Source organism: Polaromonas sp. P3_B4 (assembly GCF_056402835.1).
On sequence record NZ_JBFUGQ010000003.1, the window covers coordinates 225867 to 341209 of the forward strand.

General features: G+C 62.6%; 99 protein-coding genes and 2 riboswitches (1 of these 101 only partly in view). Of the genes, 50 read left to right on the forward strand and 49 right to left on the reverse strand.

Going from position 1 to position 115343, the window contains the following annotated elements; translation table 11 throughout:
* Positions 1 to 14 precede the first annotated feature (14 nt).
* Positions 15 to 623: a glutathione transferase GstA gene (gstA, locus tag AC1DVV_RS20710; RefSeq protein ID WP_457281861.1), complete on the forward strand. Its 609-nt coding sequence runs from the start codon at positions 15 to 17 to the stop codon at positions 621 to 623.
* A 454-nt stretch (positions 624 to 1077) separates the two neighbouring features.
* Positions 1078 to 2184 (forward strand): alkene reductase, encoded by a 1107-nt coding sequence (locus tag AC1DVV_RS20715; protein WP_477667024.1) that lies wholly within the window; start codon positions 1078 to 1080, stop codon positions 2182 to 2184.
* Positions 2185 to 2241: 57 nt separating this feature from the next.
* On the opposite strand, the gene thiE is transcribed toward AC1DVV_RS20715, so the two are convergent.
* From thiE to AC1DVV_RS20745, 6 genes are all read right to left on the reverse strand, one after another.
* Positions 2242 to 2886 (reverse strand): thiamine phosphate synthase, encoded by a 645-nt coding sequence (gene thiE, locus AC1DVV_RS20720; RefSeq protein ID WP_457281863.1) that lies wholly within the window; start codon positions 2884 to 2886, stop codon positions 2242 to 2244.
* An 11-nt stretch (positions 2887 to 2897) separates the two neighbouring features.
* On the reverse strand, positions 2898 to 3716 hold the full coding sequence (locus tag AC1DVV_RS20725; protein WP_457281864.1) for a thiazole synthase: 819 nt from the start codon (positions 3714 to 3716) through the stop codon (positions 2898 to 2900).
* A gap of 132 nt (positions 3717 to 3848) precedes the next feature.
* Complete coding sequence (gene thiS / locus AC1DVV_RS20730; RefSeq protein ID WP_457281865.1) at positions 3849 to 4064, reverse strand: sulfur carrier protein ThiS; 216 nt, start codon at positions 4062 to 4064, stop codon at positions 3849 to 3851.
* Position 4065: 1 nt separating this feature from the next.
* Entirely contained in the window at positions 4066 to 5127 is a 1062-nt protein-coding gene (gene thiO, locus AC1DVV_RS20735) for a glycine oxidase ThiO (protein ID WP_477689706.1), read from the reverse strand.
* A gap of 23 nt (positions 5128 to 5150) precedes the next feature.
* Entirely contained in the window at positions 5151 to 7070 is a 1920-nt protein-coding gene (gene thiC / locus AC1DVV_RS20740) for a phosphomethylpyrimidine synthase ThiC (RefSeq protein ID WP_477689707.1), read from the reverse strand.
* Positions 7071 to 7149: 79 nt separating this feature from the next.
* A riboswitch (TPP riboswitch) is annotated at positions 7150 to 7273 on the reverse strand.
* An 87-nt stretch (positions 7274 to 7360) separates the two neighbouring features.
* Positions 7361 to 8011: a hypothetical protein gene (locus tag AC1DVV_RS20745; protein WP_457306457.1), complete on the reverse strand. Its 651-nt coding sequence runs from the start codon at positions 8009 to 8011 to the stop codon at positions 7361 to 7363.
* A 268-nt stretch (positions 8012 to 8279) separates the two neighbouring features.
* Between AC1DVV_RS20745 and AC1DVV_RS20750 the strand changes: the two genes are divergently transcribed.
* A complete protein-coding gene (locus tag AC1DVV_RS20750) occupies positions 8280 to 8834 on the forward strand; it encodes a Spy/CpxP family protein refolding chaperone (protein WP_457281869.1) in 555 nt (184 codons plus the stop codon).
* Between the two features lie 252 nt (positions 8835 to 9086).
* Entirely contained in the window at positions 9087 to 10157 is a 1071-nt protein-coding gene (locus AC1DVV_RS20755; protein WP_477701564.1) for a flavodoxin family protein, read from the forward strand.
* Between the two features lie 96 nt (positions 10158 to 10253).
* Here the strand turns inward: AC1DVV_RS20755 and AC1DVV_RS20760 are convergent, their stop codons facing one another.
* Positions 10254 to 10721, reverse strand: a complete 468-nt coding sequence (locus AC1DVV_RS20760) for a hypothetical protein (RefSeq protein ID WP_477701565.1) — start codon at positions 10719 to 10721, stop codon at positions 10254 to 10256.
* Between the two features lie 85 nt (positions 10722 to 10806).
* Positions 10807 to 11109, reverse strand: coding sequence for a hypothetical protein (locus AC1DVV_RS20765; protein ID WP_457281872.1), 303 nt, complete (start codon positions 11107 to 11109; stop codon positions 10807 to 10809).
* A gap of 434 nt (positions 11110 to 11543) precedes the next feature.
* Here AC1DVV_RS20765 and AC1DVV_RS20770 point away from each other — a divergent pair, with 434 nt between their 5' ends.
* The 4 genes from AC1DVV_RS20770 (at position 11544) to AC1DVV_RS20785 (ending at position 15902) form a co-directional block, all read left to right on the forward strand.
* Positions 11544 to 12347, forward strand: a complete 804-nt coding sequence (locus tag AC1DVV_RS20770; protein WP_457282084.1) for an endonuclease/exonuclease/phosphatase family protein — start codon at positions 11544 to 11546, stop codon at positions 12345 to 12347.
* 2 nt (positions 12348 to 12349) lie between these two features.
* The gene (gene clsB, locus AC1DVV_RS20775; RefSeq protein ID WP_457281873.1) at positions 12350 to 13624 is read left to right on the forward strand and encodes a cardiolipin synthase ClsB; all 1275 of its coding nucleotides are present in this window, start codon (positions 12350 to 12352) and stop codon (positions 13622 to 13624) included.
* Between the two features lie 7 nt (positions 13625 to 13631).
* A complete protein-coding gene (locus AC1DVV_RS20780) occupies positions 13632 to 14657 on the forward strand; it encodes a lysylphosphatidylglycerol synthase domain-containing protein (RefSeq protein ID WP_477667027.1) in 1026 nt (341 codons plus the stop codon).
* A gap of 306 nt (positions 14658 to 14963) precedes the next feature.
* Complete coding sequence (locus tag AC1DVV_RS20785) at positions 14964 to 15902, forward strand: TIGR03915 family putative DNA repair protein (RefSeq protein WP_477667028.1); 939 nt, start codon at positions 14964 to 14966, stop codon at positions 15900 to 15902.
* A 103-nt stretch (positions 15903 to 16005) separates the two neighbouring features.
* Here AC1DVV_RS20785 and AC1DVV_RS20790 read toward each other — a convergent pair whose 3' ends face one another.
* From AC1DVV_RS20790 to AC1DVV_RS20800, 3 genes are all read right to left on the reverse strand, one after another.
* Complete coding sequence (locus AC1DVV_RS20790; protein ID WP_477701566.1) at positions 16006 to 16365, reverse strand: hypothetical protein; 360 nt, start codon at positions 16363 to 16365, stop codon at positions 16006 to 16008.
* Positions 16366 to 16508: 143 nt separating this feature from the next.
* Complete coding sequence (locus AC1DVV_RS20795) at positions 16509 to 16931, reverse strand: PPC domain-containing DNA-binding protein (RefSeq protein WP_477701577.1); 423 nt, start codon at positions 16929 to 16931, stop codon at positions 16509 to 16511.
* A gap of 659 nt (positions 16932 to 17590) precedes the next feature.
* Positions 17591 to 18751, reverse strand: a complete 1161-nt coding sequence (locus AC1DVV_RS20800) for a metallophosphoesterase (protein ID WP_477701567.1) — start codon at positions 18749 to 18751, stop codon at positions 17591 to 17593.
* Positions 18752 to 19024: 273 nt separating this feature from the next.
* On the opposite strand from AC1DVV_RS20800, the gene minC reads away from it, so the two are divergent.
* From minC to AC1DVV_RS20820, 4 genes are all read left to right on the forward strand, one after another.
* On the forward strand, positions 19025 to 19819 hold the full coding sequence (gene minC / locus AC1DVV_RS20805) for a septum site-determining protein MinC (protein ID WP_457281878.1): 795 nt from the start codon (positions 19025 to 19027) through the stop codon (positions 19817 to 19819).
* Positions 19820 to 19916: 97 nt separating this feature from the next.
* Positions 19917 to 20735: a septum site-determining protein MinD gene (gene minD, locus AC1DVV_RS20810; protein WP_348046637.1), complete on the forward strand. Its 819-nt coding sequence runs from the start codon at positions 19917 to 19919 to the stop codon at positions 20733 to 20735.
* Between the two features lie 4 nt (positions 20736 to 20739).
* Positions 20740 to 21036 carry a cell division topological specificity factor MinE gene (gene minE, locus AC1DVV_RS20815; protein ID WP_457281879.1) on the forward strand — a complete coding sequence of 99 codons (297 nt, stop codon included), beginning with the start codon at positions 20740 to 20742 and terminating at the stop codon, positions 21034 to 21036.
* A gap of 83 nt (positions 21037 to 21119) precedes the next feature.
* Positions 21120 to 22826, forward strand: coding sequence for an ABC1 kinase family protein (locus tag AC1DVV_RS20820; RefSeq protein WP_457281880.1), 1707 nt, complete (start codon positions 21120 to 21122; stop codon positions 22824 to 22826).
* A gap of 96 nt (positions 22827 to 22922) precedes the next feature.
* On the opposite strand, the gene AC1DVV_RS20825 is transcribed toward AC1DVV_RS20820, so the two are convergent.
* Positions 22923 to 23759 (reverse strand): inositol oxygenase family protein, encoded by an 837-nt coding sequence (locus tag AC1DVV_RS20825; protein ID WP_477701568.1) that lies wholly within the window; start codon positions 23757 to 23759, stop codon positions 22923 to 22925.
* Positions 23760 to 23880: 121 nt separating this feature from the next.
* Here AC1DVV_RS20825 and AC1DVV_RS20830 point away from each other — a divergent pair, with 121 nt between their 5' ends.
* Both AC1DVV_RS20830 and AC1DVV_RS20835 read left to right on the forward strand, forming a co-directional pair.
* Positions 23881 to 24705, forward strand: coding sequence for a DUF1749 domain-containing protein (locus tag AC1DVV_RS20830; RefSeq protein ID WP_477701569.1), 825 nt, complete (start codon positions 23881 to 23883; stop codon positions 24703 to 24705).
* Between the two features lie 128 nt (positions 24706 to 24833).
* On the forward strand, positions 24834 to 25691 hold the full coding sequence (locus tag AC1DVV_RS20835; protein ID WP_477701570.1) for an alpha/beta hydrolase: 858 nt from the start codon (positions 24834 to 24836) through the stop codon (positions 25689 to 25691).
* 25 nt (positions 25692 to 25716) lie between these two features.
* Here AC1DVV_RS20835 and AC1DVV_RS20840 read toward each other — a convergent pair whose 3' ends face one another.
* The 12 genes from AC1DVV_RS20840 to dnaA form a co-directional block, all read right to left on the reverse strand.
* Positions 25717 to 25932 carry a hypothetical protein gene (locus AC1DVV_RS20840; protein ID WP_477648569.1) on the reverse strand — a complete coding sequence of 72 codons (216 nt, stop codon included), beginning with the start codon at positions 25930 to 25932 and terminating at the stop codon, positions 25717 to 25719.
* A 243-nt stretch (positions 25933 to 26175) separates the two neighbouring features.
* On the reverse strand, positions 26176 to 26985 hold the full coding sequence (locus AC1DVV_RS20845) for an alpha/beta fold hydrolase (protein WP_477701571.1): 810 nt from the start codon (positions 26983 to 26985) through the stop codon (positions 26176 to 26178).
* A gap of 1 nt (position 26986) precedes the next feature.
* Positions 26987 to 27178, reverse strand: a complete 192-nt coding sequence (locus AC1DVV_RS20850) for a hypothetical protein (RefSeq protein WP_477701578.1) — start codon at positions 27176 to 27178, stop codon at positions 26987 to 26989.
* A 316-nt stretch (positions 27179 to 27494) separates the two neighbouring features.
* Complete coding sequence (locus AC1DVV_RS20855; RefSeq protein WP_477701572.1) at positions 27495 to 27908, reverse strand: VOC family protein; 414 nt, start codon at positions 27906 to 27908, stop codon at positions 27495 to 27497.
* 101 nt (positions 27909 to 28009) lie between these two features.
* Complete coding sequence (locus AC1DVV_RS20860; RefSeq protein ID WP_477701573.1) at positions 28010 to 28453, reverse strand: hypothetical protein; 444 nt, start codon at positions 28451 to 28453, stop codon at positions 28010 to 28012.
* Between the two features lie 53 nt (positions 28454 to 28506).
* Entirely contained in the window at positions 28507 to 30795 is a 2289-nt protein-coding gene (locus AC1DVV_RS20865; protein WP_477707245.1) for a DUF2357 domain-containing protein, read from the reverse strand.
* A gap of 9 nt (positions 30796 to 30804) precedes the next feature.
* Positions 30805 to 33555, reverse strand: a complete 2751-nt coding sequence (locus tag AC1DVV_RS20870) for an McrB family protein (RefSeq protein ID WP_477707246.1) — start codon at positions 33553 to 33555, stop codon at positions 30805 to 30807.
* An 87-nt stretch (positions 33556 to 33642) separates the two neighbouring features.
* Positions 33643 to 34257: a 3'-5' exonuclease gene (locus AC1DVV_RS20875; protein WP_477702304.1), complete on the reverse strand. Its 615-nt coding sequence runs from the start codon at positions 34255 to 34257 to the stop codon at positions 33643 to 33645.
* Positions 34258 to 34375: 118 nt separating this feature from the next.
* Positions 34376 to 34633, reverse strand: coding sequence for a DUF3297 family protein (locus AC1DVV_RS20880; RefSeq protein ID WP_477650020.1), 258 nt, complete (start codon positions 34631 to 34633; stop codon positions 34376 to 34378).
* A 27-nt stretch (positions 34634 to 34660) separates the two neighbouring features.
* Positions 34661 to 37285 (reverse strand): DNA topoisomerase (ATP-hydrolyzing) subunit B, encoded by a 2625-nt coding sequence (gene gyrB, locus AC1DVV_RS20885; RefSeq protein WP_477707247.1) that lies wholly within the window; start codon positions 37283 to 37285, stop codon positions 34661 to 34663.
* Positions 37286 to 37399: 114 nt separating this feature from the next.
* Positions 37400 to 38506: a DNA polymerase III subunit beta gene (dnaN, locus tag AC1DVV_RS20890; protein ID WP_457281892.1), complete on the reverse strand. Its 1107-nt coding sequence runs from the start codon at positions 38504 to 38506 to the stop codon at positions 37400 to 37402.
* Between the two features lie 318 nt (positions 38507 to 38824).
* Positions 38825 to 40219 (reverse strand): chromosomal replication initiator protein DnaA, encoded by a 1395-nt coding sequence (gene dnaA / locus AC1DVV_RS20895; RefSeq protein ID WP_477702302.1) that lies wholly within the window; start codon positions 40217 to 40219, stop codon positions 38825 to 38827.
* 424 nt (positions 40220 to 40643) lie between these two features.
* Between dnaA and rpmH the strand changes: the two genes are divergently transcribed.
* The 7 genes from rpmH (at position 40644) to AC1DVV_RS20930 (ending at position 46522) form a co-directional block, all read left to right on the forward strand.
* Positions 40644 to 40778: a 50S ribosomal protein L34 gene (gene rpmH / locus AC1DVV_RS20900; protein ID WP_007862708.1), complete on the forward strand. Its 135-nt coding sequence runs from the start codon at positions 40644 to 40646 to the stop codon at positions 40776 to 40778.
* A 51-nt stretch (positions 40779 to 40829) separates the two neighbouring features.
* Entirely contained in the window at positions 40830 to 41249 is a 420-nt protein-coding gene (locus tag AC1DVV_RS20905) for a ribonuclease P protein component (protein WP_477650022.1), read from the forward strand.
* Positions 41246 to 41563: a membrane protein insertion efficiency factor YidD gene (gene yidD / locus AC1DVV_RS20910; RefSeq protein ID WP_477702301.1), complete on the forward strand. Its 318-nt coding sequence runs from the start codon at positions 41246 to 41248 to the stop codon at positions 41561 to 41563. Before AC1DVV_RS20905 ends, yidD begins: the two co-directional genes overlap by 4 nt.
* Positions 41560 to 43287 (forward strand): membrane protein insertase YidC, encoded by a 1728-nt coding sequence (gene yidC, locus AC1DVV_RS20915; RefSeq protein ID WP_457281896.1) that lies wholly within the window; start codon positions 41560 to 41562, stop codon positions 43285 to 43287. Before yidD ends, yidC begins: the two co-directional genes overlap by 4 nt.
* 120 nt (positions 43288 to 43407) lie before the next feature.
* On the forward strand, positions 43408 to 44820 hold the full coding sequence (mnmE, locus tag AC1DVV_RS20920; RefSeq protein WP_457281897.1) for a tRNA uridine-5-carboxymethylaminomethyl(34) synthesis GTPase MnmE: 1413 nt from the start codon (positions 43408 to 43410) through the stop codon (positions 44818 to 44820).
* Positions 44821 to 45005: 185 nt separating this feature from the next.
* Positions 45006 to 45497, forward strand: coding sequence for a Crp/Fnr family transcriptional regulator (locus AC1DVV_RS20925; protein WP_122954706.1), 492 nt, complete (start codon positions 45006 to 45008; stop codon positions 45495 to 45497).
* A gap of 248 nt (positions 45498 to 45745) precedes the next feature.
* Entirely contained in the window at positions 45746 to 46522 is a 777-nt protein-coding gene (locus AC1DVV_RS20930; RefSeq protein WP_477702299.1) for a hypothetical protein, read from the forward strand.
* A 126-nt stretch (positions 46523 to 46648) separates the two neighbouring features.
* On the opposite strand, the gene AC1DVV_RS20935 is transcribed toward AC1DVV_RS20930, so the two are convergent.
* Positions 46649 to 47221 carry an adenine phosphoribosyltransferase gene (locus AC1DVV_RS20935; RefSeq protein ID WP_477702298.1) on the reverse strand — a complete coding sequence of 191 codons (573 nt, stop codon included), beginning with the start codon at positions 47219 to 47221 and terminating at the stop codon, positions 46649 to 46651.
* A gap of 128 nt (positions 47222 to 47349) precedes the next feature.
* The gene (locus AC1DVV_RS20940; protein WP_477702297.1) at positions 47350 to 49344 is read right to left on the reverse strand and encodes a monovalent cation:proton antiporter family protein; all 1995 of its coding nucleotides are present in this window, start codon (positions 49342 to 49344) and stop codon (positions 47350 to 47352) included.
* A 116-nt stretch (positions 49345 to 49460) separates the two neighbouring features.
* Between AC1DVV_RS20940 and AC1DVV_RS20945 the strand changes: the two genes are divergently transcribed.
* The 4 genes from AC1DVV_RS20945 (at position 49461) to AC1DVV_RS20960 (ending at position 52639) form a co-directional block, all read left to right on the forward strand.
* Positions 49461 to 50453 (forward strand): KpsF/GutQ family sugar-phosphate isomerase, encoded by a 993-nt coding sequence (locus AC1DVV_RS20945; RefSeq protein WP_457281901.1) that lies wholly within the window; start codon positions 49461 to 49463, stop codon positions 50451 to 50453.
* Between the two features lie 38 nt (positions 50454 to 50491).
* The gene (locus AC1DVV_RS20950; RefSeq protein ID WP_477667050.1) at positions 50492 to 51088 is read left to right on the forward strand and encodes a KdsC family phosphatase; all 597 of its coding nucleotides are present in this window, start codon (positions 50492 to 50494) and stop codon (positions 51086 to 51088) included.
* A 77-nt stretch (positions 51089 to 51165) separates the two neighbouring features.
* The gene (gene lptC / locus AC1DVV_RS20955; RefSeq protein WP_457282087.1) at positions 51166 to 51831 is read left to right on the forward strand and encodes an LPS export ABC transporter periplasmic protein LptC; all 666 of its coding nucleotides are present in this window, start codon (positions 51166 to 51168) and stop codon (positions 51829 to 51831) included.
* 31 nt (positions 51832 to 51862) lie between these two features.
* Positions 51863 to 52639: an SDR family oxidoreductase gene (locus tag AC1DVV_RS20960; RefSeq protein ID WP_457281903.1), complete on the forward strand. Its 777-nt coding sequence runs from the start codon at positions 51863 to 51865 to the stop codon at positions 52637 to 52639.
* Between the two features lie 151 nt (positions 52640 to 52790).
* On the opposite strand, the gene AC1DVV_RS20965 is transcribed toward AC1DVV_RS20960, so the two are convergent.
* From AC1DVV_RS20965 to AC1DVV_RS20975, 3 genes are all read right to left on the reverse strand, one after another.
* Positions 52791 to 53258: an RNA recognition motif domain-containing protein gene (locus AC1DVV_RS20965; RefSeq protein WP_457281904.1), complete on the reverse strand. Its 468-nt coding sequence runs from the start codon at positions 53256 to 53258 to the stop codon at positions 52791 to 52793.
* Positions 53259 to 53897: 639 nt separating this feature from the next.
* Positions 53898 to 54149, reverse strand: a complete 252-nt coding sequence (locus AC1DVV_RS20970; protein WP_457281905.1) for a zf-HC2 domain-containing protein — start codon at positions 54147 to 54149, stop codon at positions 53898 to 53900.
* Between the two features lie 17 nt (positions 54150 to 54166).
* On the reverse strand, positions 54167 to 54733 hold the full coding sequence (locus tag AC1DVV_RS20975; RefSeq protein WP_477667052.1) for a sigma-70 family RNA polymerase sigma factor: 567 nt from the start codon (positions 54731 to 54733) through the stop codon (positions 54167 to 54169).
* A gap of 51 nt (positions 54734 to 54784) precedes the next feature.
* On the opposite strand from AC1DVV_RS20975, the gene AC1DVV_RS20980 reads away from it, so the two are divergent.
* The 5 genes from AC1DVV_RS20980 to AC1DVV_RS21000 all read left to right on the forward strand — a co-directional run bounded on the left by AC1DVV_RS20980 (position 54785) and on the right by AC1DVV_RS21000 (position 58255).
* Complete coding sequence (locus tag AC1DVV_RS20980; RefSeq protein ID WP_477667053.1) at positions 54785 to 55441, forward strand: peroxiredoxin family protein; 657 nt, start codon at positions 54785 to 54787, stop codon at positions 55439 to 55441.
* A 171-nt stretch (positions 55442 to 55612) separates the two neighbouring features.
* Positions 55613 to 55894, forward strand: a complete 282-nt coding sequence (locus tag AC1DVV_RS20985; protein WP_457281908.1) for a BufA1 family periplasmic bufferin-type metallophore — start codon at positions 55613 to 55615, stop codon at positions 55892 to 55894.
* A gap of 91 nt (positions 55895 to 55985) precedes the next feature.
* Positions 55986 to 56870: an MNIO family bufferin maturase gene (gene bufB, locus AC1DVV_RS20990; RefSeq protein WP_457281909.1), complete on the forward strand. Its 885-nt coding sequence runs from the start codon at positions 55986 to 55988 to the stop codon at positions 56868 to 56870.
* Positions 56867 to 57724, forward strand: a complete 858-nt coding sequence (locus AC1DVV_RS20995; protein WP_477702296.1) for an HvfC/BufC family peptide modification chaperone — start codon at positions 56867 to 56869, stop codon at positions 57722 to 57724. Before bufB ends, AC1DVV_RS20995 begins: the two co-directional genes overlap by 4 nt.
* Before the next feature lie 42 nt (positions 57725 to 57766).
* Positions 57767 to 58255, forward strand: a complete 489-nt coding sequence (locus AC1DVV_RS21000; RefSeq protein ID WP_457281911.1) for a DoxX family protein — start codon at positions 57767 to 57769, stop codon at positions 58253 to 58255.
* A 45-nt stretch (positions 58256 to 58300) separates the two neighbouring features.
* Here AC1DVV_RS21000 and AC1DVV_RS21005 read toward each other — a convergent pair whose 3' ends face one another.
* Positions 58301 to 59503, reverse strand: coding sequence for an ammonium transporter (locus AC1DVV_RS21005; protein ID WP_457281912.1), 1203 nt, complete (start codon positions 59501 to 59503; stop codon positions 58301 to 58303).
* Between the two features lie 159 nt (positions 59504 to 59662).
* Positions 59663 to 59865, forward strand: a riboswitch (yybP-ykoY riboswitch).
* Here AC1DVV_RS21005 and AC1DVV_RS21010 point away from each other — a divergent pair.
* The 7 genes from AC1DVV_RS21010 (at position 59855) to otnI (ending at position 67470) form a co-directional block, all read left to right on the forward strand.
* On the forward strand, positions 59855 to 60412 hold the full coding sequence (locus AC1DVV_RS21010; protein WP_477702295.1) for a TMEM165/GDT1 family protein: 558 nt from the start codon (positions 59855 to 59857) through the stop codon (positions 60410 to 60412). It overlaps the preceding riboswitch by 11 nt.
* Before the next feature lie 135 nt (positions 60413 to 60547).
* On the forward strand, positions 60548 to 61711 hold the full coding sequence (gene metX, locus AC1DVV_RS21015; RefSeq protein ID WP_477689727.1) for a homoserine O-succinyltransferase MetX: 1164 nt from the start codon (positions 60548 to 60550) through the stop codon (positions 61709 to 61711).
* Positions 61708 to 62316, forward strand: coding sequence for a methionine biosynthesis protein MetW (gene metW, locus AC1DVV_RS21020; protein ID WP_477689728.1), 609 nt, complete (start codon positions 61708 to 61710; stop codon positions 62314 to 62316). The genes metX and metW overlap by 4 nt, the downstream gene beginning before the upstream one ends.
* Positions 62317 to 62432: 116 nt before the next feature.
* The gene (locus AC1DVV_RS21025) at positions 62433 to 63314 is read left to right on the forward strand and encodes a chromate resistance protein ChrB domain-containing protein (protein WP_477702294.1); all 882 of its coding nucleotides are present in this window, start codon (positions 62433 to 62435) and stop codon (positions 63312 to 63314) included.
* Entirely contained in the window at positions 63311 to 64702 is a 1392-nt protein-coding gene (chrA, locus tag AC1DVV_RS21030) for a chromate efflux transporter (protein ID WP_477702293.1), read from the forward strand. The genes AC1DVV_RS21025 and chrA overlap by 4 nt, the downstream gene beginning before the upstream one ends.
* Positions 64703 to 64753: 51 nt before the next feature.
* Positions 64754 to 66631: a SulP family inorganic anion transporter gene (locus AC1DVV_RS21035; protein WP_477702292.1), complete on the forward strand. Its 1878-nt coding sequence runs from the start codon at positions 64754 to 64756 to the stop codon at positions 66629 to 66631.
* 5 nt (positions 66632 to 66636) lie between these two features.
* The gene (gene otnI / locus AC1DVV_RS21040; protein WP_457281919.1) at positions 66637 to 67470 is read left to right on the forward strand and encodes a 2-oxo-tetronate isomerase; all 834 of its coding nucleotides are present in this window, start codon (positions 66637 to 66639) and stop codon (positions 67468 to 67470) included.
* Between the two features lie 15 nt (positions 67471 to 67485).
* Here the strand turns inward: otnI and alkB are convergent, their stop codons facing one another.
* From alkB to AC1DVV_RS21060, 4 genes are all read right to left on the reverse strand, one after another.
* Entirely contained in the window at positions 67486 to 68139 is a 654-nt protein-coding gene (gene alkB / locus AC1DVV_RS21045; protein WP_477702306.1) for a DNA oxidative demethylase AlkB, read from the reverse strand.
* A 10-nt stretch (positions 68140 to 68149) separates the two neighbouring features.
* Complete coding sequence (locus AC1DVV_RS21050; protein ID WP_477702291.1) at positions 68150 to 68893, reverse strand: 2OG-Fe(II) oxygenase; 744 nt, start codon at positions 68891 to 68893, stop codon at positions 68150 to 68152.
* Positions 68894 to 68993: 100 nt separating this feature from the next.
* Entirely contained in the window at positions 68994 to 69407 is a 414-nt protein-coding gene (gene cueR / locus AC1DVV_RS21055) for a Cu(I)-responsive transcriptional regulator (protein ID WP_457281922.1), read from the reverse strand.
* Positions 69400 to 71841 (reverse strand): heavy metal translocating P-type ATPase, encoded by a 2442-nt coding sequence (locus AC1DVV_RS21060; RefSeq protein ID WP_477667058.1) that lies wholly within the window; start codon positions 71839 to 71841, stop codon positions 69400 to 69402. Before AC1DVV_RS21060 ends, cueR begins: the two co-directional genes overlap by 8 nt.
* Before the next feature lie 167 nt (positions 71842 to 72008).
* On the opposite strand from AC1DVV_RS21060, the gene AC1DVV_RS21065 reads away from it, so the two are divergent.
* Both AC1DVV_RS21065 and asd read left to right on the forward strand, forming a co-directional pair.
* Positions 72009 to 72197 carry a heavy-metal-associated domain-containing protein gene (locus tag AC1DVV_RS21065; protein WP_457281924.1) on the forward strand — a complete coding sequence of 63 codons (189 nt, stop codon included), beginning with the start codon at positions 72009 to 72011 and terminating at the stop codon, positions 72195 to 72197.
* A 74-nt stretch (positions 72198 to 72271) separates the two neighbouring features.
* Positions 72272 to 73126, forward strand: a complete 855-nt coding sequence (gene asd / locus AC1DVV_RS21070) for an archaetidylserine decarboxylase (protein WP_477667059.1) — start codon at positions 72272 to 72274, stop codon at positions 73124 to 73126.
* Here the strand turns inward: asd and AC1DVV_RS21075 are convergent.
* Positions 73123 to 73989, reverse strand: coding sequence for a DUF72 domain-containing protein (locus tag AC1DVV_RS21075; protein ID WP_477667060.1), 867 nt, complete (start codon positions 73987 to 73989; stop codon positions 73123 to 73125). The two genes, asd and AC1DVV_RS21075, sit on opposite strands and share 4 nt — an antisense overlap.
* 211 nt (positions 73990 to 74200) lie before the next feature.
* Here AC1DVV_RS21075 and AC1DVV_RS21080 point away from each other — a divergent pair, with 211 nt between their 5' ends.
* Together AC1DVV_RS21080 and AC1DVV_RS21085 are read left to right on the forward strand one after the other, a co-directional pair.
* The gene (locus tag AC1DVV_RS21080; RefSeq protein ID WP_477667061.1) at positions 74201 to 75676 is read left to right on the forward strand and encodes a M20 family metallopeptidase; all 1476 of its coding nucleotides are present in this window, start codon (positions 74201 to 74203) and stop codon (positions 75674 to 75676) included.
* Between the two features lie 73 nt (positions 75677 to 75749).
* On the forward strand, positions 75750 to 76679 hold the full coding sequence (locus tag AC1DVV_RS21085) for a lysophospholipase (protein WP_477667062.1): 930 nt from the start codon (positions 75750 to 75752) through the stop codon (positions 76677 to 76679).
* 152 nt (positions 76680 to 76831) lie between these two features.
* On the opposite strand, the gene AC1DVV_RS21090 is transcribed toward AC1DVV_RS21085, so the two are convergent.
* From AC1DVV_RS21090 to AC1DVV_RS21100, 3 genes are all read right to left on the reverse strand, one after another.
* The gene (locus AC1DVV_RS21090) at positions 76832 to 78001 is read right to left on the reverse strand and encodes an MFS transporter (protein ID WP_457281929.1); all 1170 of its coding nucleotides are present in this window, start codon (positions 77999 to 78001) and stop codon (positions 76832 to 76834) included.
* Complete coding sequence (locus AC1DVV_RS21095) at positions 77998 to 78762, reverse strand: 16S rRNA (uracil(1498)-N(3))-methyltransferase (protein WP_457281930.1); 765 nt, start codon at positions 78760 to 78762, stop codon at positions 77998 to 78000. Before AC1DVV_RS21095 ends, AC1DVV_RS21090 begins: the two co-directional genes overlap by 4 nt.
* Positions 78763 to 78864: 102 nt before the next feature.
* Positions 78865 to 80037: an aminoglycoside phosphotransferase family protein gene (locus AC1DVV_RS21100; RefSeq protein WP_477689731.1), complete on the reverse strand. Its 1173-nt coding sequence runs from the start codon at positions 80035 to 80037 to the stop codon at positions 78865 to 78867.
* A 117-nt stretch (positions 80038 to 80154) separates the two neighbouring features.
* On the opposite strand from AC1DVV_RS21100, the gene AC1DVV_RS21105 reads away from it, so the two are divergent.
* The 4 genes from AC1DVV_RS21105 (at position 80155) to AC1DVV_RS21120 (ending at position 85649) form a co-directional block, all read left to right on the forward strand.
* Positions 80155 to 82611: an LPS-assembly protein LptD gene (locus tag AC1DVV_RS21105; protein ID WP_457281932.1), complete on the forward strand. Its 2457-nt coding sequence runs from the start codon at positions 80155 to 80157 to the stop codon at positions 82609 to 82611.
* A complete protein-coding gene (locus tag AC1DVV_RS21110; protein ID WP_457282088.1) occupies positions 82604 to 84022 on the forward strand; it encodes a peptidylprolyl isomerase in 1419 nt (472 codons plus the stop codon). Before AC1DVV_RS21105 ends, AC1DVV_RS21110 begins: the two co-directional genes overlap by 8 nt.
* Positions 84023 to 84149: 127 nt before the next feature.
* Positions 84150 to 84929, forward strand: coding sequence for a 16S rRNA (adenine(1518)-N(6)/adenine(1519)-N(6))-dimethyltransferase RsmA (gene rsmA / locus AC1DVV_RS21115; protein WP_477667064.1), 780 nt, complete (start codon positions 84150 to 84152; stop codon positions 84927 to 84929).
* Between the two features lie 18 nt (positions 84930 to 84947).
* On the forward strand, positions 84948 to 85649 hold the full coding sequence (locus AC1DVV_RS21120) for a glycosyltransferase family 25 protein (RefSeq protein ID WP_477689733.1): 702 nt from the start codon (positions 84948 to 84950) through the stop codon (positions 85647 to 85649).
* A gap of 270 nt (positions 85650 to 85919) precedes the next feature.
* Here the strand turns inward: AC1DVV_RS21120 and AC1DVV_RS21125 are convergent, their stop codons facing one another.
* From AC1DVV_RS21125 to AC1DVV_RS21175, 11 genes are all read right to left on the reverse strand, one after another.
* Positions 85920 to 86369 carry a barstar family protein gene (locus AC1DVV_RS21125; protein WP_348050784.1) on the reverse strand — a complete coding sequence of 150 codons (450 nt, stop codon included), beginning with the start codon at positions 86367 to 86369 and terminating at the stop codon, positions 85920 to 85922.
* Between the two features lie 54 nt (positions 86370 to 86423).
* On the reverse strand, positions 86424 to 86819 hold the full coding sequence (locus AC1DVV_RS21130; protein ID WP_457282089.1) for a guanyl-specific ribonuclease: 396 nt from the start codon (positions 86817 to 86819) through the stop codon (positions 86424 to 86426).
* Positions 86820 to 86997: 178 nt separating this feature from the next.
* Positions 86998 to 89328, reverse strand: coding sequence for an NADP-dependent malic enzyme (locus tag AC1DVV_RS21135; protein ID WP_457281935.1), 2331 nt, complete (start codon positions 89326 to 89328; stop codon positions 86998 to 87000).
* A 241-nt stretch (positions 89329 to 89569) separates the two neighbouring features.
* Complete coding sequence (locus AC1DVV_RS21140; RefSeq protein ID WP_457281936.1) at positions 89570 to 90286, reverse strand: ABC transporter ATP-binding protein; 717 nt, start codon at positions 90284 to 90286, stop codon at positions 89570 to 89572.
* Positions 90279 to 91058: an ABC transporter ATP-binding protein gene (locus tag AC1DVV_RS21145; protein ID WP_457281937.1), complete on the reverse strand. Its 780-nt coding sequence runs from the start codon at positions 91056 to 91058 to the stop codon at positions 90279 to 90281. Before AC1DVV_RS21145 ends, AC1DVV_RS21140 begins: the two co-directional genes overlap by 8 nt.
* Positions 91055 to 92023: a branched-chain amino acid ABC transporter permease gene (locus AC1DVV_RS21150; protein ID WP_477667067.1), complete on the reverse strand. Its 969-nt coding sequence runs from the start codon at positions 92021 to 92023 to the stop codon at positions 91055 to 91057. Before AC1DVV_RS21150 ends, AC1DVV_RS21145 begins: the two co-directional genes overlap by 4 nt.
* Entirely contained in the window at positions 92024 to 92896 is an 873-nt protein-coding gene (locus tag AC1DVV_RS21155; RefSeq protein ID WP_457281939.1) for a branched-chain amino acid ABC transporter permease, read from the reverse strand.
* A gap of 128 nt (positions 92897 to 93024) precedes the next feature.
* Positions 93025 to 94197 carry an ABC transporter substrate-binding protein gene (locus tag AC1DVV_RS21160; RefSeq protein ID WP_477667069.1) on the reverse strand — a complete coding sequence of 391 codons (1173 nt, stop codon included), beginning with the start codon at positions 94195 to 94197 and terminating at the stop codon, positions 93025 to 93027.
* Positions 94198 to 94453: 256 nt separating this feature from the next.
* Positions 94454 to 95440 carry a PDR/VanB family oxidoreductase gene (locus AC1DVV_RS21165; protein ID WP_477667070.1) on the reverse strand — a complete coding sequence of 329 codons (987 nt, stop codon included), beginning with the start codon at positions 95438 to 95440 and terminating at the stop codon, positions 94454 to 94456.
* Between the two features lie 109 nt (positions 95441 to 95549).
* Positions 95550 to 96254, reverse strand: coding sequence for a GntR family transcriptional regulator (locus AC1DVV_RS21170; RefSeq protein WP_457281942.1), 705 nt, complete (start codon positions 96252 to 96254; stop codon positions 95550 to 95552).
* A gap of 107 nt (positions 96255 to 96361) precedes the next feature.
* Positions 96362 to 97456: an aromatic ring-hydroxylating dioxygenase subunit alpha gene (locus AC1DVV_RS21175; RefSeq protein WP_477667072.1), complete on the reverse strand. Its 1095-nt coding sequence runs from the start codon at positions 97454 to 97456 to the stop codon at positions 96362 to 96364.
* 144 nt (positions 97457 to 97600) lie between these two features.
* Between AC1DVV_RS21175 and AC1DVV_RS21180 the strand changes: the two genes are divergently transcribed.
* The 5 genes from AC1DVV_RS21180 to AC1DVV_RS21200 all read left to right on the forward strand — a co-directional run.
* Positions 97601 to 98716, forward strand: coding sequence for a 5-methyltetrahydropteroyltriglutamate--homocysteine S-methyltransferase (locus tag AC1DVV_RS21180; RefSeq protein ID WP_457281944.1), 1116 nt, complete (start codon positions 97601 to 97603; stop codon positions 98714 to 98716).
* Positions 98717 to 99367: 651 nt separating this feature from the next.
* Complete coding sequence (locus tag AC1DVV_RS21185; protein ID WP_477702524.1) at positions 99368 to 101107, forward strand: ShlB/FhaC/HecB family hemolysin secretion/activation protein; 1740 nt, start codon at positions 99368 to 99370, stop codon at positions 101105 to 101107.
* Positions 101108 to 101139: 32 nt separating this feature from the next.
* The gene (locus AC1DVV_RS21190; protein WP_477702525.1) at positions 101140 to 113223 is read left to right on the forward strand and encodes a YDG domain-containing protein; all 12084 of its coding nucleotides are present in this window, start codon (positions 101140 to 101142) and stop codon (positions 113221 to 113223) included.
* Positions 113224 to 113287: 64 nt separating this feature from the next.
* Positions 113288 to 114325, forward strand: a complete 1038-nt coding sequence (locus AC1DVV_RS21195; protein WP_457281947.1) for an SPFH domain-containing protein — start codon at positions 113288 to 113290, stop codon at positions 114323 to 114325.
* A gap of 119 nt (positions 114326 to 114444) precedes the next feature.
* Positions 114445 to 115343: the 5' portion of a DUF4178 domain-containing protein gene (locus AC1DVV_RS21200; protein ID WP_477702526.1), read on the forward strand. 619 nt of this gene lie beyond the right edge of the window; only the first 899 of its 1518 coding nucleotides appear in the window; the start codon lies at positions 114445 to 114447; its stop codon lies off the right edge, out of view.

Genomic DNA, 115343 nt, shown 5'->3' on the forward strand with positions numbered 1-115343 from the left:
AAGGACAAGACACCATGAAACTTTACTACTCCCCCGGCGCCTGCTCCCTGTCACCCCACATCACGCTGCACGAGTCGGGCCTGAAGTTCGAGCATGTGCTGGCGCCCACCAAAACCCACCAGCTGGAAGACGGCACCGACTACTACACCATCAACCCGCTGGGTTATGTCCCGCTGCTGGAGCTGGACGACGGCACACGCATCGCCGAAGGCCCGGCCATCGTGCAGTACATCGCCGACCAGGTGCCGGAGAAGAAACTCGCACCCGCCAACGGCACGCTGGAGCGCTACAAGCTGCAGTCCTGGCTGACTTTTGTCGGCACCGAACTGCACAAGGGCTTCAGCCCGCTGTTCAATGCCGCCACACCGGCCGACTACAAGACCATCGTCATCGACAAGCTGCTGTCGCGCCTCAAGTGGGTGGACAGCCAGCTCGCCGGCAAGCAGTACCTGATGGGCGATGCCTTCAGCGTGGCCGACCCTTACCTCTTTACCGTGACCAACTGGGCGCCGCGGGTCGGGGTGGATATTTCGGGGTTTGCGAACATTGCTGCGTTTCGGGAGCGTGTTGCGGCTCGGCCAGCTGTGCAGGCGGCCATGAAGCACGAGGGTCTGCTTAAATAAGTTAAGTGGCATGCCGGACGCTGATGTTGATTTGCGGTCCGGGGCCGGGGGTTGCCCGGCGGCAACTCACTTTTCTTTTGCTTCGCCAAAAGCAAAGTAAGCAAAAGAAAAGGCGACCCTGCTGTCTGCGTCCCTGCGCTTCGCTACGGGCAACCTGCGGTGCTCGGTCCAGCCGGGGTCAAAAACAACTCGCCTGCGGCTCAAACAAGTTTTTGCCCTGATCCGTCTGGCCCTCCGCTCCTCGGCGCATACAGAAGGGGGTGGGGAAGGAATACCGAACAGCCAAGCAGCCGAAGACAAACTCGAATGCACAAAGACCAAGGACACGCCATGGCGTGTCCTTATGGGTCGGTCAATAGCATGAAACGAGCAACCCGTGTTGGGCGGGCCAATCCAAACAGGGCCAAACTGGCCCTGTTTTCATTTCCGCAGCTTTTGACCTTCAGGACCAACCATGCCCACCCTATTCGACTCCAACAAAGCCGGTGACCTGGCCCTTGCCAACCGCATCGTGATGGCGCCGCTCACGCGCAACCGCTCACCCAACGCCATCCCGACCGACATCGCGCAGATTTATTACGGCCAGCGTGCCAGCGCCGGGCTGCTGATCACCGAGGCCACCGCCGTCAGCCATCAGGGCCAGGGCTATGCCGACGTCCCAGGGTTGTACGGCAGCGAGCAGCTCGACGCCTGGAAGGAAGTGACCCGTGCTGTACATGCCAAGGGCGGCAAGATCGTCGTGCAACTCTGGCATGTCGGCCGGGTTTCACACACCAAACTCCAACCTGACGGTGGCAAGCCGGTCGCGCCTTCGGCCATCACCGCCAAGACCAAGACCGTGCTGATCGAGGACGGCGTGCCGACCTTTGTTGAAACCTCTGAACCGCGCGCGCTCACGGCAGCTGAAATCCCTGGCATCGTGCACACCTTTGCGGCAGCGGCGCGTAACGCCGTCGAGACGGCCGGTTTTGACGGCGTCGAAATCCACGGCGCCAACGGCTACCTGCTCGACCAGTTCCTCAAAGACGGCAGCAACAAGCGCACCGACGACTACGGCGGCAGCATCGAAAACCGCGCCCGCCTGCTGCTGGAAATCACCCGGGCCGTGACGGATGCCGTGGGCGGCGGCCGCACCGGCATTCGCCTGTCACCCGTCACGCCCGCCAACGATGTGCACGACACCGACCCACAGCCCTTGTTTGACTACGTGGTCAAGCAGCTTGCCACACTCAATCTCGCCTACATCCACATCATCGAAGGCGCCACCGGCGGCCCGCGCGAAATCGACGACCGTCCGTTCGACTACAAGGCACTCAAGGCCGCCTACCGTCAGGCCGGCGGCAAGGGCGCATGGATGGTCAACAACGGCTACGACCAGGTGCTGGCTGAAAAAGCGGTCGCCAACGGCGCCGACCTGGTCGCCTTCGGCAAGCCCTATATCGCCAACCCGGACCTGGTGGAGCGGCTGCGCGCTGGCGCGCCGCTCAACACGCCGGACAAGGCCACCTTCTACGGCGGCCGCGAAAAGGGCTACACAGACTACCCGACGCTATCAAATTAATAGCTGCTTGCGCCCGTTCAGATTGCCTGAGCGGGCCTTTTCATCCATGAACCCGATCTAGGCCCGGTTCGGTGCCGCCAGGCGCAGGCCGTGCAGCGCGGCTTCCTGCGGGTCGACTGCCAGCGTCACGGCGCTCACCACAGCCACGCCGCCCACGCCACACGCCATCACGCCGGCGATGCGGTCCAGCGAGATGCCGCCTATCGCCACCACCGGGTAGGGCGACGCCCGCAAGGCCCAGTCGCGCAGCTGCTCCAGCCCCACCGGCTCATAAGGCATGACCTTGAGCGTCGTCGGGTAAACAGGGCCAATGGCCAGGTAAGACGGCTGCACCGCATGCGCGCGCGCAAGTTCAGCCGGCGTGTGGGTGCTCAGGCCCAGCCGCACACCGCCCTTGCGCAGCGCATCCAGGTTGGCCGTGTCCAGGTCTTCCTGGCCCAGGTGCACCCCATACGCGCCGAAATCCAGCGCCAGCTTCCAGTGGTCGTTGATAAAAACCTGCGCGCCCTTGATGCCGCGCCCTGCTTCAATCGCCGCCTGTACTTCGGCGGAAATCTCCGCAGACGTGTGGTCCGCCGCCTTGATGCGCAGCTGGATCGTGCGCACGCCCCAGCCCAGCAGGCGTTTGACCCAGGCTGCGTCGGGCACCACGGGGTAAAAACCAATTGGGCCGGTCAATGGGGCAAAGGCGGGGGTTTTCATCGGAAGTCCAGTCAGGGTGCGTGCCAGAAGGGTACGCCAACGGTCGGCGTGGAAGCCTGCGCGGCAGCCCGCTCCGGCATGGGTGTCGACTCATAAGCGGCGCGGCCGGCGGCCACGCCGTCGGCAAAAGCGCGCGCCATGCGCACCGGGTCGCCGGCCTGCGCCACCGCGGTGTTCAGCAGCACCGCATCAAAGCCCAGCTCCATCACCGCCGCCGCATGCGAAGGCCGGCCGATGCCGGCATCAACCACCAGCACCGCATCGGGCAGGCGGCGGCGCATGGTTTCCAGCGCATAAGGGTTCAGCGGCCCGCGGCCCGTGCCAATGGGCGCTGCCCAGGGCATCACGGCCGCGCAGCCCGCATCACGCAGGCGCTGGGCTATCACCAGGTCATCCGTCGTGTAGGCAAACACGGCAAACCCGTCTTTGGCCAGCACCGTTGCGGCGTGCAGGGTGGCGTGTGTGTCGGGCTGCAAGGTGTAGTCGTCGCCGATCACCTCCAGCTTGATCCAGGTCGTGCCGAAAATCTCGCGCGCCATCTGCGCCAGCGTGATCGCCTCTTCCGCGCTGTGGCAGCCCGCCGTGTTGGGCAGGATGTGGCAGCCCAGCGCCTGGATACGTTGCCAGAAACTGTTGCCGCCGCCACTTTCCGGCTGCAGGCGGCGCAGGCCCACCGTCAGCACTTCGCACCCGCTGGCACGCACCGCATCGCTCATGACTTGCGGCGAGGGGTAATGCGAGGTGCCAAGGAAGAAGCGGCTGGACAAAGTCTTGCCACCGACCTTCAGGGGCTGGCCGTGGGCGATAGAAGGTAATGCAGGTGTTGTCATATCAAGCGTTCCGCAAAAGTATCGCGATGCCAGCAGACGCCGCGGAACTGGCTCCGCCAGGCCGCCAGCGTCGCCCCCTGCAAGGGGGGAAGGTGCTACACGCAGTGAGCATCCGACAGGGGTGTGTCATGTCTATCCCCCTGTAATCGGGGTCACCACATCGATGCGATCACCATCCTGTAGCGCGCGCTCCGGCCACTGCGGCCGCGGCACAAACCCATTGTTGATGGCGCAGGCAAAGGCGCTCTTGAAGTCGTAGCCCCGCGCCTGCAGCAATGCCTGCAGTGTCGGCGCATCGGTTTCCATGCGTTCACCGTTCAACGATATTTCCAATGTTGTCGTCGTCATGTCATTCATTCTCCGTACTCAGGAGTTTATGGACAAGCCCATCCACCAGCGCGGGCGCGCACAGATACCCATGACGGTACAGGCCATTGATGTGCCAGACACCGTTGCGCAGCGCAATCGCCGGCCGGTGGTCGTCCAGCGCAGGCCGCAGTGCAGCCGCCAGGCGCAGCACCCTGGCCTCGCCAAAAGCCGGGTGCAGGCTGTGCAGCGCGCTGGCGAGCTCGAGTGTGGAGCGCAAGGTCACCGGCCCGCTGTCTTCCGATTCCAGCTCGGTCGCGCCCACCACAAAACGGTGGCCGGGCCGCGGCGCCACATACAGCTGGTAGCGCGGATGCATCAGGCGCACCGGGCGCTGCAACGTCACGCCGGCGCATTCCACCGTCAGCACCTCGCCGCGCACGCCGCGCAGCTGCGGCCAGCCTTCCTTCGCACCCACACCGCGTGCGTCCACCGCAACATCCACGCCATGGGTTTGTCCGGCGCAGACAATGCGGCCCTCTTCCACAGCGTTGACTGCCTGGCCTTCGAGCCAGGTGCCGCCCAGCCTGTCGATCTCCACCGCCAGCGCGGCCATCCACTGGTCATTGGCCAGCTGGCCTTCGCCCTCCAGCAACAGGCCGCCGCCAAAGCGCCCGGCAAGCGCGGGCTCGGCCCGGCCCAGCGCAGCGGCATCAAGCGCCTGCACCTGCGCACGTGACGCATCAGGCAGCTTGTGCATCAGCAGGCGGGTGAAATGTTCCAGCGAACTCTGGTCGGGTGCATGGGCCACCACCAGCGTACCTTCGCGCCGGAAATACACCGGCAAGCCTGCAACCTCCAGCTCGGCAATCCATTGCGGCCATAGCTGCATCGAGCGCTGGCCCAGGGCAAACACGGCCTCGTCAGCCACCGCCAGCTCCGCCAGCGGCGAGAGCATCGCCGCCGCCGTCATCGAGGCCGTGGCCAGATCGTCACGCGCCCGCGCATCGAACAGGCTGACGCGGCAGCCGGCGCGCAGCAGGCGCCAGGCCAGCGTGCGTCCGGCCAGGCCTGCGCCCGCGATGCCGATGTGCAAAGTGCTCATGTCAGGGACGGCTCCGAAACAACTCAGGAATAAATCTCGCTCCCGCCTTCGCGGAACTCCTTGGCCTTTTCCTCAAAGCCGGTGGCGATCTGCTTGATGGGAATTGTCGTGGTGGCCGACGCCAGCGTGGTGGTGGCCGGGTTGAGCCGCGCAAACTCGCGCACCTCCTGCGAGATTTTCATCGAACAGAACTTCGGCCCGCACATCGAGCAGAAATGCGCCACCTTGGCGTTCTCTTTGGGCAGCGTTTCGTCGTGATACGCCATCGCCGTGTCAGGGTCGATCGCCAGGCGGAACTGGTCTTCCCAGCGGAACTCAAAGCGCGCTTTCGACACCGCGTTGTCCCACATCTGCGCGCCAGGGTAGCCCTTGGCCAGGTCGCCCGCATGCGCGGCGATCTTGTAGGCGATCAGGCCCTGCTTCACATCGTCGCGGTTGGGCAGGCCCAAATGCTCTTTCGGCGTCACGTAGCAGAGCATGGCCGTGCCGTACCAGCCGATGTTGGCCGCGCCCATGGCCGAAGAGATGTGGTCATAGCCCGGCGAAATGTCGGTGATCAGCGGGCCCAGCGTATAGAAAGGCGCTTCAAAGCAGGCTTCGAGCTGCTTGTCGACGTTTTCCTTCACCAGCTGCAGCGGCACGTGGCCGGGGCCTTCGATCATCACCTGCACGTCGTGCTTCCAGGCGATCTGTGTGAGCTCGCCCAGCGTGTGCAGCTCGGCAAACTGCGCTTCGTCGTTCGCATCGGCAATCGAGCCGGGGCGCAGGCCGTCGCCCAGCGAGAAGCACACGTCATACGCCTTCATGATCTCGCAGATCTCGTCAAAGCGTTCGTACAAGAAGCTTTCCTTGTGGTGCGACAGGCACCACTTGGCCATGATGGAGCCGCCGCGCGAGACGATGCCCGTCAGGCGATTCGCCGTGAGCGGCACATAGGCCAGGCGCACACCGGCGTGGATGGTGAAGTAGTCCACGCCCTGCTCGGCCTGCTCGATCAGCGTGTCGCGGAAGATTTCCCAGGTCAGGTCTTCGGCCTTGCCGTTGACTTTTTCCAGCGCCTGGTAAATCGGCACCGTGCCGATGGGTACCGGCGAGTTGCGCAAAATCCATTCGCGTGTTTCATGGATGTTCTCGCCCGTCGAGAGATCCATCACGGTGTCTGCGCCCCATCGGATCGACCAGACCAGCTTGTCGACTTCTTCTTCGATGCTCGAGGTGACCGCCGAGTTGCCGATGTTGGCATTCACCTTGATCAGGAAGTTGCGGCCGATGATCATCGGCTCGCTCTCAGGGTGGTTGACGTTGTTCGGAATGACGGCGCGGCCGCGCGCCACTTCGTCGCGCACAAACTCGGCCGTGATCTGCTCCGGAATCGCGGCGTTGAAGGAGTGCCCTTTTTTCGGCATGCGTTCAGTGGCCAGGCGCTCAGCCAGCTGCGCGCGCACCAGGTTTTCGCGCACCGCGATGTATTCCATCTCGGGGGTGATGATGCCTTTGCGCGCGTAATGCATCTGCGACACATTGGCGCCGGCCTTGGCGCGTCGCGGCACGGGCGCATGCGCCATGCGTAGCGCGGCCAGGGCCGGATCGTTCAGGCGCTCACGGCCGTAGGCGCTGCTGATGCCGGGCAGGGCTTCGGTGTCCTGGCGCTCGTTGATCCAGGCGCCGCGCAGCGGCGGCAGGCCGCGCGTAATGTCGATGGGCGAGGCCGGGTCGGTGTAGACACCCGAAGCGTCATACAAACGCAGCGGCGGGTTGGCCTCGCGGCGCGGCTCGCCGGCGCCTTCGTGCACCAGCGTGTCGGTCAGCGTGACTTCACGGAACGGAACGCGGATGTCGGGACGCGAGCCTTCAATGTAGATTTTTGCCGAGCCCGGAAAAGGCGCGCGCGTGATGCGACTGGTGAGGTCTTGGGTGTCAACGGTGAGTCGGGTTTTGGCCATGTGGTTCTCCAGAAGGTGGGGTGCCTGCTGGGGAGCCGGGGGTCCATCGGTGGCATGTGGGATGCCGCTGCGGAGTTCCGGAGCCAATTGCGTTGTTCCCTACGCGGGGATAATCCCGATCAGGTTCAGCGGGTCTCGCAAACTGCGATCTCAGCCTCGAAAGCCTCCTCACGGAAACATCCTTGGCACCCCGACAAGCTGAAGCCATTGTAGGCAGGCCGGCCGGTAATGGCAATTGACCGTGGTCAATAGCACCTTAACCGGCGAGGGAGACAAAAACCAGGGGCCAGTTACCCAAAGCGGCTCGCCTGCCCAACCAGTTTTTTGGCCAATTCGTCCATCAGGCCCGGCGTAACCTGTGCCGCGGGGTAGGTCGTGTTTTCCACACCAAAGCCGCCCACATTGCTGATCCGGAAGGCAATTTCGCCGCGGTCGTGGTCCGGCGTGACCGTGATAAAACCCCGTGTCTGCGTTTCATACTCGAACACATAGGCCAACAGTTTGTTGGTTTCCGGATGACGCTGCTCCTTGCGCTCATGCGGTACCTTGCCGACAGACAGGCGGCTCGTCACCCGTTCAAGATCCGGCGGGAAGTTCACTGTCACGCTATGGACGGCCACACTTCCCTTGGCCGGAAGCAGATCCCATCCCATCCCGATGTAGTCAATCGCTTCTGCGTTTCTCAGCATCTTGGTACGGGCGTCGCACCGAAGGTTTGCCAGCGCAAGCGGCGGGAACGGCTGTTTCCCATTCAGGCTGTAGTCGCCGGGCGCCGGCGGTCTGATCACATTGAGCTGCGCGCACAGTTCCTGCAGGTATTTGCGCGCCATCTTGCATGCGAATTCACAGTTTTGCGTGTTGGTGCTCAGGTCTTGCTGCACACCGAGTTGCCGGCTTTGCAGTTCCGTGGCGTGCTTCTTCAGTTCAGACAAAAAACTCATTTGGTCGGCGGACGGGTAAGACGTTGAGGCACACAGCATACCCGCAAGCCCCGGCCGTGAGGCACGGCCGTCCGCAAAACGGCCTCCGGCAATATTTACGTCCTTGCCCCGTGGCCACCACCAGGCTTTCACCAAACTTTACATACCGTCATCGCCCGGCAACGCCAGGGAAACAGACGGCCCGCACACTTGCTTTCAACCTGAAGCCAAAAGCCGTATGTCACGACTCAATGGAACTCAGGCATCTTCTCCTGAAAGGAAGTTCCCCATGAAATTCGCATTCAACCGCCCTGCTTCCCTCAACAGCCTCGTACTGGCCGGCCTGCTGGCAACCGTTGGCGCCGGTGCCATGGCACAAACGCCTCCTGCACCACCCGCCGGATCGCCGCCCGCCGCAGGCAAGCCTGCCGGCCCCCACGAAGGCCGCATGGGCCGCCACGACCCCGCCAAGATGCAGGCCATGATCGCCAAGCACCAGGCCGAACTGAAGGCCAAGCTCAAGCTCACGCCTGCCCAGGAAGGCGCATGGACCAGCTACACCGCCTCCATGCAGCCGCCCGCACACGGAGCACGTCCCACGCCGGAGCAACGCGCCGAGTTCGACAAGCTGACCACGCCCCAGCGCATCGACAAGATGAAGGAAATGCGCACCCAGCGCATGGCCGAAATGAACGCGGCGATGGACAAGCGCGGTGAAGCCACCAAGACCTTCTACGCGGGGCTCACACCCGAGCAGCAAAAAACCTTTGATGCCGAGCACAAAAAGCATGGCATGCGCCATGGCGGTCCTCGCGGCCACGGCCCGGCCCCACAAAAAGGTTGAGCCATAACTGCGACACGCTGAACTGAAGCGGTGTCAGGCCCGCACGGCAGCCCCAACGGCTGCGTGCGGGCTTTTTTGTGGCCAGTTCACATTTCTCATTAGCTATTATTTTGATAGCTGTCTGCGCTGCTTACATAAGGATTACAGGCCATTTTTACCAAAAACCGCAGCTCGCCAGACGGCGCCGAAAGTCCGCGTAGGACGGCATCGAAACCCCCGGTTCAAGCCCTGCAGGGTCACTAGACTCGGCAGATGACCACGGTACGCAAAGGCCAGGCACCGGCCGTCCTTTCACGCGACGCGTTCCACGAACGCTTCATGCAATCTTTTGTCGACCCGGCATTCCGGCAGGAAGACGAAGCCCTGGCCCGGCTTGAAAGCGTGGCCTGGGATGCCTACCAGGAGGGCCGCAAGGCGCCCCACACGCGCAAGGCCGGGGAAGAATTTTCCGACCCCGACTACGACCTGTCCGTCGAATGGCTGGAAACCCGCGAACGCCTGGCCAAAGCGCAGGCGGCCTGGAAAGACCCGGCCACGCCTTCCCGCGTGCTGCTGGTGTGCGGCTCCGCCCGCAACGACGGCACCTGCCCCGGCGAAATCTCCAAGACCTGGCGCCTGCTCAACAGCGCGAAGACCACCCTCCAAGAGGCAGGCATGAATCCCGATGTGCTGGACCTCAGCCTGCTCACCTCCAGCTACCGCCTCAACATTCACCCCTGCAAAGGCTGCGTGTCGACCGCCATGCCGCTGTGCCACTGGCCTTGCAGCTGCTACCCCAACCATGCATTGGGGCAAACCAGCGACTGGATGGCCGAGATCTACGAACGCTGGACGGCTGCGCATGCCGTCATCATCCTCACGCCCGTGTACTGGTACCAGTCACCCAGCCCGCTCAAGCTCATGATCGACCGCCTGGTGTGTGCCGACGGCGGCAACCCCGACCCCACCACCACCCACGGCAAAAAGCCGGAGGAAGCCAAGGCGCTGGAGATGAAAGGCTGGGACTATCCCAAGCACCTGGCCGGCCGCGCGTACGGTGTCGTGGTGCATGGCGACGTGGCCGGGATCGAGGGCGCGCGCCGAAGCCTGTGCGACTGGCTGGACTGGATGGGCCTGATCGACGCCGGCAGCCAGGCCCGGCTGGACCGGTACATCGGCTACTACGAACCCTATGCCACCAGCCACGACACGCTGGACGCAGACAAAGCCCTGATGGAAGAAGTCCGCAACGTGGCCAGGGCAGTTGCCACCGCTGTCACCGAACTCCGGGCCGGGAAGCTACCCCAGCCCGGCAAGGGCTTGCAGCAGCCCCGGCCCAAATAACGCAGGCGTGAAAAAAGCCGGGCAGGTAGAACCCCGTGCCCGGCTTTGTGGCGGTGCAACTACCTTGCGGCGATTACACCCGCACCTTGCCTGCCCTTACTTCGAAGTGCCGCCGACGGCCGCATCACCCTGAACACTGCCCTGGACACGGGCACTGCCCGCAGCGTTATCCAGCTTGTTGTAGGTGCGCTTGGCGCCGCTCTTCACGGCGTTGCCGGTGCGGGCTACAGCCCGTCCGGTGCTGCGGGCAGTGTTGTCCACCGCGGCCGCGGCCCTGCTGCCTGCGGAGGTGTCCCCCTGGGCTGAGCCGGAGACATTGGCGCCGGCACCGAGCCTGCCGCTGGAAGATCCCGAGGGTCCGCTGGAGTCCGAGGTAGCGCCTGCCGCGGCATTCGCGCGAACACCGGCGTCGATATTGGTGTTCTGGCCGGCCGAGACGCCGACCCCTACACCGGTGCCGACACCCACACCGAGGCCCTGTGCAAAGGCGCCGGCAGAGCCGAACAACGTGACTGCGGTCAACGCAGCGGCCGCAGGAATGGAACGCATAAAGTACTTGGACATATCAAACTCCTTCAAAAAGGGTGATGGCAACGCGTCAGCGCACCTTCAACCTGAAACTGTCATGGCGCCAAGGCAGCGCCTGGCCTTACTTGCTGGTACCGCCCGAATCCGTGGGGGCAGCGCCGGCAGTGGCGGCTTTGCTCTTGCGTGCAGCGCGTTTGGCGGCCTTGACCTGCTTCTTGTCGGATTTCGCTGCCTGTTTTTCGGACTTGGCGGCGTCACGCTGCTCAGGCGTCTTGGCGGTTGCACCGGTGGAGACCGAACCCGAGCTGTCGCCTGGTTTGCCCGCAGGATCGGTCTGCGCGTGTGCGGCTGCGCCAAACATCAGTGCGGCCGTCATGGCAGCTGCAAGGGAAAGGGTCTTCATGGAAGAGGGGGTTTTGAACATGGGAGTAGTTCCTTGGGTTGTGCTCGTAGGCTGGGTTGAAAAAACACGCCTGCCACTTCATCGGGGCTAACGTTGAATTCAATCTAGCGGGCCGGGCCCGCCTGCCTTATCGGAGAGGCCCCCCGCGCCATGTAGGACACTGCGCCCGCGGGCTGTGGCCAAAGGCACGTCCCAGGCGCTTGCGTACGCCGCGCCCTGCCGCAAATAAGTTACTGTCCTACAGTCACTCCCCGGGCGCAGAATAACAATGGGTGCCAAGGCCTGTCCTGCGCCCTTTCCGCCTGCCTGTCTGGGCCTACTCGCTTATCTTTCCTATGCCGACTTCCACACCCGAATCCCCTTCGCCATCGCCTTCTTCAGCTTCGCGCCGCGGGCCGGATGCCCTGTCTGTCGCCGTGCCCACCCGCTCTCCTGAAGCCGCCACGCTGATCGATATGGAGGCCGTCGAGGCCGACACGCAGACTGCACTTGCAGCGGTCAGCCCCGAATCTTCGTTCTCGTTCAAGGTACTCACGGTCAACATCCACAAGGGCTTTACCTTTTTCAACCGAAAATTCATCCTGCCCGAGCTGCGCGAAGCCGTTCGCGGCGTCGGGGCGGACGTGGTGTTTTTGCAGGAAGTAACGGGCAACCACGTCAAGCACCAGGACAAGTTCGACAACTACCCGGAAACGCCGCACTACGAATTCCTGGCCGACACCATCTGGCCGCAGTTCGCCTACGGCCGCAACGCGGTCTACACCAACGGGCACCACGGCAATGCCGTGTTGTCCAAGTTCCCCATCGTGCGTTTTGAAAACCTCGACGTGTCCATCAGCGGGCCCGAGCGCCGTGGGCTGCTGCATTGCGAACTGCAGATACCCGGCCGCAGCGTGAACGTGCACGCCGTCTGCGTGCACCTGGGCCTCATGGAAGCGCACCGCGAGCAGCAAATGGACATGCTGTGCGAACTGGTGCGCAACAACATTCCGCCGCACGCGCCCGTCGTGGTGGCCGGGGACTTCAACGACTGGCGGCACCGCGCCCATGCCCGGCTGGAAAAAGGCGCCGAGCTGCATGAGGTGTTTGTGCAGGCCAACGGCAAGGCGGCGCGCACCTTTCCCGCACGCCTGCCCCTGCTGCGGCTGGACCGCATCTATGTGCGCAACGCCATCGGCCACGCACCGGTGGTGCTGCCTCTGCGGCCCTGGTCACACCTGTCAGATCACGCGCCCCTTGCGGCAGAAATCGAGCTCTGAACATGAGTCGTTGGGTAAGCGGCAACCAGTTCCAGCTGCTTGAAAACGGCGAGGAGTTTTTCCCGCGCGTCTTTGAGTGCATTGCCGCGGCCAAACGCGAGGTGGTGGTGGAAACCTTCATCCTGTTTGAAGACAAGGTCGGTGAAGAGCTGCACGCGGCCCTGCACCAGGCGGCGCGGCGCGGCGTGCAGATCGACCTGACGATTGACGGCTACGGCTCTCCGGACCTGTCACCTGAATTCATTTCCACCCTGACGCGGGCCGGCGTGCGCGTGCATGTGTTTGACCCGGGGCCCAGGCTGTGGGGCTGGCGCACCAACCTGTTTCGCCGTATGCACCGCAAGATTGTGGTCGTCGATGGCGAACGTGCTTTCGTCGGCGGCATCAACTATTCGGCGGACCACCTGGCCGACTTCGGCCCGCAGGCCAAGCAGGACTATGCCGTCGAGATCGAAGGTCCCCTCGTGGCCGACATCCACAGCTTTGTGCGCAGGGCCCTGGCGGCGGGGCAGCGCAATGCCGGCGCCGAGCCGCCCACGGGCTTGCGTGAACGGTTTTCCGAACGCGCCCGTTCCGTGGCCGGCACATGGCGCAGGGACGACGTGCCCGCGCCGGCGGGCGACGCCGCGGCGCTTTTTGTCACGCGCGACAACCGCAAACACACCAACGACATCGAGCGCCACTACCGCGCCGCCATCCGCACGGCGCGCCAGCGTGTCGTGATCGCCAACGCGTATTTCTTTCCCGGTTACCGGCTGCTCAGGGAAATGCGCCACGCCGCGCGGCGCGGTGTGGACGTGCACCTCATCCTGCAGGGCGAGCCCGACATGGCGATCGTCAAGACCGCCGCCAGCATGCTCTACCACCACCTGCTGGACGCGGGTGTGCGCATTTACGAATACTGCGACCGCCCCTTGCACGGCAAGGTGGCCGTGATCGACGACGAATGGGCCACCGTGGGCTCCAGCAACCTGGACCCGCTGAGCCTGGCGCTCAACCTCGAGGCCAACGTCATGATCCGCGACCGCACCTTCAACAACGACCTGGGCACGCGGCTGGACCACCTGATGCAGCACAGCTGCAAAGAGATAGGCCGCCAGGACCTGGTGAAGCCCACGTGGTGGCGCACGCTGCGCAGCTACTTTGTCTTTCACCTGCTGCGCCGCTACCCCGCCTGGGCCGGCTGGCTGCCGGCGCACGCGCCACGCATCACGCCCGCCGAAGTGGCCACGCCCGATCAGCGCGAGCCCCAACAGCACCAGGCCAGACCCATTTGAGCGCGTGATGGCCGAAAGCCGCACCTTGCCCACGCCCCATCCTCCCCGCCCGCCCGGGCGGCACGGCAAGCCCCAGCCCGCCGTGCCGAAAAAAAAGGCCTGGTGGCCATGGCTCAGGCACGGCGCCACCGCCGCGTTCTTTCTGCTCATCGCCAGCCTGCTGTTCTCGCAGGCTCGCAAGATTGAATGGTCCCAGGTCCTCACCGCGCTGGAGGACTACCCCCTCACCGCCGCCTGGGGCGCCGTGCTTTTAGCCGTGGCCAGCTTCACGCTTTACAGCACCTTCGACCTGCTGGGCCGCCACTACACCCGCCACCCGTTGCGCGCCCCCACCGTGATGGCAGTGACCTTCGTCAGCTACGCCTTCAACCTCAACCTCGGCTCCCTCGTGGGCGGTGTGGCTTTTCGCTACCGCCTCTATTCACGCCTGGGCCTGGGCAACGGCGCCATCACCCGCATCATGTCGCTGAGCATGTTGACCAACTGGATGGGGTACCTGCTGCTCGCCGGCGCGGTGTTTGCCTTGCAGCCGCCCACCCTGCCCCTGGACTGGCCTGTCACCACCAACTCCCTGCGTCTGATCGGTGCGGTGCTGCTGGCGGTTGTTGCGGGTTATCTCGGCATTTGCGCGTTTTCCCGCCGGCGCATGCTGCGGCTGCGCGGCCATGAGGTGGTGTTGCCCTCCGTGCGGCTGGCCGGCCTGCAGCTGCTGATGGGCGCCGGCAACTGGCTCATCATGTCGGGCATTATTTTCATCCTGCTGCAGCACCGCATCGAGTTTTCCGCCGTCGTCAGCGTGCTGCTGCTGGCGGCCATTGCCGGCGTGATCACCCATGTGCCGGCCGGCCTCGGCGTGCTGGAGGCCGTGTTCGTCGCCCTGCTGTCGCACGAGATGCCGCAGTACGAACTGCTGGCCGCGCTGGTGGCTTACCGCGTGATCTATTACCTGGTGCCGCTGACCGCGGCCGTTGTGGCGTATCTCGCCATGGAAACCCACGCCAAAAAGCTGCGGCGGGCCCACAAAAAGCGCTGACGCCACCCCCGTCCAGGTCAAAAAGCGCACGCTGCAGCACGTTTGGCACCGTTGCCGCCAGCCAGACCCTTTTGGGCTGGGTTCAGGCTGATTTAGGCGACAAAGCCACAAAAGGCCCGGGATTTTTGCCTCACTTTCACACCTGAATCACCAAAACACTGTATATTAATACAGTGAATTCGGGCTTTCTGTCCTGGCAATGCGCCGCCCGCACCCAGGAAGACGGCTCTTTTGCCTACACCCGCCGCGGAACCCATCGCCGCAACATAGGGTCTGAACCGTGAAGAAAGAAGAAAGGATGTGTCCATGGGCGTGATGAATGACCTGCTGACGAACGACCTCTTTCCACAAGCCATGCTGCCTGTCACGCTGCAGGGGCAGACGGACCTCGAGGGCTTTCGCCGTGCCGCACGCGGCCTGCTGGCACAGAACATCCTGCCTGGGCAAGTCATCTGGCATTGCAGCACCACGCCCGCTGAAGGCGTGCCGCCCACCGGCACGGCGCAGAGCCCCGCACTCAGCGACGCACCCACCGTCACTGTCCCACCCGAATTTCTCACCCTGTGCCAGGCCGTCATCCTGCACAACAACCCGCAGCGCTTCAGCCTGCTCTACCGCCTGCTGTGGCGTCTGGTGCATGAGCCCGAACTGCGGCACAACCAGCTCGACACCGACATGGCGCAGGCCCGGCAAATGGCCGAAGAAGTGCGCCACGACATGCAGAAAATGAAGGCCCAGCTGCGCTTTCACTCGGTGCAGGACGACACCTTCAAAACCCGCCCGCAAGGCGGCCCGCTGCACGTGGCCTGGTTCGAGCCGGAACACCACATCGTTGAAGCCGTGGCGCCGCTGTTTGCCCGCCGCTTTGCCCACATGCGCTGGGCCATCCTCACGCCCCAATGCAGCGTCGAGTCCGACTACCTGGGCCCGCAGGCTTCCGGCCACGGCCGGCACGCTGCGCCGGTGCTGCCCCCGGAAGAAACACGACCAGGCCACAAGCCGGCCGACGCCCCGGCTTCACTGCGCTTCGGCCCCGCCGCCGACAGGCAGACCGCCCCCTCACCCGACGCCAGCGAACAGCGCTGGCTCACGCAGTACGAACAGGTCTTTCACCCCGCGCGCCTGCGCCGCCGGATGATGCAGAAAGATTCGCCGCAGCGTTACTACCGGAAGAACCGCAGCTCGGCCGGCGCCCGCAAGGCGCGCACACCGAAGGCTGCCGCCGGTCAGCCACTATCAATTTAATAGCTGCTTGCGCTTGTCCCTGTTGGGCCAGGGCGTCATTTGGCATTCATCCCTGATGCCACGCCATACCGCTCACGGGCTATAAACAGGCAGCAAATCCGCCTCAGGGCTTGGCAAGAGGCGGCCGCGTTGGCGCAGCACCAGGCGCAGGTGTCGCATTCGGCGAGGGCGATACCGCGTCACGGCCGTCGTTGCCGGGCGGCGTCACCGGACGGATGGTCGAGTCACGCGGATCCGGCGGCGGGGGCGGCGCTTCGGGTTCAGACGCCCGGCGCGCCGGGTTGCGGTTCATCGGATTCCTCAAGGGAGCCGTCGGCACTGCGGTATCGGGTGCCGCGGCCGGCTGTGTGGTTTGCGATGTCTGGGCTACCGCCTGTGGTCCGGTGAAAAGCGTCAGGGCCATTGCCAACACAACGCCCGGCAGGGCGACGGAAGCGACGGAAAAGGGTGGTTGTTTCAACATGAACATGCCTCCTTGATACTGGGTGCTGGTAGGTTGCGTGCGTGGTAATGCGCTAACACCACTCTACGCCTGTCCTCCACGCCCGCCATGGCCATGACGCCAGCACGGCTGTCAGGGCCGGCCTACAGACGCGGCCCCTGCTTTCAAGACCAGGGCGTTGCCGGCTTCGCCACCAGTTCCTTGAACCCGGTACGCGCGTCATGCTCACGCGCAAACACCCAACCCTGCAGCGACACCAGCACAATTTCAGCGGTCGTCCGCACCACACAACCCGGCATCACATGGCCGCCACACATCTCTCCCCGCGCATTGGCCACACTGGCATGCAGGTGCGCGCCGTCAGGGCTCAACGTGCCCGACAGCGTGATCAGTTCCAGCGGTTCCACCAGCACCGTCCCCTGCGGCTCGGCCGCATAGCGCAGCACGGCGCGAGACAGGCTCCCCACCGCAGAGATGACGCAAGCCGCGCGGGTGTTCTGCTCGGCCTGCAGCTGGGCGAATGCTGCATCCAGGGCTGTTCGCAGGTCGTCGCCTGGGTTCAGGCGGAGGGTTTGGGTTTGGGGCATGGGTGGAGGGTAGACGATGTTGCTGTTGTTGTTCAAGCTGTGTGCTCTTTGCTGAGGGCTGCTGGCCGGGGGTTGCCCGGCATGCAACTCACTTTCTTTTGCTTCGCCAAAAGAAAGTAAGCAAAGAAAAGGCGACCCTGGTTCCTGCGTCCCTGCGCTTCGCTACGGGCAACCTGCGGTGCTCGGTCCAGCCGGGGTCAAAAACAACTCGCCTTCGGCTCAAACAAGTTTTTGCCCTGATCCGTCTGGCCCTGTGCTCCTCGGCGCATCCACAAGGGGGTGGGAGAGGAATACCAAACACCAGAAGAAACAAGGACACGCCATGGCGTGTCCTTGTCGGTATTGGTATTGGAGTTGGTATTTGTCTTCAGTCCCCGCTCCCGATTAGCCCTTCTGTATGCGCCGAGGAGCACAGGTTCAGGCGGATCAGGGATCGCGATTGTCTGAGCGAAGTGCAACGTAGCGAGTTCGAGCGAGACCCCGCCTGAACCGAGCACCGCAGGTTGCCCCGGAGCGAAGCGCAGGGGTCGCAGACAGCAGGGTCGCCTTTTCTTTTGCTTACTTTTCTTTTGGCGAAGCAAAAGAAAAGTGAGTAGCCGCCGGGCTACCCCCGGCCAGCAACACTCTGCAAAGATCACGCCCTAAAAATCAACACAACCTCACCCCACCACCAACCTCAAAAAAGTAATCTCCGAAGGCGCCCCAAACCGTTTGGGCGGCCCCCAGTACCCCGTCCCGCGGCTCGTATAAACCCACAGGTTCTGCAGCTTGTGCAAGCCCGCGGTAAACGGCTGCTGAAACCGCACAAACAGATTCCACGGATAAAACTGCCCGCCATGCGTATGGCCCGACAGCTGCAGGTCAAAGCCGGCTTTGGCCGCCGCCGCCGCACTGCGCGGCTGGTGCGCCAGCAACACGCGCACGGCCTCCAGCGGCGCACCACGCAGGGCCGCCTCCGGGTCACTGCGATGGGTTGGGTCAAAATGCCCGCCGCTGTAGTCCGTCACACCCGCCAGCACCAGCGGCGTGGCGTCCTGGCCCACAGCAAGAAGTGGCGGTCGAATCACCACATGCTGGTTCAGCAACACCGTCAGGCCCAGCCGGCGCAGCTCGTCAATCCAGGCATGCGCGCCCGAGTAGTACTCATGGTTGCCCGTCACAAAATACGTGCCGTGGCGCGACTGCAGCTCCGCCAGCGGCGCCACGTGCGAGGCCAGCTCGCTCACCTTGCCGTCCACCAGGTCGCCGGTGATGGCCACCACATCGGCATCCAGCGCATTGACCTTGTCGACAATGCGGCGCAAATACGCCTGCTTGATGGTCGGCCCCACATGGATGTCGCTGATCTGCGCCACGGTAAACCCCTGCAGTGCGGCGGGCAGGCCCTTGATGGGCACATCCACCTTCACCACGGCGGCTGTGCGGCGCGCATTCAGAAAACCCAGCACGGTGATCAGCCCGCCCAGCAGCGGCACCGCCTCGGCCGACACCGTGCGCAGCCACGCCAGCGGCAGGTGGCCGGGCGCCACGGCATCGGCCAGCCACAGCACCAGCAGTGCCGCATCACGCGCCACCGTCAACACCAGCAGCGACGAAAACAGGCCCATGAAAAGCAGGCCCGCCCAGGTCAGCACATCGGCCAAAGGCTGTTTGGCTACACGGCCGGCCATCAGCCCCAGCGGCATGACAAAGGCCGACACCACAAGGACCGCGGCAAACAGCCATTGCCCCGCGGGATACGCCCCCAACCCGGGTAGAAGGCGTGCACCAATGTAAACATGGAGCAGCGCGGTTACAAGCGCCAGCGGCAGGAAGTTCATGAAATGTCCAGGGTAATGACGAGCTGATGACCCCTGCACATGGGTACGGGACGCGCGCATTCAATGCCGGCGCTGCTTTAAAGCGGGGCTGCCGCGCCACGCAAACACCACCACCAGCGTGCCACAAGTCACGGGCCAGCGTTTCATACGCTCACAAGTGCGACAAAGCGTGCGTGCGAATCCGCCCCTTCGCACGCTACCCTCGGCCATCTTTCTTCGCCCTCATTTTTCGCACCGGTCGCCCGTTGTCCTTCTGCCCATGACTTTCCACCCATGACTGTTGCCATACAGGCCACCACCCCCGCCACCTTCGAAATCAAAAGTGCCAACCTGCCCCTGGTGGCTTTGCTGCTCAAGTCCACCGACCTTGTCGCGCTCGCGCAAGAGTTGCAGGCCCGCTTTGGCGACATTCCCGACTTTTTCGACCAGGACGCGCTGATGATCGACCTCTCGCCCCTGCAGTCCGCCGCCGCGCGCAGCGGACGGGCGGTGGGCGACATCGACTTCCCCGCCCTCATCACCCTGCTGGGCAGCTACCAGCTGGTGCCGCTTTCCGTGAAGGGCGGCAACCCCGCGCAAATGGCGGCAGCGCTGCAGGCCGGGCTGCTGCCCGTGCCCGACGCCCACCTGCTGCCTGACCGCCCCGCTACGGCAGCCCCGGCGCAACAGCCAGCACCGCCCGTGGTGGTGGCCGCGCCCGCCGCCGCCCCGCTGGGTGCCCTGGTGGTCGACAAACCTCTGCGCTCGGGCCAGCAGGTGTATGCACGCGGCCGCGACCTGGTGGTGCTGGCCATGGTCAACGCCGGCGCTGAAGTCATTGCCGACGGCCACATCCATGTGTATGCGCCGCTGCGCGGCAAGGCCATGGCCGGCGCGCGCGGCAACACCGAGGCACGCATTTTTTCGCTGGCGCTGGAAGCCGAGCTGATTTCGATTGCCGGTGTGTACCGCACCGCCGAACACCCGCTGCCCGAAGGCCTGGCAGGCCAGCCCACGCAAGTGCGGCTGGTGCCTGCCGAAGAAGGCCAGGAAGGCGACCGGCTCGTCATGAATGTGCTGGCTGCTTGAGCACGCAGCCTTCAACCCACGTATGTTCCTGCGCCTTCATGCCGCCCATGTGTAAACCCGGCATACCCGTTCCCGTTTTCAAAAGGACTTTTATCTGATGGCAAAAATCATTGTGGTCACCTCCGGCAAGGGCGGCGTGGGCAAAACCACCACCAGTGCCAGCTTTGCAACCGGCCTCGCCTTGCGCGGGCATAAAACCGCGGTCATCGACTTCGACGTGGGCCTCCGCAACCTCGACCTCATCATGGGCTGCGAACGCCGCGTGGTGTACGACCTCATCAACGTCATACAGGGTGAAGCCACGCTCAACCAGGCGCTCATCAAAGACAAGCAGTGCCACAACCTCTTTGTGCTGGCCGCCTCGCAAACCCGCGACAAGGACGCACTGACAAAAGCCGGCGTGGAGAAAGTGCTCAAAGACCTGGGCGAGATGGACTTCGAGTACATCGTCTGCGACTCCCCCGCCGGCATTGAAACCGGCGCGCTCATGGCCATGCACTTTGCCGATGAAGCCCTCATCGTCACCAACCCCGAGGTCTCCTCGGTGCGCGACTCCGACCGCATCCTCGGCATGCTTTCAAGCAAGACCAAACGCGCCATCGACGGCGGTGACGCCATCAAGGAGCATTTGCTCATCACGCGCTACAACCCGGGCCGCGTTGACCAGGGGCAGATGCTCTCGCTGGAAGACATCCAGGACATCCTGCGCATCAAGCTCATCGGCGTCATCCCCGAATCCGAATCCGTGCTGCAAGCCTCCAACCAGGGCGTGCCGGCCGTGCACATGAACGGCAGCGATGTGTCCGAAGCCTACAAGGACGTGGTCGACCGTTTCCTCGGCGACAAGGACAAGCCCATGCGTTTCATCGACGCGCAAAAACCCGGCCTCTTCAAGCGCTGGTTCGGGGGGAAGTAAAACGATGGCGTCCTTCCTGTCCTTTTTTCTCGGCGAAAAGAAAAAAACTGCCAACGTCGCCAAGGAGCGGCTGCAGATCATCCTGGCGCACGAGCGCACAGGGCGCGGCCATGAGCCCGACTACCTGCCCGCGCTGCAGCGCGACCTCATCGCCGTGATCGCCAAGTACATCCGCATCGACCCACACGACATCAAGCTGCACCTGGAGCGGCAGGACAACCTGGATGTGCTGGAAGTGAAGATCGAGCTGCCCGACAAGAAGGAAAAAACCGGCGCTTCCGCCGCAGCAGCCCGCAAATAGCACCCGCCAGAAAACCCGCCGCACTTGCCCCGCAATTGACAAAAGGCAAGCCCGGCAACACAACTCAGGGCTATCATCATTCGATGTTGATCGAGACCTTCGGTGCCGCGCGCGACATGGCACGCCTGGCGGAAATCGCCGGTGTGCTGATTCGCCACGGCTTTGGCGACAGCGTGCGGCGGCTCGGCCTGGCCGACAAGCTCGAGCGTGCCGGCCATGCGCTGCACTGGGGCCACGTGGCCGACCTTGCCCGCATCAGCCCGCCCGAGCAGGTGCGCCTGGCGCTTGAAGAGCTGGGCCCCACCTTCGTCAAGCTTGGGCAGGTGCTTGCCGGCCGCGCCGACCTGTTCGGCCCCGAATGGATCACCGAGTTCGAAAAACTCCACAGCCATGTTCCGCCCGTGCCGCTGGCGCTGTTGCTGCCGCAGCTGCGCGAAGACCTGGGTGGCGAGCCCGAGGCCGTCTTTGCCCGCTTTGACACCACGCCGCTGGCCGCCGCCTCGATTGCGCAGGTGCACCGTGCGCAGCTGCATGACGGCACTGAAGTCATCGTCAAGATCCGCCGCCCCGGCATCACTGAAGTCATCGACGCCGACCTGCGCCTGATGGACCGGCTGGCCTCGCTGGCCGAAGCCGAGCTGTCCGCGCTCAAGCCCTACCACCCGCGGCAGCTGGTGCGCGAGCTCGCCAAGTCGCTGCGCCGCGAGCTCGATTTAGCCGCCGAATGCCGCCATGCCGAGCGCATCGCCCTCAACATGGCGTCGCTGCCCTACATCGTGATCCCGCGCGTGCACTGGGCCCACACTGGCCTGCGCATCAACGTGCAGGACCTGGTCGACGGCGTGCCCGGCAGTGCGCTGGACCAGCTCACGCCCGAAGCCGGCTTTGACCGCAGCGAACTTGCCCGCCGCGGCGCCCACGCCGTGCTGAAAATGATTGTGGAAGACGGCCTTTTCCACGCAGACCCGCACCCCGGCAACGTGTTTTACCTGCCCGGCAACGGCATCGCCTTTATCGACTTCGGCATGATCGGCCACCTGACCGAGCGGCGGCGCGAAGAGCTGCTGCAACTGCTGCTGGGCCTGGTCGAACGCCAGCCGCAGGCCGTGGCCGACGTGCTGCTCGACTGGACGAGTGACGAGCATGGCACCAACCTCTCCCAGCTGGAGGGCGAGATTGAAGCCTTTGTCGACCAGTACCACAGCACCCCGCTGGCCCAGCTCAGCCTGGGGCAAATGCTGTCCGACGTCACCGCCATCCTGCGCGACCACCACCTGGGCCTGCCGCCCGACCTGGCGCTGCTGATCAAGGCCTTTATCTCGCTCGAAGGCATGGGCCGCGGCCTGGACCCGGGCTTTCACATGGCCACCGAAGCCACCCCGCTGCTGCAGCAAATGGTGCGCGCGCGTTACGAACCCGCGGCACTTGCCAGCCGCGGCTGGCAAACACTGAGCCGCGCGATGGCGCTGGCCGGCCAGCTGCCGCACGACTTGACGCGCCTGCTGCGCAACGCGCGCCGCGGCCGCGTGCAGGTAGGCATCGAGCTGGCCCACCTCAAACGCGTGGGCGACCAGCTCGACCGCGCCGCCAACCGGCTGGCCATGGCCCTGGTGATTTCGGCGCTCATCATCGGCTCGTCCATCGTCATGACCGTCAAGGGCGGCCCCACGCTGTTTGGTTTGCCGGCGTTCGGGTTTGTCGGTTTTATGGGCGCCATGGCCGGCGGCCTGTGGCTGGTGCGGGCCATCTGGCGCAGCAGCCGCGGCCGCAACAGCGACGACGAGAACTGAGCAGCGCTATCTTTTCAGGAGCTGCTTGCGCACATTCCTAAAGGCTTACAGGCCTTTTTTCCTTGAGAAAAAGCGGTTTTACCGCCTTCGGAACGGCTACAGCTTGAGCTGCGCCGGCAGGTACTTCGCCATCAAATCGTCGTAATACGGTTTGAGCTCGGCCAGCACCGGCGGCCTGTCGTTCTTGGAATAGAGGTCGTAGGGGTTGAACTTCTGCACCCATTCCAGGTGCGCCGCATCCTGCGCGTCCGTCAGGTGGCCGTACTGACCCTCGCGGTGCCAGGCGTAGAACGAGTGGTAGCGAATCATGTACAGCGCCGGCAGCGGCAGGTGCGTTTTCAGCAGCTGGTACAGGTATTCGTCGTGGCCCCAAGACATGTGCACCGCGTCCAGCCCGCAGCCGGGGGCGTACACACCGTACTCGCTGTTGTAGCGCGCGTCCGTACTGTCGGGGTTCAGGTCAAAGTATTCGGGGTAGACGATGCGGTCTGAAAACCTGCAGCCCACGGGGAAGGTGTCGCCCACCACGGCCCACTGCGGCTCGCCGAACAGGCACAGCACCTTGCCCAGGTCGTGAATGAAACCGGTCAGCACAAACCAGTCGGGGTGGCCGTCGGCGCGAATCGCCTCGGCAGTTTGCAGCAGGTGGCTGATTTGCGGCAGCTCGATGTCCGGGTCCGATTCGTCCACCAGCGTGTTGAGGAATTCCAGCGCGGCCCACGGCGTCATCTCGCGCTGCGAAAACGCCAGCCACTCGGCTTTTTTGCGCTGCACAAAATCGTAGGTCTGGTTCTGGTGGTTGTTGCGGTAGAACGTGCGTACACGGTCCAGGCCGGGCTGCGCGTAGTCGCGGTAAGCCGCGCGGTCAGGTTCACTGGCCAGCAAGGGCGTTGCCGGGGCGTTGGGGGTGGTTTGCGGCATGACGGCGTTCATCGTGCCATTGTAGGAAGCCCCGCCCCTGCGTGCAAACCCGGCTGTCGCGGCGGTTTGCCGGGGTTATATTGGGCCCGACCTCGATCCAACCCGCCCCACCAGCCACCGCCCGAAAGGCTTTATGCGCCGCAGACATTTCCAGCACCTTGTGGCCACTGGCCTTCTTTTTGCGTCAGCCCTGCTGGCCGGCGCCGTCCACGCACAAGACGGCAACCCCAAAATCGGCGTGCTGATGCTGCACGGCAAAAACCCCGGCAGCAACAACGACCCCAACATGAGCCGCATCAAGCCGGTGCTGGAAGGCGCAGGCATGGTGGTGCTTTTCCCCGACATGCCCTGGTCGCGCACCCGCTACCTGGACGGCAACTGGGACAAGGCCATGGCCGAAATGGCCACGCATGTCAAAGCCCTGCGCAGCCAGGGCGCCACGAAGATCGTGATCGCCGGCCACAGCATAGGCGTGCCCGCCGCCATGGGCTTTGCCGCGCGCGGCGGCGACGTGCAGGCGCTGGTGCTGCTGGCGCCCGGCCATGTGCCGGCGCGCTACTACGTCTTCACGCAAAACACCGCAGTGCGCGAAAGCGTGGACGAAGCCCGCAAGCTGGTCACCGCCGGCAAGGGCGATTCGCGTGAACGCTTTTCCGACATCAACCAGGGCAAGCAGCTGAGCGTGGTGGCTACCGCCAAAGACTACCTCAGCTATTTCGACCCCGAGTCCGACGCCGACATGGGCGTCAGCGCCCCGCGCATCCCTGCGGCCACGCCGGTGCTCACGGTCGTCGGGGACATGGACGGGCTGCAGCCCATCGTCCGCAGCTATTTCGTCAACAAGCTGCCCGCCAACCCCAAAAGCCAGTACCTCGAAGTCAAGGCCAACCACCTCACCACGCCGGTCGTGGCCAGCGAAGCCGTGGTGCAGTGGATCAAAACCGCGACGACACCATGAAGCGCCGGCACGCCAGCAGCGCTCACCATTCATGCTATGGATTTGATAGCTGCTTGCGCCCGTCCTGATTGGGTTTCCCCCCTATTTTTTTTCAATAAATCCCGGAACGCCCTCACAAAAACCCAACCATGACACCGTATTCATCCGCACGGTACCTGTGGCTGCGCCAGGCACTGCCCGCTCTCCTGCTGGTGTGCATGGCCGTGGCCGGGAACGCACAGGCGCAAAGCACACCCCGCGTGGTCGACATTCCCACCCGCCCCGGCGTCACCCAGCGCATTGTTTACATCGCGCCGGCCGCATCCCCCAGCCCGACCAACCCGAACAGCACGCCCAAGGCCTCCGTCATCCTGTTCGCCGGCGGCCATGGCGGTTTGCAAATCAATGACAACGGTGGTTTCACTCGGGGCGGCAACTTCCTTGTGCGCACGCGCCAGCAGTTTGCAGACGCCGGTTTTGCGGTCGCGGTGATTGACGCGCCGTCAGACAAACAGTCGCCGCCGTTTCTGTCGGGCAACCGGCAAACGCCCGAACACACGGCCGACGTGCTGGCCGTCATCGCCTGGCTCAAGCAGCAGGCGCCCGTGCCTGTGTGGCTGGTGGGCACCAGCCGCGGCACCCAGTCAGCCGCCTACATCGCCACCGAGGCCACGCCGGCGCAGGGCGGCCCCGACGGCATCGTGCTCACGTCCACCATGCTGACCGACAACAGCGGCCGCGCCGTGCCCAAAATGCCGGTGGAGAAACTGACGATTCCCGTGCTGGTGGTTCACCACGAACAAGACGGCTGCAAACTTTGCGCCTTCAGTGACATGCCCCAGTTGATGAACAAGCTCGCCAAAACACCCAAGGCCGAGCTGCTGACCTTCACCGGCGGCCAAAGCCGGGGCGACCCCTGTGAGGCCATGGCGTACCACGGCTATAACGGGATTGAGGCCGAGGTGGTCGGCAAGATCGGCCGCTGGATGGCCGCGGCCAAGCCCTAACGCGCTACGACCGCCTGGGCTGCGCTCAAGCCTGTTCGGGCTTGTCCAGCAGCTTGTCGTTCGGGCTGTTGCCCGCGGCCGTGTGGTTGAGCGACAAGCTCACCCCCGCCCGCTTCTGCACCGTGTCTACCGCATCCGGGTCAGGCGCCACGCTCCAGGCCATGGCGGTGGTCAGCACCACTAGCGAAGGGATGGCCCGCAAATAGCGCGGGTGAAACAGGAAGTCGGCGATCTTTTTCATGGCGGCCTTTCTTGGCGATGTCTGCAGGTGGTTGCCCCGCAGAAAAAAACAAGCGTTCATCGTGCGCCGCCAAACTTAGGGCCATGCGTCTGCCACGTTGCGGTTTGTAAGGAAATGCCTCAACGGCAGGTAAAGACACGCACGGCGCCAGCGCCGGGAGCGCCATGCGCTATGGTATTGATAGCTGCTCGCGCACGTTCTGCCTGGGCTGCAGCCACTTTCTGCTATGAAATGGCCGTTGTTTCATTCCAGAAACCGGTTCACGCACGCCATCACCCCTTCGGCCTGGTCCTTATGCGCCTCATGCCCCGCAAACGGAATGTTCAGCAGCTTCGCGCCGGGCACCTGCTCCGCCAGCTCAAACACACTGGCGCGTGACACCAGGTGGTCTTCATCGCCGCGAATCGCCAGCAAGGGGCAACGGATCTGCCTGACGCACTCGCCCGGGTAGCCACTGGGGCCGTCGTCCAGCCACATCGGCACCACGGCATCAATCAGCGCCGCAAAGTCGGGCTGCGGGTTGACCGCGTTGTACAGCGCCACCGACTCGGGGAATTTTTTCGTCCAGCTTTGCGCCGTAACGCCGCCCAGCAGCTTGCGCACCGGGTCGTCGGCCTTGAGCATTTTGTCGGTGCCAATGGCAACCAGCTTGTCGATCAGTGGTCCAGTCTGCGCGGCCATGCGCAACGCCGTGATGCCGCCGTCGCTGAAACCCACCACGCTGCAACGCTCAACGCCCAGGTGCTGCAACACAGCGGCAGCGTCAAGCGCCAGCCGCTGGTAAGTCACGCCCGCCGTGCCCAGGGTTGACTTGCCGTGGCCCCGGCTGTCGATGCCGATCACCCGGAAGCGCTTCTGCAGCAGCGGCAGGGCGCTGTTGAAGTCCTTCATCGTGCCCAGCCCGCCGTGCAGAAACAGCAGCGGCGGGTCGGCGCCATCACCGTGAACTTCAAAGTAAATCTTCGCGCTGTCCAGCGTCAGGTGGTCGCCGCTGTGGTGATCAAACTGCCCGGCCTTCACCCCCGCCGCGCGGCTGAACGTGTCCGCAGCCATGTCAGCGCCCCGTCGTGCCGCGGCGCGACTGCAGCTGGTTGCTGCCGCCCACATGCGACTCCCGGTCGCTGCGGCTGTTGGCCGTGCGCTGGCCTTCGTTCTTCTGCGTGGGTTTTTGCTCACCCATCTGGTTGAAGTCGTTTTCAACCTTGCCGCCGTGACCGGATGCCTTGGGGGTGTTGTCTTGCTCCATCGCGCCGCCGGCCTGGTCGCGCGCGTCCTCGGGTGCGAGTTGTTTGCTCTGCTTGTTTTTTGCGTCCTGTTTGTTCGGCATGGTCTGTCTCCAGATAAAGGGGTTGAACAAGGGCCAGCGTGCAAACAAAGAAGGCAACACCAACCCGCGTAACGACCATTCTGAAAACTCCCAACACCCGCCCATGTCAGACAGCGCCCCGTACCCAAGCGCGACAAGGCGAAGAGAAAGCAAACCGGCTTGCTATGAATTAAATAGCTGTTCGCGCACGTTGTGCTTGGCCCAACGGCCCATTTGGCTTAAGACCAGCGTTACATCAACCTGCAGATGTATCCGAAAACTGCGCCTCAATCTTGTGCCCATCCAGGTCCCGCACAAAGCAGCCGTAATACTGCGGCCCATACAAAGGCCGCGGGCCCGGCGCACCATCGCCAGTACCGCCCAGCTCCAGCGCCTTGGCATAAAACGCATCCACCTGCGCCTTCGACACAGCCAGAAAACCAAAGTGCGAGCCATTGCCCACATGCGCCTTGCCGCCGTCATGCGGCACGCCTACCCAAAACTCTGGATAAGCCCGCCCAAACGCCGCAGCACCGGGATGCTCCATCACCTTGCGAATCCCCAGCGTACCCAGCACCGCCTCATAAAACGCCTTGGCCCGTACGAAGTCGTTGGTGCCTATGGAGACGTGGGAGATGATGCTTTCGGGGAGGTAGGGGGTGTTTGGCATGGGCTTTGTCCTTGTTGGTTGAAAAGGAAAAGCTTAGCTTTGGTGATCTGACTTGGCAATGAATTGGCCCGCAACTTTGCGGGCATGACAGCCCATCACCCTCAACGCGAGCGGTTCGGAAAAACCCGTCGCACTTTGCTGGAGTTGACATTAAGTTGACTCACCTCGTGTCGCAACTTCGCTAACTGCAACTGAGAAATTTCATCCAACATCGGTTGGATTTCTCTGTGCCACTTCGTAAATCCCACCACCATGCCCAGCGTTCCGATCGCTCCAATAGCAGCACAAGCCCATTTATAGAAGTCCCTATCCAGCTTCGCGACTTCTATTTGACGCACCAGAATTTCTCGTCTGACGACATCTCGATTCGTAGGCGCGGCCATCACCTTTAGCGCCTCTAGCTCAACGAATGCAGATGACATGAACTCGTTTGTCGTCCGCGTGTTGTAGAGACTACTAGCAAAAGAAAAGATGAAGAGCACCAATCCAAAAAGTGCGTAGAACTTAAAAATGTTGTCTGTTGGCAGTGGCACTCGGTTTTCCATACATAACCCTTAGATAAATAACGGCAAGAACTTCTTTCTACGGAAGTTTCGACCTAGGACGCCGTCGCTATAGCACACAGCTCACCCCAAGAAACGGCGACGGGCTCACCAACCATGGCGCCAAGCCCTTTGACAAGTTGAGAAGTTTGCCAGGAAGAAAGTTCTCGCAATGAGGCGGGCATGTTCAACCAGCTCAGTTGAACGCAAAAATAATCTCCCCTTGGCGTAGGGTAGCCACTAGCTTTCATGCCATCTTCAGATAACCGTTCAGCACTTCCGACCAGTCTTGCAAGTTCAATCTGCTCGGTGGTCGGACAATAGAGCAATAAAAGCGGACATTGAAGAAGCACCCCATCCTGTCTCACCCCGCCAGCCCGCCCTTCCGCTCTGACGTTATAACTTTTACGCCGCTTTATCCAAGACCAGTGGTCGGCGCCTTTCACAAACCCCAATAAAACAGTGGTCTCTAAGAGTGGGTCAACTGTAGGCCCCCGAGCTGCAGCAGGAGAACGCACGCCATGCACCTCTTCAAGCCAGTACCTCCCACGCTCATGATTAGTAAGCCGGGTTGCGACATGCACAAAAACATCGTCAACAAATTTTTGGAGGGCGGCAACGCCGCTTGCCGAGCCAAACTCGGATGGGCGGAGAACAAACGCGCCCAAGCCAGGCAACAGCTCGTGATATTGCTGAAAGGGTTCTTTATTAACTTCCGCATCACCCCCAGGATAGAGTACGTAGGCACCCGCTGTTCTGCGAATAGCATCTCGGTACGCGTGCATTTTTAGAAGGTCATCACGCAAGGCGCCACCCCTCCGAGCGACGCTCATTGCGCCATTCTCAGCATCATCTGATTCGTTCGAAGTAAGCTCGACATCAAAAAGCTCCCGGAGAAACTCAACCCGGTACTTCGCGTCAAAATGCACGACCACTGGCTCAAACCCATCGGAATCCAAGTCGACCGAGGAGACCAACAAAGAAAAATCTGGTCGCATCTGGCGAGTCCAAGATCCAACACTTGATCCATCAACGGTATACGTGCGGTTAAAGCAAAGTTCAACTTTTAAACGGCGCCCGAACCTCAGAAGCTCTCCCGAGAGCACGGTCTCGACTCCTTCTTTAAGCGCAACATTTAGCCCTCCAGTCCGCACCTGGATAAGAGGGCTGATGTCGAATGACTCACCCACCAGCTTTGCAACAACTTCCGCTAATTGAATGAATGCCCAATATTCGTACAACGTCGCTACGTCTTGGAGTCCTGCGCCATATGACTCAGTGGACGGCAGCCAGGAAAGCCGAGCAGCAAACTCAAACTCTATATAGGCTTTGAAAACATCTCGATAACCGGCTCTTTTTTGAAGCGCTTGATCACTGGCGGGGAAGTGGCGGAGGTTCTTTAAGCCGGAAAACAACTCGTGATGCTTAAGTTCGTCCAATTTACCCATGAGCACCGCCACTTCACGGCGGCCACGCAATGTCAGGGGCGACGGCGGGACTGCCGCCAGATGTCGATCAATGTCCCCAATTATTTGGCTCCAGTGCTCAAGCGCAAACTTGACAAATCGATTTGGGGTCGTATCGTGAGTTGCTTCTGTGCGTTGACGCTCTAACTTGACTGGAATAGACGGCATTAGACCGCCCTCCCAACTAGCTCGTCGGCCCGCCCGGGTGAGTTGTCGAACTAAGTTTGAGTCCGCATGCATTCCCACGCCTGAGTGAACCCACTCTCTGCTGGTTTCCCATGAAGTGTGAGGGCGTCGAAAAATTTCACGCATCGCGCCTTGAAAAACCTCTCCGTCTATCAATGCACGAAGAAACGTAAACCGCTGATAAAGCGTAACCGCATCACGCGTCTCATCTTGCTCAAATCGGCCTTCGCTAGCGGAAAAGCGATTCATCACCAGTTCCGTCGCTCGACTTGCGATGTCCCGCAGCATCCATTGGTACTCTGAGCGGTAGGCCAACTTGCGAGACCGAACCTCGAGCTCAAGGCCTCCAACCAGCCGTTCACCATCGTGGAGTGTGACTTGTACTATGCCCGTTGCTAGTTTTGGCCGTAGCCGCCCAGTCAACCCGTCCGCTGTGTCGGGCTGAAAAATCTCCTCCGGACCAGTCAGGAGATTTAAATATTTATGGCCTAGTTCCAGCCACTCATATCGATACTCGTGACCTTCCAGGATCTCCACGCTATAGGCCGGTCGTTCAGCGGCCGATTGAATCCCCTCTTCAACTAGCCAAAGGGACTGAGCCGGACGATGTTTTCCAGGAAGAACGGTTACCCGCAACTGACCGCATGAGATCCCATCGGGACCACGTAAAACAACCGCAGCCTCGGTGACCATGCCGTGAGCCTATTCCGTGAAGCTAGCGAACTGATTGGCTCTAAGGCTACGCAGCATACGTACAAGCTTTGCATGTGACGTGGGAAGTTTGACTTCTGCCTTGACTGCTTTATCTGGGGCAAGTGCGAACAGCTTCTCATCAAGCTCGATCTCTAGAGGCAACTCCTTACAGAACTGCGCCAATGCCAAAAGTGGCAACTCCAGCCGACGACGAGAGCCATGAAGCCTTGGCAAGATCTTCTGCAGCACTATTCGATCCAATACCGCATCGAGGCCCGATAAGCCGCATTCCTCTGCCATCGATGCAAAACGAGTCGCCTCATAAAACACCCGATGCCCAAACTCTAGGCCATAGCGACTCAAAAGCTGATGAAGTTGTTTCAAATGAGTTATCAGGTCTGCATGAAACGTCGCTTGTTGCGTAATTTGTCTTTCATCGTCTTTAGCGATCTTTAGAAGCCCTCGAACGAGCTCACTACTTCCTGGGGCACAGGGTTGGGGCTTACTCGCAGCATCGAACAAGTCCGCCGTCTCAACCCTAAATTCAAAGGTATTCGCACGGTCTAAAACTTTCGGGGAAAACATATACGTGGTTTCATCCACGTTAACTGTTCCCACAATCCAAACATTTCGAGGAAACGGGATTAACTCCGGCAGACCTTCACGCAACTGCCAAGCATCCTGATTCTTCACAAGGTTTGGCAAACAGGGCGCGCCCGACTCCATTCCGGAAAGCACGTCGGCAAAATACCGCTCGACGTGAGCTAGGTTCATCTCGTCCAATACCAGCAAATACGGGTGTTGCGAGTCGCTAGCGGCCCGTAGGATAAACGCTAAGGGCGCAGGAACGGCCCAAACCGGCTGGCCGTTAGTCGCTTGCTTCAATCCGTTCTCATAACCAAATAGTGCCTCTGCACCGGTCCAGTCTGGTCGTACTGCCGCAGTGTGCATACGATTGGATCCCAGCCATCGTCCAAACTGAATTGCGATCTGAGTCTTTCCTGAGCCAGATAGGCCTGTCAAAATGACGAACGGCTTCGTAGCAAAGCTAGAGATGAATGCCGCAACTAACGATTCATGAGCGGCGCCAAAATACACACCCGAGCTTCGTAATGCGGCCGAAAACTCTTTGGTCGTTGCCAGCAAATCCTCCCGAAAAGGCAAGACAGTTTCAGCATCGCGCATTTCGTCAGCAGAAAATTCAGGTGTGCCTTTACCAGCGACCAGGAGCTGCTTGTAGATGGCAATCATTTCTTCTACCTCTCGGCGAATTTGTTCGGAGGGGAGTTCGTTTCGAACATCGTACGAAGCGCGAACAATCGAAGAGCCGTACCTCTCTGGCTTGCGATCGTATTTCTGCTTAAACCACTCAAATACCGTTAGTTGCTCTTTAAGCAGTCCCCAAGAGCCTGTTGCAGCATTCTCTTCACTGATGCCGTAGCAAAGCAGTAATTGCCTTTGCTCCTTGAAGAAGAGCAATACGGGGTATATGCCATTGGAAACTGACTGTCCAGCACCCAGAAATGCCATCCAAGGAATTCGCGCGAAGTTTCCCTTACCAAAGCTCACGCTTAAATCCAGGTCTTCGTAACGTCCTCGATAGTCACGAGCGCTCAGATTCTCAGTAGCATCAGCTTGCGCAATAAACTGCAGAAGGAGAGCATCAAGCTTCTCTTTATCAATTGCGAACTCGTCTTTAATGGATATAGAAAAACCCAGTCGACGCAAAAGACTGAAGCCATGCGAGTCTTCCCCGCCTTTAAAAGAAGCCCTCTCTAAGGATTCCCCCGTAGCGTATTTAACTGCGAACGATAGAACTAATTTAGGCGGGTAGTGCTTACCTTCATGAATCAAGTCGTAGCCCGTCGACTTTGCTCCTTCTGGCACACCCGCTCTATCGATCTCCTCCAGCGCCTGAAGAACATGCTCGCCCTTCACCCCTTCCGTCGCACCCGCATACAACTTCGCACCCCACTCGCCCTTCAGTGGCGCAACGTAATAGTCGAGGTCTGACGTTTGGTGTTCTGTTTCTAGGCGAGTTCGGATCGCGCGCAGTTCTAAATCGAGTTTTACCGGATCCAGTGAATTAACTTCCCTGCGTTCTTTTCCTCCGTAGAAACTAACAATAGTTTTACGATCGTTCTGCCCAAAAATACGTTCGAACTCGTCCGGAAAAAGAAGGAACAGAACCATATGCCGAAACTGTCGCGCATCCCAATCTGGAATGTTCTTTAACCACTCGTCAAAGGCCCATCCGTCCGCCAGCAATCTCTGCTTATGCTCCTCGTCCAAATCAAGAAAAGAGCGAGAAAGATTGATCAGAAAAACTAACTCTCGCCACTGATTCTGATTAAATCCCGGTCCTGCACTGCCAATCCCTGACAGTATTTTTTCTGATAACCAAGGTGACCCAACAGGCAACGACTCGCCTGACCACCTCCACATGGTTTCAACCGTTTGCCTCTTATGAAATGGAGTGAGACGACTGGGACAGAGATACAGCAGCCACATCATTTCTGCCGCTAGCTGCTTCGCAGCAGAGGAGCAAGGCTTTAACTGCTCTTCTAATTTCTTAAAGAAAGTCGCGTCCCCAGTGTCGGGCCTCTGAACAAAATTTTTGTCCAGCTCCTCAAGTGCTTCTTTACTCCAGAGGGTACGGTCTGTGAAAACGGATCCCTGATGCAACAACGCTGTGTCGCGCCAGTAAACCGCTGCATCCAAGATTGGACCCGAATCAACTTCCCCGCAGTAGCGACTCATTGCTTAACTCCCTAAGTTAGTACGAGCATACCCCCCTCGCTACCGAGAGCTACAACGTATATGCCCTAAGCACCTGCCCTTTTCTCGTCAGCGGAAATCGGCGTATTTAGACATCAGCGCTGGTACCGCCGGCTTGGCGCAACGCTGCAGCGCCAACAGCAAGGCATGGTCAGGCCGCGTCACACGGTGACGACTGCGAAGGTCATCCTGGATCTGGCCCAACAGAGCGGCCGCCATCTCCGCATCAGCCATAGCCCTGTGAGCACGGCCGGCTTTGGGCAGCCGGTGGTAGTCGATCAACACGCCCAGCTTGTGGCTGGGTGCCTGGGGATACAGTCTTCTGGCGACCAGCATGGTGCAGGCAAAGGGCTGGGTAGCAGCCTCCCCTGCGCGGCTTAGTTCAGCCTCCCAGAACCTGCGGTCAAAAGAAGCGTTGTGGGCCACCATGGGTGCGTTACCGACAAAGCGACTTGCTTCGGCCATGACTTTCTCCGCCGCGGGTGCTGCGGCGATCATGGCGTTGCTGATGCCAGTCAGGCTTTCGATGAAGGACGGGATATAGCGCCCCGCGTTCATGAGGCTTTGGAATCTGTCGACCACCTGGCCGTGCTCGACCAACACGATGGCCACTTCCGTCGCGCGGTCGCCCATCGCGGGCGACAGGCCTGTGGTTTCAAAGTCGATAACGGCGATGCGGCTCATGAACTCTGTTGTGTGATCACCAAAATAAAAACACCATGAAATCGACCTGCAGAGGTTCAAACTTCATGGTGTTAGTCAATGTCCGGTTAGTCAATGCGTCGACCCGGAACACGGCAGCTTACTTGTAGAACGACTCTACCTTGCCCTTCAACTTGATCATCAGCGGGTTGCCCTTGCGGTCTACCTTGTTGCCCACGGGCACCTTGATCCAGCCTTCGCTGATGCAGTACTCGGCAACGTCGTTGCGCTCTTTGTCGTTGAAGCGGATGCCAATGTCGTGCTCAAAAATCGCTCTGACGAAGTGCGGGCTGCGCTCGTCGGTAGAGAGGTGATCGGGCAGCGCTGGGCGCTCTGCTGTTTTGGTTTCTTCGGTCATGGTGTCAAGTAAGAGCTGAGTGGTCGCTTAGACGTCGATGTTGGCGGCGCGCAGGGCGTTCTGTTCAATGAACTCGCGGCGTGGCTCCACTTCGTCGCCCATCAGCATGGTGAAGACGTGATCGGCTTCGATAGCATCGTCGATCTGTACGCGCAGCAGGCGGCGCACGGTCGGGTCCATGGTGGTTTCCCACAGCTGGGCGGGGTTCATCTCGCCCAGGCCTTTGTAGCGTTGGCGTGCGGTGGCGTTTTCAGCCTGGCCAATCAACCAGGCCATGGCCTGGCGGAAGTCGCCAATCTTTTCTTCCTTCTGGCGCTCGCCTTCGCCGCGCATGACTTTCGCGCCTTCGCTGATCAAACCGCGGAAGGTGGCGGCTGCATCGGCCAGGGTGGAATAGTCGGCGCCGTGCACAAAGTCTTGTGTCAGCACGCTGCTCTTGACGTTGCCGTGGTGGCGGCGGCTGATGCGCAAAATGGGTTTGTCGGTGCGGGTGTCAAACTCGCCGGCCACTTCGGCGGGGGCGCCGGTGGTGTTGAGCTCGCGCAGCTTGGCCTGCAGCGTCACGGCCGACACTTCAGCGTCGGCCACGGTGTCGAGGTTCAGGCTCACGCCGTCAGCGATGGCGCGCAGGGCTTCTGCGTCCATGAAACCGCGCAGGCGGGCAATCACGGATTCAGCCAGCTGGTGCTTGCGGGCCAGTTCGGCCAACGTCTCACCCGTGAGTACCGTGCTGCCTTCAGCGCCGGTTTGCACAGATGCGTCTTTCAGCGCAATGCGCAGCAGGAAGCCGTCTAGCGCTGCGGTGTCTTTGAGGTACTGCTCTTCCTTGCCGGCCTTAACCTTGTACAGCGGTGGCTGTGCAATGTAGATGTGGCCGCGCTCAACAAGCTCAGGCATCTGGCGGTAGAAGAAGGTCAGCAGCAGCGTACGGATGTGGGCACCGTCAACGTCGGCGTCGGTCATGATGATGATGCGGTGGTAGCGCAGCTTGGCGACGTTGAAGTCGTCAGTGCCTGGCGTGCCGCCAATGCCGCCGGCCTTGCCGATGCCAGTGCCCAGCGCGGTGATCAGCGTCAAGATTTCGTTGCTGGTCAAGAGCTTTTCGTAGCGGGCTTTTTCGACGTTCAGGATCTTGCCGCGCAGGGGCAGGATGGCCTGAAATTTACGGTCGCGGCCTTGCTTGGCAGAGCCGCCGGCGGAGTCACCCTCGACCAGGTAGATCTCGCACATGGCGGGGTCTTTTTCCTGGCAGTCGGCCAACTTGCCGGGCAGACCCATGCCGTCGAGCACGCCTTTGCGGCGCGTCATGTCGCGTGCCTTGCGCGCGGCTTCACGGGCGCGGGCGGCTTCGATGATCTTGCCGACGATGATCTTTGCGTCGTTGGGGCGCTCTTGCAGGTAGTCGTGCAGCAGGCGGCTCACAATGTCTTCGACCGGGCCGCGCACTTCGCTGGAAACCAGCTTGTCTTTGGTCTGGCTGGAGAATTTTGGCTCAGGCACCTTCACGCTCAGCACGCAGCACAAGCCTTCGCGCATGTCGTCGCCGGTGACTTCAACCTTGGCTTTCTTGGCCAGTTCGCTGTCGTCGATGTATTTGTTGATGACGCGGGTCATGGCGGCGCGCAGGCCCGTCAGGTGGGTACCGCCGTCACGCTGGGGAATGTTGTTGGTGAAGCAGAGGACTTGCTCGCTGTAGCCGCTGTTCCACTGCATGGCGACTTCAACACCAATGTTGGTGCCCTGGTCGCTCTGGCGGTCGCCCATGGCGTTAAACACGTTGGGGTGCAGAACCGTCTTGCCTTTGTTGATGAACTCAACAAAACCTTTCACACCGCCAGCGCCGGCAAAGTCGTCTTCCTTGCCGCTGCGCTCGTCTTTGAGGCGAATGCGCACGCCGTTGTTCAAAAAGCTCAACTCGCGCAGGCGTTTGCTCAAGATTTCGTAGTGGAAATCGTTGTTCTCTTTGAAGATGTCGGTGTCGGGCAAGAAGTGGACTTCAGTACCGCGCTTGTCGGTGTCGTCCATGACTTTCATCGGCGACACATCAACACCGTTGACCTGTTCGATGATGCGGTTTTGCACAAATCCGCGCGAGAACTCCATGACGTGCACTTTGCCGTCACGGCGAATCGTCAGGCGCAGCATCTTGCTGAGTGCATTCACGCAGCTCACGCCCACACCGTGCAGGCCGCCTGACACCTTGTAGCTGTTCTGGTTGAACTTGCCGCCGGCGTGCAGCTCGGTCAGGGCGATTTCAGCGGCCGAGCGCTTGGGCTCGTGCTTGTCGTCCATCTTGATGCCGGTCGGGATACCGCGGCCGTTGTCGGTGACGCTGACAGAGTTGTCGGTGTGGATGGTGACAACGATGTCGTCGCAATGGCCGGCCAGTGCTTCGTCGATCGAGTTGTCGACCACCTCAAACACCAGGTGGTGCAGGCCGGTGCCGTCGGACGTGTCGCCGATGTACATGCCGGGGCGCTTGCGCACGGCCTCCAGGCCTTCCAGGATCTGGATGGAGCCTTCGCCATAGGCTTCGGACGCGCCGGCCTGGTTGGTGTCGATCTTGGGCTGGAAATTGGAGCTTCCCTCGCCTGCGGCGCCGTCGTTGACGTTTACCTGATCGGCTTCGTTCGGTTTGTTTTCTTCAGTCATAGCCAGCTTTATTTCCGATCTTTTCTCGAATTGCTTCGATTTCTTCAATCTCTTGAATGACCAAACCCGCGGAGAGTCGCGGGTCTGGTTGTTGGTTAGCGTGTGGTCAGCGCGTTAAATGCGCATCGGCATCACCACGTATTTAAAGGCTGCGTCGTCGGGGATGGTCAGCAGCGCGGAGCTGTTGGAATCAGCCAGTTCGATCTTCACCATGTCCTGGTCCATATTGGCCAGCGCGTCGATCAGGTAGGTGACGTTAAAGCCGATTTCGATGGCGTCGCCGCCGTAGTCGATGTCGAGCTCGTCGACAGCTTCTTCCTGCTCGGCATTGTTGGAAGCCACGCGCAGGGTGCCGGGTTCGATGTTCAGGCGCACGCCCTTGAACTTCTCGCTGGTCAAAATTGCGGTGCGTTGCAGGCTGGCCAGCAGGGGCACGCGGCCCAGGGTGATGATGTTTTTGTGGTTCTTGGGAATCACGCGGTTGTAGTCGGGGAACTTGCCTTCAACCAGCTTGGTGACAAATTCCATGCCTTCAAAGCTGAACTTGGCCTGGTTGCCGGCAAATTGCATTTCGATGGCGCCTTCTTTGTCGCTGAGCAGGCGCTGCATTTCCAGAACCGTCTTGCGCGGCAGGATCACTTCCTGCTTGGGCACTTCGACGTCGAGCGTGGCGGATGAGAAGGCCAGGCGGTGGCCGTCGGTGGCGACCAGGCTCAGCTGCTTGCCTTCGGCGACGAAGAGGATGCCGTTGAGGTAGTAGCGGATGTCATGCACCGCCATGGCAAACGAGACCTGGTTGAGCAGCTCTTTCAAAACCTTTTGCGGCACCGAGAAGCTCGGGCCGAAATTGGCGGCTTCCTGCACCAGCGGGAAGTCTTCAGCGGGCAGGGTTTGCAGGGTGAAGCGGCTTTTGCCGCCCTTGAGGATCAGCTTGTTCTGCGACGACTCGAGCGAGACGGTCTGGTCGCTGGGCATGGAACGCAGGATGTCGATGAGCTTGCGGGCACCCACGGTGGTGGTGAAGTTGCCGGCATCGCCGTCGAGCTCGGCAGTGGTGCGGATCTGGATTTCAAGATCGCTCGTGGTGAGCTGCAGCTGGGCGCCAGTTTTGCGGATCAGCACGTTGGCAAGGATGGGCAAGGTGTGCCTGCGCTCAACGATGCCGGCCACCGACTGCAGTACCGACAAAACTTTATCCTGGGTTGCTTTCAGAACGATCATGACTTCCTCTGTATATATCTTTAATTCTTTAATTCAAATTAGTAGTAGTAGATAAGGGTGGCGCCCATCTGTGGATAGTGCCATTTTCCCCTTTTTGATCAACCACTTGGCGTTTGTTTAACCATGTGTTCAGACGCCCCTGAACTGCACTGCTGAATATGAACAACTTTCGATTGTCATCTGCTTCTGTGGATAAGCCATGGGTTGTTCAAAAGTTGTCCCCAAAGTTATTGTGAGGGTGGCTGGGCTCTGTAAAACACCGTGAAAACCGGGCGCTAGAGGGTTCGTGGGGTTCATGGGACGCATGGAGGCTGTTCCTCAGCCTTTCAGGGTCTGTTCAAGCACATGCAGCTGCTGGTTGAGCTCTGTCATTTGCTGGCGCTCGGCAGACATCTTGCGCACGGCGTGCAGCACGGTGGTGTGGTCACGCCCGCCAAAGAGTTCACCGATCTCAGGGAGGCTCTTTTGCGTGAGTTCCTTGGCCAGGTACATGGCAATCTGCCGCGGCCGCGCAATGCTGGCGGGCCGCTTCTTGGAATACATGTCGGCCACTTTGATCTTGTAATAGTCGGCGACGGTCTTCTGGATGTTCTCGACGCTGATCTGCCGGTTCTGGATGGAAAGCAGGTCACGCAGGGCCTCGCGGGCCAGCTGGATGGAGATTTCCTTGAGATTGAAGCGTGAGTACGCCAGGATCTTGCGCAGGGCGCCTTCGAGCTCACGCACGTTGGAGCGGACGTTCTTGGCGACGAAGAAGGCGACCTCTTCGGGCATGGAGGCGCCTTCGGCTTCGGCCTTGCGGATCAGGATGGCGACGCGCATTTCGAGCTCGGGCGGCTCGATGGCGACGGTGAGGCCGGAATCAAAGCGCGACACCAGGCGTTCGTGGATATCCGTCAAACCCTTGGGATAAGTGTCGCTGGTCATCACGATGTGCGACTTTTTGGTCAGCAAGGCCTCGAAAGCGTTGAAAAACTCTTCCTGGGTGCGGTCCTTGTTGGCAAAGAACTGGACGTCGTCAATCAGCAGCAAATCCAGGGAGTGATAACGCTCCTTGAATTCATCAAAAGTCTTGCGCTGGTAAGCTTTAACCACATCTGAAACAAATTGTTCAGCGTGGATGTAGAGAACTTTGGCGGCGGGGTTGTCCGACAGCAATTTATTGCCGATGGCGTGCATCAAATGGGTCTTGCCCAAACCGACGCCGCCGTAGATAAAAAGCGGGTTGTAAAGCTGGCCCAGGCTGCTGGAAACATGCAGCGCCGCGGCCCGGCCCATGCGGTTGGCCGTGCCTTCAATCAGGGTGTCGAAGGTCAGCGCGCTGTTGAGCCGATTCTTGAACGGCGCGCCGGCGGCTTCTTCGGGAACGCCCAGGCCGACGGGTTCAGGAACGCCGGAGCCTTCAAAGCTGCGAACCAGAGATGAAGATTTGGCGGGCGCTTCGCGCGGAGCAAGTGCTAACTCAAGGGGGATGCTTTGCCCGGAAATTTTCTCAAGCAGGGCCGAAATACGGCCGGCATATTGGGTGCGAACCCAGTCCAGTTTGAACCGGTTGCCTACTAAAACGGTGACTTTGGTGAGGTCGGGAGCGACCTCGACAAGCAGGGGTCGGATCCAGGTATTGAACTGTTGTTCAGGTAATTCCTGGGCCAGGTGGTCGACGCAGCTCTGCCACAAGTCCTGGTTCAGATTTTGGACGGATGCCTCACTCATGGCTGGTTTTGGCTGGGTTGCTGGCCTGGCAAGAGGCGCCCGGCAGCGGTGAGCTGCTTGTGGATATTGTTAATTTTGAGCACCGGCAATTGTAGTCCGGACGGGGAGTTATCCACAAAATAATTGATCCGGGTTTCAACCTATTTTCGGCACTGGTTTGGGGTATCTGGTGGCCCGGTCGGCTGCATCTCAGCCTTTACCCCAAATGGGCAGGCTAACTTGTTGCCAGCGTTAGGAAATCTGCGATAATCATGGGTTTCCCTGATTCGCGGCGGGTTTTGCCTGCCTTGAAGACTTGCAGAGATGGTTGTGTTGTACGGCCACCAAGATCATTCGAATCGCCCAAAGCAGTGTGTCTTATAACTAAGGCACGGTAACGGCAAAGGGGAAAGCTTTGTAGCTGACCGGCTAGTAGGACTCAATCATGAAACGCACATACCAACCATCCAAAGTCAAACGCGCTCGTACGCACGGCTTCCTGACCCGCATGAAAACGCGTGGCGGCCGCGCAGTGATTGCTGCACGCCGCGCCAAAGGCCGCAAGCGCCTGGCCGTATAAGCCTGTTTTCTGCTGGCCATTCGCAGTTTTTTAAACTGACGCCTGGCGCTCGTGCAACGGCTTCAAACCCGACCCCAGTTCCAGGCAGTTCTTGCCGGCGCCATTGTTGCAAAGACAACGCACTTCGCATTGCACCGCAATGCGCTGGACGCAAAGCCCGTGCAAGCTGAGCCAGGCAAGCTGGCTGATGTGATCGCGGCAAAGCCGCTGTTTCCCGTACAGGATGTCTGGCTTGGGGCCATGGTTCCCAAACGCTGGGCCAAACGCGCCGTCACACGTAACGCCATCAAACGACAGATCTACACCGTGAGCGCTGATTTTTCGCATCAGTATCCTCAGGCTGCTTTTGTGGTCCGCTTGCGGCGTGATTTTTCGCGCAAGGAATTCATCAGCGCGACGTCCGAGCAGCTCAAGCTGGCGGTACGCACCGAAGTGCTGGCGCTGATGCAGGCAGGAGCCAAGGCGCCATGAGCCCTGTTTTTGCCGCGCTGGCACCTCTTTTCCGTTTGCCGCAAACCCTGCTGATCGGCCTGGTCAAAGGCTACCGCTTGTTGCTCAGCCCGTGGCTGGGCTCAGCCTGCCGGTTTGAGCCGACGTGTTCCGCCTATTCACTGCAGGCCCTGCAGCAGCACGGCGCAACAGTCGGCAGCTACCTCACTTTGCGCCGGCTGGTACGCTGCCATCCCTGGTGCGATGGCGGGTACGACCCGGTGCCGCCTGTTCCCCTCTTTTCCCGCCTGGCCACCCCCGTGGCCTCCACCCCTTCTAAAAAGACGCCGTCATGAACGACATCCGCCGCACCATTCTGTGGGTGATTTTTGGTTTTTCCATGGTCCTTTTGTGGGACCAATGGCAGGTTTATAACGGCCACAAGGCGACCTTTTTCCCGTCAGCCACGCAAAGCGCCAAGGCGCCGGCCGCTGGGTCTGCCGCTTCTGCACCCGCTACCGGCGCAGCAGCTTCTTCGGTACCGGCGCCTCAGGCCGTCGGTGCAACAGCCACCCCAGGCGCCGTGCCTGGCGGCGCACCATCCACCGCAACTTCGGCGACCAAAGAGCGCGTGCTGGTGAACACCGACGTGCTCGCGCTGACCTTTGACAGCGAAGGCGGCACCCTGGTGCATTCGGCCTTCAGTAAGCTCAAGGACATGGCGAACAAGGAAGAGGGCTTTGTACTCCTGGATGAAAGCGCCAAACGTGTTTACGTCGCGCAAACCGGCCTTATCGCCGGCGCCACGGGCGGCAGCAGCTTCCCGACCCACAAGACCCCGATGAAGGCAGTTCCTGGTGAGCGTTCGCTCAAGGAAGGCGTGAACGAGTTGGAAGTGAAGTTCGAATCGGCCGACGTCGGCGGCGTCAAGCTGGTCAAGACCTACACGCTCAAGCGCGGCGTCTACGACATTGCCGTGCGCCACGAGATCGTCAATACCGGCACAGCAGCGGTCGCTCCGCAGCTTTACCTGCAGCTCGTGCGTGATGGCAACCCACCACCCGGCGAGTCGTCGTTCTACTCGACCTTCACCGGCCCGGCTGTCTACACCGAAGCACAGAAATTTCAGAAGGTCGAATTCAAGGACATCGAAAAAGGCAAGGTTGATGTTGAAAAACAGGCGACCAACGGTTTTGTGGCCATGGTGCAGCACTATTTCGCCACAGCCTGGATTCTGGGTGACGGTATCAAGCGCGACCTGTTCTTCCGCAAGGTGGACACCAATCTGTATGCCGTGGGCATGATTACGCCACTGGATAGCATTGCCCCTGGCGCAACCAAGACGGTTGACTCGATCTTTTTTATCGGTCCGCAGGAAGAAAAGTCGCTGGAAGCCTTGGCGCCCGGGCTGGAGCTGGTCAAGGACTATGGCTACTTGAAGATCCTGGCCAAGCCCTTGTATTGGCTACTCGACAAGTTGCACGGTTTTATCCAGAACTGGGGCTGGTCCATCGTGGCGCTCGTGCTGCTGCTCAAGATTGCGTTCTACTGGCTCAACGCCAAGGCGTATGCCAGCATGGCCAAGATGAAGGCGATCAATCCCAAGATCATGGAAATGCGTGAACGCCTGAAAGACAAGCCGCAGGAAATGCAGCAGGCGATGATGAAAATCTACCGTGAGGAAAAAGTCAACCCAATGGGTGGCTGCTTCCCCATCATGATCCAGATCCCAGTGTTCATCGCGCTGTACTGGGTGCTGCTGTCCAGCGTTGAAATGCGCGGTGCGCCCTGGATTTTGTGGATTCATGATCTCTCGGCGCCGGATCCGTTCTTCATCCTGCCGGTGGTGATGACCCTGACCACCATGCTGCAAACGGCGCTCAATCCCGCCCCGCCGGATCCGATGCAAGCCAAGCTGATGTGGTTCATGCCGCTGATCTTCAGCGTGATGTTCTTCTTCTTCCCGGCTGGCCTGGTGCTGTACTGGATTACCAACAATATCCTGTCCATCGCGCAGCAGTGGGTGATCAACACGCGCATGGGCGTGCCGCCGCAGTTCAACCTGCCGAAATTCAAATAAGGCGGACACGGAATAAAAAATTGGGCCGCTTCGCGGCCCTTTTTCTTGGGAAACCGACTTTCGCGGCTGCGCTCCTTACCCAGGCGCCAAGATCTGGTTTGCCCCTTAACATCTACCACCATGCTGGCCCGACACCACGACCCCATCGTTGCAATCGCCACTGCGCCCGGGCGCGGTGCGGTGGGCATTGTGCGGGTGTCCGGCAAGCACATCGCGCCCGTCGTGGAAGCGATTTGCGGCCGCCAGCTTCAACCGCGCCAGGCGACCTACCTTCCCTTCAGCGATGCGCATGGCGTAGCCATCGACCAAGGGCTCGCCCTGCATTTCCCGGCGCCTCATTCCTATACCGGCGAAGACGTGCTGGAGCTGCAAGCGCACGGCGGCCCTGTTGTGCTGCAGCTGTTGCTGGCGCGATGCCTCGAGGCCGGTGCGGCGCCAGACCCGGTGACCGGCCAAGCGGCCGTGCCGGGGCTGCGCGTGGCGCAACCGGGCGAGTTCACCGAACGTGCCTTCCTCAACGACAAGATCGACCTGGCGCAGGCCGAGGCGATTGCCGACCTGATCGACGCGAGCACTGAAACCGCGGCACGATCAGCCGCGCGTTCAATGTCGGGTGAATTCTCTCTGGCGGTCAACACGCTGCTGGAGCAGCTGATCCATCTGCGCATGCTGGTCGAAGCCACGCTGGACTTCCCGGAGGAAGATATCGACTTCCTGCAGAAGGCAGACGCACAGGGCCAGCTTGAGCGCTTGCAGGTGACGCTGGCCGGCGTGATGCAGCGCGCGGTGCAGGGCGCCTTGCTGCGCGAAGGCATCAAGGTGGTGATCGCTGGCCAGCCGAACGCCGGCAAAAGTTCGCTGCTCAATGCGCTGGCCGGCGCCGAACTCGCCATCGTCACGCCGATTGCCGGCACCACACGCGACAAGGTTTCGCAGCTGATCCAGATTGAAGGCGTGCCGCTGCACGTGGTGGACACAGCCGGCCTGCGGGACGCGCTCGACGAAGTGGAAAAAATCGGCGTTGAACGCGCGTGGGCTGAAATCGCCAGCGCCGACGCGGTGCTCTTCCTGCATGACCTGACCCGGCGTGCCGCCGATTACCTGGCCGCTGACGCACACATCGCAGAAGTACTGAGCCGCGAGCTGCCACGCAACACGCCCATCATCGATGTCTGGAACAAGTCGGACGCGGCTGACGCGGATGTGCTGGGCACAATCAGCGGCGGTGTTCTGATCTCCGCCAAAACCGGCGACGGCCTGCAGGCGCTGCGCAAGCAACTGCTGCACGTCGTGGGCTGGCAGGCCGCCCCTGAAGGTGTGTTCATGGCCCGCGAACGCCACGTGCATGCCCTGCAGCAGGTCGCCGAACAACTCGGGCGTGCCCATGCGCAGATTCGCGCGGGGCACCCTGCCCTGGACCTGCTTGCCGAGGATTTGCGCCAGGCGCAACTGCACCTCGGCGAGATCACCGGTGCGTTCACACCGGATGACTTGTTGGGCGAAATTTTTTCCAGATTCTGTATTGGAAAGTAGTAAACCGGCGACAGGCGGGCCTTGTCTGGGGACAAGCGGTTCCATGCCGCGAAAAATGCCCCAAAACAGTCAAAAATGGGGCTCTGTCGAGGGGAAATTACAACTCCGGATTTCCTGTATCAGGTGTAAGGGGCCGTTAACGTCTCTTGCGGGCTATGTAGTGCGAAGGTATCTTCCGTCCCACTATGAACGCTCCACTACCTGCCGCCATCCGTTTTGACATTCAGGGCCTTGCCCAGGCCATTCTTCACTGCCACGCCAGTGACGCATTGCGTTGTCAATTCAACCAGCCGCATTGGGACATCCTGGCCAGCTACATGCAGCCTTTCGCGCTCAACAGTGGTCAGGTGCTGATGGAACAGGGCGCGCTGGACCGCACGCTGTACTTTGTGGAAAGCGGCACGCTCAGCGTTCATTACGAAGATGAAAAGGCCCGCGTGCGAATGGCACTGGTGGGTGCGGGTACCGTGCTTGGTGAAGGCGCATTTTTCTCGCACATGCCGCGCAGTGCCACGGTCCATGCGTCGACGCCCTGCAAGCTTTGGTGCCTCACCCCGATGCGGTTCCTCGAACTGGCAAACCGCCACAGCCCCATTGCATTGGAGCTGACCATGGCAATGGGGTCGGTCATGGCCAAGCGACTCTATAACCGTCCCAAGCGCGTCGCCGTGACCTGAGCGTCGCCCCTCTCTCGGGTGTACTGGCATCATCAGACAACTGACTCCTTGCCGTAATACTTTTGGGCGTCACAGGCGTTCTCAAAAACGTGACGGGCGTGATTTTTTACCAGACAGTTGCATGGGTGATTCGATAAAGTCGGCAACAGGATTTGCTGCTAAACAACAGCTGAACCGTTTGCGATATTGCTTACAGATTCACTCCGTGCATTGACGGAAAATCAACATTCATCACGAGAACATTGCCCATGTCTTTCTTAAACTGGTTTTCCGACAAACCGCAGCAAGCCAGCGCGGCTGCGAATGACGAACAAAAACGCGCGTCCGTCGGACGCGACAAATTTGCTACGTCCGTACCCCAGCGACTCTCCCCCGAACACCCTGCTCCCGCGGATTCCGGCAAGCTCAAGCGTCACGCCCGCCGCGAGCAGCTGTACGTAGCAATTCGTGAGGCCATGACCCGCTCCGGCGTGCTTTCGGCCAGCTACAAATTCAAAGTTCTTTCGCTCGACCAGAGCGGCAATGAATTCCTGGTCATGATGGACCTGGCAAAAGCATTTGGCGGCACGTCCGAGCAATTGAGTGGAATTGAGGCATCGATCACACAGCACGCCAAAGCGCGCTTTGAGATCACGGTACCCGCTGTGTACTGGCGTCTGGAGGAAATGGCGGTCGTTGTCAAACAGGCCCCGACGCCACCGCAGGCCGTGCAAGCACCCGTTGTACATGCACCCGTAGTAGCGCACGCTGAAGCCAATGTAGAAACCCGCGCGCCCGCGCCCGTCAAACCCGTAACACCACGGTATGAGCCTATCCAGGCCGACGAGGTTGCCGCCTTCAAACAAGCTTTGGTTGCTGCGTCTGCACAAGGCCCCGCAGTCGCGCCGGAAAAAGGGGTCAAAGTGCAAAGCGGCCCGCGCTCACGTTCATACACGCTGCTGACGGGCTTTGAAGACACCGAAATGCCGCCGGAATTCAGCACGTCACCAGCGCTGAGCAGCACGCAGTATGGCGATTTGAATTAGGCCGAGCCGGCTTTAAATTTAAGACAAATAGGCTTCAAACCCAATAGGGGCGGGCGCAAGCAGCTATAAAAGTTATAGCTGAACCCGTTCTCTCTCCGGGCAGTTTCCAGAACTGCATCCCGCGGCTCAATGCCCCGAAAAGTCGATCAAGGTGAACAGCGGCAGCTCTGCTGCCCGCAGTTTTTCCGAACCACCGAGTTCCGGCAGGTCAACAATCGCCGCTCCTTCGGTGACAGTGGCGCCCAACTTCTCCAGCAGTTTCTTGCCGGCCATCATGGTGCCGCCCGTGGCGATCAGGTCGTCGATCAGCAGCACCCGGTCGCCGGGCTTGACCGCATCGGTATGCAGCTCGACAGTGGCGCTTCCATATTCGAGCTCATAGGTTTCCTGCACGGTCGTGAAGGGCAGTTTGCCTTTTTTGCGTATCGGCACAAAGCCAACATTCAACTCATAGGCGATGACGGCGCCAAGGATGAACCCGCGCGCATCCAGCCCTGCCACGATGTCGGGGCGGAGCTTGCCGTCCATGTAGCGGTGCACAAAAGCGTCGATCAGCACGCGAAAGACCTTGGGGTTCTGCAGCAGCGGTGTGATGTCGCGAAACTGCACGCCGGGGGCCGGCCAGTCGGGCACGGTGCGGATATGGTTCTTCAGGTATTGGCCGACGGTCTGGTGAGTGAGGCTGTGCAGATCAGGCATGGCGTGTCCAAGGTGGGTGGCGCCCATATTGTGCCGTCAGTGCCAACGAACAACGACCTGCTGCAGGCGCGAACAAAGCGGTGAGATGTTTCCCCGGAAGCCCCTCTTTGCGACGGGCGGCCCGCTGCTCAGTTGATACGGCCGCGCAGGAGCTTCTCTTCGGCCACGGCCAATGCCTCGGGCTTGCCTGACAGCACCAGCGTGTCCCCGCCCTCCAGCAATGTTTCGTCATGCGCGGCCACTGCCTTGCCATTGCTGCGGCGCAGGCTGACCACACGCACGCCGCCGGCGCCCAGTGCCACCGCACCCAAAGGTTTTCCGGCAGACCTGGTGCCCAGCGGCAATGTGACGTTTGACAGGCGCTCCTGCTCGAGCTCGTTGACGGTGTCGTCGTCGGCACCGCGAAAGTAACCTCGCAGCAGGTTGTACCGGGCGTCACGTTGATCCTGCACGACGCGGATCACACGGCGCATGGGCACCCCTACCAGCGCCAACGCATGGCTGGCCAGCATCAGGCTGCCTTCGATGGCCTCTGGCACGACCTCTGTAGCGCCGGCTGCCTGGAGTTTTTCCAGGTCGTGGTCGTCTACCGTCCGCACAATCACCGGCACGGTCGGCGCGTGGGCGCGCGTGTTGGCCAGCACCTTGAGGGCGCTGGCTGTGTCGAGATAAGTTACCACCACGGCGCTGGCCCGGGCCAGCCCGGCTGCCATCAGGGCCTGGAGCCGCACCGCATCACCGAACACCACCGAATCGCCTGCGGCTGCGGCCTGCCGTACCCGGTCAGGGTCGAGGTCAAGCGCCATGTACTGGATGCCTTCGCGCTCCAGCATGTGACCCAGGTTCTGGCCGCAGCGGCCATAGCCGCAAATGATCACGTGTTTGTTGGCGTTGATGGACTTGCGTGCAATGGTGGTCATTTGCAGCGATTGCTGCAGCCACTCGCTGGAAACGAGCTTCATCACAATGCGGTTGCTGTACATGATGATGAAGGGCGTCGCCAGCATGGACAGCACCATGCTGGCCAAAATGGGATTTAACAGTGCGGGTGGCACCAGCTTGCTTTGCTGGGCCAGCGTCAGCAGCACAAAGCCGAATTCGCCCGCCTGGGCAAGATACAGGCCGGTGCGCAGCGATACGCCGGCTGTTGCACCCAGCGAACGCGCCAGCGCGGTAACCAGCACCAGCTTGAAGAGAACAGGCAACGTCGTCAGCAACAGCACCAGCGGCCATCGTTCCAGCACCAGCCGCCAGTCCAGCAGCATGCCGATGCTGATGAAGAAAAGACCCAGCAAAACATCGTGGAAGGGCCGTATGTCGGTTTCGACCTGGTGTTTGTATTCCGTCTCGGAGATCAGCATGCCGGCAATAAAGGCGCCCAGCGCCAGGCTCAGCCCGGCGCGCTCGGTCAGCCAGGCCAGCGCCAGCGTGACCAGCAGCAGGTTGAGCACGAACAGTTCTTCGCTTTTGCGCCGTGCCACGATGGTGAGCCACCAGCGCATGATGCGTTGCCCGCCGGTGAGCAGCAGCCCCACCAGCACGGCCGCCTTCAGCCCCGCGATCGCCAGCGCCATCAGGAGCGCATCGGCGGGCGCGCCCAGTGCCGGAATCAGCACGAGCAACGGCACAACGGCCAAGTCCTGGAACAACAGCACGCCCATGACACGCTTGCCGTGTTCGGATTCGAGTTCAAGTCGCTCCGACAGCAGTTTGACCACAATAGCGGTGCTGCTCATGGCGATGGCACCGGACAGCGCCAGCGCGGTCTGCCAGCCCATCTTCCAGAGACCGGGGGCCATGCTGGCAAGGAACAGCGAGCCCACCGTGGCCAGCACGATGGTCAGCGTGACTTGCAGCAGGCCCAGGCCAAAGACGTGACGCCGCATGGAGCGCAGCTTGGGCAGGTTGAACTCAAGCCCGATCACGAACATCAGAAACACCACGCCGAACTCGCCCAAATGCCTGACGCCGTCGGAATTTTGCGCCAGCGCCAGTGCGTTGGGCCCGATGACCACGCCGACCGCCAGGTAACCCAGCATGGGCGGCAGCTTGAGCGAACGGCATGCCACCACACCCAGCACAGCAGCCAGCAGGTACAGCAGGGTCAGTTCAAGCGCGCTCATGCGTTGATGGTAGCCGAGGATATTGCGTGGCCTTGACGATTTGCAGGCGGCAAAGGCCCATTCACGCGGCGGCAGGCCGGCAGGATGGGGCCTGCCCGCCTCTATAGAATGCAGCCATGAGCCTTGACGCCGTGAATTTTGATGCCGAACAGGTGCTGAGCCTAGCCAGGAAGACTTTTGAAATAGAAGCCGCCGCTGTGCTGGGCCTGGTGGGACGGCTGGGCGATGAGTTTGCCCAGGCCGTGGAGTTGATGCTGCAGTGCCGCGGCCGAGTGGTTGTCATGGGCATGGGAAAAAGCGGCCATATAGGCCGCAAGATTGCCGCCACACTCGCCTCCACCGGAACACCTGCCATGTTTGTGCATCCGGCTGAAGCCAGCCACGGCGACCTGGGCATGATCAAGGCCATCGACGTAGTACTCGCAATTTCCAACAGCGGCGAGAGTGCCGAGTTGACGATGATCCTGCCGGTGTTAAGCCGTCAGGGCGTACCGATGGTGGCAATTACCGGGGGCGCACAGTCCACGCTTGCCCGGCATGCACGGGTGACGCTCGACAGCAGCGTGGCGCAGGAAGCCTGTCCGCTCAACCTGGCGCCGACGGCCAGCACGACCGCGCAGCTCGCCCTGGGTGACGCGCTGGCCGTCGCCTTGCTGGATGCGCGCGGTTTCAAGGAAGAAGACTTTGCCCGCTCCCACCCGGGCGGTGCGCTCGGCCGCAAGCTGCTCACGCATGTCAGTGACGTGATGCGCAGCGGCGATGCGGTGCCGCAAGTGCTGGCTGATACCAGCTTCACCGATCTCATGCGTGAAATGAGCGCCAAGGGACTTGGGGCTTCTGCGGTGGTGGACGGCAGCCGGCGGGTGCTCGGTATATTTACCGACGGCGATTTACGCCGGCTGGTCGAAAAAGGCGTGGACCTGCGCAGCAGCAAGGCGGGCGATGTGATGCGCGCCAATCCGCGCACGATACAGCCGGATTCGCTGGCTGTCGAGGCTGTGGCATTGATGGAGCAGCACCGCATCACCAGCGTGCTGGTTGTGGACGACGCAGGGGTGTTATGCGGGGCGCTGAATACCAACGACCTGATGCGCGCAAAAGTGATATGACACTTGCACCCGTTATTTGGCTTGCGGTGAAACGATAGATGCTTACTCCAACACTGAGCTTTCCGCCTGAACTGCTGCTGCGCGCGCAAGGCATCAAGGTGGCATTTTTTGACGTTGACGGCGTACTCACGGACGGTGGCCTGTATTTTTCCGAATACCCCGACGGCCATGAACTGGCTGTGGCGTCAGGTGGTTATCGCGCTTCGGGTGAGATCGTCAAACGGTTCAACACGCTGGACGGCCATGGCCTCAAGTTGCTCCAGAGGGCCGGCATTACTCCCGCCGTCATCACCGGGCGCGATAGCCACGTGCTGCGCGCACGTTTGCAGGCACTCGGCATCACCCATGCCCATTTCGGTACGGAGGACAAACGCCCGGCCGCCGAGCTCACGCTGCAGGCCCTGGGGCTGGACTGGAGCGCTGCCGCAGCCATGGGTGACGACTGGCCCGACCTGCCTGTTCTGTCCCGTGTGGCATTGAGCTGCGCGCCGATCAATGCGCACGCGGAGGTTCGTGCGATGGCCCATCATGTGACACAAGCACCTGGTGGCCATGGCGCCGCACGCGAGTTCTGTGATGTGCTGCTGGTTGCCAGCGGACGCTATGCCGGGCTCCTTCAGGAGTACAGCCAGTGAGCACCGCGGCGAAGAACCGCGGCGCCCTGCTGCACCTGAAAAATGTGTGGCGACGCTTTCTGCGCGTCTGGGACAGCATGGCCATTTACATGCCGCTGGTGATGATGGGGGTGCTGGCGCTGGGTACCTACTGGCTTGTGCGCAACACCCCGATCTTCAGCACGCCGGAAGTGGCCAGGGAGGCGAGCCACGATGTGGACTATTTCATGCGCAAGTTCACCGTCAAGACGTTTGACGACGGGGGCCAGCTCAAGAGCGAAATTTATGGGACAGAGGCCCGGCATTTCGCCGACACCGACATCCTGGAAATTGACCAGGTGCGCATCCGCAGCATTAATGTGGAAAAGCGCATCACGACGGCTACGGCCAACCGGGCCTACACCAACGGTGATGGATCGGAAGTGCAGTTGACGGGCAATGCGGTAGTGGTCAGGGAGGCGAGCCAAGATGCGAACGGGAAGGAAACGCCGCGCATGGAATTTCGCGGTGAGTTTCTTCATGCCTTCCTGAATGACGAGCGCGTGAAGTCGCACAAACCGGTGCTGCTGATTCGCGGCACCGACCAGTTCACCGGTGACACTTTTGCCTACGACAACCTGGACCAGGTGGCCGATCTCAAGGGACGTGTCCGCGGCATTCTCGTCCCGCGTTCCGCGGCCAGCGCTGCAGGTGCTGGTACCTTGCCCACTCTCACGCCTGCACCACCCGTCAATCCGGCAAGCAACGCACCAGCGACCCGCTAACGCGACACTCTCTAATCAACGACTGCCCACCATGTCCAGACTCGTATTTATCACCGGCGCTTCCAGCGGTATCGGTCAGGCATTGGCACTGCGTTTTTATTCTGCAGGCTATCGGCTGGCGCTGGCTGCTCGCAGAACCGCCGAGGTCCAGGCCTGGGCCGAGACCCATGCCATCAGTGCGAGCCGCTACCAGGTCTACGGCGCAGACGTATCCGACATCGACAGCATTGTGTCCGCCGGCGAGGCTTGCATCGCCGCGCAGGGCGTGCCCGATGTGGTGATTGCCAATGCCGGTATCAGCATCGGCATGGACTCCGCGGTGCGTGCTGACCTTGAGGTCATGGCCCGGACTTTTGCGACCAACAATATCGGTGTCGCAGCCACCTTTCACCCGTTCATCGCCGGCATGGTTTCGCGAGGCACAGGAACACTGGTTGGTATTGGCAGCGTGGCCGGCATACGGGGCCTTCCCGGCCATGGCGCCTATTGCGCGAGCAAGGCTGCAGTCATCGCCTATTGCGAAAGCCTGCGCGGGGAACTGCGCCCCAGTGGCGTGAAGGTGGTGACGATTTGCCCAGGTTACATCGACACGCCGCTGACCCGCGAAAACCGCTATGCCATGCCGTTTCTGATGAAGGCCGAGGTATTTGCCGAAAAAGCGTTTGCCACCATCCAGGCGGGGTGCAGCTACCGGGTGATCCCCTGGCAAATGGGTGTGGTGGCCAAGCTGTTGCGTCTGCTGCCCAATGCGGTGTTCGACAAGGCTTTGTCTGGCCGCGCACGCAAGCATCGCCAGGGCGAGAGCTGAGAGCCGGGCGCTTTTGCGCGCTGCGCTATCAAAACAGGAGCTGCTCGCGCCCATTTATTGGGCACTACAAAGCAAAAAGGCTTCAAAACCGAAGTCTTGAAGCCTTTTAAGCGCTCTTCAACCAGAGGCTGAAGAGGGGGTTCTGCAGGGCTTAGTAGCCGCCGCGTCCACCACCGCCGCCACCACCGGAACGGCCACCGCCGCTACCGCCGCCGCCGTAGGGGCTGCGGAAACCGCCGTCGCCACCGCCGCCGCCGGAGCGACCACCGCCGCCACCGCCGTAGCCACCACCGCCGGAACGGTCGCCGCCACCACCACCGTAGCCGCCACCACCGCCGCCGCCGAAGCCGCCGCTACGTGGAGGACGTGCCTCCATGGGACGTGCTTCGTTCACGACAACGCTACGGCCGCCCAGAGGCTGGCCGTTCATGCCGTTGATAGCTGCCTGGGCTTCTGCATCGCTGCCCATTTCGACAAAGCCAAAGCCTTTGGAGCGACCGGTGTCGCGTTCCATCATGACTTTAGCGCTGGTGACAGCGCCAAATTGGCCAAAAGATTGTTGCAGGTCTTCGTCGCGGACCGAGTACGGCAGGTTGCCGACGTAAAGTTTGTTGCCCATGAAGGGACTCCTCTAAAACACAAAAACAAAAGCGATGGGGTCCCGAAAGCACAACAAATCTTGATACGTACCGCTGTAGCGCGCGAAACTGACCGATCACCTAACGTGTGCGAATAGTGACACTCGCACCGGCATATTATGCGTCAGTTATCAAAAAGACAACCAGCTGGCGTTACTGCCTGGGCCTCGCAAGCCCGCATAAACAGGGGCTTCCCGGGTTTGTTTACGATTTTTGTATCGACCTGCCCGCTGACTTGAAGGCCGCGGAGGGTAACCCAAAGCACTTCTATTGAAGATGGCACAACAAAAAGCCCGGGATGAGGTTTTCGCACCAGCTACGCGGGTGTTTAACAATAAAGCGCTATTAGTGGCCCGAATTTACGGCCCTGCTTAATAAGTTAGCGCCTACTGTTTATGGATTTACCAATGAATAGAGGCTACCGGCGCGAAGAAATCAGAGTCGTAAGTTCTCTCCGGACAGCCCTGATGCTGGAAGCGAGGATGTGTCCGTTAAAAGCCATAAGCAGGACAGTTGACGCGCGCGCGGAAGGAAAATAGTTACAAAAAATTGCAATGATTCATTCCGAATCCATATTTATTCGATGAGATGGCGAGCGCCTTCGCCCGTTCGGCGGCGCGTTATTTGGGACGAATATCGGGCGGCAATTCGGTGGAGCCAGCCTCGGCAAGATCCGAATAGTTGCGCCACTGCGTCATCGCGGCGCGCATGGTCAGAATCTGGTTCTCAAACTTCGGGCAGGCATCGCAGGCCAGAAGATGCAGCTTGAGCGCAATGTGGTCGGGCAAACGGAGTGCGCGGTCTTCCCGCGCGATCAGCAATGCCGCAGCCTCGCGGCAGGTGCGTCTTAACAGGGTAATGTTGGGTTTCACGTTAAGGGCCGGCCGTATCAGGTGCTGAGTTTGCCAAACCAGTGGATATTCAGGCACTCCTGCAGGCGCAGGCGGGCTCGATGCAACTGGACATACAGGTTGGTCGGTGTCAGTGAGAGTTCCTTACAGACTTCCTGCGAGGAAAGCTCCAGCCACTCACGCATCAGGAACAGCCGCCCCAATGCCGGTGGCAGGCGTTCCATGCATGCGTCCAGTACCTGAAAGAACTGAACCTGCTGCAGGGTCTGGTCCGGATTGCCCCAGTCATTGGGCGGTTCTGTGAAATGCCCGTCGGCCCGGAAAGAGAGCCGGTCGAGCTCGTCACCCTCTTCGTCGCCGTGGGCGTCCGGCACCGCCACCATGCGCGCATTGCTGCGGATCAGGTCAATGACCTTGTGCTTGAGAATGCCGACAAGCCACGTCTTGAGCTGGGAGCGGTTGCCGAAAGACTGCGGCTTGGATAAAGCCGCCAGCAACGTTTCCGACACGGCGTCCTCGGCCCATTCATCGTTGCGCAGCTGCAGGCGCGCAAAACGAAGGAGATAGACGCGGTGTTCAACCAGCTGCTCTTCAAAAGTAGGCATGGCCGGAAGTCTAGCCGCACGCGGCCGCCTTGCCAGAAAAAATCGGACGAAATGCGTAAGGACCGTGGCTGGGCTGCGACTACTACCCAATACACCACCGCCAAGGACATCGCCATGAGCCCGACCGAACACACGTTTTCCCAAACCGCCAGCCGCCAGCCCAACGGAATTTACGGGCGGGCCTTGCTCTTGTCTCTTGCGTCCCTGATGTCAATTGCATCAGCCATCGCCCAAGTCCCGGCAGCTGCCAGGGCCGCAAGCGCACCTGCCCCCGCGATGGTGCCCGCCGCCGTGCCGCAGATCGAGGGCAAGACGATTGAGGGCGCACCCTTCAGGCTGGCTTCGCTGAAGGGCAAGGTGGTGCTGGTGATGTTCTGGTCAACCGGCTGCGCTGTGTGCCGCGACAAGATGCCTGAGCTGCGAAACAACTACGAGGGTTGGGCAGGCAAACCTTTTGAACTTGTCGCCGTCAACACCGACTCGCGCATGCAGGATTTCCTCGATTACGAACGCATCATTTCCCGCACCATTCCCGTGAAGCAGCGGTTTGTGCAGCTGTGGACAGGTGACGGCGGCTACAAAGACAACATCGGCAAGCCCCTGCAGCTGCCGGCCGCATTTCTCGTCGACAAGACAGGTAATGTGGTCGAGCGCTATGTGGGCCGCATCCCTCCCGAAGCCTGGGATCGCATCGCCGATTTGCTGTAGCAAAAGCAGGCGTGGGCTAACGATCCGGTCCGGCGCAAAAAAATTTTTTGGCACGCGTAAGAAAACCGGAGCGGGTCAGACTAATTCGCAACCACACAGAAAAACAAAAAAATTCTGCCGTGGTTGTTTTATTCAACTTTCACACTTCACGAATTAACAGGAGCTTTCACCATGAACCAACGCGCCATGATTGCCGCCGCTGCAGCCTCCCTGCTGTCCACCATGTTCGTCGCAGCGCCCGCCGCCGCCCAGGAAAAAGAAAAGTGCTACGGCATCACTACCGCCGGGCAGAACGACTGCGCCAACCTGAGCGGCACGCACTCCTGCGCCGGCCAGTCCAAGGTCGGCGCCGATGCCAACGAATGGAAATATGTTGCCAAGGGCACTTGCGCCAGCATGAAGGGCATGACCGCAGAGCAGGCCAAGATGAAGGCCATGGAAAAGAAGAGCTGAGCACGCATCTTTGCCAAGGCAAAAAGTCGGGCATGCCGTGTAGCCGGCAGCCCCTCTAGATCCCTTCCGCCAGACCAGCACAGCATTCACCATGTCCCCCTCACATCACACGGGCACTGCCACCTGCGGGATCGGCTGGCGGCACCCCCATTACGGCGAGCTGCTGGAGTCCTTGCCTGATGTGGATTTCATCGAGGTCCATTCCGAGAATTTTTTTGCGGAAGGTGGTGCCGCGCTGGCCGTGCTGAGCCAGGCGCGTGAACACTATCCTGTCAGCCTGCACGGTGTCGGGCTGGCCCTGGGTTCGGTCTGCGGCATCGATGCCTGGCATCTCGATCAGCTGGCCCGCCTGGTGGCACGCATCGAGCCAATCCGCGTTTCCGACCATGCCTGTTTTGCGCGAGGCGCGTCGGCGGGCCGCGAGCTCCACGCCGCGGACCTGCTGCCCCTTGCCTTCAACAATGCGGCGCTGGACGTGATCTGCGCCAACGTGCAGCGCGTGCAGGACCGGCTGAAACGGCCGCTGCTGGTGGAAAACCTGTCGGCCTATCTGCACTTCAACAGTTCGGATCGCGAGGAGACCACATTTCTTCGTGAGCTGGTGGCGCGCACGGGTTGTGGCCTGCTGGTCGACGTGAACAATATCTATGTCAATGCGCTCAACGCTCGCCTTGCCGGCAACGAGGCCGACCCATTGGCCGCTTGCCTGAATTGGCTGGAGCAGATTCCGCCCGGCTGCGTGGGTGAACTTCACCTGGCCGGCCATCATGATGGCGGTGACATCGTGATCGACGATCACGGCAGCCGCGTGTGCGCCGACGTCTGGCAGATCTATCGTCGCGCCCGGCAGCGCTTTGGCAGCGTGCCGGCGCTGGTGGAATGGGACACCGACATTCCGCCGTTGCAGGTGCTGTTGGAGGAAGCCGTACACGCGCGAAGCATCACGGCAGGCGCTCCGCAGGCGGTGAGCGCATGAACGGAATCGACATGCTGGCCCGGCAACAGCAAGCATTGCTGCACGCCCTGCTGGGCGAGCGCGACGACAGCGGCCTCTGGTCTCACCTTCAGCCAGGAGGGGCTTATGCACCGCTGGCGCGCCGGGGTTTGCAGGCCTACCAGGCCAACGGGCTGGCGTTGGCGGAACGGGCGCTGGGCGCGGCCTATCCGGTGCTGGCGCAGCTGATCGGGGGCGAGAGTTTTGCGGCGCTGGCGCGGCATTTCTGGCTGCGCCATCCTCCCTGCCGGGGCGACATGGCTTGCTGGGGCGATGCGCTCGCGGCTTTCCTGGAGGCCGCCCCGCAACTGGCGGACGAACCCTACCTGGGCGACGTCGCCCGCGTTGAGTGGGCGCTGCACCAGGCAGCGACAGCCGCCGACGCCCGGCCCGATCCGCGTTCTTTTGCCCTGCTATCAGAGGCTGATCCTGCAGAGATCACGCTGACCTTGGGCGCCGGTGTTTTTCTGCTGGCCAGCGGTTATCCGGTGGCCAGCATTGTCAACGCCCACCTGCTGGGCGAGCCTGCGTTGGCTGAGGCGGCTGCGTTGCTGCGCGCCGGCGCGGCGGAGCACGCGCTGATCTGGCGGCAAGGCTTCAAGCCTCGTGCGTGCGCCGTCACTGCGGCTGAATATGCCTTGCTGGCGGCGCTTCAAGCCGGGCGCTCGCTGGAAGCTGTGCTGGGGAGTGCACTGGAATGTGCGCCGAGCGGCGCGATGGAATCCACAGCGGCGTTCAGCTTCGAAAACTGGCTGGGCCCGGCCGTGCAAGATGGCCTTGTCACGGGGGCGTACCGATTGACGCATCTGAATTCCCGGCTGGTTCGTGCCGCTTAGCGCAGTTCTTTTAATTTTCATAACAACCCAAGGGGAACATCCATGAACACCGTCAACACCGCCCATGCAAGTCGAGCAAGCGTTTTGCAGCGCGGCCTGGGCCTGTGGCGCCTGCTGACACGCTTGCTGGATTCGTTCCAGCCGCTTGCAGCCCTGCTGGCCCGGTTGTACATCGCGCAGGTCTTCTTTCTCTCGGGCCTGACCAAGCTGAGGGACTGGGAAATCACCGTAGCCCTCTTCACCGACGAGTACAAAGTCCCTTTGCTGCCGCCCGCTTTGGCCGCAGCCATGGGTACTGCAGGCGAGATCGCCTTGCCGGTTCTGCTCGTGCTGGGCCTGGGAGGGCGGTTTTCGCCCCTGGGGCTGTTCGTGGTGAATGCCGTGGCGGTGATCTCGCTCAGCGAGATTGCGCCGGCCGCCCTGCAGCAGCATGTGTTCTGGGGCTCGCTGCTGGCGGGGCTGGCCATTTACGGCCTGGGCCCATGGTCGCTGGACCGCTGGGTGGTACAACGCCTTCAACGCGGACATTAATAATGAAATAGGGCTCTCGCAGGGCTCTATCCCAGCTTCATCCTCTCACCAGTTGACTTCGCGATCCGGTGTGGCGCCAATGCGGTGGACGGACAAATCCGCACCTTCAAATTCTTCTTCCTGACTCAGCCTGAGGCCCATCGTGGACTTGAGGGCGCCATAGACAGTAAAGCCCGCCAGCAGCGCCCAGGCCACGCCCATGGCGCTGCCCAGCAGCTGGGCGCCAAAGCTCACACCGCCCAGCCCCCCCAGGGTCTGGTTGCCGAAGATGCCGGCCGCGATGCCACCCCACAGGCCGCACAAGCCATGCAGCGGCCAGACGCCCAGTACGTCGTCAATCTTCCATTTGTTCTGCGTCAGCGTGAACATCACGACGAACACGCCGCCGGCGACGCCGCCCGTCACCAGCGCGCCCAGCGGATGCATCAGGTCTGAGCCTGCGCATACCGCCACCAGACCGGCCAGCGGCCCGTTGTGCACAAACCCCGGGTCATTCTTGCCAAACACCAGGGCGGCGAGTGTGCCGCCGACCATGGCCATCAGGGAGTTGACGGCGACCAGGCCGGAGATTTTGTCGATGGTCTGTGCGCTCATCACGTTAAAGCCGAACCAGCCCACAGTGAGGATCCAGGCACCCAGGGCCAGAAAAGGAATGTTCGAAGGCGGATGGGCCGACACTGCGCCGTCCTTGCGGTAGCGGTTGCTGCGCGCGCCCAGCAAAATCACCGCCGGCAAGGCCAGCCAGCCGCCCACGGCGTGAACCACGATGGAGCCCGCGAAATCATGAAACTCCGCACCGGTCAGCGATTTGATCCAGGCCTGCACCCCGAAGTGCTGGTTCCAGACGATGCCTTCGAAGAAGGGGTAGACGAAACCGACGATGACGGCGGTCGCGATGAGCTGCGGATAAAAGCGCGCCCGCTCGGCGATGCCGCCCGAAATAATCGCTGGAATGGCTGCGGCAAAGGTCAGCAGGAAAAAGAACTTGACCAGCTCATAGCCGTTTTTGGCCGCCAATTGCTCTGCGCCAACGAAAAAATGGGTGCCGTAGGCTACGCCATAGCCCACCATGAAATACACCACGGTGGATACCGAGAAGTCCACCAGGATCTTGACCAGGGCATTGACCTGGTTCTTTTTGCGAACCGTACCCAGTTCCAGAAAGGCAAAACCGGCATGCATGGCGAGCACCATGATGCCGCCCAGCAGGATGAACAAGGCATCTGAGCCCTGTTTTAGTGCTTCCATAAGTCCCTCTTCAAATGAAATTGCTATTTATTGGTGCGATTTCAGGGAAATTCCCATAATCGCACCAAATACAAGCAAGAAATGCGCCTCAAGTGTGCGAGCGAACAACTCTGTGCACCATTTCAGCCTGAAAGCGCTTGGACGCCCGCCGATATAATGAAAGCTGTCATTGGGGAGTAGCCAGCCTTTCAATCCTGAAAGGGGCTTGCGTCAACAGACTTGTCCTTGGAACCTGTTCTTCTGGACATGGCGCAAGCGGTCTTCGGATCACGCGAGACCTTTGACTGCACAGCCTCCGCTTCAGGCCGGGGATGCCGTGCAGTCATGGGTTTTCGGCCGGAGTTTTTTTGAATGGAAGCTTTCCTCGTCTCCACGGGCATCGTCGCCCTCGCCGAAATGGGCGACAAGACGCAACTCCTCGCGCTTATCCTCGCTGCCCGCTTCAAGAAGCCCTGGCCCATCGTCTCCGGTATCTTTGTCGCGACCCTGGTCAACCACGCATTGGCCGGCGCCGCCGGCGCCTGGGTCACCACACTGATCGGCCCTCAAATGCTGCGCTGGATCCTGGGCGCCTCGTTTCTGGCAATGGCGGCGTGGATGCTGGTGCCCGACAAGCTGGACGCGGACGAGGAGAAAAAGCCGCCGCGCTACGGCGTGTTCTTCACCACCGTGCTGGTCTTCTTCCTGGCGGAAATGGGCGACAAGACACAGATCGCCACCGTGATGCTGGCCGCGCGCTACGACGCCATCGTCAGCGTGGTCGCGGGCACCACCCTGGGCATGATGCTGGCGAACGCGCCGGTGGTCTGGCTCGGTGAGCGCGTCACGCGCCTGGTGCCGCTGCGCGCTGTGCACATTGTGTCGGCGATCATCTTTGCGGGCCTGGGCCTGGCTGCGCTTTTGATGTGACCCCGGCTTGCTATACTGTCCACAGCGCCGATTTGCTCAGCTTGCGGGCGCTTAAAAAGTACAGCTAAAGACGACATCCAAAAACCCGGACTCGCTTTAGCGATGCCGGGTTTTTTGTTTTCAGCAGGTGATTTTTTGACACTTATTGCCACCCCGCTCAGCATGCATTTCGTTGAGGCGCTACCGCTGCAGAGCGGCGCGTCAATACGCGCCTACGACCTGAGCTATGAGACCTACGGCGAGCTCAACGCCGACAAATCCAACGCCGTGCTGATCTGCCACGCGCTCAATGCCTCGCACCATGTGGCGGGCGTGTACCTCGATGCGCAGGGCCAGCCGATAGCCAAATCCGAAGGCTGGTGGGACACCATGATCGGCCCCGGCAAGCCGGTCGACACTGACCGCTTCTTCGTCATTGGCGTCAACAATTTAGGCTCCTGCTTCGGCTCCACCGGGCCCATGCAGCCCAACCCCGACACGCAGGAGCTCTACGGCGCCGACTTCCCCGTCGTCACAGTGCAGGACTGGGTCAGCGCCCAGGCCCGCCTGCTGGACCGCCTGGGCATCCAGACCCTGGCCGCCGTGATGGGAGGCAGCCTGGGCGGCATGCAGGCACTGGCCTGGACGCTGCAATACCCCGACCGCGTGCGCCACGCCGTGGTGGTGGCCAGCGCGCCCAACCTCACCGCCGAGAACATCGCCTTCAACGAAGTCGCCCGCCGCGCCATCGTGACCGATCCCGATTTTCACGGCGGCCATTTCTACCGTCACGGCGTGCTGCCCAAACGCGGCTTGCGCATCGCCCGCATGATCGGCCACATCACTTACCTGAGCGACGACGTGATGAACGAGAAGTTCGGCCGTCAGTTACGGCAAGCGGTAGCCGAGACGGTGAATGCCGATGCCCCCTATAAATACACGACGCAAGACATCGAGTTCGAAATCGAAAGCTACCTGCGCTACCAGGGCGACAAATTCAGCGAGTACTTTGACGCCAACACCTATTTGCTGATTACCCGCGCGCTCGACTACTTCGACCCAGCCCGGGTGTATGGCGGCAACCTCACCCAGGCGCTGGCCCATGTGACGGCCAGGTTCCTGCTCGTGAGTTTCACCACCGACTGGCGCTTTTCCCCCGCGCGCAGCCGCGAAATCGTTAAGGCGCTGCTCGACAACCAGCGTGATGTGAGCTACGCCGAAATCGACGCACCGCACGGCCATGATGCTTTTTTGCTGGAGGATGATCGCTACCTGGGCGTGGTGCGCTCCTATTTTCAGAGCAAGGTGGCCGCTGTATGAACCTGCCTGTCGAACTCAATGTTCAGCCCTCGGCTGATTTGCTGTCCATCGCGCGGCTGGTGCCGCACGGCTCCCGTGTGCTTGACCTGGGCTGCGGCACCGGCGAGCTGCTGGACTACCTGATCCGTGAACGCGGCTGCTCGGGCTACGGCGTCGAGATCAACGACGCCAACGTCCAGGCCTGCGTGGCGCGCGGCGTCAACGTGATCCAGCTCAACCTGGAAGCGGGCCTGGCGCTGTTTGGCGACCGCTCGTTTGACGTGGTGCTGCAGATCGACACGCTGCAACACCTGCACAACGCCGAAACCATGCTGCGTGAAACCGCGCGTGTAGGCCGCGCCGGCATCGTCGTGTTTCCCAACTTCGGCCACTGGCCCAACCGCCTGGCTGTTGCGCGCGGCCGCATGCCGGTAACGAAGGTGTTGCCTTACCAGTGGTATGACACGCCCAACATCCGTGTCGGCACGCTGCAGGATTTTGAAGCGCTTGCGCTGCAAAACCAGTTGCAGATCCTGGATTCCTTCGGCTTGCAGGATGGCCGCGAAGTCCGCTTTTGGCCGAATGCCCGTGCCAGCCGGGCGGTTTTCAAGTTCCAGCGGAGTTAGGATTGGCGCAAGGACGCGCTCTGGTGTTAGTATTCGCGCATCGGGATTTCAGCCTCCCGAATCTTCACAGATAGACGGTGTCCCGTCCAAGCGCTGGCAACTCATTGGAGTACTCCGTGGACACCTCTACCCTTTCCGTTCCCTCCATTTCCCCCCAGGAACTCGCCGCCCGCATGGGCCGTGCCGATGCACCTTTGCTGCTCGATGTGAGGCGCAAAGGAAAATTCCTTGAAAGCCCCCGTCTAATTGCAGGTGCCCAGCGCTGCGCACCGGAAAATGTGGCGGCCTTTGCCGTGTCACAGCCACCGCGCGAAGTCGTTGTGTATTGCGTCTATGGACACAACGTCAGCGCGGATGCTGTCGCCGAGCTGCGCGCCGCGGGCTGGAATGCTTACGCGCTAGCCGGCGGTATCGAAGGTGGTGAAGACGGCGTTGATACGCCGCAAGACATCGCCCAATGGCGCGCGCAGCGCCCCGCCACCGTCTTCAAGCGGCCCGAATGGGGCGTCACCGGCGAGCAGCCCTCGCGCTGGATCACGCGTGAGCGGCCCAAAATCGACCGCATCGCCTGCCCTTGGCTGGTACGGCGCTTCATCGATGAGCGCGCGGAATTCTTCTACGTGCCGACTCTGCAGGTGCTGAGTGAAGCAAAACGGCTGGGTGCCGTGGCCTACGACATTCCTGGCGCGCCGGTCTCGCATGAAGGCGAGCTGTGCAGCTTTGACACTCTGATGCGGGCCTTTGGATTGACAGATCCCGCGCTGGCCACCCTGGCGCGCATCGTGCGTGGCGCCGATACAGACCGCCTCGAACTCGCGCCGCAATCGGCCGGCCTGCTGGCGTTCTCGTTGGGCCTGTCGCGCCTGCACGCGGACGACGACCACGCCATGCTGGAGGCTGCCATGCCGCTATACGACGCGCTCTACGCATGGTGCCGCAGTGCGCAAGGCGAGCCGCACAACTGGAAACCAGAAACCATGACCGGAGCCGCCAAGTGACCACCGCCTTGCCCTCTTCCCTCCCTTTGCCCCATGAACGGCCGTCGGCCGTGTCTTTTGTCGACGCGCTCAAGTTCTGGCTCAAGCTCGGCTTCATCAGCTTTGGCGGGCCCGCCGGGCAGATTGCCATCATGCATCGCGAACTGGTCGAGCAAAGACGCTGGATCAGCGAGCGGCGCTTTCTGCATGCGCTGAACTACTGCATGCTGCTGCCCGGCCCCGAGGCACAGCAGCTGGCCACCTACATCGGCTGGCTCATGCACCGCACTTGGGGCGGCATCGTGGCAGGCGCGCTGTTTGTGCTGCCTTCACTGTTTATCCTGATCGCGCTCAGCTGGGTTTATGTGGCCTTTGGTGATGTGCCGCTGGTCGCCGGCCTGTTTTACGGCATCAAGCCGGCGGTCGCCGCCATTGTGCTGCAGGCGGTGCATCGCATCGGCTCACGCTCATTAAGAAAACCGGCCCAGGCCCCCGTTCTATGGGCGATAGCAGCTATCAGTTTTATAGCAATCTATGCGTTGAACCTGCCGTTTCCGCTGATCGTACTTGGCGCGGCGGTGGTGGGGTGGCTGGGGGCCCGCTTCTCGCCGGCACAGTTTTCCGGTGGCGCGGGGCATGGCGAGGCCAGGCTTGGATATGGGCCGGCGCTGATCGACGACGACACGCCGACACCGGAGCACGCCCGCTTCAAGCCTTCGCGCCTGGCCGCCGTACTGGGCGTGGGCGCGGTGTTGTGGCTATTGCCCATAGGGGCATTGATGGCGACACGGGGCTGGGATGCCACGCTGACGCAGATGGGCTGGTTCTTCACCAAGGCTGCGCTGCTCACCTTCGGCGGCGCTTATGCGGTCCTGCCCTATGTCTACCAGGGAGCGGTGGAGCAGTTCCACTGGCTGACCGGCCCGCAGATGATCGACGGGCTTGCGCTGGGTGAAACCACGCCCGGCCCGCTGATCATGGTGGTGGCCTTCGTCGGCTTTATGGGCGGCTGGGCCAAGCAGGTGTTGGGCCCGGACATGCTGTTTCTGGGCGCGGCGCTGGCAGCCAGCGTGGTGACCTGGTTCACCTTCCTGCCCTCCTTTCTGTTCATTCTGGCAGGTGGGCCGCTGGTGGAGTCCACGCACGGCAAGCTGCATTTCACTGCGCCGCTCACGGCCATCACGGCCGCGGTGGTCGGCGTGATCGCCAGCCTGGCGCTGTTTTTCCTGGCGCACATTGCCCTGCGCGCGAACACCGGTGGCCCCTGGCTGGCCCGGGTGGACTTTTATGCGCTGGCCATTACTTTGGGTGCCGCCGTGGCGCTGCTGCGCTACAAGCGCGGCGTGATTCAGGTGATTGCGGCGTCGGCGCTCGCCGGCCTGCTGCTGCGCTTGTCCGGCCTGGCCTGATCGCGGCGCTGGATGACCGGGGGCTGGGCGCGGTATGCTCAGGCCCTCGTGATGGAACCCTCAGCCCCCAGCGCATCCCGGCCGTCGATCCCGCTCCTGGAACGCCTTTTTGGCGACTGGGTGCGCGAGGTGTCGCCTGCTACTGTGCGGGCCGATGCGATGGCGGGTCTCTTGGGCGCAGTGCTGGTGCTGCCGCAAGGCATTGCCTTCGCAACGCTGGCCGGCCTGCCGCCGGCCTACGGCCTTTACACCGCTGTGATTCCCTGCATCATCGCCGCGCTTTTCGGTTCCAGCCGGCATGTCATGTCGGGGCCCACCAACGCCAACTCGCTGGCGCTGTTCGCCATGCTCTCGCCGCTGGCCATGGCCTTTAGCCCGCTCTACATTCAGCTGGCGCTGGCCGTCACCGTGATGGTGGGCGTCATGCAGTGGCTGATTGGCGCGTTGCGCCTGGGTGTGCTGGCCAACTTCATTTCACCGGCGGTGCTGTTTGGTTTTACTTCGGGCGCGGCGCTGCTGATCGCCGTGCATGCGTTGCCCGACCTGCTGGGCTTGCCGGCCGCACCTGAGCACAGCGCGGCCGCGGTTCTTGGACATGTTCTCACGCAGATCACTTCCGCCCAGCCCATGGCGCTGGGTGTTGCGGCCATCACCCTGGGCGTCGCGCTGCTGCTGCGCCACCTGCGCCGCAACTGGCCGTACATGTTGATCGGATTGGCGGTGGCCACTGCGCTGGCCTGGGTGTGGAGCGGCCTTCTTCATCCCGGTGCCGCACCCTCCGCCTCGTTGCGTACTGTGGGCCAGATCCCCATACCCTGGCCGAGGTTCGAAGTGCCGCGCATCAGCTGGGCGCAGGCCGCCGACCTTATCGGCCTGGCGTTTGCGCTAACCATCGTCGCGCTGGGCCAGGCGATCTCGATCGCCAAGACGGTGGCGCTGCGCTCGGGCCAACGCATAGACGCCAACCGCGAGTTCCGCGGCCAGGGCCTGTCCAACATCGTTGGCGGGTTTTTCTCGAGCTACGTTTCCTGCGGCTCGATGAACCGCTCCATGCCCAACCTGGAGGCCGGTGCGCGCACGCCGCTGGCCTCGGTGTTTTCGGCATTGTTGCTGCTGGCGCTGGTGGCGGTGAGCGCGCCGCTACTCGCGCAAATCCCCATGGCCGCGCTGGCGGCGCTGCTGGTGCTGGTGGCGTTCGCGCTGCTGGACTTCGCGCGCTGGCGCCAGCTGTTCACTTTGAGCCGCAGCGACTTCGGTGTGGCGATGGCCACCATGGTGGCGACCGTCACCATACGGCTGGAGATCGCGATCTTGCTGGGCATGATTTTGTCGCTGATGTCCTTCCTCTACCGCACGTCAAAGCCTGCGATGCGCACCATGGGCTTTGACAGCCGTGGCTTGGACCGGCAGTTTGTCGTGGTTGACAACAGCGTTGATGCGGGGGTTGATGTCGTTTCTCCACAGAAGGCAGACGCGTCAATGGAAGCAACGCCCCAGACCTTGCCGGAATGTCCACAACTTAAGCTGTTGCGCATGGAGGGCGAGGTCTACTTTGGCGCGACACAGCACGTCGCCGACATCCTGCACGCGCTGCGCACCCAGCCTCAGCCGCAAAAACACCTGCTTGTCATGGGCAAGAGCATGAACTTCATTGACCTGGCTGGGGCCGAGCTCTGGGAGGCTGAACTCGCCGCACGCCGCGCCATGGGCGGCGATCTGTACTTTCACCGGCCGCGGCCCGAGGTGATCCGCATGTGGCGCAAGACCGGCTTTACCAGCGTGCTCGGGCCAGAGCACCAGTTCCCCGACAAGTTCACCGCCATCGCCACCATCTTCAACAAGCTGGATCCGGAGATTTGCCGCCACTGCACCGCGCGGATATTCTGGGAATGCCAGTCCGCGCCTGGCCCCGACACACCTAGCCCCTGAAACCCATGCCCCAATTTGCCGCCAACCTCAGCTGGATGTACACCGAGCTACCCATGGCCGAACGCTTTGCCGCCGCTGCGCGTGACGGCTTCACGGCTGTGGAGATCCTCTCGCCGTATGCATGGGAACCAGCGGCGCTCAAAGCCATCCTGCAGCAGCACGGCCAGCAGCTGGTGCTGTTCAACGCTCCGCCCGGCGGCGTGGATGTGGCCAGTATTGAAAAGGCCTGGGCCTCCTCGCAAAAAGGCACGGCCTGCCTGCCGGGCCATGAGACCGAGTTCCGCGCCGGCATCGCCATTGCGCTCGACTATGCGCAAGCGCTGGGCTGCCCGCGCATCCACGTGATGGCGGGTGTGTTGCCGGAGGGGATGGAGCGGGAAGCAGTGCAGCCCACCTATGTGAACAACCTGCGTGAGGCCGCCACGCTGGCGGCCAAGGTGAGTGTGGATCTTCTGATCGAACCCATCAACACGCGTGACATTCCGCGTTTCTTTCTGAACCGGCAAGACCACGCGCATGAAATCATCCGTGAAGTGGGCGCGCTCAACGTCAAGGTGCAGATGGACCTCTACCACTGCCAGGTTGTTGAAGGCGACCTGGCCATGAAGCTGCGCAAATACTTGCCCACGGGCCATGTGGGCCATCTGCAGATCGCCGGTGCGCCTGGCCGCAATGAGCCGGATGTTGGCGAGATCAACTATCCCTATCTGTTTGCGTTGCTGGATGAGCTGGGCTACAGCGGCTGGGTGGGGTGCGAGTACAAACCGCTGCGCGGCGCAGAAGCCGGTGCTACGCCGGCCGGTCTGGGTTGGTTGAAAAAATTTCGCGAACGCGCCTGAGCGCGTTCGGCCTGTTCAGCGCGCGCAGCGAAACGTCAGATTGATGCGCTGCCGGCCCAGGCGCGCATGCTCACCCTCGGCCAGCGGCGCCACGCCGTGATAGGCCAGCCGCGATGGGCCGCCCCACACCGCGACGTCGCCATGCACCAGGCGGTATCGCGCGGGGCGACCGCTGCGGTTCAAGCCGCCGAACAGGAACACGGCAGGCAGGCCCAGCGACACCGACACAATCGGTGCGTCCATGTTGCCTTCGTCTTTGTCCTGGTGCAGCGACAGCCGCGCGCCGGGTTCATAGCGATTGATCAGGCAGGCGTCCGGGCGGAAGTGGTCAAAGCCCGCTTCCGCTGCGGCGCGCAGAGCGAGTTCGGAGAAGCTGCCTGGCATCGTCGGCCAGGGCTTGCCAGAGAGCGGGTCTTTGGTGTCGTAGCGGTAACCGCTGCGGTCGGACACCCAACCCAGCGCGCCGCAGTTGCTCATCGCGACCGACATGGTGTAGCCGCCCGGTGTGACCAGATGGCGCAGTGGCGCGGCCGCGACCACGTCTTCCACGGCTTGTAGCAAGGCTTCATCCACCTCGAGGGCAAAGCCGCGCAGCAGCATGGCGCCCGGTGCAATCACCTCGGGCGTGGTGTATGGCGCCGGCACCTCATCAAAAAGCCCCAAGGTCAAGCCATCTCCTTCATTGAGCGTCATGAAAAATAATGCCCAGCGTGTGCCGGTGCCCACTGCGCACCGTGCTGACGCCGTGCCGAATGTTGACCCGGTAAAACCCCCGGCTGCCTTGTACCGGGCGATGGTGCACGGCAAACACCACGGCATCGCCTTGCCGCAGCGGCACCACCTCGGGCCGCGACTGCATGCGCGGGCGTTGCTCGGTCAGCACAAATTCGCCGCCCGTGAAATCTTCGCCCGGGCGCGACAGCAGCACCGCGACCTGGATCGGGAACACATGCTCGCCATACAGGTCCTGGTGCAGGCAGTTGTAGTCGCCGGGGCCATATTGCAAGAGCAGCGGCGTAGGCCGCTCCTGGCCGGCTTTGTGGCAGCGCGCGAGGAAGTCAGCATGGGCAACCGGGTAACGTACATCGACTCCCATGGCCTGGTTCCAGGCGTTGGCTACGCCGACCAGCTGCGGGTAAAGCATGGTGCGCAGCCGCGCCACGATGTCCGGCAGCGGGTAATTGAAGTACTGATATTCGCCCTGGCCAAAGCCGTGGCGCTGCATCACCACGCGACTGCGGAAATGGCATGCACCGGCATACAGCCCGGCCACGGTTTCGCATTCCTGCGCGCTCAGCAGCTGTGGCAGCACAGCGCTGCCGTGGCGGTTCAGTGTGGCTGTGATGTGCGCCCAGTCATCCGGGCCAGCGCCGGCTTCAGTTGGGTCGGGCAACAGGATAGGTGCTTCAGAAACAAGTGGCATGCTGCAATTCGTCAGGGCGATGGAGCGTCCATCAACAGCTCAGGATAAATCCGACGGCTCGCTGACGCTCGCCAGAACCGGACATTTCATTCAGCCGCGATCAAGCCGCCAACTCGGTCAGGATAGGGCAGTCGGGCCGGCTGTTGCCTTGGCAACAATGCGCCAGGTGCCCCAGGGTCTGCTTCATCGCCTCCATCTCCGCGATGCGGCGCTCCAGATCGGCCACATGGGCCAGTGCGATGCGTTTGACGTCCGCGCTGGCGCGGCGCTTGTTCTGCCACAGCTTTAGCAGTTCGGTGATCTCGGCCATGCTGAAACCCAAGGTGCGGGCGCGGCGTATGAAGCGCAGCGTATGCACTTCTTTTTCGCCGTATTGGCGGTAGCCCGCGTCGGTGCGGTGCACCGTGGGCAGCAGGCCCAGCGACTCGTAGTGGCGAATCATCTTGGCCGACACGCCCGAGTGCGCAGCGGCCTGGCCGATGTTGAGCGGGCCTGTATCAATGGTGTCAGTCATGGGTGCTTCCTTTCCAGCGGCGCAACAGCAAGGCGTTCATCACCACGCTGGCGCTGCTCAGCGCCATGGCGGCGCCGGCGATGACGGGGCTGAGCAGCCCCAGTGCAGCCAGCGGGATGCCGACCACGTTGTAGATAAAGGCCCAGAACAGGTTCTGGCGGATCTTGGCGTAGGTGCGGCGCGAAATATCGATGGCGTCCGCCACCAGAGCCGGGTTGCCGCGCATCAGCGTAATGCCGGCTGCGTGCATGGCCACGTCGGTACCAGTGGACATCGCGATGCCCACATCGGCCGCGGCGAGGGCCGGCGCATCGTTGATGCCGTCGCCCACCATGGCCACACGCCCGCCTTGCGCTTGCACGCCAGCCTTGAGCTGGCCGATGATGGCGGCTTTGTCTTGCGGCAACACCTGGCTATGTACAAGGTCTATTCCGAGTTGCTGCGCCGCGGCTTCGGCGCTGCCGGGGTTGTCGCCGGTCACCAAAGCAGTTTGAATGCCCAATGCGTGGAGGCGGGCAATCGCCGGCGCCGCGCTGCTTTTGAGCGTGTCGCCAAACGCCATCAGCCCGAGAAGCCGCGGTGTTCCGGTGACTTCGGCCAGCCATGACACCGTGCGGCCTTCGGCTTCGAGTTCTTTTGCGCGAGCGTTCAGTGCGGCGAGGTTGTTCAAGTCCAGACCCAGCTCCTGCATGAAGCGCGGGCTTCCGAGTCGCAGTTCGCGGCCTGCCACCACGGCGGCCATGCCGCGGCCGGCGACGGCGCGCAACTCTGTCGCCGCGGGAATCTCAAGCTGCTGCTCCGCCGCGCGCCGTGTGACCGCGCGGGCGAGCGGGTGTTCGCTGCCCGACTGGATGGCGGCCGACCAGGCCAGCAGCTCATCGGCAGCGATGGCGCTGGGCTCCAGCGCCACCAGTTCGGGCTTACCCTCGGTCAGCGTGCCGGTTTTGTCAAAAGCCACTACCTTGACGCTGTGCGCCACTTCCAGCGCCTCCGCGTCCTTGATCAGGATGCCCTGGCGTGCGGCGGCGCCGGTGCCCACCATGATGGCGGTAGGCGTTGCCAGCCCCAGTGCGCAGGGGCAGGCGATCACCAGCACAGCGACCGCATTGAGGATGGCCGCCTCCCAGTCCTGCGTGGCCAGGCCCCAGCCCAGCAACGTCACCAGGGCAATGGTGATCACCACTGGCACAAACACCGCGCTGACCTGATCCACCAGCCGCTGTATCGGTGCTTTTTTGGCTTGGGCCGATTCGACCATGCGCACGATGCGGGCCAGCGTGGACTCCGCGCCTATGGCCGTGGTGCGCACCACGATCAGGCCTTCGGCATTGACCGCGCCGCCAGTCACGTGGTCGCCCGCATGCTTGGCAACAGGCAGGCTTTCGCCGGTGATCAGCGATTCGTCCACCTGCGTGGAGCCCTCGACGATCTCGCCGTCGACCGCGATGCGTTCGCCAGGGCGCACCACCACCAGGTCGCCGAGCTGTATGTCTTGCAAGGCTACGTCTTCGTCCCTTCCATCGCGCCGACGGCGCGCGGTGTCGGGGCGCAGCGCCTGCAACGCGCGGATGGCGGCGGTCGTTTGGTGTTTGGCGCGCGCTTCCATCCATTTGCCCAACAACACCAGTGTGATGACGACTGCCGAGGCTTCAAAATACAGGTGAGCCATGCCATGGCCGCCATGCCGCAGCAATTGATAGATGCTCAGGCCGTAGGCGGCTGAGGTGCCCAACGCGACCAGCAAATCCATGTTGCCGGTGCGGGCGCGCAAGGCGCTCCTGCCGGCGCGGTAAAAGCGTGCGCCCAGCCAGAACTGCACCGGCGTGGCCAGCAGCCATTGCCACCAGCCGCCCAGCATCCAGTCTTTGCCGAACAGCGTCCCGACCATGGGCAGCGCCAGCGGCGCAGACAGGACAGCCGCCAGCACGATGGGCCACCAGGCGGCGGCGGGTTTGTCCACGGGAGTGCCGGAAGCGGGGATTTCACACGCGTGGTAGCCGGCTTTGGCCACTGCCGCCATCAGCGCAGGCAATAAGGCGCCGTCGCCGGCCACGCTGACTTCCGCGGTTTCAGTGGCCAGGTTGACACTGGCCGACAGCACCCCGGGTACCTGCTTGAGCGCCTTCTCGACGCGCGACACGCAGGAGGCGCAGGTCATGCCGTCTATTTTGAGCCGCAAGGATTGTTCGGCCACGCTATAGCCGGCTTTGGCGACGGCGGTCCTCAGGGCGTGCATGCCGACACCGGCGCGCACCTTGACGCTGGCCTGTTCGGTCGCGAAATTGACGCTCACGTCCTCAACGCCCGGGACGTTGGCCAGCGAACGTTCCACACGCGCCACGCAGGACGCGCAGCTCATGCCCTGGACGGGAAACTGCCACTCGGTCAGCGCCGGCATGACGGGAGATGTTTTTAACGTGGATGGGGTGTTCATGCCTGTAGTCTCAACCTTACCACCATGGGAGGGTCAAGCGCCTTGGTGTAATAGCCCTGAATCGAGGCAGGACTTGCCGGGCTACGCTTGACCCTGCCCCCATGGGAAGGTTCAGACTTCTGGGTAATCCCTGTACCAATCTCTCAGACAGCTTCCAAGGAGTCTTTATGGAATTTAATATCCCCGCTATGAGCTGCGGCCACTGCGTTGGCGCCGTCACCCAGGCCATCAAATCGCTGGATGCAGCGGCGCAGGTCAGTGTGGACTTGCCCGGCAAAAAGGTTGTGGTGCAATCTTCGCAAGGCCGGCAAGCCGTGGCGGCTGCGCTGGCCGAGGCGGGTTATCCCGCACAGTAGCACGCCGATATCCGGCGGAAAAGACGTTTCGGCGTCGATAGAATGGCCCTTCCTCCCTCCATTCAAGCCGCCTAGTGTCCGACCGATTCGCCGTCCTCCCCCAATACCTGTTTCCCAAGCAGGCGCTGACCAACTTTGCCGGTTTTGTAGCTTCGCGCGAGCGTGGCTGGGTCACCACCGAAATCATCCGCCGCTTTGTCGCCAAGTACCAGGTCAACATGGACGAGGCGCTCAACTCCGACATTGCGAGCTATCTCACCTTCAACGACTTCTTCACGCGTGCGCTCAAGCCCGGCGCGCGGCCGCTGGCCAATGCCGAGCTGATTTCGCCGGTGGACGGTGCGATCAGCCAGTTCGGTGCGATCGAGAAGGACCAGATCTTTCAGGCCAAGGGTCACAGTTATTCGACCACTGCGTTGGTGGGCGGGGATGCGGCGCTGGCGGCGCATTACCAGGACGGCCATTTCGCTACGCTCTATCTGAGCCCCCGGGACTACCACCGCATCCACATGCCTGCAGGCGGTCGGCTGACGCGCATGATTTATGTGCCGGGCGACCTGTTTTCCGTCAATCCCGTTACCGCACGCGGCGTGCCGGGGCTGTTCGCGCGCAATGAGCGCGTGGTCTGCGTTTTCGAATCGGCGCGCGGGCCCTTTGTGCTGGTGCTGGTCGGCGCGACCATCGTTGGCAGCATGGCCACGGTGTGGCACGGCGTGGTGAACCCGCCGCGCGGCAAGGTGGTGCGGCAATGGGATTACCCCGACGAGCCAGCCTCCGCCATTCGCCTCAAGCAGGGCGAGGAAATGGGCCGCTTCCTGCTGGGCTCCACAGTCGTCATGCTGTTTCCCAAAGGGCCGCTGCAGTTCAATGCCGAGTGGGCGCCCGGCCGCGAAATACGGCTCGGCGAAGCCATGGCGGTCTATGGTTAGGCAGAAGGCGTGAAGCCCAGGCGATTTAAAAGTGCCATGGCCGCCGCCGGCGCCCTTTCCTTGGCACCGTTGATGAAATACACAAATACGTCGCGCGCCTTGCCCTGTGCCGGGGCTTCTTCCAGCGTCGGCAGGTCGGCCGGCGCGGAGCCGTCAGCCCATTGCCGCGCGCGCTCAACCCACGCGTTCAGCGCACTTTCCTCGTAGCCGGTCTCCAGCCCTGCTTCGCTCATCATGAGGCGGGCATAGGCGAAGTCACCCGTGAGGTCGGCGAAAGACGGAAATTTGTCAGAGTCGGTAAATACAGTGGCGACCTTGTAACGGCGCGCCAAGGCCAGGTAATCGGGCGACATAAAGCTCTCGTGGCGAACGTCGACGACATGGCGCAGCGCCCGGCCGTCCACCTGTTTGGGCAGCAGCGACAGAAACGCCTCGAAATCCCCTGCTTCAAACACCTTGCCGGGCATGAATTGCCAGACGACGGGGCCCAGCTTGTCGCCCAGCTCGCTGATGCCGCTTTCAGTGAAGCGCTGGATGGACTCGCCCGCCTCGGCCAGCACCCGGCGGTTGGTCGCGTAGCGCGAGGCCTTGAGGGAAAACATGAAGTTGTCCGGCGTCTCGTCGTGCCATTTCCTGAAGCTGGCCGGCTTGAGTGTGCCGTAGTAGGTGCCGTTGACCTCGATGGCGCTCAGCCGGCGGCTTGCGTATTCGAGTTCGCGGCTGTGCGCCAGGCCGGCTGGGAAAAAGTTGTCGCGCCAGGGCTCAAAGGTCCAGCCGCCCACGCCAGCGCGGATGCGGGAATCGGCTGCCGTGGAAGGCGTGGCGGCGGAAGATGGCGCGTGTGCGCGGCTTGCTGGTGTCATGGCGGCTCCGTGGCGTACTTGTCTGCTTTCTCGTCCAATTAGAGGAGTTATCTTTGCCCACGCCGCCTGCGAGGCGCTGTAGGTTGAGTTCTCCAATTGCGGGTCTTCCCTTGGCCGGTGGCACGGTCTGTGTCGGAAGCGTACAGTAGCAGGTGCGGCAGCAAAACGCTGTCCTAAAAAAGCCGATATTCCTGTTCCCGGAGCCTTTCCAATGAACGCCCCACTGCACTGCGAAATTCCCGCCAGCATCCTCAACGCCGCCCAGGCCCTGTCTCAGGTCACGGCCCAATGGGACGGCGACATCGTCAAACAGATCACCGACTACATCTCCATCCCAGCCAAGTCCCCCACGTTCGACAGCGACTGGGCGCAGCACGGCTTTATCGACACCGTCATGCGCAATGCGGCGGCCTGGGTCGAGGCGCAGAAGGTCGAAGGCCTCAAGCTGGAGATCGTGCGACTCGAAGGCCGCACCCCGGTGCTGTTCTTTGAGATCCCGGCCACGCGCGCCGATTCGACGCAAACCGTGTTGATGTACGGCCACCTCGACAAGCAGCCCGAGTTCACCGGTTGGCGCAATGATTTGAGCCCCTGGATGGCCAAGTACGAAGATGGAAAGCTTTATGGCCGTGGCGCCGCCGACGATGGGTATGCGGTCTACGCCAGCATTGCCGCGGTGCAGGCGCTCAAAGCGCAGAACGTGCCGCACCCGCGCATCGTTGGCCTGATCGAAACCTGCGAGGAAAGCGGCTCCTATGATTTGCTACCTTACGTCAATGCGCTGCGTGAGCGCCTGGGCGACGTCGCGCTGGTGGTGTGCCTGGATTCCGGCGCGGGCAACTACGACCAGCTGTGGCTGACCACCAGCCTGCGCGGCAACGCGGCGGGCGTGCTCAAGGTGGAAATCCTCACCGAAGGCGTGCACTCCGGCGACGCCAGCGGCTTGGTGCCGTCGAGCTTTCGCATCATGCGCCAGGTGCTGGACCGCCTGGAAGACAGCAAGACCGGTCGTCTGCTGCCGCAGAGCTTTCACTGTGAGGTTCCGGCCGACCGGCTGGTGCAGGCGCAGGCCACCGCCAAAATCCTCGGCGAAGAAATCTACAAGCGCTTTCCCTGGGCGCACTACGACTGTGAAGGCTCCAGCGCATTTGCCTTGCCCACCACGACCGACCCGGTGGAAGCCCTGCTCAACCGCACCTGGCGGCCGACGCTGAGCGTGACGGGTGCCGAAGGCTTTCCGGCCCTCAAGGATGCAGGCAATGTGCTGCGCCCCTACACCGCTTTCAAGCTCTCGCTGCGTTTTCCGCCGCTGATCGACGCCGGCGCCGCGGTGCAGGAACTCAAGACACTGCTGGAAGACAATGCGCCTTACCAGGCCAAAGTCACGTTTGAAAGCAACGGCGGCGCCACCGGCTGGAATGCGCCCAGCACCGTACCCTGGTTTGAGAACGCGCTCAACGATGCGTCGCAAAGCTTCTTCGGCGCGCCCTGCGGCACCATAGGCCAGGGCGGAACCATTCCGCTGATGAACATGCTGAGCAAGGGCTTCCCCAAGGCGCAGATGATGGTTTGCGGTGTGCTCGGCCCCAAGAGCAATGCGCACGGCCCTAACGAGTTCCTGAACGTGCCCTATGCGAAGAAGCTGACCGCCGCGGTCGCGCATGTGATGGCCCGTGTTCCCGGTTGATGCGGGTGAGCTACCCTTCTTTGCGCCGCGGTTTGCCGGCAGCGCTTGTTTCAAGCCAGGCTTTTGCTGCCGCATGCATTCCACCGTCCTAGCGCCTTTCACCGCCCGCGACGGCGAGAACCTGGCTCTCTATGAGTGGCCACTGGATGCTTTGGCCATCGAAGGGGGTCAACATGCGTTGCCGCCGCGCGCCATGGTGCTGCTGGTCCATGGCTTGGGCGAGCACGCCAGCCGCTACGACCATGTCGCCAGCCAATTGCTCGACTGGGGTTTTGCCGTGCGTGCCTACGACCAGCGCGGCCATGGCGAATCGGGCGGGGTCCGTGGTGTGCTGCCCAATGAGACTGCACTGCTGGACGACCTGGCCGAAATAGTCGACGACACGCGCCTGCGTTGCGTGCGCCTTCTGGAGGAGGTCAACGCGGACGGACGAAGCCCGCAGCCGCCTGCGCATCTTCCCCTGGTTCTGCTTGGCCACAGCATGGGCGGTCTGGTGGTGAGCCGGTTTGTCGCACTGGACATTCGCCCCGTGGATGGCCTCGTGATGTCTTCTCCCGCGCTGGAGCCGGGGCTCAACGTCTTGCAAAAGCTGCTGCTGGCCTTTATGCCGAGGCTGGCACCCGACCTGTGTGTGGGCAACGGCCTGGACGCGCGCTACATCTCGCACGATGAAGAGGTGGTCAAAAAATACTTCACCGACCGGCTGGTGCACGACAGAATCTCGCCACGCCTGGGCAAATTCATCGCAACAGCGGGTCCCGCGACGGTGGCGGCCGCCGCCCAATGGCGCACGCCTACGCTGCTGATGTATGCGGGTGCGGACCGGCTTGTCAATCCGGCCGGCAGCCGCGCTTTCTCGGAAAACGCGGCCCACTCACCGGCCGTGACCGCCGGTACGGTGACGTCGCGGTGCTTTGAGGGCCTCTATCACGAGATATTCAATGAAGTCGAGTCGGAGCCGGTGTTTGACACGCTCAAGGCCTGGCTGGACGCCCGCTTCTAGCGGTTAAGAAAATCTCAAGAGAAATTCGGCTTCGGCCCAATAAGAACGGGCGCAAACAGCTATAAAAACAATAGCAGTAACTGGCGACATCACCGGGTTCCATGCCCAGCCTGACCGCAATGTCGGACACGGTGCGAGGCGTAACCAGGTTCTCAGGCCTTCTGTCCCTTGCGTTGGCCGAGTGCAAGCCAGGCCAGCGCGGCGGCGGTGAGCCCCAGCGGCAGCAGTGACCCCAGGTTCAACAGCGCCCAGCCTTGGGTGGTCACCAGCACGCCGGAGGCCAGCGAGGAAACCGCCAGCACGGCAAAAATACAGAAATTGAGCGCGCCCTGCGCCTTGTCTTTTTCTTCCGGCCGATAGGTCTCAAGCGCCAGGGTGGTGCTGCCGGTGAAAAGAAAATTCCAGCCCAGACCCAGCAAAAAGAGCGCCGCCAGAAATTCCTTGAGCTCCACGCCCGAGAGCGCGATCAGCACGCACACCACGTTGAGCGCCAGACCCACCGCCATGATGGGCAAAGTGCCGAAGCGCCGGATCAGGTGACCGGTGAAAAAACCGGGTGCGAACATGCCGATCACGTGCCACTCCAGCACCAGCGCGACGCTGGAAAACGGCAGGCCGCAAACCTGCATGGCAATTGGCGTGGCCGCCATCAGCAGGTTCATCACGCCAAAGCCCAGGGCACCGGCTGCGGCGGCCACGATGAAGATCGGCTGCCGCATGATTTCGCGAAGTGGCCGGCCACCGCGGCTGGCATGCGCCTCGGGCGGCGGCGGAAACCGGATGAATGCCAGCAGCGCCATCGACAGCAGCGCCACGCCGGCCAGCGCCAGGTAGGCGCCTGCAAAGGGCACGTCGGTCAGCCCCCGCGTAGAGGCCGCCAGGTTGGGCCCGGCGACGGCGCCCAGCAGGCCGCCTGCCATGACCAGGGAAATGGCCTTCTCGCGAAAGGCCGGCAGGGCGAGCTCGGCCGCGGCAAAGCGGTAGAGCTGGGCATTGGCGCTGTAGTAGCCCGCCACCACTGTGGCGGCCACCAGAAGCCAGAAATTTTTGCTGTAAGCCGCATAGCAGCACAGCAGGGCCGAGGCGGCGGCCACCAGCAGGCCCAGCTGGAAGGAAATCTTGCGCCCGAAGCGCATTTGCGTGCGCGCCACCACGGACGTGGACAGCGCGCCACCCACCACATAGCCCATGACGGGCAGTGTCGCCATCCAGCCCAGCGGCGCCAGGTTCAGGCCGACCAGGCCGTTGATGGCGATGAAGGTGACGTTGTTGGTGAGAAAGAGGCCCTGGCAGACGGCCAGCAGCCAGAGATTGCGGTTCATGGCGTGCCGCTTGTCACTGCGAGAAACGACAGGCAGGCGAGCGGTGCGGTTTCGGCCCGAAGCACGCGCGGGCCGAGGGTGACGGCCGCAAAGCCGCAAGCCATGGCCGCAGCCTCTTCAGCCGCGCTGAGGCCGCCCTCGGGACCGCTCAGGAAGGTCAGTGCGCCGGCACCAGCTGCGGCCACCGCTTCGGCCAGCGGCCGGCTGCCGTCTTGTAATGAGAGTAGCAGCCGGGTGCCGCCAGCTGCGCCCTGCCCCGCGCCTTTGAGCCAGTCAGACAGGTTAGCGACGTCGTGAACGGGTGGTATGCGGCTGCGGCCGCATTGCTCGCAGGCCGCGACGGCGACGCCCCGCCAGTGCGCGATTTTTTTGTCGGCTCGCTCACCCTTGATGCGCAGCACGCTGCGCTCGCTCATCAAGGGCTGGATGCTGGCCACGCCCAATTCGGCGGCTTTTTCAATCAGCCAGTCCATGCGGTCATTGGCGGGCATGCCGACGGCCAGGTGAATGGAACGGCTGGCTTCGCGTGCCGTGGCGGTGTAGCCGCCGATAAGGACCTCCACATCGCTGCGGCCCATGCGCTCGACGGTGGCTGCAAATTCCCCTTCGCTGCCGGGCTGGCCGTTGCCTTGGCCGTTGAATATTGTCAGGGCGTCGCCGGGCTGCATCCGCAAGACCTGGACGTGGCGCGCAGTGGATGGCGGCAGGCTGACGATGCTGCCAGACGCCAGCGCGATGTCAGCGAAAAACCGGGCGGTCATGGTGCTGGTGCAGGAAGATGCATTGTTAGGTGCTTGCTGTGAATGCTATAAAAATAATAGCTGCTTGCGCAGAGCCAGTGGGCGCTATGGCCTGATTGTGCATCAGAAGGTGTAGCCCACACGGGTTTCATTGCCCTCAATCTCGTCGAGCAGCACCATCAGCGGCCCGAGCTGCCGGTAGCGCGCAGCGGTGTTGCGGGCGTATTTGATGAAGCGGGGTGTGTCGGCCAGGTATTTGGGCTTGCCGTCACGCAGCGTGAGGCGCGCAAAGATGCCCAGAATCTTGAGGTGGCGCTGCAGGCCCATCCATTCCACGGCCCGGTAAAACTCGCCAAAATCGTCACCGACCGGCAGGCCGGCCTTGCGGGCTTTTTGCCAATAGCGCACGGTGATGTCCAGTACGAAATCTTCTTCCCAGCTCAGGAAGGCGTCGCGCATCAGGCTGGCGATGTCGTAGGTGATGGGGCCGTAGACCGCGTCCTGAAAGTCCAGCACCCCAAGGCCTGTCGCGCCGCGCTCAGGGGCCGTGAAATTTTCCGACGGGCCGCCCCTAGGAAAATTAGCCCCTTGAGGGGGCAGCGTAGTACGCGAAGCGACAAGCGTGGGGGCTATCAGATTGCGGGGCATGAAGTCGCGGTGCACAAACACCCGTGCGCCATTGAGCGAATTCAGGTTGCTGGCCTTGATCTGTTCGAAGATGACGTTCAGCTTGTCCTGAAGGCCGGTGTCCAGCGCCAGCCCGCGATGTCTGGCGACATACCAGTCCGGAAAGAGCGACAGCTCGCGCGACAGGAGTGCATCGTCGTAGGGCGGAAGCACGCCGGGCGTGGAGGCGAGTTGCCAGCGCACCAAGGCCTCCACCGCATCTACATACAGGTCGTAGTGCGCCGGAGTGGGGCTGGCGATAGCATCAACCTCGGCGGGCGGTCTAATCGCTTCCATCATGGTCTGCGCACCCAGGTCGCTTAGCAGCATGAAGCCCATTGGCTCATCCCAGGCCAGTACGCGCGGGGCAATCAAGCCGGCGCCGCTCATCAGGCCGGCGACTTTGACGAAAGGTCTGCAATCTTCCTGCGCAGGTGGTGCGTCCATGACGATGTAACTGCCATCGCCTGTTGCTGCGTCCACCCGGAAGTAGCGGCGAAAACTTGCGTCAGCTGATGCCGGCCTGATGGTGTCGACCCGCAGATTGTGCTGGCGGGCAGCGGCAGTCAGCCAGGCTTCGAAGGTCATGGCACGTGCCGGGTCGGCCCAGGCAATGGAAGGGGTGGTCATGTTTCTGGAGTCCCTGCCAGCCCTGCAATTGGGCGCTGGTTCGACATTGTGGGGACGGGGTGGAGGGTCATGGATAATCAGGCCTGATTTTACAAACGGGTTTATCTCACATAAACGATGCGCCGCGCATCCCCTTCGCCCTTTATTCTTTCCCCGATAGCTCAAGCTGTCTCCACGCTGGTGGTTTGCGCAGCACTGGGGATGACGGGTGCCGGGACGGCGCACGCCCAAACTCCGGCTGCGTCACCTGCTCCTTTTCAGGCCCCTTCCGCTGTTCCCCCCGCGGACCGGCCCGCAGGCGACACCCCGAAACTCAAGTCTTCGCCCCAGCTGGCCGAGCAGGTTTCCAGCGATCCCCAGGACAAGGGCCCCACATTTGTTTTTGGCGACCGGATTTCCGGCCGCCCCGATCTTGAAACCGTGATTGACGGCAATGCGGAATTGCGCCGCGGGTCTACCGCCATCCGCGCGGACCGCATTGAGTACTACCAGCCCGAAGACCAACTCAAAAGCCGCGGCAATGTTCGCATCAACCGGGCGGGCAACAGGTTTGAGGGTCCCGAGCTGGAGATCAAGCTGGACCGGTTTGAAGGCTTTTTCACGACGCCGGCCTACCGCTTCCTCAGCAACAGCGGCAACGGCCAGGCGGAGCGGATCGATTTCATCGATGAAGGCCATTTGACGGCCCAGCGCGCCAGCTACACCACCTGCGAGCGCAATGACGAGGCCAGCTGGGAGCCCTCATGGGTATTGCGCGCCAGAAGCTTCGAGTTTGACCTGGACCGCGAAGTTGGTGTTGCCAATGGAGCCGTTGTGCGTTTCAAGGATGTGCCTATCCTGGCTTTTCCCCGGGTGAGTTTTCCGTTGAGCGACAAGCGCAAGTCGGGTCTTCTGCCGCCCTCCATCGGCATGGGCTCAATCAACGGGTTTGAGTATCGGCAACCTTATTACTTTGATATTGCGCCCAATCGGGACGCGACATTTTCACCGGCGATCATGACCAAACGCGGGGTGGACCTCGCCGGCGAATTCCGCTACCTGGAGCCGAAGTACACAGGCGAACTGCAGGGAAACTTCCTGCCCGGCGACAAGTTGCGCAACCGTGACCGCTGGTCCTACAGTTATCAGCACGTTGGTGCCATCAGCAGCGGCCTGTCATCCGTCGGCGACCTGGGCATCAACCTCAACCTGAACCGGGTGAGTGACAACGATTATTGGCGTGACTTTCCAGCTCTCAAGGGGGCGACCACCCAGCGCCTTCTGCCCCAGGACGCGAGTTTGTCGTGGACCCGCGGGTTCTTTTCTTCGTCCATGCGAACGCTCAAATGGCAGACATTGCAGGATGTCACTTCGCCCATCGTTCCGCCTTACGACCGCCTGCCCCAGTTTGCAGCGGCGTACACCCGTGTGGATGCGCCGGTGGTGGGATTGGGCAATGGCTTTGACTGGTCGGTGGAGGGCGACTTCACCCGTTTTTCCGCAGATCGCCAGCTCACCAACCAGCCCAATAGTGACCGGGCATTCACGCGGCTGCAACTGAGCCGCCCCTGGCTGCTGCCTGCGGGGTACATCACCCCCAAAGTGCAGCTGCATGCCACGAGTTACAAATTTGATTCAGCGTTGCCCAATGGTGCGACAACGGCGTCGCGTGTTGTGCCTACCTTCAGCCTGGACAGCGGCGTGCAGTTTGAACGTAATGCCGGGTTCCTGGGCCGGAACTTTACCCAGACACTGGAGCCCCGGGCGTTTTATGTGCGTACTCCCTATCGCGACCAGAGTCTGCTGCCCAACTACGACTCCGGGTCCAACGACTTCAACTTCGCCACGGTCTTTACCGAAAACGCATTTGTCGGTAATGACCGTATTTCAGACGCTAACCTGCTGACCCTGGGCGTTACCTCGCGTCTGCTGGATCCTGCGACCGGTGCTGAAGCTGTGCGTGTCGGCATTGCGCAGCGCTTTCGTTTTGAGGATCAGAAGGTGACCCTGCCGGGTGTATTGCCGGTCACCGACCGCATCAGCGACTTGCTGGTCGGGGCTTCCGTCAATTGGGTGCCGCAGTGGTCTTTCGACAGTACGGTTCAGTACAACCCGAAGACCAAGCAATCTGAGCGTGCGTCGATTGGCGTGCGCTACAACCCCAGCAATTACCGCGTCATCAGTGCCGCATTCCGGCGCCAGCGCAATGTCAGCGAGCAAATTGACGTGGGCTGGCAGTGGCCCATCAATGATTTGTGGGGCGACAAGGGAAAAGATCTGGGCGCTGGGCAGGGCCAGGGAGGCGGCCGCTACTATGCCGTTGGGCGCCTGAATTACAGCGTGCTGGACAAAAAACTGGTCGACTCGATCATCGGTGTTGAATACGATGGTTGCTGCTGGATAGGGCGCGTGGTTCTGCAGCGCTCTCAAACCGGGACCGGAAGCTCGGATACGAAAATCCTGTTTCAGCTTGAACTTGTGGGGTTTTCGCGCCTCGGTTCCAACCCCCTGGAAACCCTGAAGTCGAATGTTCCACGTTACCAATATCTGCGTGAGAATACCAGCACGCCAAGCCGCTTTACTACTTATGACTAATAACCGCGCCGTCCCAAGATTTTTTTTGAACTCCACTCAAGCCGCCACAACGGCCATGGCATTGTCGATTGTGCTGATGGTGGGTGCTCAGGCGCAGGGGTTGCGGCCATCGGGTACATTGCGCCTGCCCGACGCGGCCACGGGCTCCCGGACTGCGTCGGCGCAAGGAAGCGCGCAGCGGCAGGCTGACTTCATTGTTGCCGTGGTCAACTCCGAACCCATTACCAACAACGAGGTTCGAAGCAAGTTGATTCGGACCGAGCAACAAATGCTTCAGATGGGCGCGACAGTGCCGCCGCGCAGTGAAATGGTCGGACAAATTCTGGAACGCCTGATCAGCGACAAGGCGCAGCTGCAAATGGCGCGCAATTCGGGTCTGCGGGTCGATGACAATGCCGTCGAAGCTGCGGTCCAGACCGTCGCCAGCCAAAACCAGATCACGGTCGACGAGCTGCGCAATCGCCTGAAAGCGGACAGGATTGACTATGCCCAATTCCGCTCGGAATTGAGGGACGAGCTTTTGGTCAGCCGTTTGCGCCAACGCGAGCTGGAGACTCGTGCAACGGTCACGGAGCAGGAAGTCGACCAATTTCTGCGTGACCAGGATGGCGGCACCCCATCGTCTTCGCTGGCGCTCAACCTCGCGGAAATTCTGGTGGCCGTGCCGGAAAATGCCACGCCCGATCAAGTCGCAGCGCTGCAGGCCAAGGCCCAGCAGGTGATGGACCGTGCCCGCAACGGTGCAGACTTCACGGCACTGGCCGCCGAAGTTTCGGCGTCTCCCACGCGCGCTTCAGGGGGCCTGATGGGGTTGCGGACTGCAGACCGCTATCCGGATCTCTTTGTTGAGGCGACAAGCAAATTGCAGGCGGGGGGCCTGGCGGGGCCGGTTCGGAGCGGGGCGGGATTTCACATCCTCAAAGTCATCGAAAAACGGCAAGGCGGCATGCCCAGCATGATGGTGGCACAAACCCATGCCAGGCATATCCTGCTCCGGTTGACGCCACAGCTCAGTGAAGCCGCCGCAGTGGAGAAGCTGGCGGGTTTTAAAAGACGCATCCAGGCCGGGCAGGCTGATTTCGCAGCACTCGCACGTGAGAACAGCGACGATGCCTCCGCAAAGGAAGGCGGTGACCTCGGCTGGGCAAGTACCGGCATGTTTGTGCCTGAGTTCGAGAAAGTCATGAACGGCCTGGCGCCCAATCAGGTCTCGGATCCCTTGGTATCCCGTTTTGGCGTCCATCTTATTCAGGTGCTTGAACGCCGCGAGACCCAGCTATCGCAACGTGAACAGCGGGAGATGGCGCGCGGTGTGCTGCGCGAGAAAAAGCAAAACGAAGCCTATGCACTGTGGATCCAGGAGATTCGGGGCCGCGCCTATGTGGAGTACCGTGACGCACCGCAGCTGTGAAGATCGCCTCAGGCCTTCCTTAAGGTTCCATTCGCGCTGCGTGGGCGGGTCAACTTTCCGGCTGACTTCTCCAAAAAACGGCAGTCTTGTTTGTATGCCAGTCTGGCGGCTTTAGGTCGCCCCCAATGTGAAACATATTCCGCGCAAGCGTTTTGGCCAGCATTTCCTGACGGACCAAGGCGTCATTGAGGGGATTGTGCAGGCGATTGCTCCACGTCCAGGACAGGCCATGGTGGAGATCGGGCCTGGATTGGCTGCGCTGACCCAACCCTTGGTTGAACGGGTGGGGCACTTGACGGTCATTGAGCTGGACCGCGATCTTGCCCGCCAGTTGCGATTGCACCCCCAGCTTGCCGTGGTTGAGTCCGACGTGTTGAAAGTGGATGTCCGCCAGCTGGCGCGAACGGCCTGTGCCGAAGGGCAAAAACTTCGGGTGGTCGGCAATCTCCCCTACAACATTTCCACACCCATCCTGTTTCATTTGCTGGATGCCGTGGAGGTCATAGAAGACCAGCACTTCATGTTGCAAAAAGAAGTGATAGACCGGATGGTGGCGGTGCCAGCTACCAGCGATTACAGCCGGCTCAGCGTGATGCTGCAGTGGCGCTACGCGATGGAAAACGTGCTGTTCGTGCCGCCGCACAGTTTTGATCCGCCGCCGCGGGTCGATAGCGCCGTGGTGCGCATGGTGCCGCATGCAGCGCCTGTGGCGCTGGACGTCAAGCTCCTGAGTGAGCTGGTGCAGGTCGCCTTTAGCCAGCGCCGCAAGTTGCTGCGCCACACCTTGGGAAAGTGGCTGGACAGCCACGGTTTTGGCGGGCAGTTTGATGTCCAGCGGCGCGCTGAAGAAGTCGGGGTGACCGAGTATGTGGCCCTGGCGCGGAGCGTAGCGCAACTGCGCAATTAGCTGTTCGGTACACCTGATATGAAGATATTTGTCATCTCACTTCCCGAGGCGACCACCAGGCGAGCGACTATTGACCGGCAAATGATGGCGCTGGGGCTGCGCTATAGCCTGATTGATGGTGTGCGAGTCGACCCAGAACGGCTGGCCGAGGTAGGCTACAGCGAAAGTGCGCGTCGGATTCGTTATGGTTACAGCATGTCGCCCGGGGAGGTCGGCTGTTTTCTGGCGCATCAGGATGCCTGGAGAGCAGTGCTGGCCGAGGGCGAAAAATGCCTGGTGCTGGAAGATGACGTATTAATTCCAACGCTAAGTACGGCGTTGCTCGCCCAGCTTGAATTGGCACCGTATCCCATGGTCAGGCTCGCAGGCGTCTTTGAGAAACGGCACAAATTCATCGGCGACACACCCTACGCAAAGTACTGGGGTGACCCTTCCGGCGCGGCGGCTTATGTGCTGGGACCGCGAGAGGCCGCGGAGCTGATACGGCGATCAACGCGGTTTTACATGGCCGTTGACGACTTTATGGAGGCGAGGCATTTACACGGTATCAACACCTATGCCTTGTTGCCCTATCCGGTCCGCCAGGCGGGAACCGACACGCAAATCGGCCATCGGGTTCGACCGCGATTGTCCGGCATCGCGCGTCTTCAGCTGATGCTGGTGCGCATCCCGATTGATATCAGCAAATATTTTCACCGCATTCTTTACTACATGTTTTAAGTCGCGGCGCGGTGCTGTCGGATGCGGCCGTTGCCTTAACTTCCGGCCTGGCGAAAAAAAGCCCGCAACAAGCGGGCCTTTTGTGAACCGGACAGCGCGCCTTTTTTCAGGCAGCTGCCAGCCAGTAACCCGCATTAAACGGGCTGCTCATGCGCAACGCCAGTGGCGACACGTCTACCAATTTGTCGGTCGGCATGATTTCTTCGCCTTCCGCGGTTGCTTGCTGGGCCTCATTCGCCCGATCCCCTTGGCCAATGTCTGGGGAGCGGGCTACAGAAAAGAATAGAAACATCTGAACGGTATCTTGCGATCCGCCCAGTAATCAGAGGCATCCCGGAAGATGTCGAGCAACTGCTCGCGCGCTTCCTTGTCAAATTTGGCGTTGGCCGGAATTTGCTCGAGCACGACAATAAAGCCGGGTTGCGGGCCTGACTTGTGGACCAGGTCCGTCATGCAGTCGTACAGTGCGTCGAAGTTTTTGCCGAAATGCGCCGGAAAGGTGTACTGCGCCGCAATCATGTCCAGCACGTCCTGCTTGCTCTGGGCGTTGCCCAGGTTGGCGTACAGGAAATGCTGGTTTAAATGTGTCGCGGCATCCTGCAGGTCTTGCACCCGGAAGGCCCGTATGGATTGAACGATATTGGGACGTACGCCGCGCAAGGGCGTTTCACCGTCCTTGCGCAAAGGCGTTTCGTTGTCCCGACGAAGTGGTGTATCCATCTCCGCTACTCTTTCTCTTAAGTCAAAAACTCAAAATAACGATCACAGTTCAATTTATTGAACGATTTTGCGAAAACTCGCATAGTGATCGTCGGTGTAATAACAGGCATCAGGTGCGACAGGTTTCAAGCCACCACAAACGATGCGCCGGGCTCCCCGGCTGCGCTCACCGGGCGTTCTGACGGTGTATTCGCGGTAGTAACCGCGACTTTGAGCCGGTAGAAGTCGTTCCCGGTTCCCAAACACCACGCCGTCCTTTTCATGCTTGAAAGGCCCGCCCTGGTAGATCAGCACCATCATGTCGCGTCCCTGGGGGGGCAATTGGACGGTCGCTATGGTCCCGATCGGAACCGGGCCCTTTGCCTGCACCATGCTGGGGATTGACCCGGCCAGACCGGTTGCCAAAACCAGCAACATGGCCGTTTTGGCCGCCCACCCATTGCGCAACATGAAAAAAACCTTTTTCTCGAATTCAGAGTTACCCACCGATTTTTCGGGTTAACCCTTAAATTTCAAGAGAGGTAGTTTGCCGCATGTGGCTAAAAAACGCAAGTGGATGCTGAAAATTTAGGCAGTAAAGAGAGAGGTCATTGATGCACTAAGTTAGTGCTAGCTATCTAATTTTGGCTCATCGACTCGCATTGGCATCCGCTACCGTCAGTGCGGTCATGTTGACAATACGGCGCACCGTTGCCGTAGCGGTCAGGATGTGCATGGGCTTGTTTGCCCCCAGCAAAACCGGGCCGATGGCGATATTGCCACCCGCCGCTGTTTTCAGCAGGTTGTAGGAAATGTTCGCTGCATCAATATTGGGCAGTACCAGGAGGTTGGCCTCACCCGTCAGGGTGCTGTTCGGCATGATGAGGGCGCGTGCATCGGCGTCCAGTGCCATGTCGCCATGCATCTCCCCGTCAACCTCAAGCCATGGCGCTTTCTCGCGCAGCAACTCCAGCGTGCGGCGCATTTTCAGGGCGCTGGGCAGGTTGGAAGAGCCAAAATTCGAATGCGACAGCAGAGCCGCCTTGGGCTTGATGCCAAAGCGCATCATTTCCTCGGCCGCCATGGTGGTGATCTCCGCGAGCTGTTCCGCAGTCGGATCGCAGTTGACGTGCGTATCGAGCAGGAACACCTGGCGCCCCGGAAGCAACAAGCCGTTCATGCAGGCATAGGTGTTGACGCCTTCGCGCTTGCCGATGACCTGATCCAGATAGTCCAGATGATGGGCCGTCGTGCCCCAGGTGCCGCAAATCAGCCCGTCCACGTCGCCTTTGTGCAGCAACATGCCGGCGATCAATGTGAGGCGGCGGCGCATTTCGATTTTGGCGATCTGCACCGTCACACCACGGCGTTCCATGAGGCGGTGATAGGTTTGCCAGAAGTCGCGGTAGCGATGATCCTGCTCGACATTGACGACGTCGTAGTCGAGCTCCTCCTTAAGGCGCAGGCCGAATTTTTCGATGCGTTGGGCAATGATGGCGGGCCGGCCGATCAGTGTCGGGCGTGCGAGTCCTTCATCCACCACGATCTGGCAGGCACGCAGCACGCGTTCTTCCTCACCCTCGGCATAGGCCACACGCTTGCGGCTGGCGGCCTTGGCGGCCGCGAAAATCGGTTTCATCACCGTGCCCGAGGCGTAGACAAAGCTTTGCAGCCGCTCGCGGTAAGCGTTCATGTCCTGAATGGGCCGCAGGGCCACCCCGCTGTCGGCCGCCGCCTGCGCGACGGCGGGCGCGATCTTCATCATGAGGCGCGGATCGAAAGGCTTGGGAATCAGGTATTCGGGCCCGAACGCCAGCTTTTCACCCACGTAGGCGGCTGCCACGACTTCACTTTGCTCGGCCTGCGCCAGCTCGGCTATGGCGTGTACAGCCGCGATTTCCATCTCGATGGTGATGGTGGAGGCCCCGGCATCCAGTGCGCCGCGGAAGATGTAGGGAAAGCACAGGACGTTGTTGACCTGATTCGGGTAGTCGGTGCGGCCGGTCGCCATGATGGCGTCGTCGCGCACGGTCCGGACGTCCTCCGGCGTGATCTCGGGATTGGGATTGGCCAGCGCCAGGATGATGGGCTTGGCGGCCATTTTGGCGACCATGTCTTTCTTGAGCACGCCACCGGCGGAAAGGCCCAGGAAGATGTCCGCGCCAGCGATGACGTCGGCAAGCGTGCGTGCATCGGTCTTCTGCGCGAACTGGATCTTGTCTTCGTCCATCAGCTCGGTGCGGCCTTCATAGACCACGCCGGCCAGATCGGTCACGAACACGTTTTCGCGCTGGATGCCCAGCTTGAGCAACAGGTTCAGGCAAGCCAGGGCGGCCGCGCCCGCGCCGGACGTCACGAGCTTGACTTGCCCCGGACCTTTGCCGACAACCTTGAGCGCATTCAGGACGGCCGCACCTACGGTGATGGCGGTACCGTGCTGGTCATCATGGAAGACCGGGATCTTCATGCGCTTGCGCAGCTCACGCTCGATATAAAAACAGTCGGGCGCCTTGATGTCTTCAAGGTTGATGGCGCCGAAGGTCGGCTCCAGCGAAGCAATGATGTCGACCAGCTTGGCCGGGTCTTTTTCGTCGATCTCAATGTCGAACACATCCACGCCGGCGAACTTCTTGAACAGCACGCCCTTGCCTTCCATGACCGGCTTGGAGGCCAAAGGGCCGATGTCGCCCAGGCCCAGCACGGCGGTGCCGTTGGTCACGACAGCCACAAGGTTGCCGCGGCTGGTGTACTTGAAGGCGTTATTCGGGTCCTTGACAATTTCTTCGCAAGGTGCGGCGACGCCTGGCGAATAAGCCAGGGCCAGGTCGCGCTGGTTGGTCAGCTGTTTGGTCGCTGCGATGGCGATCTTGCCCGGGGTCGGAAACTCGTGGTATTCAAGTGCGGCGAGGCGCAATTCGGCGCGTTTTTCTTCGCGATTGGCTTCAGTGCTATTGGGCGTCGCGGTGGGGGGTGTCGGCATCAGCAAGGTCTCCAGCGGAAACGGTCGGGTCGACCGTCAATTTCTTGTAAGGTCTGCGATTGTAGGCCGTCGGAGGGGAAAACCCTAGTAAGTGAATCTACGCAAAAAGGTGTATTGCTTTTGACTTTTCAGCACAGAAAGCCGCTTTGCCGCGGAGCTCATTCACGATGGCGGCGCGTAGCCGTTTTTTGAGCGCTTTAAGCGCGAAATAAAAAAAGCCAGGTTGGCGGGCCTGCGCCGCTCAGCGCGCAACACCCAGCAAATGGTCCAGGCGCTCGGGCTGCTCGCGCAACGCCTGGGCCGTTCCGGTGTGGACTACCATGCCGCGGTCCAGCACCACGGCGCTGTCGGAAATCGCCAGAATGGCTTGCGGGTGCTGCTCCACGATGATGGCGCTCAGGCCCTCTTCGCGCGTGATGCGGCGTATGGCGCGCAGCAGCTCCTCCACGATGATGGGCGCCAGGCCCTCCAGCGGTTCGTCGAGCAGCAGCAGCTTCGGGTTGAGTACCAGCGCCCGGCCCACAGCCAGCATCTGCTGCTCGCCGCCCGACAGCTGCGTGCCCAGGTTGCCCTTTCGCTCGGCCAGGCGCGGGAACATGGCGTACACGCCTTCGGGGTTCCATTTGCCCGGGCGCGCCACCGCCGTCAGGTTCTCGTGCACCGTCAGCGACTTGAAGATATTGCGCTCCTGCGGCACCCAGCCTATGCCGGCCGCCGCGCGTTCGTGCGAGGGCAAATGGTGCAACGCGACCATGGATGTGCCCGCCCCGAACGAGATGGCGCCGCCGTGCTGCCGCGTCGCGCCTGCCAGTGTGTTGATCAGCGTGGTTTTGCCGGTGCCGTTACGGCCCAGCAGCGCGAGCGTCTGTCCCTCGCCCAGTGCGAACGACACCTCGTGCAGCACCACTGCCTCACCGTAGCCGGCGCGCAGTTTGTCGACCTTGAGCAGTTCAGCCATGAGCCACCTCTTCGCCATGGCCCAGATAGACCGCCTTGACCTGAGGGTCGGCCGCGATTTCCTCAGGCGTACCCTCGGTCAGCAGCGTGCCGTTGACCAGTACCGTCATGGTGGTGGCGAAGCTGAACACCAGGTCCATGTCGTGCTCGATCAGCAGTACCGACACGTCAGCGGGCAGTGCGGCCACGGTCTGCAGCAGTTCTTCGCGCTCGCCGGCCGGCACACCCGCCACGGGTTCGTCGAGCAGCAGCACACGCGGCTCGCAGGCCAGCGCCACGGCGATTTCCAGCAAGCGGCGCTTTCCGTAGGCCAGCATGCGTGTCGGTTGATCCATCACTCCGGTCAGGTGAAACTGCTCCAGCAACTGTTCGCAGCGCTCGGCCACGCGCCGGTTGCGCCCCAGCGCCTGCCACCATTTCGCGCCGAGCCCCGCTTGTTGCGATACGGTCAGTGCCAGCGTTTCCAGCGGCGTGAGCGAATCGAAGAGCTGGTTGATCTGGAAGGTACGCACCATCCCGCGCTTGACGCGCTGGTGCGGCGCCAGCCGCGTGATATCTTCGCCGTCGAGGAGGATGCGGCCCTCGGTCGGCTGCAGAACGCCCGTCAGCAGGTTGACCAGCGTGGTCTTGCCCGCACCGTTCGGCCCTATCAGCGCATGGCGCGCGCCGCGACGCAGGTTCAGGCTCACGTTGTTGGTGGCGGCAATGCCACCGAAGCGCATCACCAGCCCTTGCGCGGACAGCACCGCGTCGCTGTGCGGCGCCGCGCTCATGGCTGGCCTCCGCGCTTAGGCAACCATGCCCAGGGCCGGACCAGGCGCTCGCGCCCCACCAGCACCAGCACCACCAGGAAGAGGCCTATCCAGAAGGTCCAGTACTGCGGCGTGATGGACGACAGCGCGTCCTGCATCAGCTTGAACACGATGGCCCCGGCTACGCCGCCATACAGCCAGCCAGCGCCGCCGACCACCAGGATCAGCAGCACATCGGCCGAACGATGAAACTCAAACAAATCCAGCGAGGCAAAGCCGGTGGTTTGCGTCATCAACGCTCCCGCGGCGCCCGCGACGCCGGCTGCCACCGTGTAGACCACGGTCAGCCGCGAAGCGACCGGAATGCCGATGGCCATGGCGCGCAGGCGGTTGTCGCGTATCGCCTTGAGTGTCGCGCCCAGCGGCGAATGCACGAGGCGACGCATCAGCACAAACAAAATGAGCAGCACGGCCAGCGAGTAATAGGCGGCGGTGCGGCCCGACAGGTCAAACTCGAAGCGGCCCAGCAGCGGGCCCATGACCACGCCTTGCAGGCCGTCGGCGCCGCCGGTCAGCCAGTCAAGCTTGTTGGCCAGCTCCAGCAGGATCAGCGCCACCCCCAGTGTCACCATGAGCCGTGTCAGGTCGCTGCCGCGCTGGATGGTGAGTGAACACACAGCACCCAGCAGTGTGGCGGTGGCGATGCCCACCGCCAGGCCCACCAGCGGGTCCGGCATGACCAGCTTGGCGAACAGCGCCGCCGCATAGCCGCCTATGCCGAAGAAGGCTGCATGGCCCAGCGAGACGATGCCGGTGTAACCCAGCACCAGATCCAGCGACACCGCGAACAGCGCGACGATGGCGATCTCATTGATGATGGACGCGTGGCTGGGCATCAGCACTGGCGCGGCGAAGGCGGCGAGCCAGAGCACCGGTTCCCAGAGCTTCCAGCGGCTGTTTTTAAGCAGGGACGTTTGAGTGTTCATTTATCTGCCGCCCTTGCGCACAAAGAGGCCCTGCGGCCGCCAGATCAAAATCACGATCATCAGGCTGTAAACGATGAAGGCCCCCAGCTTGGGGATGTAGTACTTGCCCGCCACGTCGGCAATGCCCAGCAGCAGCGCGGCCAGCAGCGGCCCGGTGATCGACGTGGTGCCGCCCACGGCCACCACGATCAGGAAGTAAATCATGAACTTGAGCGGAAAGCTCGGATCCAGCCCCAGCACTTCGGCGCCCAGCGCGCCGCCCAGGCCGGCCAGTCCCGAGCCGACGGCGAAGGTCGAAAGGAACACGATGTTGACGTTGATGCCCAGGCCGGCCGCCACGCGCTGGTCGTCCACCGAGGCACGCAAGCGGCTGCCGAAGCGCGTGCGAGTCAGCACGTATTGCAGGCCCAGCGTGAGCGCGGCGCACACCGCAATGATGAACAGCCGGTAGTGGCCCATGCCCAGCATCCAGGCGCCGCTGCCGATCTCGGTGCGGCCCTTGAGCCATTGGGGCAGCTGCACGATCTGCTGCGTCGAGCCGACGAAGTAGTCCACGCTGGCCACCGCCATGAACACCAGGCCGATCGAAAACAGCACCTGGTCCAGGTGCGGCTTGTTGTACAGCGGCCGGTACAGCGTGCGCTCCAGCACAGCGCCCAGCAGCGCTGAGCCGGCGAAGGCCAGCGGCAGGCACAGCAAAAAAGGCACGCCGAAGTGCTGCATCAGCAACACGGTGATGTAGCCGCCGGCCATCGCGAAAGCGCCATGCGCGAGGTTGATGAAATTCATCAGGCCCATGGTCACCGCCAGGCCCACCGCCAGGATGAACAGCAGCATGCCGTAGGCGATTCCGTCAAAAAGAAGGGTCAGCATGCTTTGGCCAGAGGATCAGTGTTTGCTTGAGAGAGGTCCGTGCCAGGAATACCGCGGAACCGGCTTCGCCGGGCCGCTGGTGTTGCCCCCAGCAGGGGGAAGGCGACGCGAAGCGGCGCTTCGGGGGGTTACTTGTTCTTCCCGGGATCCTTGACGTCCTTGATCACATCAAACTCCACGTTGTAGAGTTGCCCGTCCTTCTTCTCGACCTTGCGCAGATAGACATCCTGCACGATGTCGCGCGTCTGTGCGTCGATGAAAATCTTGCCGCGCGGGCTTTCAAACAGCTGGCCCTTCATGGCTTCGAGCAGCGCGTCGCCGCCACCCTGGCCCTTGCTGGTTTTGAGCGCCTCGTAAATTACCCGCATGCCGTCATAGCCACCCACCGCCATGAAGTTGGGGCGCAGGCCCTTGTTGGCTTTGGCAAACGCTTCCACGAATTTTTTGTTCATCGCCGAGGGGTGCGCCGCCGAGTAGTGGTGCGAAGTAACGACGCCAATCGCGCCGTCACCCATGTCGTTGAGCTGGTCGTCGTCCGTCACATCGCCGGTGGCGATCAGCCGAATGCCGGCCTTGTCCAGGCCGCGCTCAAGAAACTGCTTCATCACCGCGGCGCCTGCGCCCGAAGGCACGAAGACGAAGAGCGCATCGGGCTTGTTGTCCCGCACTTTTTGCAGGAAGGGCGCGAAGTCGGGATTGCGCAGCGGCACGCGCAGCGCTTCGGTCACCTGGCCGCCATTAAAGGTCAGGCGGTCCTTGAAGAATTTCTCCGCGTCGATGCCGGGGCCGTAGTCGGACACCAGCGTGACCACCGTCTTGATGCCGTTCTTGGGCGCCCAGTCGGCCAGGGCGACCGAAACCTGCGGCAGCGTGAAGCTGCTGCGCACGATGTAGGGGGAAGCCTGCGTGATGCTGGATGTTGCCGCCGCCATCACCACCATGGGCGTCTTGGATTGCGTCGCAATGGGCGCGGTGGCCAGGGCCGAGGGCGTGATGCCGAAGCCTGCCAGCACGTTGACCTTGTCGTTGACCACCAGCTCTTGCGCCAGGCGCCGTGTGGTGTCCGGCAGTGAGGTGTCGTCCTTCACGATCAGCTGGATTTTCTTGCCCGCCACGCTGTCGCCGTTCTGCGCCATGTAAAGGCGCACGGCCGCCTCGATCTGCCGGCCGGTGGTGGCCTGCTGGCCCGTCATCGGCAGGATCAGGCCGATCTTGAAGGTGTTGTCCTGGGCCAGTGCCGGGGCGGCGGCAAGTGCCGCGGCCGACAGCGCGGCGGCGGTGAGGAAGGTACGTTTTTTCATGCTTGTCTCCTGGGTGGTTTTCAGTTCTTGCTGCTGCGTCAAACGCGGCGGAGTTCAGGTCGCCGGCATCCGGCCGTAAAACGGTGCGAGTCTAGTATGAGTGCGGTATCAGCACAAATGTTCGATATGTGAACACATCGGCCATGCCCTCCATGGCTTCATTGTGTGGGTTGCCGCTCACGGGGTTGCTGTTGGTTCGCGGTCGGTTGCGCGATCATCGCGCGCATGACCCGGTGATCGCACACAAGTTGTCCCCTCACGCGTCGGGCCGGTAGGAAGAATCCAGCGTCACCGAACCGACCACGCGCGAGACACAGGCGCACAAGCGCGTGTTTTGTTGTTTCTCGTGCTCGCTCAGAAAGACGTCGCGGTGGTCGATCTCGCCGTCGACCGCCAGCACGTCCAGTGTGCACAGGCCGCATTCGCCGCGCTTGCAGTCGAAGACGGCCTGCACCCCAGCCTGCTCCAGCGCATCCAGCAGGCTGCAGTCGGCCGGCACAGTGATGTCCAGCGCGTGGCGGGGGATTTGCACCCGAAAAGCCTGCGGTGCGAAGCGCCCGCTGTTGCCGAAGGTTTCATAACGCAGGTCGGCCGCTGGCCGGCCCGAGGCTTCCCAGGCATGGCGCGCCGCGTCCAGCATGGGCACCGGGCCGCAGACATACATTTGCGCGCCGGCCGGTAGCGCTGCGATCTCGCCGGCGAAATCGATGCGCGCGTCGACGGCCGCCTGCAGCCGCTCGCCCAGGCAAGCCCGCAGCATTTCGCCGTAAGCCAGTTCAGATTCACTGCGCACGCCATACAGCATGCGCAGCGGCCGGCCCGACTGCGCACAGCGGTCGGCCAGCGCCAGGGCCATGCCCACCAGCGGCGTGATGCCTATGCCGCCGGCCACCAGCAGGTAAGCCGGGGCATTGAAGTCCAGCGGGAAATGGTTGCGCGGCCCGCTCACCTGCAACCGGTCGCCAGCGGCCAGCTGCCACATCGCGCGCGAACCGCCGCGGCCGTCGTCCAGCCGCTTCACCGCGATGCGATACGTTTGGCCATCGGTCTCGCTGACCAGTGAGTAAGAACGAAGCTGCGGCTTGTCGTCCACCAGCAGCTGTACCTGCAGGTGGCTGCCAGGTTCGTGGCGCTGCACGGTGGCTGCGTCACCCATGGGCCGGATGCGGAACTCGCGCACGGTGGGCGTGAGTTCGTCAAAAGATTCAATGACCGCATCGGTCCAGCTGGAGGTGGCTTTCATTCAGTTTTCCGTGATCTCTTAAATTCGAGGGCCGCCGTGGAACCGGCTTTGCCGGGCCACTGGTGGCGCCCCTTGGGGGGAGGCGGCCGCAGGCCGCTTTGGGGGGACGTCATTTCTTCCGTATGAGCCGCACGCCGGGCATCTGGTCCAGGTTGTGGCTGGCCACGGCAGCGCGCAGGTTGCGCTGGGCCAGGCGTGAGTGCTCGCGCATGATCGCTTCGGCGCGCGAGCCCTCGCGCTGCTCAATGGCGTCGAGCACCTGTCGGTGCTGGTCCTGCGCCACGACCAGCATGTCGCGAGCGCCCGGGGAATTGGCCTGCACCACCACAAAACCCGAAGGCGACGCAAACGGCAGGCTGAACACGCGTTCGAGCTCTTTGGCAATGACGCTGCTACCGGCCATTTCACCCAGCAGTTCATGAAACCGCTCGTTCAGCGCGACGTAGGAAGAGAAAGCCTCATCGTCCAGCGCAGGCTGGCTGAGCACCGCATCGATCTTGCCCAGGCATTCGCGGGCTTCGTTCAGCACCACGGTGGGTGCGCCGCGCTCGGCGGCCAGCCGCGCCGACAGCCCTTCAATGGTGCCGCGCAGTTCGATCGCTTCGGACACATCGCGTTCGGAAAACGTGCGCACGGCGTAGCCGCCGTTGGGCAGCGACTCCAGCAGGCCTTCCTGCTCCAGCCGCATCAATGCCGCGCGGATGGGTGTGCGTGAGAAGCCGAGTTTTTCAACGATGGACAGCTCGGCAATGCGTGCTCCGCCGGGCAACTCGCCGGCCAGGATCATCTCGCGAAGCTGAAGCTGCGCCCGCACCTGCGCGCTTTCAAGGCTATTTTGGCCTGTAGCCCTTTCGGAATCTGCGCTGGAAGCTACTGAATTGATAGCATTGATTGTGGTTCGCATAAAAAATGATCCCCGCCTCAGGCCGCCAGCCGGATAGTGATGACAGGCGCCGGTGGTTTTTCTTTCGCGATCAGTCCGTCTATCAGGCGCCGGGCCCACATCGAGCCGGCATCGATGTTGAGGTTGTAGAACTGGTGGTCCGGGTGTTCGTCGATGGCGATTTGCTGGGCCTCCAGCACATGTTCGTCCTCGCGGAAGATGCCGGCCACGCCCTCGCGCAGCTGGTGCGTCAGGCGCTGTTCACCCAGGCAGTAATTGCGTGCGAAAGCCCAGAAGTAGTGGCAGCTGCCGTCTGTTTCCGGCGTCACGGTATTCAGCACAAAACCATTGACGCCCTTGCTGCGGTCGCCCGGCTGGCCGTCTTTGGGTGGCGCACCCGATCCGGCTTCGGCCACGCCGACGTCGATGTTCACAGTGCAGGGCGCTTCGAATTTGATGATTTGCCAGCGGTCCACCTTGCCCCTGTAGCCGCGCGCATGCTCGATCTGCCCGGCCCAGAACGGCGGTGCGTCGATGTTCTCCATCCAGCGCGTGACGGTGGCCGTACGGTCGCCATGCGTGGCGACAAAGGGCGCCTCGGCCACGGCGCGCTGGCCGATGCTGGAGCCGTGCACAAAGGTTTCGTGGGTCAGGTCCATCAGGTTGTCGACGACCAGGCGGTAGTCGCACTTCACCGTGATCAGCTTGCCGTCGCCGGCCCAGTCTGCGTCGTCGTTCCAGTGCATGTCGGGCACCAGCGCCGGGTCGGCCTTGGCCGGGTCGCCGGGCCAGATCCAGACAAAGCGATGCTTTTCCAGTACCGGGAAGGCACGCACGCAGGCCGAAGGGTTCAGCGTTTCCTGGCTGGGCATGTGGGTGCAGCGGCCCTGGGCGTTATAGACCAGGCCGTGGTAACCGCAGGTCACCTCGTCGCCGTTCAGCGCGCCCATGGACAGCGGCAGCAGCCGGTGCCAGCAGGCGTCTTCCAGTACGGCGACCTGGCCGTCGGTGCGGCGGAACATCACCACCTTCTGTTTGCAAATCGTGCGCGCCAGCAGCGTGCGGCCCACCTCTACGTCATAAGCGGCGGCATACCAGGCGTTCAGGGGGAAAGTCGATTTCTGGGCATTCATGGATACGCAATGTATACATAAATTGCCATAAAGCCAAGAAAAATAGGGAAATTCAGGGTAAATACGGAATTTCTGTATTCAATAAGGGGTGATTTTGCTGGAATACCATGGGGGTTTGTGCCTGCAACCGATGGAGACTTTCCCATGACCGCCAAGCTACCCGCCCGTTATGACCATGTCGGCAGCTTTCTGCGCCCGCAGTACCTGCTGGAAGCCCGCGAGCAAAAGGCCAAGGGCCAGATCACGCCCGAACAACTGCGCAAGGTCGAAGACCAGGCCATCACCGAAATCGTGAAGTTCCAGGAAGACGTGGGCCTCAAAAGCATCACTGACGGCGAATTCCGCCGCACCTACTTCCACATCGACTTCCTCGAGCAGATCGGCGGCGTGAAGACCGATATCCCGGTCACCATCCAGCGGCCCGACGGCAGCATGGAACTGGCGCCGCCGGTGATGCGGGTGATCGACAAGGTGCGCCACGTCAAGGACATCCAGCTCGCCGACTTCCAGTACCTCAAAAGCCAGGTCAGTGCGGGCAACACGCCCAAGGTCACCATTCCCTCACCCACGATGCTGCACTTTCGCGGCGGCCGCGCCGGCATCAGCAAAGAGGCCTATCCCGAACTCGACCCGGCTTTTTACGACGACGTAGCCAAGGCCTATGGCGACGAACTGCGCAGCCTGGCCGCGGCCGGCTGTACCTATGTGCAGATGGACGACACCAACCTGGCCTACCTGTGCGACGAGAAAATGCGTGAAGCGGCGCGCCAGCGCGGAGACGATCCCAACGAGCTGCCGCACCGCTACGCCAAATTCATCAACAAGGTGGTCGCGCAAAAGCCCGCCGGCATGACGCTGGCCATGCATTTGTGCCGCGGCAACTTCAAGAGCACCCACGCCGCGGCCGGCAACTACGAGCCGGTGGCCGAGGCGCTGCTCAAGGAGATGGACCTGGACGCCTATTTCCTCGAGTACGACGACAGCCGCAGCGGCGACTTCAAACCCCTGCGCTACCTGCCCAAGGGCAAGACCGTGGTGCTGGGCCTGGTCACTACCAAGTTCGGTGAAATGGAAAGCAAGGACGACCTGAAGCGCCGCATTGAAGACGCTGCGAAATACGCGCCGCTGGAGCAGCTCGCGCTGTCACCGCAGTGCGGCTTCAGCAGCACCGTGCACGGCAACAACATCGCCGTGGAAGCGCAACGCAACAAGCTGCGCCTGGTGGTCGAAACCGCACGCGAGGTGTGGGGCACAGCCTGAGCTGACCCCGGCACTGGCACTCATCCTCCCCTTCTCGTATCCCCTTCTCGTATCTTTAGCGAGGGGGCCTGGCTGACTCCAGCCTGTTTTTTTTGGGGGCCGTTAACCGGCGCCTTCTGCTGCGTCGGTAGTTTCGCTGTGGCTTGGTGGCTCCCGGTTGGCGGCGATCCCGTTGGCAACCCCGGCCAACGGGTCGGTGCCACGATTGGGCATCAAACGGCTCACCATTCCCACTGGACGTGCGCAAGCAGCTCTCAAAAAGATAGCAAGCATGGCCTGGGCATGCCGCCCGCAGGCTTCTGGCGCAGCCCTCGCCAGTACGGGCGCTGCCGGCCGGCGCGTACCCCATGAGTGCCGCCCCTCTTCTTTGCCTCCTCTTCTTATCCCTATTGACCGGTGCTCCTTCGTGCGGACGACGACCACTTCTGTCTGCCTGTCGGTGGGAATAGGGCCATGAACATTTACTTACATTTGGCAAAGAGCCATCGGCATGCCGGCTTATTTTTCCAGGATCTTTAAATAACTGTGCAAAAACAAACACTTACAGCGAAAATAGGAGGTGTTTTAACAAAAAATATTGGACAGCGTAAGAGCAAAGCGCTACAACCGATAAAACATTTTGTTGCATTTGTACGCCGAAAGGGTCGCTTCTTGAGCAGTTCAGTCTTTCTGGCATCCAGGCTTGTCGCCTGGGGAGTTCTGGGCGTATGCATCGCCCTGCACGTCCCTGCGCTGGCGCAGGTCCGGGCAGACGTGCGGCCCGATGCCGGAACGCTGCTGGAGCCGCAAGGTTCGTTACCGTTGCTGCCCTTGCGTAGCGGGCCACTGCCCGAACTGGCACCGCCCCGGATTGCGGAGCCAGCGGCGGGAACTGCGCGCATTACACCAGCGGCGTTCAGCTTTTCCGGCAACAGCGTTTTCTCCAGTGAAGCACTTGCGGCTTTGCTGTCGAGCCGGCTCCACCGGCCCACGGATCTGGCCGGCCTCACAGATGCCGCCAATGCCATCAGCGCGCTTTACCGGCAGAACGGCTATCTGCTCACGCAGGCGTACCTGCCCGAGCAGGCGTTTCCCGCAGAAGGCGGGACTGTCGCCATCACCATCATTGAAGCGCGGGTCGGCCGCGTTTCTGTGCGTGTCGACGGCGCCGGCATCTCAAAGGCGTTCGCGGAAGAACTGGTGGGCAGCCAGCTGCGGTCCGGTGACGCCGTTACCGAATACGCACTCGACAAGCCCGTGTTGCTGTTGCGCGACCTGGCGGGATATGACGCCGGCGCTACGGTCGAGCCTGGAGATCGCCTGGGCCTGGCGGATGTCCTGATCACCGTGCAGGGCAAAGGGCCGCGCGCCGACGGCTCGGTCAGCGTAGACAACCATGGCGCGCGCGCCGCTGGTGCCGCGCGTGTCACGTTAAGTGCCAATCTCAACAACCTGCTGGGGCGCGGTGACGTGCTGGCCGTGAGCACCCAGCAAAGCGACCAGGCTGGCTCGACCCTGTACCGCGCCGGCTACACCGTGCCGGTCGGCGCTTACGGCACGCGGGTGGGTGTCAGCGCGGTGCGCCTGGACTACGCGCTGGGCAAGCAATTCGAGCCGCTGGGGGCCAGCGGCCGGGCCGACATTCTCGGCCTCACCCTGTCCCACCCCCTGCTGCGCGGGCGCGCCAACAATTTGTACGGCCTCATCAGTGCAGAGCAAAAAAAGCTCGTTGACGAAACGCGCACACCCGCACTCAAAAGCGAGCGCGACATCGCCGCGCTCAGGCTGGGGCTGGCGGGTAACTTCATCGACGAACTGGCGGGCGGCAGCAGCCTGAACAACTATGCCGTGAACGCCACCTTCGGCCGCCTCACGTTGAATGCGGCCGATCAGGCGCTTGACGATGGCCTCGGCGGCCTGCGCACAGCGGGCGGTTTCAGCAAGCTGAACCTGGAATTCCAGCGCTCCCAGTTTTTTGATGCCGCTTACAGCTTTCACGTCGCGGCACAGGCCCAGCTGGCGTCGAAAAACCTCAGCTCGGCCGAAAAAATGGTTCTGGGCGGGCCCAATGGCGTGCGCGGCTACCCGGTGGGGGAAGGCGTCGGCGACGCCGGTTTCCTGTTGAACCTGGAGTCGCGTTACCAGCTCGCGCCAACGGTCTGGGGTGAGCCTTTGACTCTGCTGGCTTTCTATGACCATGGGCGCATTCGCTTCAACCAGAACGGCCCCACTGTGCCGGGCAATGCCAACACGCTGAGCCTCGGTTCCGTCGGTGTGGGCGCCACGCTGGGCCAGCCCGGCAAATTCCTGGTCAAGACCTACCTGGCATGGCGCACGACGACGGCGCCGCCGTCCACCGGCGACCCGGACCGTGCGCCGCGCGCCTGGCTGTCGGTCCAAGCCTGGTTCTAGCCCGGCCCCAACCCCTGCTCTGCATACCCATCATGACCGCCCCCACTTCTTCCCCTCGCGCCGCCTATCGCCCTTGGACCGTGCGCACGGTGGTGGTCCGCCTGTCGCGCAAGCTCTCGGCCACTTACCGCATCCGCAGCGACCGCAGGCTGTCGCGCCTGCTTGCAACCCTGCTGGCGGCTGTCTCGCCCTGGGCCACCGCCTTGCCTGAAGGCGCGCAGGTGGTGGGAGGCCAGGCCAGCGTCAGCACGCCGTCGGCCAACGCCATGGTGGTCAACCAGACCAGCGACAAGGCGGTGCTGAACTGGCAAAGCTTCAACATCGGCGTGGGCCAATCGATGCAGTTCGTGCAGCCCGGCGCTTCGTCCGTCGCGCTGAACCGCGTCATCGGCAACGGTGCCTCATCCATCTTCGGTTCGCTGAGCGCCAACGGCCAGGTCTTCCTGATCAACCCGGCCGGTGTGATGTTCGCTCCTGGGGCGCAAGTCAATGTGGGCGGGCTCGTCGCCTCCAGTCTCGACATCGGCAACGGCGACTTCATGGCAGGCCGCTACACCTTCAGCGGCAACGCCTCCGGCCGCGTGGACAACCACGGCAGCATCAACGTCGCGCGCGGCGGCTACGTGCTGCTGGCCGCACCCCAGGTCAGCAATACCGGCGCCATCAGCGCCGAAGCCGGCTCCGTCGGCCTGCTCGCGGGCTCGCGTGTGTCGGTCGACACCTCGGGTGTGGGCCTGGTGCGCTTCTCGGTGGACGCCGCGGCCGCGCAGGCCGCGATCACCAACAGCGGCAGTATCACGGCCACGGGCGGCCGGGTTGCCGTGCTGGCCAGTGCCATGGGCGATGCCATGGCGACCGTCATCAACCAGTCCGGCGTCATCCGCGCCAACTCAGCCGTGGAGCGCAACGGCACGATTGTGCTGAGCGGCGGTGGCACAGGTGTTGTCCAGGTCTCCGGCACACTCGATGCCAGCGGCACCGCCCCGGGCCAGAGCGGCGGCACGGTGCAGGTGCTGGGCGACAAGGTGGCGCTGGACACCGGTGCTGCCATTGACGTCTCCGGCGCAGCCGGCGGCGGCACCGCGCTGGTGGGCGGCGATTACCAGGGCGGCAATGCGGCCGTCCAGAATGCTTCACGCACTTATGTGGCCGCAGGCGCATCGATACGGGCCGACGCGACAGACAGCGGCAAAGGCGGAAAAGTGGTGGTCTGGGCCGACGGTGACACGCGCCACAGCGGCGCCATCAGCGCGCGCGGCGGCGCCAACGGTGGTGACGGCGGCTTTGTCGAGGTTTCGGGCAAGCAGCAGCTGGACCTGCGCGGCAGTATCGACGTGGCCGCGCCGGCCGGCACTGGCGGAAGGGTGCTGCTGGATCCGCAGGACATCGACATCAACACCACCATACAGTCCTCACCGCCCAACAATGCCGATGGCACGCCCGACGTGGCCCTCTTCGATCCACCGAGCCCGACGGGCACGTACACCATCCAGATCGCCGACATTACCGGCTATAGCGAGCTGTACCTCCAGGCCTCGCGCAACATCACGCTGGCCAGCGCACTGGCCATGACGGCGGGCAACAAGGTCCGCTTTGAAGCTGGCAACACGATTGCCCTCAATGCCGCACTAACGGCTTCCGGCGGCGTGAATCTTTCGGCGGCCAATATCACCAGCACCGCGGCCGGTAGCATCACCACCACAGGCGCCGGCAATACCAATGCCGGCAACGTCACCCTCAACGCTACGGGCACTGTCAACCTGCTCGGGGCCATCAACGCCATCGGAGGCCCTGCCACAACCGGCAACCCAGGCCGTAGCGGCGGGGCCGTCAGCATCTCGGGCGCCGGTGTCACCACCGCCGCCATCACCGCCAGCGGTTCCGCCGGGCTGGGGGCTGGACAGGCCGGTGGTACGGGCGGCAGTATCAACATTACCTCCACCGGCGGCATCTCCAGCACAGGCACCCTCACGGCCAGCGGCGGTGCCGCTGGCACGACGGGCATCGCGGCCGGGGGCAACGCGGGCAGCATCATCCTGGCTAACAGCGGCAACGGTAACGTCGCTGTGAGCGGGTTGACCGCCAGCACCGGCAATGCGGTCACCACCGGCGCCGGCGGCACGGCCGGCAGCATCTCCGTGACCAACAGCGTGGCCAGCGCCAGCCTGGGCACCGGCAACATCACCACCCAGGGCGGCAACAACGGCGACGGCGGCGCCATCACGCTCAATTCCGCCGGTGCACTGAGCGCGGGCACCGTCACCAGCACCGGCGGCACGGCACTGGCCAACACTGCAGGCCGCAATGCCGGTGCAATCAACATCACGGCGGCCGGCGCCATCACCGCGCTGGGCGCTGTAACGGCCAGCGGCACGGCCGGCAACACGGCCGGCAACGGCGGCAACGCGGGCGCAGTCTCCATAGTCGCCGCGGGCGGCATCGCAGGCGCAGCCATGACCGCCAGTGGCGGGGCCGGTGTGGGCGCCAATGCGTCGGGCGGCAATGCAGGAACCATCACGGTTACCAACAGCGGTACCGGCAACATCACTGCCGCCGCGCTGGCCGCACAGACCGGCACGGCCACGGGCACCGGTACCGGCGGTGCGGCCGGCAGCATTTCGGTGACGAATACGGCTGCCGCGGGCAACCTGACGACCGCGGGAGTCACCACGACGGGCGGAGCCAAAGGCGACGGCGGCGCCGTGAACCTGAGTGCGCTGGGCGCTTTGTCCACCGGCGCTGCTGGCACCATCAACACGGCCGGTGGCGTCACGCTGGCAGGCTATGCCGGCCGCAATGCTGGCGCCGTCACACTCTCGGGTGCAAGCGTAAGCACTGGCACGGGCAACATCACCGCCAACGGCACGCCGGGTATAGGCGCTGGCCAAAATGGCGGCAATGGCGCCAATGTGCAAGTCACCGCCACGGGCGCCATCACAGCCGGTGCCGTCAATACAACGGGCGGTGCGGGCATTGCCACCCTGGCCAGCGGCGGCAATGCGGGCACGATCACCGTCATCAACAACTCGGCGACGGTGGGCGCCATCTCACTGGGAGGGCTGAGCTCCAGCAGCGGAGCGGCCTTCGGGACCGGCGCTGGCGGCACGGCCGGTGCCGTGCAGGTGACCAACAATGCGGCCGGGCAAGGCCTCACCACGGGGGCCATCACGGCCAACGGCGGCACCAACAGCGCCGGTGCCGATGTCACCCTGAGCTCACAAGGTGCCCTTACCGTCAGCGGGCTGATCACCACCAGCGGCGGCGCGTTGGGTACCGGTATGACCGCAACAGGCAAGAACGCCGGCAACGTCACGATCACGGGCGTCAACCGCGCCGTCACCGGTGCCATCACCGCCAGCGGCGGTGCAGGGATGGGTACCAACCAGGCCGGTGGCAATGCCGGCGTGGTGAGCATCACCGGCAGCGGCAGCCTGGGCACGAACAACATCGCAGCACAAACCGGTGCAGCGACGGGCACCGGCGCGGGCGGCACAGCAGGCAGCATCATGTTGGACGGCACGGCAGTGACCACTGGTACCCTGACGACCACGGGCGGCGCCAACGGCAACGGCGGCACTGTCAGCGCCACCTCGACGGCCGGCGTTTTGACGACAGGCGCGATCGTTTCCAGCGGCGGCACAGCCAATGCGGGAACGGCCGGGCGCAATGCCGGAACGGTGACGCTGCAGGCCACGGGTGGTCTGTTGACCGGCGCCACCATGACCGCCAGCGGCACGAACGGCACTCTGACGGGCGACCAGGCCGGCGGCAACGGTGCGGTGATCTCCATTACCGGCAACAGTGGCATCAGCGTCACCAATCTCGCGGCCAGCGGCGGCGCGGGTGTGGGCACCAATGCTGCCGGCGGAAATGCCGGCAGTATCACGGTCAACAACAGCGGCAGCGGAAACATCACCACCGGAACCCTGGCGGCCCAAACCGGCAATGCAATCGGCACGGGCGCAGGGGGCACCGCGGCCAGCGTCGCCGTCACGAATACGGCAGCGGCCGGCAATGTCACGACGGCAGGCATCACCACCACCGGCGGCACCAAAGGCGACGGCGGTGCCGTCACCCTGAGTGCCCAGGGTGCGCTGTCCACTGGTGCTGCAGGCGCGATCAATACGGCCGGCGGCGTCACCTTGACGGGCAATGCAGGCCGCAATGCCGGCACCGTCACGCTCTCAGGCGCAAGCGTGAGCACCGGTACCGGAAACATCACGGCCAACGGCACGCCAGGCATAGGCGCCGGCCAAAGCGGCGGCAACGGCGCCGATGTGCAAATCACGGCTGCCGCGGGCGGCATCACCGCCGGCGCCATCAACACCACGGGCGGTGCGGGCATTGCCACGCCGGCCAACGGCGGCAGCGCGGGCAGCATCACCGTCATCAACAATTCGGCCACCACTGGCGCCATCTTGCTGGGAGCACTGAGCTCCAGCAGCGGGGCTGCTTTCGGCGCCGGCACGGGCGGCACCGCCGGCGCTGTGCAGGTGACCAACAGCGCGGCCGGGCAAGCCCTCTCCATCGCAGGGGCTGTGACGGCCAATGGCGGCACCAACGGCGCCGGCGCCGACGTCGTCCTGAGTTCGCAGGGCGCTCTCACGGTCGGCGGAACGATCAACACCAGCGGCGGTGCTATCGGCGCCGGGGTGACCGCCGCAGGAAAAAATGCCGGCAACATTACCCTGAGCGGCGTCAACCGCTCGGTCACGGGCCTGATCACCGCCAGCGGCGGCGCGGGGCTGGGTGCCAACCAGGCGGGTGGCAACGCCGGCGCGGTGAGCATCACCGGCAGCGGCACACTTGGCGCGGTCGGCATCACGTCCCAAACAGGTGCCGCAACAGGAACGGGCGCCGGCGGCAACGCCGGCAGCATCACGCTGACGGGCAGCGCCGTCACAGCTGGCGCGCTGACGACCACAGGCACCGCCAACGGCGACGGCGGCGCCGTCAGTGTCACGTCCACGGCGGGCGTTTTGACGGCCGGCGTCATCAATACCAGCGGTGGCGCGGCCAATGCCGGCACGGCGGGTCGCAACGCAGCAGCGGTCACCTTGCAGGCCACGGGCGGCCTGCTCACCGGCACGACCATTACGGCCAGCGGTACCAACGGCGCACTGGCGGGCGACCAGGCCGGCGGCAATGGCGCGGCGATTTCCCTTGCCGGCACCGGCGGCATCACGGTGACCAACCTCACGGCCAGCGGCGGCGCAGGCGTGGGTACCAACGCGGCCGGCGGCAATGCCGGCAGCATCACGGTCAACAACAGCGGCAGCGGCAATATCGCCACTGGAACGCTGACGGCGCAAACCGGCAATGCGGTGGGCACAGGTGCAGGCGGCACGGCCGGCAGTGTCAGCGTGGCCAACACGGCGGCCGGCGGTACCTTGTCCACCGCGGCCATTCTCACCAGCGGCGGTGTCAAGGGCAACGGCGGCAATGTCAATCTGTCGGCGCTGGGCCAGGTGTCCATCGTCAACAACAACATCACCACCAGCGGCGGCACTGCGGTCAGCGGCCAGGCCGGCCGTAACGCCGGCACCGTCACCATCAGCGGCGGCGGCCTCAATATGGGAACGGGCACCATCACGGCCAGCGGTGGCGCGGCAGCTGCCACGTCGAACCTGAAAGGCGGCAGCGGCGCGGCCGTCAGCATCACGACCACCGATGCCGTGACCACCGGCGCCCTCACCGCCAACGGCGGCGCGGGCGGCACCACCAACGGTGACGGTGGTGATGCCGGCAGCATCACGGTGCAGAACAATTCCACAACGGCAGGCGCGATTGCGTTGGGTGGGCTCGCGGCACGTACGGGCGCGGCAGTGGGTACCGGCGCCGGTGGCGCGGCCGGCAGCATCAGCGTGACCAACAACGCGGCAGGCGCCAACATCGGGACCGGTGCGATAGACAGCAGCGGCGCGGCAGGCGGCAACGGCGGCTCGGTCGCACTGGCCTCGCAGGGCGGCGTGACGGTCACCGGCACGCTGAACACCAGCGGCACGGCGCTGGCCGGTGGCACCGGCGCTGGCCGCAATGCGGGCAATATCACGGTGACGGGCGTCAACCGCTCGGTCACGGGTCTGGTCAGCGCCAGTGGCAGCGCGGGCCTGGGCACCAACCAGGCCGGCGGCAATGCCGGTGTGGTGAGCATCACGGGCAGCGGCACGTTGGGCACCGCGGCAGTGACGGCCTCAACGGGTGGCGCCACCGGAACGGGCGCCGGCGGCACGGCCGGCAGTATCACGCTGAACGGAACGGCGCTGACAGTCGGTGCGCTTACCACCACGGGTGGCGCCAACGGCAACGGCGGCAACATCAGCGTCACCTCGACGGCCGGCGTTTTGACGACAGGCGCGGTTGTTTCCAGCGGCGGCACCGCCAACGCGGGTACGACGGGACGCAACGCAGGTTCCGTCACGCTGCAGGCCACAGGAGGCCTGCTGACCGGCACCACCGTGACCGCCAGCGGCACGAATGGCACGCTGACGGGTGACCAGGCCGGCGGTAACGGTGCGGCGATTTCCATTACCGGCAACAACGGCCTCACGCTCACCAATCTCACGGCGAGCGGCGGCGCAGCGGTCGGCACCAATGCGGCCGGTGGCAATGCCGGCAGCATCACGGTCAACAACAGCGGCAGTGGCAATATCACCACCGGAACGCTGACGGCACAAACCGGTAACGCGCTGGGCACCGGTGCGGGCGGCACGGCCGGCGGTGTTTCCGTGAGCAACACCGCCGCAGCGGGAACACTCTCCACCGCGGCCGTCACCACCACCGGTGGTGTCAAGGGCAACGGCGGCAACGTCAGCCTTTCTGCTGCCGGCCAGGTGTCAGTGCTCAACAACAACATCACCGCCAGCGGCGGCACCACGGTCAGCGGTCTGGCAGGCCGTGATGCCGGCACGGTCACCATCAGCGGCGCCGGCCTCAACATGGGCACCGGCACCATCACCGCCAGCGGCGGCGCGGCGGCGGCCACGTCCAGTCAAAAGGGCGGCAGCGGCGGCGCCGTCAGCATCACCTCCACGGGGGCGGTCACTACCGCAGGCATGACGGCCAGCGGGGGTGCGGGCGGAACCACCAACGGCGACGGCGGCAATGCGGGCAGCATCGGCGTGGCTAACACCGTTGCGGGTGCTGTCACGGTGGGTGCACTGGCTGCGCAAAGCGGCAATGCAGCCGGCACGGGCGCAGGCGGCTCGGCAGGCAGCATTACCCTAAGCAACACGGCTGGCAACCTCACGGCAGGTACGCTGACCACTACGGGCGGCACTTCGGGCCATGGCGGCAACATCAGCGTTAGCGGATCCGGCGGCGCAGTGGCGGTTGGCGCCATAGTCACCAGCGGCGGCACGACTGCCGGCCCGGCCAACGGACGCAATGCCGGCACGGTAGACATTTCCGGCGCGGGCGTCACCACGGCGGCCATCACGGCCAACGGCACCAACGGCAGCACCGTCGGCTCGGGTGGCAATGGTGGCGCGGTCACCGTCAATTCCACGGGGGCCATCAGCAGCACCGGTGCAATCAGCGCCGTTGGCGGCAACGGTGCGGGCGGCAACCAGGCCGGCGGTCAGGGCGCCGCGGTGTCGATGGCTTCCACCGGCGGCAATGTATCGGTCGCCGCCATCACCACCACCGGCGGCAACGGCGGCACAGGCGTGGCGGCGGGCGGTAACGCAGGCGCCATCACACTCGACGCAGCGGGCGCCACGCCCACCATCACCCTTGCCGGCGGGCTTACTGCGCTGGGTGGCAACCAGGTCGGCGGCGCGGTCTCCGGTGCTGGCGGCGTTGTCCGTATCAAGGATGACGCACTGCTCAATACGGCCAGCATCACTGTGGACTCACGCGGCGGCAATGCCGGCGCGGGTGCCGGCGCCAATATCCAGTTCGACGGAGCGGTCAACAGCCAGGCCTCGGGCCGTACGCTGATCCTGCAGGCAGGCAACGGCGACGTGAGCATTGCCGGCACCACGGGCGCCAGCCTGGCCTTGTCGGCGCTGGCCGTGACCGCCAACGACATCGCCGTGGGCGCCATGGGCGGTGCCTCGGTGGGCGTTACCGGTTCCACCTCGCTGACGGCCACCACCGCCGGCGCCGACACTGGCGACATCAGTCTCAATGGCGCGCTCAACGTCAGTGCGTTGGCCCTGACGGCCGGAAGCGCACTCACGCAAACCAGCGCCATCAAGGCGACCACCGCCACTCTGGCGGCCGGCGCCGGCAACAACGTCACGCTGACCAACGCCGGCAACGATTTCACGGGGGCGGTGGCTGTCACCACGGGCAATAACGTCAGCATCACCGACAGCAATGCGCTGGTGATGGGGACCTCAGTGGTGTCGGGCTCTCTGGCGCTGAATACGGCCGGCGCCATCACACAGACCGGCGCGGTGACGGTCACAGGCGCCACCACGCTGGCCGCCGGCGCAGCCAACGACATCACGCTGGCCAATGCGGCCAACAACTTCTCCAGCGTGGCCGTCACCAGCGGCAACAACGTCTCGCTGCGCGATGCCAATGCCGTGGTGCTGGGTACCTCCGTTGCCAATAGCAGCCTGACAGTGGTGGCCGGCGCGACCATCACCCAGACAGGTGCCATTACCGCACCCACGCTGGTGGCCAAAACGCTGTCCGCCGGCACGGCGAACATCACATTGAACAATGCCGCCAACGAGGTCGCCACGGTCGATCTGCGTGCCCGCAACGCCGCCGACACGGCCAATGCCAATGGCGCGGTCAGCTATCGCGACGCCACCGGCTTCGACGTGGCCGCTGTCAACACCACAGGGGCATTGACGCTGCAATCCGGCGGCAACATCACGCAGTCGGGCGCTGTGACGGCGGCCTCGCTGGCAGTGGCCGGCACGGGTGCAGGCTCGCTGAACCTCGGCACTCAGGCCAACAACATCGCCACCCTCAATGCCATCACGGCGGCGGGCGGCTTCACGCTGAATAACGGCAACAACAGCACAACGGTGGCTGGCAATATCAGCACCGTCAACAACGCTGTCGCCATAGACACCGGCACCGGCACGTACACGCAGAACAACGTCGACGTGGTTGCCGGCAGCGGGCCCATCACGATCACGGCCGACACGGTCGCCATCGCCGCGAACACAGGCAACAACGCGCTGGCGACCAGTGGCGCATTGACGCTCAAGGCCAAAACCGCGAGCCGCACCATGTCCCTGTCGGGCGCTTCGGGCTTTGACCTCACGGCCGCGGAAGTCAGCGCCTTCGCCACGGGCGCCACCGGCCCCATCGTCATCGGCGATACGGCCAGCACTGGCGCCATGACCATAGGCGGCGCGGTCGGCCTGGCCGGCAAGACCCTGACGCTCAATGCCGGCTCCATCACCGATGTGGGCGTGCAAACCATCACCGCGCAGAACCTCACCCTCAATGCCAACGGCCAGATCGGCACCGACGCCAGCAACGGCATCGACGTGGCGGCCGGCAACCTGAGCGTCAACACCACCGGCAATGCCAACGCCTTCGTGCGCAGCGCGGGCGCCGTCAACCTGGGTGTGGGCAGCACGGCCTCAAACCTCGGCAGCGGCACACTGAACCTGACGGCACTGGGCGCGGTCACCCAGACGGCCGGTACCGGCAACATCACGGCCGGCACGCTGCAGGTCAAAACGCTGGTCAACGCCGGCGGTGGCATCACGCTCAACAACAGCGGCAACACCAGCACCGCCATCAACCTGCAGGCCCGCAATGCCGCAGACACGGCCAATGCGGCGGGGGCCATCCAGTACAGCAGCGCGGCCGGATTCGACGTGGCTGCCGTTGCGACAACCGGCAATGCCACCCTGTCTGCAGGCGGGGCTGTCAGCCAGTCTGGCGCCATCCTGGCTTCAGGGCTCGCGCTGACGGGGGGAACGGGTGCTTATACCCTGGCAAACGCGGGCAATGCCGTCACCACGCTCGCCGCCAGCACCGGCAGCGTGGACTACAGGCAGGCCGGCGCACTGGTTGTGGGCACGGTCGGCGCGACAGCAGGCGTAACGGCCACCGGCGCGGTCAAAATTGAAACCACCGGCGCGGCGTCAAATCTCACGTTGAACAATGCCGTGAATTCTTCCGCCACCGGCGATGCCGTCGTCCTCAAGGCCGGCAGCGCCAATGCAGCCGGCGTCAGCACCGGCGGCCAGCTCGTCAACAATGTGGGCGCGGGCGGCATCGTGGCCGCATCTGGCCGCTACCTGGTCTACAGCGGCGACCCCGGCACCACGCTTGAGGGCGTTGCCGGCTACAGCAAGCGCTACAACAGCGACGCCAGCTATGTACCGGCCGGCAGCGCAAATACTTTCCTCTACCGCGTCGCGCCGACCTTGACGGTTACGGCCGACAACAAGACCAAGGTGTATGGCGACACCAACCCGCTGCTGACCGGGGTGGTAAGCGGGCTGATCGACGGCGACACCATCGCCAGCCTGGGCGTGAACTACACCACCACAGCCGTTGACCGGACGGCCGTGGCGGCCGGACCGGTGGCTATCACTGCCGGCGTAGGTACCAACAGCGAAAACTACACCCTGGCCTTGACCAATGGCGCGCTGACCATCACGCAGCGCGCGTTGACGGTCAGCGCCGCCGGCCAGAACCGTGTCTATGACGGCGGCGTTGCGGCCACCGTCGCGCTGACCGACAACCGCCTCAGCGGCGATGTGCTGACCGCCACGAATACCGCCGCGAGCTTTATCGACAAGAACGTCGGCACCGGCAAGACCGTGAACGTCAGCGGCATTGCCCTCACCGGCGCCGATGCGGGCAACTACAGCGCCAACACCACGGCAGCCACCACTGCCAACATCACGCAGCGCGCGCTCACGGTCGGCGCAACCGGCCAGAACCGTGTGTATGACGGCGGAACCGTTGCCACCGTGACGCTTGCCGACAACCGGATCGCCGGCGATGTGCTCACGGCTACCAACACGGCTGCCAGCTTTGGCGACAAGAATGTGGGTACAGGCAAGGCGGTGAGCGTCAGCGGCATTGCCGTGACCGGCTCCGACGCCGGGAACTACACGTACAACACCACGGCCGCCACCACGGCCGACATCACGCAGCGAGCCCTCACGGTCAGCGCCACAGGCCAAAACCGTGTCTATGACGGCGGAACCGCCGCCACCGTGACGCTTGCCGACAACCGTGTTGCCGGCGACGTGCTCGCCACCACCAACACGGCTGCCAGCTTTGGCGACAAGAATGTGGGCACCGGCAAGACGGTGAACGTCAGCGGCATAGCCGTCACCGGCACCGACGCCGGAAACTACACGTTTAACACCACGGCCGCCACCACCGCCAACATCACGCAACGCGCCCTGACGGTGGGTGCCACGGCCCAAAACAAGGTGTACGACGGCGGCACTGCCGCAACCGTGACACTGGCCGACAACCGGGTCGCCGGCGATGTACTCACGGCCAGCAACACCTCGGCCAGCTTTGCCGACAAGAATGCGGGCGTGGGTAAAACCGTCAACGTCGGCGGTATTGCCATCACCGGCACCGATGCGGTCAACTACAGCGTCAACAGCACGGCCGCCACCACGGCCAATATCACGCCGGCTTCGATTGCGAATGTCAGCGGCATCACCGCCGCGAACAAGGTGCAGGACGGCACCACATCAGCTACGCTGGCAACGGGCGGTGCTGCGTTTACCGGGCGCATAGGCGCGGACGTTCTCACCGTGGGGGCGGCTACCGGAAACTTCGATTCGCCTGCCGTCGGCAATGGCAAGCCCGTCAGCATTACCGGCATCACCCTGTCAGGTGCCGACGCCGGCAATTACACCTTGCAGAATGCGACGGCCGCCACGACAGCCAATATCACGCCGGCCCCTGCCAGTACCGCGGAGCGTACCGGTGACGCGCGCATTGTGAACGGTACGGCGCTGCCAGTCCTGGAAGGCGATGAGCGCCGTCAGCAGTCCCTGCGCGCCGCCGGCATCAAGGATGCCGAAGGCGGCGTTGCGGCCGATGTGCCGACTTTCCGCCTGGCTGGGTTCCCTGATCCGCGCAGTGCCGGGCTGGTCCTGCAGGACTGCGCGGAGCAGGGCCGCGGCCTGAACTGCGCTGGAGGCGGTCAGGGCCAGTAAATAACGTAAAAACGTCGTTATCGGCGGGTATCATGTGGCCGACAACCACTCAAGGGAGCGCGCTATGGCCTTAATGGACTTCATCAAGAAACAGTTCATCGACATCATCCAGTGGACCGAGGACGACGACGGCACACTGGCCTGGCGTTTCCCGATGGCCGACATGGAGATCCAGTACGGCGCCTCGCTCACCGTGCGCGAATCGCAAATGGCGGTCTTCGTCAACGAGGGCAAGATCGCCGATGTGTTCGGTCCCGGCATGTACAAGCTGACGACGCAGACCATTCCGGTGCTGACCTACCTCAAGAACTGGGACAAGCTGTTTGAGTCTCCCTTCAAGAGCGACGTCTACTTCTTCAGCACCCGCCAGCAGATCGACCAGAAGTGGGGCACGCCCCAGCCCATCACCATTCGCGACAAGGACTTCGGTGCTGTCCGGCTGCGCGCCTTCGGCAACTACAACTTCCGTGTTGCCGACCCCAAGCTTTTCCATACCGAAATTTCAGGCACACGCGACCGCTACACCACGGCCGACCTTGACGGGCAGCTGCGGGGTCTGGTGCTGCAGAACATTTCCGCCGCCATTGCAGCCAGCGACATTGCCTTCCTCGATCTGGCCGCGAACCAGCTCGTGTTTGCACAGGCGCTGGCGGCGCAGCTCGTGCCCGAATTTGCCAAGATCGGCCTGAAGCTCGAGGGCATGACGGTGCAGAACCTCTCGCTGCCCGAAGAGCTGCAAAAAATCCTCGACCAGAAAATCGGCATGGGCATGGTCGGCAACGACATGGGCAAGTTCATGCAGTACCAGACGGCGCAGGCCATCCCGAAGTTCGCCGAAGGCGGCGGGGGCGGCAGCGGTATTGCCGGTGACGCCATGGGCCTGGGTGCCGGTGTGGCGCTGGGCCAGGTGCTGGCGCAAAACCTGCAGCAGGGCCTGCAGGGCAACACAGCCCAGGCGGCTTCGGCCGCAGCGGCTGCGGCGGTCAAGCCAGACGATGTCATGGCCACGCTCGAGAAGCTCGGAGAACTCAAGGCCAAGGGCATCCTCACACAGGAAGAGTTCGACGCCAAGAAGGCCGAGCTGCTAAAAAAACTGGTCTAAGTATGTGGCCCCCACGCTTGTCACTTCGTGTACTACGCTGCCCCCCGGGGGGGCCGTCGCTTGCTCGGGGCGGCCCTTCGCTGCGCGTGCCTTCTGTCCGGCACTGAGCTTCATCTGCTGTGACTGACGTCACCCAGCAACGCGCCTACCGCGCGCCGTGTCCCGGCTGCGGTGCGCCTGTTGAATTCCGCAGCGCGCAGTCCACCCATGCGGTGTGCGGCTACTGCCAGAGCACTGTCGTGCGCGATGGTGACACGCTGTCGCGCATCGGCAAAATGGCTGAACTGTTCAACGACTTCAGCCCCCTGCAGCTGCAGGCCTCCGGGGTCTGGCAGGGCCGCAATTTCACACTGGTCGGCCGGCTGCAATACAAGTACGCCCAGGGAACCTGGACCGAGTGGTACGCCATCCTGGACGACGGCGGCGCGGCCTTCCTGAGCGAGGACAACGGCGCTTATGTTTTCAGCCGGCCCACCAGCCTGCAGCGCGCCGTACCGCCCGCAGAAAACTTTCGCATCGGCGCCACCACGGCGATCAATGCCAAGCCCTTCAGTGTGGCCTCCAACGAGAGCGTTGTGCTGCTGTCGGCACAGGGCGAGCTGCCGCGCCTGCCAGCGCTGGGCATGCCTTTTGCCGTGGTTGAATTGCGCAGCACGGATGGCGATGTACTCAGCGTCGACTACGGCACGGCATCCGGTGGCGGCGCGCCGGCGCTGTCGGTGGGCCGCTCGGTACTGCTTGACGAGTTGAAGCTGGCTGGCCTGAAGGACGAGTCTGCCAAGGAAGAAAGCGGCAGGCAATTCAGCTGCCCCAACTGCGGAGCGACGGTGGCGGTTACGCTGGCTGCCAGCAAAAGCATCACCTGCAGTTCCTGCAACAGCCTCATCGACCTGAGCCAGGGCACAGGCGCCGCGCTTCAGCATGCGATCCAGGACGAACCGGTGGCCCCGCTGATCGCGCTGGGAAGTACAGGCCAGTTGCTGGGCACGCAATGGCAGGTCGTCGGGTTCCAGCACCG

Excerpts from the sequence above, each read along its gene's own strand:
- AC1DVV_RS20825 (WP_477701568.1), bottom strand. The coding sequence starts at position 23,759 with ATGAACGCCGTCATGCCGCAAACCACCCCCAACGCCCCGGCAACGCCC.
- AC1DVV_RS20830 (WP_477701569.1), top strand. The coding sequence starts at position 23,881 with ATGCGCCGCAGACATTTCCAGCACCTTGTGGCCACTGGCCTTCTTTTT.
- AC1DVV_RS21050 (WP_477702291.1), bottom strand. The coding sequence starts at position 68,893 with ATGCCACTTGTTTCTGAAGCACCTATCCTGTTGCCCGACCCAACTGAA.
- AC1DVV_RS21005 (WP_457281912.1), bottom strand. The coding sequence starts at position 59,503 with ATGGAAGCACTAAAACAGGGCTCAGATGCCTTGTTCATCCTGCTGGGC.
- minC (WP_457281878.1), top strand. The coding sequence starts at position 19,025 with ATGACTGTTGCCATACAGGCCACCACCCCCGCCACCTTCGAAATCAAA.
- thiE (WP_457281863.1), bottom strand. The coding sequence starts at position 2,886 with ATGAAAACCCCCGCCTTTGCCCCATTGACCGGCCCAATTGGTTTTTAC.
- AC1DVV_RS20845 (WP_477701571.1), bottom strand. The coding sequence starts at position 26,985 with ATGGCTGCGGACACGTTCAGCCGCGCGGCGGGGGTGAAGGCCGGGCAG.
- AC1DVV_RS20985 (WP_457281908.1), top strand. The coding sequence starts at position 55,613 with ATGAACCAACGCGCCATGATTGCCGCCGCTGCAGCCTCCCTGCTGTCC.
- AC1DVV_RS21075 (WP_477667060.1), bottom strand. The coding sequence starts at position 73,989 with ATGACACCAGCAAGCCGCGCACACGCGCCATCTTCCGCCGCCACGCCT.
- AC1DVV_RS20760 (WP_477701565.1), bottom strand. The coding sequence starts at position 10,721 with ATGTCCAAGTACTTTATGCGTTCCATTCCTGCGGCCGCTGCGTTGACC.
- dnaN (WP_457281892.1), bottom strand. The coding sequence starts at position 38,506 with ATGATCGTTCTGAAAGCAACCCAGGATAAAGTTTTGTCGGTACTGCAG.
- AC1DVV_RS21125 (WP_348050784.1), bottom strand. The coding sequence starts at position 86,369 with ATGGATACACCACTTCGTCGGGACAACGAAACGCCTTTGCGCAAGGAC.
- AC1DVV_RS20780 (WP_477667027.1), top strand. The coding sequence starts at position 13,632 with ATGGCCGAAAGCCGCACCTTGCCCACGCCCCATCCTCCCCGCCCGCCC.
- AC1DVV_RS21165 (WP_477667070.1), bottom strand. The coding sequence starts at position 95,440 with ATGAAAGCCACCTCCAGCTGGACCGATGCGGTCATTGAATCTTTTGAC.
- AC1DVV_RS20800 (WP_477701567.1), bottom strand. The coding sequence starts at position 18,751 with ATGAACTTCCTGCCGCTGGCGCTTGTAACCGCGCTGCTCCATGTTTAC.
- AC1DVV_RS20930 (WP_477702299.1), top strand. The coding sequence starts at position 45,746 with ATGTCTTTCTTAAACTGGTTTTCCGACAAACCGCAGCAAGCCAGCGCG.
- AC1DVV_RS21035 (WP_477702292.1), top strand. The coding sequence starts at position 64,754 with ATGGAACCCTCAGCCCCCAGCGCATCCCGGCCGTCGATCCCGCTCCTG.
- AC1DVV_RS20855 (WP_477701572.1), bottom strand. The coding sequence starts at position 27,908 with ATGCCAAACACCCCCTACCTCCCCGAAAGCATCATCTCCCACGTCTCC.
- AC1DVV_RS20790 (WP_477701566.1), bottom strand. The coding sequence starts at position 16,365 with ATGTTGAAACAACCACCCTTTTCCGTCGCTTCCGTCGCCCTGCCGGGC.
- AC1DVV_RS21060 (WP_477667058.1), bottom strand. The coding sequence starts at position 71,841 with ATGAACACCCCATCCACGTTAAAAACATCTCCCGTCATGCCGGCGCTG.
- AC1DVV_RS20745 (WP_457306457.1), bottom strand. The coding sequence starts at position 8,011 with ATGAGTTTTTTGTCTGAACTGAAGAAGCACGCCACGGAACTGCAAAGC.
- AC1DVV_RS21095 (WP_457281930.1), bottom strand. The coding sequence starts at position 78,762 with ATGACCGCCCGGTTTTTCGCTGACATCGCGCTGGCGTCTGGCAGCATC.
- AC1DVV_RS21175 (WP_477667072.1), bottom strand. The coding sequence starts at position 97,456 with ATGAATGCCCAGAAATCGACTTTCCCCCTGAACGCCTGGTATGCCGCC.
- thiC (WP_477689707.1), bottom strand. The coding sequence starts at position 7,070 with ATGGCCAAAACCCGACTCACCGTTGACACCCAAGACCTCACCAGTCGC.
- AC1DVV_RS21010 (WP_477702295.1), top strand. The coding sequence starts at position 59,855 with ATGGAAGCTTTCCTCGTCTCCACGGGCATCGTCGCCCTCGCCGAAATG.
- AC1DVV_RS20940 (WP_477702297.1), bottom strand. The coding sequence starts at position 49,344 with ATGAGCGCGCTTGAACTGACCCTGCTGTACCTGCTGGCTGCTGTGCTG.
- AC1DVV_RS20850 (WP_477701578.1), bottom strand. The coding sequence starts at position 27,178 with ATGGAGCAAGACAACACCCCCAAGGCATCCGGTCACGGCGGCAAGGTT.
- AC1DVV_RS20795 (WP_477701577.1), bottom strand. The coding sequence starts at position 16,931 with ATGCCCCAAACCCAAACCCTCCGCCTGAACCCAGGCGACGACCTGCGA.
- cueR (WP_457281922.1), bottom strand. The coding sequence starts at position 69,407 with ATGACTGACACCATTGATACAGGCCCGCTCAACATCGGCCAGGCCGCT.
- AC1DVV_RS20835 (WP_477701570.1), top strand. The coding sequence starts at position 24,834 with ATGACACCGTATTCATCCGCACGGTACCTGTGGCTGCGCCAGGCACTG.
- AC1DVV_RS20870 (WP_477707246.1), bottom strand. The coding sequence starts at position 33,555 with ATGAGTCGCTACTGCGGGGAAGTTGATTCGGGTCCAATCTTGGATGCA.
- AC1DVV_RS20820 (WP_457281880.1), top strand. The coding sequence starts at position 21,120 with ATGTTGATCGAGACCTTCGGTGCCGCGCGCGACATGGCACGCCTGGCG.
- AC1DVV_RS21065 (WP_457281924.1), top strand. The coding sequence starts at position 72,009 with ATGGAATTTAATATCCCCGCTATGAGCTGCGGCCACTGCGTTGGCGCC.
- AC1DVV_RS20995 (WP_477702296.1), top strand. The coding sequence starts at position 56,867 with ATGAACGGAATCGACATGCTGGCCCGGCAACAGCAAGCATTGCTGCAC.
- AC1DVV_RS21130 (WP_457282089.1), bottom strand. The coding sequence starts at position 86,819 with ATGTTGCGCAATGGGTGGGCGGCCAAAACGGCCATGTTGCTGGTTTTG.
- AC1DVV_RS20960 (WP_457281903.1), top strand. The coding sequence starts at position 51,863 with ATGTCCAGACTCGTATTTATCACCGGCGCTTCCAGCGGTATCGGTCAG.
- lptC (WP_457282087.1), top strand. The coding sequence starts at position 51,166 with ATGGCCATTTACATGCCGCTGGTGATGATGGGGGTGCTGGCGCTGGGT.
- AC1DVV_RS21120 (WP_477689733.1), top strand. The coding sequence starts at position 84,948 with ATGAAGATATTTGTCATCTCACTTCCCGAGGCGACCACCAGGCGAGCG.
- gstA (WP_457281861.1), top strand. The coding sequence starts at position 15 with ATGAAACTTTACTACTCCCCCGGCGCCTGCTCCCTGTCACCCCACATC.
- thiS (WP_457281865.1), bottom strand. The coding sequence starts at position 4,064 with ATGACGACGACAACATTGGAAATATCGTTGAACGGTGAACGCATGGAA.
- AC1DVV_RS21150 (WP_477667067.1), bottom strand. The coding sequence starts at position 92,023 with ATGAACACTCAAACGTCCCTGCTTAAAAACAGCCGCTGGAAGCTCTGG.
- minE (WP_457281879.1), top strand. The coding sequence starts at position 20,740 with ATGGCGTCCTTCCTGTCCTTTTTTCTCGGCGAAAAGAAAAAAACTGCC.
- AC1DVV_RS20715 (WP_477667024.1), top strand. The coding sequence starts at position 1,078 with ATGCCCACCCTATTCGACTCCAACAAAGCCGGTGACCTGGCCCTTGCC.
- AC1DVV_RS21155 (WP_457281939.1), bottom strand. The coding sequence starts at position 92,896 with ATGCTGACCCTTCTTTTTGACGGAATCGCCTACGGCATGCTGCTGTTC.
- AC1DVV_RS20980 (WP_477667053.1), top strand. The coding sequence starts at position 54,785 with ATGCGTAAGGACCGTGGCTGGGCTGCGACTACTACCCAATACACCACC.
- AC1DVV_RS20770 (WP_457282084.1), top strand. The coding sequence starts at position 11,544 with ATGGAGGCCGTCGAGGCCGACACGCAGACTGCACTTGCAGCGGTCAGC.
- AC1DVV_RS20880 (WP_477650020.1), bottom strand. The coding sequence starts at position 34,633 with ATGACCGAAGAAACCAAAACAGCAGAGCGCCCAGCGCTGCCCGATCAC.
- dnaA (WP_477702302.1), bottom strand. The coding sequence starts at position 40,219 with ATGAGTGAGGCATCCGTCCAAAATCTGAACCAGGACTTGTGGCAGAGC.
- AC1DVV_RS21105 (WP_457281932.1), top strand. The coding sequence starts at position 80,155 with ATGCGCCGCGCATCCCCTTCGCCCTTTATTCTTTCCCCGATAGCTCAA.
- AC1DVV_RS21085 (WP_477667062.1), top strand. The coding sequence starts at position 75,750 with ATGCATTCCACCGTCCTAGCGCCTTTCACCGCCCGCGACGGCGAGAAC.
- AC1DVV_RS20785 (WP_477667028.1), top strand. The coding sequence starts at position 14,964 with ATGGGCGTGATGAATGACCTGCTGACGAACGACCTCTTTCCACAAGCC.
- AC1DVV_RS20765 (WP_457281872.1), bottom strand. The coding sequence starts at position 11,109 with ATGTTCAAAACCCCCTCTTCCATGAAGACCCTTTCCCTTGCAGCTGCC.
- AC1DVV_RS20950 (WP_477667050.1), top strand. The coding sequence starts at position 50,492 with ATGCTTACTCCAACACTGAGCTTTCCGCCTGAACTGCTGCTGCGCGCG.
- AC1DVV_RS21100 (WP_477689731.1), bottom strand. The coding sequence starts at position 80,037 with ATGACCACCCCTTCCATTGCCTGGGCCGACCCGGCACGTGCCATGACC.
- thiO (WP_477689706.1), bottom strand. The coding sequence starts at position 5,127 with ATGAGCACTTTGCACATCGGCATCGCGGGCGCAGGCCTGGCCGGACGC.
- AC1DVV_RS20975 (WP_477667052.1), bottom strand. The coding sequence starts at position 54,733 with ATGCCTACTTTTGAAGAGCAGCTGGTTGAACACCGCGTCTATCTCCTT.
- minD (WP_348046637.1), top strand. The coding sequence starts at position 19,917 with ATGGCAAAAATCATTGTGGTCACCTCCGGCAAGGGCGGCGTGGGCAAA.
- AC1DVV_RS21195 (WP_457281947.1), top strand. The coding sequence starts at position 113,288 with ATGGCCTTAATGGACTTCATCAAGAAACAGTTCATCGACATCATCCAG.
- AC1DVV_RS21160 (WP_477667069.1), bottom strand. The coding sequence starts at position 94,197 with ATGAAAAAACGTACCTTCCTCACCGCCGCCGCGCTGTCGGCCGCGGCA.
- AC1DVV_RS21180 (WP_457281944.1), top strand. The coding sequence starts at position 97,601 with ATGACCGCCAAGCTACCCGCCCGTTATGACCATGTCGGCAGCTTTCTG.
- AC1DVV_RS20725 (WP_457281864.1), bottom strand. The coding sequence starts at position 3,716 with ATGACAACACCTGCATTACCTTCTATCGCCCACGGCCAGCCCCTGAAG.
- AC1DVV_RS20860 (WP_477701573.1), bottom strand. The coding sequence starts at position 28,453 with ATGGAAAACCGAGTGCCACTGCCAACAGACAACATTTTTAAGTTCTAC.
- AC1DVV_RS20875 (WP_477702304.1), bottom strand. The coding sequence starts at position 34,257 with ATGAGCCGCATCGCCGTTATCGACTTTGAAACCACAGGCCTGTCGCCC.
- yidC (WP_457281896.1), top strand. The coding sequence starts at position 41,560 with ATGAACGACATCCGCCGCACCATTCTGTGGGTGATTTTTGGTTTTTCC.
- AC1DVV_RS20945 (WP_457281901.1), top strand. The coding sequence starts at position 49,461 with ATGAGCCTTGACGCCGTGAATTTTGATGCCGAACAGGTGCTGAGCCTA.
- AC1DVV_RS20865 (WP_477707245.1), bottom strand. The coding sequence starts at position 30,795 with ATGGTCACCGAGGCTGCGGTTGTTTTACGTGGTCCCGATGGGATCTCA.
- otnI (WP_457281919.1), top strand. The coding sequence starts at position 66,637 with ATGCCCCAATTTGCCGCCAACCTCAGCTGGATGTACACCGAGCTACCC.
- AC1DVV_RS21145 (WP_457281937.1), bottom strand. The coding sequence starts at position 91,058 with ATGAGCGCGGCGCCGCACAGCGACGCGGTGCTGTCCGCGCAAGGGCTG.
- rpmH (WP_007862708.1), top strand. The coding sequence starts at position 40,644 with ATGAAACGCACATACCAACCATCCAAAGTCAAACGCGCTCGTACGCAC.
- AC1DVV_RS21110 (WP_457282088.1), top strand. The coding sequence starts at position 82,604 with ATGACTAATAACCGCGCCGTCCCAAGATTTTTTTTGAACTCCACTCAA.
- AC1DVV_RS20750 (WP_457281869.1), top strand. The coding sequence starts at position 8,280 with ATGAAATTCGCATTCAACCGCCCTGCTTCCCTCAACAGCCTCGTACTG.
- yidD (WP_477702301.1), top strand. The coding sequence starts at position 41,246 with ATGAGCCCTGTTTTTGCCGCGCTGGCACCTCTTTTCCGTTTGCCGCAA.
- AC1DVV_RS20935 (WP_477702298.1), bottom strand. The coding sequence starts at position 47,221 with ATGCCTGATCTGCACAGCCTCACTCACCAGACCGTCGGCCAATACCTG.
- AC1DVV_RS20840 (WP_477648569.1), bottom strand. The coding sequence starts at position 25,932 with ATGAAAAAGATCGCCGACTTCCTGTTTCACCCGCGCTATTTGCGGGCC.
- AC1DVV_RS20755 (WP_477701564.1), top strand. The coding sequence starts at position 9,087 with ATGACCACGGTACGCAAAGGCCAGGCACCGGCCGTCCTTTCACGCGAC.
- AC1DVV_RS21080 (WP_477667061.1), top strand. The coding sequence starts at position 74,201 with ATGAACGCCCCACTGCACTGCGAAATTCCCGCCAGCATCCTCAACGCC.
- AC1DVV_RS21135 (WP_457281935.1), bottom strand. The coding sequence starts at position 89,328 with ATGCCGACACCCCCCACCGCGACGCCCAATAGCACTGAAGCCAATCGC.
- AC1DVV_RS21140 (WP_457281936.1), bottom strand. The coding sequence starts at position 90,286 with ATGGCTGAACTGCTCAAGGTCGACAAACTGCGCGCCGGCTACGGTGAG.
- metW (WP_477689728.1), top strand. The coding sequence starts at position 61,708 with ATGAACCTGCCTGTCGAACTCAATGTTCAGCCCTCGGCTGATTTGCTG.
- gyrB (WP_477707247.1), bottom strand. The coding sequence starts at position 37,285 with ATGACTGAAGAAAACAAACCGAACGAAGCCGATCAGGTAAACGTCAAC.
- AC1DVV_RS21190 (WP_477702525.1), top strand. The coding sequence starts at position 101,140 with ATGACCGCCCCCACTTCTTCCCCTCGCGCCGCCTATCGCCCTTGGACC.
- AC1DVV_RS20925 (WP_122954706.1), top strand. The coding sequence starts at position 45,006 with ATGAACGCTCCACTACCTGCCGCCATCCGTTTTGACATTCAGGGCCTT.
- AC1DVV_RS21000 (WP_457281911.1), top strand. The coding sequence starts at position 57,767 with ATGAACACCGTCAACACCGCCCATGCAAGTCGAGCAAGCGTTTTGCAG.
- mnmE (WP_457281897.1), top strand. The coding sequence starts at position 43,408 with ATGCTGGCCCGACACCACGACCCCATCGTTGCAATCGCCACTGCGCCC.
- AC1DVV_RS21090 (WP_457281929.1), bottom strand. The coding sequence starts at position 78,001 with ATGAACCGCAATCTCTGGCTGCTGGCCGTCTGCCAGGGCCTCTTTCTC.
- bufB (WP_457281909.1), top strand. The coding sequence starts at position 55,986 with ATGTCCCCCTCACATCACACGGGCACTGCCACCTGCGGGATCGGCTGG.
- clsB (WP_457281873.1), top strand. The coding sequence starts at position 12,350 with ATGAGTCGTTGGGTAAGCGGCAACCAGTTCCAGCTGCTTGAAAACGGC.
- AC1DVV_RS20965 (WP_457281904.1), bottom strand. The coding sequence starts at position 53,258 with ATGGGCAACAAACTTTACGTCGGCAACCTGCCGTACTCGGTCCGCGAC.